Source organism: Paenibacillus sp. 1001270B_150601_E10, from assembly GCF_015558675.1.
Lineage (GTDB): Bacteria > Bacillota > Bacilli > Paenibacillales > Paenibacillaceae > Paenibacillus_B.
Window position 1 is genome coordinate 1 of the sequence record NZ_JADMOL010000010.1, and the last position, 90,991, is coordinate 90,991.

Genomic DNA, 90,991 nt, shown 5'->3' on the forward strand with positions numbered 1-90,991 from the left:
TCGGTGCAAGCGCATCGAGTCTTTCCGGCTCATCGATCATGAGCATCTTGGTCGATGGCTTCTCCAGCAATTTATCAAAGTCAGGCTCAATCTTATAAGAAATATTGTTGAGCTGACAGTAGCCGATCAGCTTCTCATTTTCCTCTGCAGCATACAGCTCATCATCGATATACAGCTGCAAATGAAGCTTCTCCTCCTTGCAGAACTCAAGCAGCTTCAACGCAGCATCGCGTGGCACGGAGCGCTCCAGCAGGACATGTCCATCCATTACATTTTTAATCAAAGAGCCCTGATACGTAATGAGTGGTACATTAAGCCCCGTCTGCAGGGCAATCTTGCGAGCGGATGCGTACATGCGACCTGTTGCGAGTGTCACATGAACGCCTTGGGCCATAGCAAGCTCAAGCGCACGCTTCGTTCCTTCAGTGACCTGCTTCTCGTCAGTAATCAGTGTATCGTCAATATCAATGGCAATCAGCTTGTACATGATGCTTCTCTCCTCAATTCAGTTTGATCTTTGGGCAAGATCGTTCTCTATATAGCCTTTGCTCTAGATTAGAGCCTATTCAGCTATTCTATTATACCTCATTTCGTGGGCTTCACGAGGATTCCATTTCTACTCAGCTGTGAAGTTACTGATGCAATGAACATGCCGTTCATATCTATCTACAGCAAAAAAACCTGTCACTTCGACAGGTTCATGCCTTGGAGCAGTTCGATTACGGAATCAATAACAGCCTGTGGTTTATAAAGTTGAATCGAGTGCCAGCTTTCCTCTACAATGATTTGTTTGGTATGGTTCGTTACATGGAGCAGCTCCTTTTGGGTTTCCAGCCAATCCTCCGATTGTTTACCGGCAGTTAACACGATCAATGGCAGTGATGACTTTAACGGTGTTGAGTTTTTAAGCTGGACGGCGCTTCTCGAAGCGCCCAGGGATTCTAAATATGCAGCTTTATAAGCATGATTACGATAGCCTAGTTCCCTTACCTTCCTTTGAATAGGAGGAGGCATCCTCTTCACCCCGATATGCTGCTTTAACAGTCGAGGTAATCCGATAGGCGAGAACAAATAACCTAGTCTTAGGCTATTGTGATGTCGTGATCGACTTTTCTTCCTTCCCTGATTCATGGCAGGTCCTAGAAATCTGCTTTCATGGGTTGAGTCCACAAGCACAACTCCACTGACCTCCTCGGGGGATTCAGCAGCGAACAGCCTCATGATCATGCCGCCATAGGAATGACCAACGAGAATATAGGGAGGGGAGATGTTTAACTGGGACAGTAAACTCCTTAACTCTCGAACCGATCCTTCACATGTTGGGTCCTTCGTAGTCGTTGTGCTCCAGCCAAATCCAGCGCGGTCGTATGAAAGAACTCTTGTATGTTTGGATAACTCCGGCTGAACGAGCGACCAGTCTAGGGCACCCCCACCCATTCCAGATTCTAATATTATTGTGGGAAGATGATTGCTGCTTCCAGTTACAATGGCGTGAAGGCGATGGGACCCGATGTAAATGATGTCGCCAGGCGCTTGGTATTTATGTAACGTATAGCGAGATAAGATCGCTTGAACGAATGTTAGTGGGCATCCAATTACAGAAATGACCCCACGAAGGAACTTCTCTACAGGGGGAATCCGTGGCATCTCTGTATGATCTGCTGTATCAGCAGCCGATTGAGTGGTCTCCTTGGGATGGGGATCTACGATCCTCTCGATAGACATCTTTGCTCCTCCCTTACATAAAATCCAAAATTCGAACTAATGAATCCACAATATCACAATATGGCATTTATTGGAATGATCATTCAATAAAAAGGACGGGTTCCTGCAAACGCATATCGAAGCAAGGAACATTGGCCCATGGATTTACAATATCTATAAGTTTTTTTACAAAAGGTATGATTGATTTTGAGCCTATGAAAACAATTCTCTCATACACTCTTTAATAGAACATGAAGAGTAGGAGGAATCGACTTGAATCAAAGGGGTAAACAAGTACTTGCATGGCTGTTGGCGATGGAATTGACATTGGGTTCTCTATTCTCAAGCGGTATCGCATTAGCAGCAGAAGGGGAGCCGATAGCACCAGGGACCGGCGTAGCACAGACGATTCAAGAACAGACATTAGCTGAACAGGAATTCGGCATCTCTTCACTGGCTATTCCGAATGCAACGGAAGGCGTTCATTACTCCGTAACGTTGGAGGTATATGGCGGACAAGCTCCATATACTTATACTGCGATGGGCTTGCCAAAGGGGCTCGAGATAAACAGCTCCACAGGAGAAATTGCAGGTGTCCCGGTAGAAGGCGCTGATGTGGAGTATCCGTTAGAACTCATCGTGCAGGATTCTTCAGAACCAGCTAATACAGCGCGTGCGCATGTGAAGCTAATGGTAGATAAGGCCCCAGTGGCGAAGCGGGAAGACAAGCTTCAAGTAGAAATGATTGCTCACTATGCGGTCGGAACTTCGAACGAGGACGGCGGTGTAGCGGAGATCGTAAAATACAATAAAGACAATGGCAAGTTCTATTTGGTCAATGGTGCAACCAGCCCTGCAAGCCTAGAGATCGTCACGCTGCAGGCGTCTGGCGAGCTTCAGAAGGACAAGCAGGTGCAAGTGGAGACATTGGTAAATGAAAGCGGCTTTGTGTATGGGGATCTGACAAGTGTAGATATCAATACCGCGACCAAGCGCATAGCTGCATCCGTGCAGGAGGCTGATCATACAAAGGCTGGAAAGATTGTTGTGCTTGACTACGAGGGCAATCTGATTCGAACCTATGAGGCAGGCATTCAGCCTGACATGATCAAGTTCACCTCGGATGGGCGCTATATTCTAACCGCAGATGAAGGGGAGCCTCGTACTTCGGATGTGCCGGATCCAGAAGGCAGTATCACGATTGTTGATACACAAACTGACGAGGTAACGCATGTGAAGTTCAATCAACCTGAACTCATTGATGGTCTTGTGCACCTTCGTGGAAAGTCTGATGCCTCAGGCCAGATCACAATGCCTGGCAGCAAGGAAGATGCTGTATTTGATCTGGAGCCGGAATTTATCTCGTTATCCAAGGATGAGAAGCTCGCTTATGTGGCTTTGCAGGAGAATAATGCGATTGCAGTCATCGATATTCCCTCGAAGTCTGTAAAAGGCGTACATGGTCTTGGCTATAAAGACTATAGCAAGCCAGGCAATGAGCTGGATCTTGTGAAAGATGAGAAGATTCAGTTCGAGCAGGTGCCTTTCTACGGCATGTATATGCCAGACGGTATTGCAACCTATGAGGTGGACGGCCAAACCTATGTATTAAGCGCAAACGAAGGCGATGCAACAGGCTGGTCCGGACGCACGAATGAAAGCAAGATCAAAGACATGAAGAGCCAGCTGAACCCGAATTCGGAGGCAGCCAAGTTCCTAGCTAACCAAGGGACCAAGTACGACAAGGTCGAAGTGGCAAGCGACATGGGAGTGAACGGCCTATATATGTATGGCGCTCGTTCCTTCTCGATCTGGAACGCAGAGCAGATGTCGCTCGTGTATGACAGCGGCAGCGACTTTGAGAAGATCACAGCAGAACGACTTCCAACCTATTTCAATTCGAGCAATGACAAGGCAGGTTTAGATAGCCGCAGCCCGAAAAAAGGACCTGAACCTGAGTATGTTGCCGTTGGCATGGTTGGGGAAAAGACGCTTGCATTCATCGGTCTTGAGCGTATTGGCGGTGTCATGATCTATGACGTCACGAACCCGATGCAGCCTCAATTTTTGAATTATACGAATACACGCAACTTTGAAGCGGGCCTCTCCTCGGATTCCGCTCCAGAGGGGCTTGAATTTATCGCAGCAGCCGACAGTCCAACCGACAGGCCGCTGCTGCTGGTCGCGAATGAAGTAAGCGGCACAGTATCCGTGCTGGAAATGAAAGTATCGAAGGTGACCGTCGACCAATCGAGCCTTGAGCTGCAGGCTGGGGCAGATCAAGTACAGGTTCATGCCGTAGTGGAGCCTGTGGCGGGCTCTGGCACGGGCATCAAGTGGAACTCTTCGAATGAGCAGGTCGCAGCTGTTGACCAAGCCGGATGGGTTACTCCGTATAAGGCAGGCGAAGCTGTCCTTACAGCAACAAGTGAAGATGGCTATGGCTCAGCACAGATAAAGATTACGGTCAAGGATGATGACACTGGCGAGAAGCCATGGAAGCTGACCGTCATGCATACGAATGACACCCATGCTCATCTTGGCGACGTTGCCAGACGTGCAGCACTTGTGAACCAGGTGCGAAGCGAAGGCGGCAATCAGCTGCTGCTTGACGCTGGCGACGTGTTCTCAGGTGATCTTTACTTTACAAAATGGATGGGTCTTGCTGATCTGGTCTTCATGAATATGATGGGCTATGATGCGATGACCTTCGGCAACCATGAATTCGATCAAGGGACGAAGGTGCTTGCGGACTTTGTAAGCAAAGCGCACTTCCCGCTTGTCAGCTCTAATGTTGACGTGAGTAAAGACCGCCATCTGTCTCCGCTGGCTAAAGATCCAACGACGATTCGCACCCAAGATTCGAAGACAACGGAGCATGCGGGCATTTATCCTTACGTGACCCTTGATGTCAATGGACAGAAGGTTGGTGTGTTTGGGCTGACGACCGAGGATACAGCTGAAACCTCCAGTCCAGGCAAGGATATAACGTTCAACCAAGCCGTGGCTTCCGCTAAAGAAACGGTAAAAGCCATGGAACAGGAAGGGTTGAACATCATCATCGGTGTGACGCATATCGGTTATGCAAAGGATAAGGAGCTGGCTGAGGCAGTTGAGGGCATTGACCTGATCGTTGGCGGGCATACACACACAACGCTGAATGCTCCAGAGGTCATTGTTGATGATGAGCATCATACTCCCACCGTCATCGTACAAGCGAATGAATGGGGCAAGTTCTTAGGACGAGTCGACCTCGCCTTTGACGCCAGCGGAGTGGTTCTTACGGAGCAGGTTAACGGGCGTCTAATTCCAGTCGATGCCAAGGTTGAAGAGGACCCTGAAGCGAAGAAATTGCTTGATCCTTATAAGCAAGAGCTTCAAGAAATGATGAATGAAGTGGTAGGAGTCTCCTCGATCGTGTTGGACGGCGAACGGAAAAATGTCCGTTCCAAGGAGACGAATCTAGGGAACCTGATTGCAGATGGCATGCTTGCAAAGGCAAAGGAGCTGAAGCAGGCTGACATCGCGCTGATGAATGGCGGCGGCATTCGAGCTTCCATTGATCAAGGCGATATGACAATGGGCGAACTGCGCACCGTTATGCCATTTGGCAATACGCTGTTCGTGCTGGATGTAACGGGCAAGCAGCTGAAGGAAGGCTTGGAGAACGGAATCAGCGGTGCAAAGCTTGCGGACCTGCCAGGCAAATTCCCTCAAGTCGCGGGCATGACCTTCAAGTGGGATCCAAACCAGCCTGTCGGCGAACGAGTATACGATATCCAAATCAAGAAGGGCAGCAGCTATGTTCCGTTAGATCCTGCCGCTACTTATCGCATGGCAACCAACAGCTTTGTCGCAAAGGGAGGGGATGGCTACCGTTCCTTCGCAGAGGCGATCGAGCAAGGCCGTTATAACGAGGATCTGGGCTACCCAGACTATGAAATCTTTATTGAGCATATTGCTCGTCTTGGCGGTACGGTATCACCAACCGTAGATGGACGAATCAAGGAACAAGCCAAGCCGCAAACGGGCGGCGGCAATGGTTCCGGAAATGATTCTGGCGGTAGTTCTGGAACAGCGCCAACGGATTCCAACGGTTCTACAGCTTCGCCGGCATACGTGATTACAAGCGATCAGCTGCAGCTTGCAACGGTGAAGAATGAAGCAGGAGAAGTGATTCATCAGGTATCCGTTAAGGAAGAAGCATTGAACAAAGCGATAGCATCCCTCCATGCAAAACAGCTGGAAATCACCATTCAAGCTGCGAGTCTTGAAGGACGTGTAGAAGTAACGCTGCCTGCGGCAATTCTTGCCTCAGCAGCTGAGAAGATGACGGGTGCGTCGTTGGTTGTTGAAACGAAGCTTGCAAGCTATCGCCTGCCGATCGAGGCTCTGCCATTAGCCAAGCTGAAGCAGGATGGCGGTTTAGAGAAGACCAACGTCATTTTATCCATTGATAAGGCCAACCATCAGGTAGGGGAGAAACTCAGAGCTAAGGTACAGGCATCAGGGGCGAAGCTTGTTAGCAGCAATGCGGTAGCCTTTACGTTAAGCATCGCACAAGATAAGAGCATCCAAGAGATAAAGGACTTTGATCGCCAGTACGTAAGCCGTATCATTCCGCTTCCAGAGGGAGTGTCATCCAGTAAAGTAACTGCAGTCAAAGTGAATGAAGAGACGGGAACGTTCATCTTTGTACCCGCTGTTCAAACGACCTTAAATGGCAAGCCTGCCTTGATGCTGAAGCATACAGGCAATGGGGTATATGCTTTGCTTCAATACCAAGCTTCCTTTGCTGATCTAAAAGGACATTGGGCTAAGGCTGAGGTGGAGTCGCTTGCATCGAAATGGCTGGTTAAAGGAAAGAACTCGACCACCTTTGCACCGAATGAGGCGATAACAAGAGGCGAGTATACCGCCTTGCTCGTGCGGGCACTAGGGCTTGCTCCGGCTGTTGGAGCTACAACATTTGTGGATGTGAATGCGAAGCATCCTTTCGCAGGCGAGATTGCCGCGGCAGAACGCTTAGGCATTCTAAAGACTGCAGTGGGGACAAACTTTAGACCTGAAGCGAGCCTTACAAGAGCAGAGATGGCGGTCATGACGGCTCGGGCCATTGAAGCCGCTGCTGCTGTGAATAAATCTAAGGTCAACCTTGGTTCCTTCAAGGATGCGTCAACAATTCCTGCTTGGGCTGTGGATGCGATAAGTCAGCTTGTGGAGCTCGGTATTCTGGAAGGCGACCAGAAGGGACGGCTCGTTCCTAATGAATCCGTTACACGTGCACAGTCCGCTCTTGTCATGTCGAGAATGCTCAAGGAACTGAAGTTTATGGATTAATTAAGAGATCTTTATTCTATATATTTTTAATAAGATCAATAGAATCATAGATTCAGGATGCACCCTTGTGAGTATCGTCGTTGAGCTCGTTTTACCGATGATATTCAAGGGTGCATTTTTTTGTATTTACTAAAAGCTGCTCCTCGATAATACCAGCTATCGTTACGATACTAACTGACTTAGCATAAGCCATGACAACGAGTTTGATAATCACAAGTACTAAAAAAGATTTTGATAAAAAATGTATATATATGACAAAAATCATATTTTTAATGGGGCTAAAGCAATATAATTCCATTAAAGGAATAAGTCAAGGAGGTAAGAATATGACCATAAAGGATTCATATGAATTTACGCCTGACTGCCATAAGATTACGTATAAGCATCGCACGATACTGGGAAACAGGCGAACCGGAGAATGGTTGAAACTCTCTGAAGAGTGCATGAATATTTTAGAACACGGCATCAATAACCGAATGTCACCCAGTGAATTACTAGATTGTCTGCATGATCATGATGATCGAATCTATTTTCAACGGATATTTGATCAACTTGAAAATATCGGACTTATTCGATCCACCTCTTACGACACCTCAGTAAGACGAACCTTCACTCATATTTACTTCGCACTCACGAATAAGTGTAATCTATTCTGCAATCACTGCTGCTACAATGCGAAATACGCTGCATCCTCAGATCCTAATACCCACTACATGACCACCGATGAAGCTCTGCAAACGATCGACAAAATAATCTCTGCACATCCTCAAGTGATCACTTTTTCTGGAGGAGAACCAATGATGAGGGACGATTTCTTCCAATTGCTCCTCTACACTTCTGAGCATTATAACGGAAGAATAAATCTCTCTACAAATGGTACGTTAATTTCGCCAAACAACGTGGACCTGCTGTCCAAACATGTGGACAGTTTTGATATCAGTATAGACGGAATTGACGATGAATCCTGTGAACGGCTGCGCGGACCAGGGGTGTTTAAGCGTGTTATGACAAGCATCGCATTGCTTCAGAGCAGAGGAGTCAAACAAATATCATTATCTATGGTACTAATGGATCACAATAAGCATCTCGAAACCCCATTTCGTGATCTCAATCTAAGGATGGGTACACGAGCTGTCGTTAGGAGATTTACACCCATAGGAAGAGGCAAGGCTTATCAGAAGCGAGGAGAAACAGCAAAGATACTTCCAGATCTACGGCAAATAACCAACGAAAAAGCCAGGCGTTATCGAGATACTTCAAAGTTTTGCAACTGCGGCGCTGGAGAAAAAATGATTTTGATTGACCATGATGGAGCCATTTATCCGTGTGGCTTGATGATCACAAAAGAATTAAAGTTGGCCCAAATTCAAGAATTAGAGCAGATCGAGGATATGTTTTCTTCCGCGAATAACAAGATAGGCAGTGGTCAGCAGGCTTTAAACGATTTACAGCCCCAGAACTTCTCCAAATGCAAAGATTGTAAAGTGAACTTCTTCTGTTGGCATTGTCTTCATCATTTGGAACAGCTAAAAGGGGATGAAGCACGTTTCACTGAACGCTGTAATGCGCAAAAGTCTCTTCTGTACCGTCTGATATGGGACGAAGTAAGGGAGGCGGATGCTCATTGTTAGCTGCAATATGGCTTACATCCCGTTGTAATTTACGATGCGGATACTGTTATGAGGGACAATTCAAGTCAAGCAGCAGGATATCCGAACAAACCATTGATTCGATCGTTCAATATGTACTTGAACATTTTAATCGTTTGGGAGACCAAAAATTATATGTCAATTATCACGGAGGAGAGCCTCTTCTGGAGTTTAAAACCTTGCAAAAAATAACGGAGAAATTCGAACAGGCTCTAGGCGATTCGGTCTTGTTTGGCACTACCACGAACGGTACTCTTCTCAATGATGAAAAGATCGAATATCTAAGCAAGCATTTCCACTTCTCCATATCTGTCAGTCTTGACGGAAACCGGGACACTCACGATTACTATCGGAGATATTCCGATGGGAAAGGCACGTACGATAGAATTATTGGACAAGCTCTGAAATGGTTAAGAATCAGGCCTGATTTAAGAGCACGCATGACTTTCAACACCGTGACAGTAGAGAACTTATATCATAATATCGAACATTTAGTAGAGCTTGGCTTTAACACGATTGTCCCCGTTCCTGATTATTTTGATTCCAATTGGGACCACAGGGAGATACGAGTATTGGAAGAGCAATTACGGTGTGTTGCTCAACTGTATCATGAAAAAAAATCTCAAAATCCGAGACTTCGCATTGGGATGGTAGATGGATCTGATAATCATCGATTGGGTACATGTGATGGAGGTATAACGACGATCAACATTGACCCATGTGGACACATATATCCTTGTACGTATGTTGTTGGGCAAGATGATTACCGCATTGGTCATATTACTACAGGAATTATCCGCGATCAATTAGAGCATTTTCATCAGCATTCATTAATGCAAAACGAGGATTGTACAGGCTGCACCCGCTCATTTTATTGCAGCAGCACACGCTGTAAAGCAGTTAATCAGTTATTAACTGGAGATTGCTTGATTCCCTCTCCGGTCGTATGTGCTATAGAACATGTAAAACACCGGATCTATCAAACTTACTCTAAGGTATAAATCATGTTGGCTAGGAGCTAAAGACACCTATTATAAACCTTGATAAGGAGCGATTAACATGTTATCCATTGAAAAAATCACGGATAAAGTTGAAGAACTCGACGTTAAAGGACAAGGCTGTGGCAATGATTGTGTTCGATATGAAGGCTATGAAAGCTTGCTTGATGGTTGTGATGCTATTATTGATGCCTATTTAACGCCTTGGTGGTAAGCCGCTACTCTATCATCAACTATCTCTAAGAACTGAACAAATGAGATTCGTCTTTAGCTCTTTCCATATAACAAAGTGCTGGCATCATATCGATGCCAGCATTTTCACATCAAATTGCAAACGTTAAAGCAGGTGATGGAATGGCAATTAGAACAGCTGTAAATACGCTGGTATCCATTGTAGACACAGGAATCGATCTCAACGCGGAATCTTTGAGGAATCATGTCATCGATAGCATTGCCATTCATGAGGAAGGGACACTTCAAACGGACATTGATGACAAACATGGACATGGAACATTATGTTCACGTCTAATTCTCAAAGGCAATCCTAATGTTCAATTGCATGTGATCAAGTTGCTTAATGAGGAGGCAATGGCGTCTTCAAGGAATCTATTAAGAGCATTGGATTATTTGCAGGAAATTGATTCTAGCATTATTAACTTGAGTGTAGCGACCACAGAGAGCAAATATGCAAAAGAGTTAGAGCGTGCATGTGAAGCCCTTGCAGACCAAGGAAAGATATTAGTTTGTTCTCTTGCCAACCATTCAGATTACAGCTACCCAGCAGTGTTTGATTCGGTAATTGGGGTTCAGGCACACATACAGGGTGCACAGGAAGGATACTGGTTTAATTCCTCATATACGGTTCAGGTAATTGCGGACGGGACGCCGGTCATGCTCCCAGGTCTTAATAACCGTTATACGATGTTTGGCGGGAACAGCAAGGCAGCAGCTCTATTCTCTGGTATGCTAGCTAAGCTGTTAGAGGATAAGCCGGGTTTATCCCTGTCGGGATTGTACGCTGAGCTGGAGAAGCAAGCATCGCGCACAAGTTGGGAGAAGAAGGATATGCATTTGGTTCCTTTTCAGCCTATTAGTAATGAAGAATGGGGAAAATATGATTATGGCCGAATTCAACAAATGGTACAACTAGTCACGGAAAATTTGAAGCTGATTCCAGCGCAACAGGATAAGCTGCTTAACACTTCTTTGCTCCACCCTCAGTTTGGTTTAACACCTGAAAGGTGTGTCCCTTTGATTAAAGAGATAGAGAGAACCTTTTCAGCCCAGTTCCCATTGGATTCTATTTCGTTGCTTGATTTTCACTCTATTTTTTCCCTGCTCGATTTAGTAGAGGAGGATGGAGGATGTGAAATCCGAATTTAAAAACCTAACAAGATTTCTTAAGCTTGTATTCAAATATAAAAAATGGCATGTCGTTGCCGCTTTCTTTATGCTGTGCAGTGCGGGCTCCCTTTTATTTCTTCCATATTTAACAATGAATATGATTGATGGAGCGATAAAAGGGCAGTCCTTTAAATGGCTTATTCAGCTAGTCGGCTTATACATTTTGATTGCGATCATTCAAAACGGATGCAAAATCATTTCGGATTATATGTATTCTGTTATAGGAAAGCGAATGGTACTTGATCTCAGATTAACGATCATTAAGCATTTATTCAAACTCCCTGGAAGATTCCATAGCGATATGCAGGCAGGCGAGATGATCACGATATTAAATCATGATACGGCGGCAGTCGAAGATTTATCTACAAAAATGATATTTTCTGTCCTATCAGAATTATGTACTGCTTTTGGAATGTTTCTTTTTCTTCTCTACCTGCAGCCGGATTTACTGCTGCTTACTCTATTGCTCCAACCTATACTGTTAGTCACTCAAAAAGCATTCAGTAAGCGAATTTCCACGAATATGGCTCAATACCGAAACCACTTGGGTCAATTTTCAATTGATATGCAGCAATTCGTGCCTTCTGTAATCGATATTTTGATGTTAAAGGGTAAATCCTTTTTCATACATAAACTATTCTCAAATTTTCGCAGCATGCTTCGATTAGGGATCAAACTTCAATTTTTATTTTCCACAAATGTTTCAGTTGCTGGTTTAATCGGTACATTGACAACGGCTATGATATTTGGTTATGGGGGATATAAGGTGATCAGCGGTACCTTGACTATAGGTGGTCTTATTGCATTTAATCAATATGCTCAAAGACTGCTGGGCCCCATTATTCAAATGGTTCAAATCAATACGAAGTTCCGACAGTCCATGGTGTCGGTTAACCGTATTTTTCAGTTCCTAGATCAAGAGGTGGAGATCAAACAAATAAAAGGAGGCGCCAAACCAGATATAATTGGTCATGTTGCTTTTGACGAAGTCTATTTTTGCTACAATGAAAAGAAGCCGGTTCTTTGCGATATTAATCTGCAATTTCGAACTGGAGAAATCACAGCTATTGTTGGAGAAAGTGGTTCCGGAAAAAGCACGCTGTCCTCTTTATTAATGCGCTTCTGGGATCCATGCAAAGGCAATATCTATATTGATGGGAAAGAGATTAGAGATTATAATCTGTATTTTCTGCGAAAGTGGATAACGGTAGTTTCACAGGACGGATATTTTTTTCATGATACAATTGTAAATAACCTTAAGCTATCAAATCCCAATGTGAGGGAAAAGGATATTATAGAGGCTGTAAAAAAAGTTGATCTCTACTCATTTATAATGACGCTACCTGATCAATTCAATACGATGATTGGAGATCGAGGATCAAAACTGTCTGGCGGACAGAAGCAAAGGTTGGCTTTGGCTAGAGCCTATCTTCACCCTACGCCTATCGTTATATTTGATGAGGCAACTTCAGCTATGGATACGATAACCGAGGCCCATGTATGTCAGGAGCTGTATCGGACCCTGTCAAATCGAACAATTATCGTTATCGCCCATCGATTGTCAACGATTACACAGGCAGATATGATATATGTATTGCGAGATGGAAATGTGGTTGAACAAGGAAAGCACTTGGATTTGTTTGAGCAAAAGGGCTATTATTATGAGCTTTATATGAAAAGCTTGAATGCCGCTTATAGTCAATCATGAGGGGGGATGATGGTGCAGAAAGGGACCATACTGATCGCTGATGATGAGCCGGATATCGTATCCTTTATGCAGCAATACCTTGAAGATGAGGGGTATGACGTCATAACCGCATACAATGGCTATGAAGTGCTGAAGCGAGTGGAAGATTCACCGGACCTGATCATCTTGGATGTGATGATGCCTGGAATGGACGGCCTAAGCGTATGCAGTACGATCCGCGAGCGGGTTCATTGCCCGATCTTGTTGCTTACGGCGCGAACGACCGACCGTGATAAAGTCCAAGGGTTTGCGGCGGGAGCAGACGATTATATTGTGAAGCCCTTTGGAATGGAAGTTCTAATGGCACGTATTGAAGCTCATTTGCGGCGGGAACAGCGTGGTAAACGGCCGATCAGACAGACCTCATTTGGAGAGGTAACCATCGATTATTTACGCCGCGAAGTATATATTGCCCATCAGATGCTGTCTTTGACGCCCAAAGAGTTCGATGTTATTCAATTGTTGTCTCTGAGCCCTGGACAAGTATTTACACGGGATCAGATTTATGAGAGGGTCTGGGGCTACGACGCAATAGGGGATGACACGACTGTTACCGAGCATGTGAAACGGATTCGCCAAAAACTCAGTAAAGAGACACCGAAATCCTATATTGAAACAGTCTGGGGTGTAGGGTACAAGTGGGGATTAAACGCAAGGCGCTAAGCTTGAAGACGACACTGGTTTTATATGTGCTGGCAGGGATTGTCGTGGCTATATTTCTTAATACCATCGTTTCACGAATCCTAGTGGACAACATTCAATATGCGATACAGGATTATCGAATTACTCCTGATGCAGAGGGGCGGACCTCTATTCAGTTGCAGCCCTCTTCTTCCTCAGAAGGAAATCAGTCACAGAAGAATGCACTTGTAGTGACTGCAGACCCTTCTTCGCGATGGGTATTGCTTAACTCTCTACTTTCAGTGGGAATTGTAGCAGGTATTGCGTTGATTTCCGCGCTTTTATTTTATCGTTTCCGGTTAAAAAGGCCCATGCAATTGCTGAATGATGGAGTGGAGAGAGTCATGAGTCATGATCTGGACTTTAAGCTCTCTTATGCTATTGACGATGAGCTGGGGAAATTATGCGGTGCATTTGAATCGATGCGCTGTGAGCTGAACGATCATTTCCATAGACAGTGGCGGGAACAAGAGGAACGGAAGCAGTTTTTGCAATCGGTGGCCCATGATTTACGTACGCCTGTAACGATTATTAGAGGACATCTTGACGTATTAAAGAAGAAAGTAATGCATACGAATACGTATCCCACTCAGGAGAAATTAGCGGACAGCTTGCAACTTATCACCGAGTATACAAGCAGAATCGGTACCTATCTGGACCGCCTGCAGCATCTGCAAAGCATGGAGGAATGGCCTGTTGAGTTCACAAAGGTGCGTGAGCGCATGCTGGTTGACAAGGTCCAAAAAGTAACCGCTTTGCTTGCAGAACCATATCGAAAACAAGTTCATGTGATGTGGGACTCAAGGCTGAATGTTGAGGAAGAACGTGAGGCTCTTTTTGACGAGCCGCTGTTTATGCAAGTGTTGGAGAATGTCGTGAACAATGCGATAAGGTACGCAAAGCGCGTGATCACTGTCCAGATTCAATGGGGACATGATCGTTTGGTCTGCTCGGTTGCGGACGATGGAAAAGGATTTTCCAAAGAAGAGCTGCAGCATGCGTGCGAGCCCTTTTTTAGAGATCAAGGCTTTTTTTCAGAAGGTCATTTTGGCCTTGGCTTGGCTATAAGCAGGACACTTGTAACCCGGCACAATGGGAAGATCGAGCTATGCAATGCAGAATCAGGAGGCGCCATTGTGCGTTTTAAAATTTCGATTCAATAGTACGCGAAGACCGTAAAACGGTTCATCTGAATTCGTTTATAAATTGTATAGATTTTTGCCCTATACTCCTCCTTGAATAAAAGCTCAGGGAGGTTTTTTGTGATGACCATGCAGTTGGAAACGAGACAGTTGGCGAAATCATACGGACAGGGTGATGCTTATGTACAGGCCCTGCACCCAACGGATCTTTCCATCCGTAAAAATGAATCTGTTGCCATCGTCGGTGCAAGCGGAAGCGGAAAAAGCACACTTCTTCATCTGCTAGGCGGTCTTGATCTCCCTTCAGCCGGAACAGTTTTGGTTGACGGCATTGATTTATATGCACTTCCGGAATCGGAGCGCGCTAAGTTCAGGAGGCAGCAATATGGGTTTGTATTTCAAGCGTTTCATCTGATTCCAATCCTTACGGCAGAGGAAAATATCGTTATGCCTTTATTATTGGATGGAAGGCGGCCTGACCGAGATGAGGTAAGGACCCTTTGTGAAAAGCTTGGGATTGTGGATCGACTGCACCATTTGCCGGGACAGCTGTCAGGTGGACAGCAGCAGCGAGTAGCGATTGCAAGGGCTTTAGCTGCCAAGCCTCAAATGATCTTTGCAGATGAGCCTACAGGAAATCTGGACTCCAAGAGCAGTAAGGAAGTGATGGATCTGCTTGCGCAAACCGTTCGTGATCATGCACAGACACTAGTGGTCATTACTCATGATGAACAGGTGGCAGAACGATTAGGGAGAACCATTCATATCACGGATGGCTGGGTGACCGAGGCAGGTGACCTCCATTGAATGTTATCCGTTTATATATCAGACGCTCTCTTCGATGGCAACCGTTATTGCTCGGTCTCGGGGCAATTGGAATTCTCTTGTCGATTACCCTCATGACAACACTAGGATTAGCATATGGACAACTGAGGCAGGCGATGATTGATCAAGCTAAGGATATTGCGGGGACCTATCATGCTATTCTGCCGAACATGGATGAAGAGGCCGTGCAGTCTATGAAGAAGGATGAGAGATTTGAACAAGCGGGATCGAGTCTCCCTTTAGGCACCTCATCAACAAAAGAAGGAAGCATGGATATCGTGATCGAGGGCTTTGACGACATCGCTCGTCATATGCTTGGCCTTCGCTTAAGCAAAGGCGCCTTTCCGAAGCAGTCTAATGAGATTGCCCTTGAGCAGCAAGTCATAGAAGGGATGGGGATGTCTGCTGCCATTGGGGATAATGTCGTACTCCAAGTGGATCTTCGCGGAGACAGCTCGGGACGTGAGGGCCTTCCGCCATTAAAAAAAGAACTCACATTTAAGCTTTCAGGCATTCTGGAAAATGCTCCGGGCTCGACATGGGGGCATTACGGCGTCGGGCTCGTAACACCAGAGGCCGCCTCCAAGCTTCTACCCGTTGAATATCAATCGTATTCCGCATTCCTTACTGTTAAAGATGGGTTTCATCCGTTGGATGTCATTAGGCAAGTAGCTGCAGACAATGGTATTGAAGCAAAAAAAGTGATGTATAATGATAGGCTGCTTCAAGCTCTCGGTTATGGCGGCAGCACGTTTTCGGACACCGGCTTAAGCTGGATTTTGATTGGAACAATCATTTTGGCAACGGCCTGTCTGATTATCTATAACGTCTTCCATATTTCCATCCAACGAAGATCAAGTCAATTTGGGATTTTAAGCGTATTAGGGGCTACTAAGAGGCAGATCAGGATACTGGTGCTTGGAGAAGCTTTGGTGCTTTGTGTGGCTGCCGTTCCGATAGGGTGGCTCCTGGGGTGGGTAATCGCGAACAGTCTTGCTCCTCAACTCATCAGCTTGTTGAATCCCGAATTATTTGGTGGGAATGCGAAAGAGAACATATCGCAGATAGTGGGAGATGGACATATCTCGTTGGTCCCATTTATAATTTCCGGATCGGTTGCGCTCGTCGCTACAGGGCTATCTGTACTTGGCCCTGCAAGAGCAGCTTCAAGAGTCATGCCAATCACAGCTGCAGCCGGCCAGGCAAGCATTCATCTCACCAAGCAAAAAACGATAAATAGAAAACTGCCGTCACGTTTTGTTCTGTTGTGGTTCGCGAGAATGAGCGTTAATCGTAACCGCGCTCGAACAATCGCGACGATGCTATCCATCTTTATCGGGGTCGTTGTCTTTATAACGGTGCAGTCATTTACGCAATCCATTCAATCCGATGACGGTATTGATCAACAACTGAGCCGTGACTACGCACTATATATCGATGCTAAAAAGTTCCCGAACAGTGGGTTCTCAGATCTACAGGTTGCCGCACTAGCAGAGAAAGTTCGGGATCTGCATGATATGCGTACTGTCCGTCAACAGTCTCCGAGACCTGCGCGTGATTATGGAATTGCCGTGCCTGCTGGTGTAACAGCGGAAGTATTTGGTTACAACGAAGCCATGCTGCGAGATTTGAGACCCTTTTCATCTGGCAAGGCGGATTGGGAGGCAATCGAGCGGGGAGATGCAGTAGCTGTAATTAATCCGATGAAAATGGAGGAATTAGGTGAGATCCCTAATTTTAAGCAAGGAGATCGTATTAAGATTGGAGATCTTGACTTTCTAGTTGGTGCTGTCGTTCGCGGTCACGCTTATCAGCGACCTTCCGACACGTTAGGCTATGATTTTATCATGTCGGACCAAGTTTATAAAAAACAGTATCCGAATTCCTCCCTTCAATTTTTTGATTTTTTGATCGGTGCGAATTCAACTTCTGACACAGATTCCCTAGACAGGGACCTTCAAGCTTTAAAGAGAGAAGTGAAGGGAGCCAGTCTCGTATCCTACAAGGATGCACAAGAGGATATGCTGCAGGCTAGGGCGAAAGTTTCCATGCTCGGCTGGATATTTATCGGCATTATTATCATCATTGCGGGACTGAATATGGTGAATACCCTGTATACCAACATCCATACTCGTATGACGGAATTCGGCATGCTGCAAGCCATCGGTATGCAACCTAAACAACTGCGAACGCTGATTCGATGGGAAGCGGCGATGTATGGAATAGGGGCATCCATTCCAGGAGCTGTTATAGGTGGCGCTTTATCCATTCTTCTTCGAGCTTTGGATGGCGGAACGATCGAATGGAACTTGCCAGTAGACCTCATGGCGATAGCGGTCATGTCTGCCATTCTTCTGTGCCTTATTGCATCCATACTGCCTTTGCGTAAATTAGAAGGGACCCATATTGTAGAGCGCTTACGGTCAATCGATTAAAGCACACCAAACAACGGGACCAAGATCAAATAAGCTGCCTTCAGCTTTGTGCTGAGGGCAGCTTTATATTTATATATCGAAGCATTACTGCTGAAGCAGCAGCAATTGTATGAAGTCGTCCTTCTCCACATTGCCAAAGTAATGCTTCATATCAAGCTCAGCAAGAGCTTCGCGAACAGCCTGCTCTTGGAAACGAATACCGGTCAGCATGTCTTCTACATCGGTTACCTCGCCGATACCGAAGAAGTCGCCATAGATCTTCGCGTTCTCGATTCGACCATCCTTAACGTCCAATCGAACATCGATAATGCCGCCTGGGAATTTTTTTGCGTTCTGCACATTGAATTTAGGAGAATGACCGTAGTTCCAATCCCAATTCATATAGCGCTCCTCAGAAATCTCCTTGATCTTCGCCCAATCTGCTTCAGTCAGCTCATATTGAGGCACTTGATCCGGCTCCATGCCGAAAATGTGACGCAAGAGCGTTGCACGGAACTCCTCGATGGTCATCGGCTCATTCATAAATTCCACGATATTCGCAACACGTGCGCGTACAGACTTCGTGCTCTTGGACTCAATCTTGATCTGCTTTACCTTAAGAGCGGAAGCAACATGCTCCATATGGGAATCAAACAGCAAGGTGCCGTGACTGAACATGCGGCCGCGAGTTGAGAATTGGGCATTGCCTGAGATCTTGCGCTCGCCGACTTGTATATCGTTGCGGCCGGACAACTCGGCGTCAACGCCTAAGGATTGAAGCATATCGATAACAGGCTGTGTGAACTTGCGGAAGTTGTGGAACGATTCTCCGTCATCCCTTGTCAGGAAGCTGAAGTTCAGATTGCCAGTATCGTGATAGACCGCTCCACCACCGGATAAGCGGCGAACGACTTTAATATCCTGCTCCTTCACATAATCGATATTAATTTCTTCGATCGTATTCTGGTTGCGTCCGATAATGATCGAAGGCTCGTTAATATAAAACAACAAGTAGCTGTCCCCATCCATGGGGAGATGCTTTAAGACGAATTCTTCAATGGCAAGGTTGATTCTAGGATCTGTTATGCCCTGATTGTCAATGAATTTCATAGCGACCTCCAGTAGTTCATTTATGTACAAGATGATATCTATATATTAAACGAAGGAGCAGGAAACACAAACAGCCATTCAAATAAAAAGCGTTCATACGAAAAGACGACCTGTGCAGATGTTTCCACAACAGATCGTCTTCTATGCATCGCTTATCAAAGTAATCGCTTTCACTATATTTCAGCATCATCTGAGCTAGAGCTTCTGTCATGGAAGGAGCGATAATAGATGAAGAGCTCCGCCATGTACTTAATCATCCAGGCAGCAAGTAGAATACTGACGAGAAGGTGTGCACATACGAGAGGAGACAAGAGAAGCGTGCGAGTATCAGAAATGTAGATTAAATAGAAGGCACAGCCAGCTACGGCTAGAACTAGGAAGATTAATGAGGCTTGGTTCGCGCGGTTCGAGACCTGACGCGAGATTTCTTTGTCTTCCGGCTCATCTTTCGACATGAAGTTTGTAAAGTACATGAGCGACTGAAAGACGAGGGCAATTCCAAATACATTTCTTGCAAGCGCCATCATTTCACTGTTGTATAAAGCAATGTTGCCTTTGAGAGAGAACAACACAAATCCATAATACAAGCTGACCAAGATGGCGGCAATCAGCGATGCCCAAGCTGTTTTATGATGCACCGACATAATAGCCCTCCTTACCCGAAACAGATCCTCTGATCTGGTATACGCTAGAATCTCAATCATTATACAACATTTAACAGTTTCGTTACAGTGTTTGATTCACCAATGTTTTTTGGCATTTCGTTGAAATCCAACCATGTTAGGTTTAAAATGGCGAAAGAGTTGAAAGCAGGTCAAAAGGAGGAATTGAACATCGGTAAGATCGAGCAATATGGACATGGCGGAGATGTATGGACGGCGGCAAAGGCATTTGGCGGACAAGCTGAGGCCTTTTTAGATTATAGCGCGAATATTAATCCTCTCGGGCCTCCATCCTGCGTGCAGCAAGCGCTTCAACAATCGTGGGAGCGGATGCTTCAATACCCTGACCCTGGGCATCGGAAAATGAAGGGCTATCTTGCAGAGCGTCTTGGCGTGGAGCCAGAGTACCTCCTTATAGGCAATGGTGCGGCAGAGTGCATGGCTCTGGCACTGCTTTACTTAAAGCCCACAACCGTTGGTGTTATCGCACCTTGCTTCTCTGAGTATGAAGCTTTATCGAAGCAATTCGATGCGAAAGTGATTGCGATTAGAGGCTCTAAAGAGCTGGATTATCAGGCTCCTGCTGAGGAGCTGCTTAAGCTGGCAGCAGAAAGAGACGTATGCTTTGTCGGTCATCCGAACAATCCAACAGGCGTCCTGTATTCCAGTCAAGTGCTAACAGAAGCGGCTAACCTTGCAGCGGAAAAGAACCATACACTTATCGTCGATGAGGCGTTTATTGACTTTCTCGATGAAGACGAAGCAGAAGTGAATTCTCTGTACCGGTTGTGCGAGAACAATCGTCATCTCATTGTTCTACGCTCGTTGACGAAGTTCTATGCGATTCCGGGACTTCGCCTTGGCTATGCCATCGCTCATCCTTCTCTTATCGAGGGCATGAAGGACAAGCAGGTGACATGGAGCGTTAATGGACTCGCGCTTGCTGCAGGCGAGGCCTTGTTTGACCCAAAGCATCGCGAGGAAGTTGCCGCGTATGAGGAAGAAACGAGAACACTTATCGTGAAGGAGCGTGAGTGGTTGCGTGCGGAACTTCGTGTCCTAGGTTTGGAGACATGGCCAAGTCAGGCTAATTTTCTCCTATGTCATATCGAGACACCTTGGACGGCAGCAAGCTTGCAACAGGCGCTAGGTGGGAGAGGCATTCTCATCCGAAGCTGTGCTATGTATGAAGGGCTCCAAGATGGACACTTCCGCTTGGCAGTTAAGGATCATTCTTCGAATGAGAGACTGATTCATACGTTAAGACAAGTGCTTGCAGAGGAGCAGCCCTCCTCTTCATAATGCAGTTCAGGTTTCAACCATTCATTCATTGTGTCTACGATATCGGAGTCTACCATGGACCGGATTGGTGAAGATGGCCTTGAATGAAGGTCGCTGAAATTTGTAGGGATTGGCTGAAGCAAGCCCTTCGGGCAAATTGGACGTATGCAAGGGTTGAAGCTCACGTCATAAAGGAAAGGTAGGATGACATGCAGCCATATCGTGAAGGAATGGTAAAGTATGAATCAACTTGCATTCACGACCTGTCTATAAGTTGGAGAGATGGTCATGTTGTGATTCAACTTCCCGAGCAAGCCCGCATATGGAGCAGTGCGGTATTCAACGGCGGGCAGACGACAGGGAATTGCATTATCAATCATATGGTCAACAAACATTTTGTATGCAATGATCCTGTGCAATATATGAAGGATCTTTGCATGGAGTGGCGCTATGAGCCAGCTGATACGGTTGGGCTTATTACGGCTGCAAAAATCACGCATTTATCCGTAGAGGAAATGGCGGGCGACGAGTTCTCGTTGCTATGCTGCTCAACTGCAGGCACTTCGAACGCGGCTAGAGCAGGTGTTCCAAGAGAGGTGTTTTCTTCTTATTTGACGTTGGAAGATTCAGACGAATCAGAGGAAACAGCTCAAGAGAACGTTAAACGGCAGCAGCCAGGCACGATCAATACGGTGATCGTTCTAGATGGGAAGCTAACGGATGCAGCCGTATGGAACCTGCTGATGGTCGCGGCTGAGGCTAAGTCAGCTGCACTATCCGACCTTGCGATTCAAGATCGCGAGACGGGAATGATTGCGACTGGAACAACGACAGATACGGTCGTCATAGCGGTGTTGGACCGTGGCACATACATAAGAGAGCACCTTTATGGCGGAACAGCAACAACATTAGGCTGCAGTGCTGGCCAGCTTGTGTATCAAACGGTTTATGAAGCCGTTCGAACACAAAGCGAAGATTAGGAAGCGTTGTAAAGGCTGCTAGAACAGAGAGGAGAGGGACCGTTGATTGCTGGGATCCTCTGGACATTAGCCTATATATGGGATCGTCTTCTAGGTGATCCAAGATGGCTGCCTCACCCGGTGATTGCCATCGGACGATGCATCTCGGGCATGGAGCGCTTTCTTAGGAAAGCTGCGCCTAAGAACCTAAAGGCAGCAGGATTTATGCTCCCACTTGTGATTGTAGGGGGAGCCTATGGCATTACTTGGCTATTGCTATGGGCGCTGTCGCTTATTCACCCTTGGCTTGCATGGGGAGCCGAGGCCCTTCTGATTGCGACCACGATTGCAGTAAAGGGGCTTCAGGAAGCTGGAATGAATGTATATCGGAAGCTAGCAGAGGGCGATATGGATGGCGCGCGCTATGAAACGAGCATGATCGTGGGTCGCGATACAGCTGAACTCGACGAGCCAGAGTTGGTGCGTGCTACCGTAGAAACGGTGGCTGAGAATATTGTAGATGCGGTCATTTCACCGTTATTCTATGCGCTGCTCGGCGGTGCGCCGCTTGCCATGGCATATCGGGCTGTGAATACGCTTGATTCTATGGTCGGTTATAAAAATGAAAAATACGAGCAGCTTGGATTTGCGTCGGCCAAGCTGGATGACTTGGCCAACTGGATACCTGCGCGCATCACAGCTTGCTTGATCGCCGCTGCGGCATGGCTGTTCCGAATCGGGGATGCGAAGCGGGCGATACAGACCGCGAGGTCGGATGCGAAAAAGCATCCGAGTCCGAACAGCGGCTGGCCGGAGGCTTCTGTAGCGGGAGCCCTTCATATCCGTCTAGGCGGCTTCAACGTGTATAAGGGCGTACGCTCTTTCCGTGAGTATATGGGCGAGCCGCTGGAGATTCTCGCGGCGAAGCACATTCCTGCTTCGTGCCGCATTCTACGCGGCACGTCGCTGTTGTTCGCGGCCCTAGGCTTGGCCGCGCTCTTGCTTCGCGGCGGGTGGCTGCTATGAATCGCCCAGCCCGCCGCGAAAGGGCCGCAATGCGCACACCTAGGCTTGTGCGCATTGCGGTGGCGCGCCACGGTGTGACGCGCGCCAATGTCGAGCGGCGCTACGTGAGCCGCTCGGACGTGCCGCTCCTGCCAGAGGCTGGCGCGGCACTGGCTCCCCTCCGCCGGCAGCTTGCGGCGGAGAAGCCGCTCACTTATGCGAGCGATATGCGCCGGTGCACCAGCACCTTGGCGCGAGTGTGTCCGCACGGCGCGCGCTATGCCGTGCGGGATGCCCGCTTGCGAGAGCTTGACTTCGGTCGCTGGGAGGGCCTGACGTATCAGGACCTGCAAGCGGACCCTGCATACCGCGCCTGGCTGGATGACATGACAGCGGTCACCCCGCCAGACGGTGAATCGTGGCAGAGCTTCGAAGCAAGAACCGAAGCCGCTTGGCACGATATATGGAATCATGCCAAGCGGCATGCAGGCTTCGGCTCTAGAGCGAGAAGCGGCTACAGCCGAAGAAGAAGCGCCAAGCCTTGTCGTATACGGAACCAGCGCTTTCAAACCCGAAAGAATAGATTGGAAAAGCCAAGCACACGATGCGATGTGCTCATTGTCACGCATGGCGGAGTCGTGAGACGACTGTATACCCTTGCTTTTCCGCAGTCCTCATTCTGGGACGTGCAGGCACCGAATGGAGGCGGCATGCGGTTGGTGGCGCAGGTAAAAGGGAACAAATGGTCATTTTTGCGTGCTGAGAGCCTTTCATAGCTGCATGCAGGCTTAATCCCGGCAGACGAATAGCCGCATAAAGTTTAAATATTCTGCCTTTTTTCATAACAAGTCGAGAAGGAAACAAGACGTGAACGCCAGCATCGATATGCAGCTGGCTTGTTCCGCTGTTCTTCTCGACTTTTTTATTAGCAATGAATGCGTAAGTTTCCCTATAGGCGAAACCAATTTGAAGTGGCGATAAGACATACTCCAAACGCGGTCGCTCCTATTGAAGGACTTCGATAGGAATTTTTCAATATCGTGACGTCACGCATAGTCAAACGGTCAAAGATCGTTCATCATGATAAAGGTTTTGGAGAGAAAGAGGGAAGGACCATGATGATGAAGACTAAGCGATATGTATCATCGCGTTTTAACGCACAATCCCATACGGAAGATGGTGGGATGATTCTATATAACAGCTACACTGGGGCTATTGCCTCCTTTGGCGAACAGGAACAGCATGCCGTTAAGGATGCGTTGAAGCAAGGCGGCGTTGAGATGGAGATGCTTGCGGGAAACAAGCTGTATCAAGAGCTTGTGGAGCATGGATTTTTAGTGCCTGAACAGACTGATGAGCTGCGCCGAGCAGCGTTTTTGCATCAATCCATGTATCGGACAGATCTCATGCATTTGGTGCTGCTTGTGACGGAGGCCTGCAATTTTCGCTGTCACTACTGTTATGAAGACTTTCCAAGAGGCCGCATGACCGATGAAACGATTCAAGGCTTGAAGGCATACATCGAGCAAAAAGCGAATACGCTTGGAGAGCTTGCCATCAGCTGGCATGGAGGGGAGCCGCTTCTTGTTCCTCATATTATTGAAGAGCTGTCGCATTCATTCATGGATTCAGCAGAACGGCATGGCGTCAACTACAGCGCGGAAATGTCGACGAACGGCTATTATATCACGGAGGAATTATTTCCGAAGCTGCTGAACTGGAAGATCAATCGTTTTATGATCACCTTGGATGGGCCAGAAGACGTTCATAATGTGCGTCGAGGCCTTAACGGAGGTCGCGGAACCTATTCGACCATTGTGAACAATTTGATGAATATGAAAAAGGTTGACGCAGATTTTGAAGTGAACATTCGAGTGAACTTTGACAATAGCAATCTTGAAGCGGTCTCTGCTTTTATTCCCACGCTGCGTGATTTATTCGCAGATGATCATCGCTTTAAGATGTATTTCCGTCCAGTTGGCTGTATGGGAGGAGAGAACGATCTTCATTTGCCGGTATGTGACGAGCGAACGAAGGATGAGATGATCTGGGCATTTAACCGCGAGGCGATCCGACAAGGTCTAGCCATCAGTTCAGCAATTACGGACATTCTGATGCCGACAGCTGCGATCTGCTATGCAGCAAAGCCAAGTTCCCTTGTTGTTGGCTCAAATGGACAATTGTACAAATGCTCGGTAGCGATTCACGAAGACTTCAATCAAGTGGGAACGCTCGATTCCGACGGTATGGCTCATTTGGACTATGACAAGATTGCCTATTGGACGACATCGGGCGAGGAGCAAGACGAGAAGTGTCAAGCGTGCTTCTTCCGTCCAGCCTGTCAGGGCAACCATTGCCCGTTGTATCGCATGCGTACAGGAAATCGTCCATGCTCGTATGAAAAACGCCAGATTAAGAAGACCCTGCAGGCCATTTGGGAGTATGCAAGGGCGGCAGAACAGGCTTAGTGTTCTATAGGATAAGTGCCTGTTTCTTTGAGCGCCGATCTATGCAAGGAGGTGAAACGCGATGAAAGTGATTCGTCCAGCAGCAGCTGCAGCAGCACTAGTGAAGACGGGCAGATTGACCAAGTCTGTGCCAGGAAATCTTAAATAAGGTCTAGTGTAAAAAAAGTGGATGGCTGCAAGTCAGCTATCCGCTTTTTTATTTTTTATCGATTCATATTACAATTTCCGCATAGGCAAAGAAAAGTTGGTTCTAATTTCCTTGTCAATCGATCGATTTCGTGCTTCGTTTTGCAAGGTGGTCCAAGAGAAGAGTTTGAGAAGTTTTACATGCGTATAGTGGACAGACTTTTTCTTTAATATCCATCATGTTTCTCTTATGGAAATAAGGTGACATTGTGACGAATGATATAAACCCTTGTAACATGGACGAGCTTCCCTTATAATCAATCATTGAGTTCAAGCGAGATCACAACCTCATAAAGAACATGCTTCAGGTCTTGTTGGTTAGCTGCTAGGCTGACTAGACGAGTGAAAAGGGAAACCGGTGTAAATCCGGTACGGTCCCGCCACTGTAAGGGATGTATCTCCTCATAAGCCACTGTCATGAGATATGATGGGAAGGCGAGGAAGCTAAATGCCCGAAGTCAGGAGACCTGCCTGAAGATGGACGAATAAGAGCCCTCGAGGAATAGGGAAGTCGTCAAGGATATTTATCATTCGTCGTGCAGTCAATCGTTCTTAATGGCTAGAACCTGAGTGTACAACGGAGTGCATGTTGCAGTAGACGTGATGCATAGATACCCCTTTGAACGTAAATCCCTCGTCTCCATATTCGGAGCTGGAGGGATTTTTTTGACATTCTTAACGGTAGGGCGGGAGGCGCGCATCCCGAATCGCTGGATCTTACACACTCGTTAGAAGGAATGATAAGGAGGAACAACCTACATGAAGACATGGTGGAACAAGTCTTTGGTTGTCGTTATGATCGCTGCTTTGACTGTGATGCTTGCTGCATGCGGTGGAAATACAGCCGATACACAAACTACAAGCGATAACCAAGCTGCAGAACAAACAACAAATAACGATACATCGACTGCTACAGATTCGATGAAGACGACATACCCATTGAAGGTAACGGACGCAACAGGTGAAGAGTTTACATTCGAGAAGGCCCCAGAGCGTATTGTATCGGTGTCCCCTGCGGAAACGGAGTCCTTGTTTGCGCTTGGACTTGATCAAGAGATCGTAGGCGTGTCTGACTATGATGATTATCCTGAGGCTGCAACATCAAAGCCTAAGATGGGCGGCATTACGAAGCCGAATGAGGAAGCGATCATTGCGGCTAAGCCAGACATCGTATTCACAGGCATCTCTATGAAGGAAGATGTCGTGAAGAAGTTCCGTGACCTTGGCATCACGATCTTTAAGGTTGATCCAAAGTCTTATGACGATGTGATTAAAAACATTGAATTGTACGGCGAAATTACTGATCGTCAGCAAGAAGCAAAAGCGATTGTAGACAATCTGACAAAAGCGCGTGAAGATGTGCAAGCAGCTGTGAAGGATGTTGCTGCGAAGAAGAAAGTATACGTAGAGTTCTCTCCAGGCTGGACGGTTGGTAAAGGAGAATTCATGAATGAATTGATCGAGATCGCAGGTGCAGAGAATATTGCTGCAGCAGAAACAGGCTGGATCAATATCAATGAAGAAAATATTATTAAAAGCAATCCGGATGTCATTTTATATTCAGCCGGACTTATTGATACAGAGACAAACAAACCACTTGAAGAGTTGATTAAAGGCCGCCAAGGCTGGGATCAGATCACAGCGGTGAAGGACAATCAAGTCATTGGCGTAGACTCCAACTTGATTAGCCGCCCAGGCCCACGTCTGGCAGACGCTCTCAAGGTAGTCGCAAATGCTATTTATCCCGATCTTGTCAAGTAAGATAGGATGTAGATGATGACGGAGAACCAAGTGAAATCAACCAAGGGTTTCAGCCGAATATCAGCAATAGGAGCAGCGGGATTAACGCTGCTCCTATTGTCCATTGTAGGATGCCTCGCTGTTGGCTCGGTGCATATGCCAATCGGCGAGATCACTCGCATATTGCTTCATCATATCCCAGGTCTTGGAGACTGGTTTCCACCTACATGGGAGGATGCTTCCGCACAAATTATGATGAAGGTTCGCCTTCCGCGGGTCATGCTTGCGCTATTTGTTGGAGCCTCGCTAGGGACGGCTGGTGCAGCCTTTCAGGGAGTGCTTCGCAATCCGCTTGCGGATCCTTACACGCTGGGTGTATCTTCAGGCGCCTCTGTCGGAGCGGCTGTGCTCATTACCTTCAATTTGCAGCTGGCATTGTTTGGCCAATGGTCGATCCCGATTGTGGCGTTTGTTACTGCAGTCATGACACTGCTTGTCGTGTTATTGATGGCAAGACATCAAGGGAAGATGGCAATTGAAACGCTGATTCTGTCAGGGGTCGTCGTGAATGCCTTTCTTGGAGCGTTCGTATCCTTTATGGTGTCCATGTCCAAGCAGACGGTGAATGATATATTATACTGGACGATGGGAAGTCTCGCACTGCGAGGCTGGCCTTATGTATCCATCATAGCGCCTTACTTCTTGATAACCTTTATCGTCCTGTGTGCGTATGCAAGACCGCTCAATCTGCTTGCGTTGGGAGAGCGGCAGGCTGCTCATCTTGGACTGCATGTGGAGCGTACGAAGTGGATTGTCCTGCTGACCGCAACACTGGTTACTGCAGGTGCTGTATCGGTATCCGGGGTCATCGGCTTTGTCGGACTTGTTGTTCCGCATATGTTAAGACTGATGATCGGTCCCGATTACCGTCTCCTCATGCCGATGTCTGCCATTGGAGGAGCCATCTATGTAATGTGGGCTGATACCATCGCTCGTTCCATTCTAGCACCAACGGAAATTCCGCTTGGAGTGGTAACCGCCTTTGTTGGCGCACCATTCTTTGCTTACTTGCTAATACGCAACAAGAAAAAACAACGGACGGGGTGAAGCCGATGTCGAATCCTGTGCATCATACGGAATGGGGCAGGCAGGACCACCCTCAGATACATGCGGTCACCCCTAATGCGCTGCAGATTAGAGGGGTGAAGCATGCTTATGGATCAAAGACGATTCTTAAAGAGCTCTCCTTTCATGTGAAAAGCGGGGAATGGGTAGGAATTATTGGCCCCAATGGCAGCGGGAAGTCAACCCTACTGTCCCTCTTATCCCGAGCAGAACGGCTGCAATCCGGACACATCGAGGTGTACGATAAGCCGATTGCGTCCTACAAGCGGAAGGAGCTGTCACAGTTGATGGCCGTCCTTCAGCAGGAGGCGCTTCCTTCACTGCCCTTTACCGTGAGAGAAATTGTGGAGATGGGAAGATTTCCGCATCAATCCTGGTTCGGCAGTGAGAAGACGGATAGTACGAAGCTCGTTGATGATATTATGCGACGGCTTGAACTCACAGAACTTTCAGAGCAGCCGCTTGAACAGCTAAGCGGCGGCCAGCGCCAGCGTGCGGCGTTAGGCAAGCTTATGGCTCAGTCACCAAGCTTGGTATTGCTTGATGAGCCAACGACTTATCTGGATATTCATCATCAGGTACAATTCATGGATGTCATATCCGAATGGCAGCAGGATTGCGGCCTGACGGTTGTGTCCGTATTGCATGACTTGAATCTTGCAGCCTTGTATTGCGACCGAATGATTGTTCTACATCAGGGACACCTTGTAGCAGATGGAGCCCCTGAGGAGATTATGAGCACCAAGATCTTGTCAGAAGTATTCGAGACGAGAACGGTTATCGTCCCCCATCCGGAAGTAGAGAAGCCTCAGGTTCTCGTATGTACCGATAAGTATTCGAAGAATCGTTAAGTCTTAGAACTTTATCTAGGTTCAAACCACCACGATCGCGAGGCCATGGCCTTTGCAGTAACGTGATGCAGCGATCCGATTTCATTTCAACCTATAGGAACATGCATCTAAGAATAAGCATTGAATCGATCAATCACGTATGAATGGAGAGGTTAACATGACAAAACAAACTTGGATTCCAGCAATCCCAGCAATCCATGAGGATATGAAGCAAGCGGCACTTGATCATCAGAATCAGCTCACAAAGCCACCGGGAAGCTTGGGTGTGCTTGAAGGCTTATCGCTTAAGCTCGCGGCAATCGCAGGAGAGGTAAAGCCTTTCTTCGAACGGAAAGCGGTTGTTGTCATGGCTGCAGACCATGGCGTTGTCGAAGAAGGCGTCAGTGCATTCCCTGCGGAAGTGACACCGCAAATGGTGCTCAACTTCCTTCATGGCGGCGCAGGCGTGAATGTGCTCGCACGAGCGGCTTCAGCAGATGTATTCTGTGTGGACGTTGGTGTAAATGCAGAGCTTACACATCCAAAGCTGATCTCTCGCAAGGTGAAGTATGGCACGAACAATATGGCAAAAGGACCTGCGATGTCTCAAGAGGAAGCGATTGAGGCGGTACAAGCAGGTATCGATACCGTATCGGAGCTTGTAAAGCAAGGATACAGCATGTTTGCAACTGGTGAAATGGGAATCGGCAATACGACTGCAAGCGCAGCGATTCTCTGTGCCATGACAGGCATTACGCCAGAGGCAGCTGTTGGCCGCGGTACAGGGATTGGCGATGAGCAGTGGAAGCACAAGTGCGACGTAGTAAGACGTTCTCTTGAGGTGAACAAACCGGATCCGAACGATGGGCTTGATGTGCTTGCTAAGATTGGCGGCTTGGAGATTGCTGGTCTTGTTGGCGTTATCCTTGGAGCGGCGAGTCATGGTGCGCCAGTTGTAATCGATGGCTTTATTTCGACGGCTGCGGCGCTTCTCGCGGCTAATCTCGCTCCAGAAGTGAAGGATTACTTGATTGGCTCACATCTGTCCGAAGAGCAGGGCCATCAAGCACTGCTGCAGCAGCTTGGGCTTACAGCGCCTCTTCATATGAATATGCGCTTAGGAGAAGGAACAGGCGCAGCTTTGATGTTCCAATTGGTTGATGCATCCTGCCGCATTATGCGCGAGATGGCGACATTTGCAGAAGCAGGCGTATCTGGGAAAGAGGAAGCGTGATGAGCGGACGGATCATCTTCGTAACGGGAGGAGCAAGAAGCGGCAAGAGCACGTTTGCGGAAGCTTATGTTCGCAAGCATGCGCCGGGTGGAGCCCTTTACGTTGCCACTGCCGAGGCTCATGACGAGGAGATGCAAGAGCGGATCAGGCTTCATCAGGAGGATCGAGAGAAGGCCCATTATGCATGGGATACGGCAGAGTGTCCTAGACAGCTGCCTGCCTTCCTCAGCTCTTGCGAGGGAAAAACAGTGCTTGTGGACTGCTTGACGATATGGCTCTCGAATGAACTGCTTGCTCTTGAGCAGGAGGCGGATTGCGACGAGCGATTGAATCAAGCGATGCAGGAGCTGGTTGATGCGGCAAGCGAATATCCTGGCACGCTCGTCTTTGTATCGAACGAGGTAGGAAGCGGGGTTGTCCCTGCCTATAAGCTTGGACGAGTGTTCCGCGATGCGGCAGGCCGCCTTAATCAGCAGATAGCAAAACGGGCGGAAGAGGTTTATCTCGTGACTGCGGGAATCCCGATTGAGTTGAAAAAGCGGATGGTGGAGCTATGAAGGCATGGGCACAGGCCATTGTAGCTGCGATTCAATTTTTGACTCGGATTCCGATCCCAGTCCAAGTTCCGTTTACTCCAAATATTTTAAAGCGGAGTACGGTGTTCTTTCCCGTTACGGGATTGCTCATCGGATTGATCACATGGGGAGCGGGACTTCTGTTCGGAAGTCTGCTCCCTCCATGGCCTGCTGCGGCCTTTGTACTGGTTGTGATGATTATGCTGACCGGCGGACTGCATTTGGATGGGCTTATGGATACCGCGGATGGATTATTAAGCGGCAGAACCGTGGAGCGAATCCTAGAGATTATGAAGGACAGCCGTGTCGGAGCTATGGGGGTTATCGTCTGCTTTATTGTGCTGCTGCTGCAATGGTCGATGATAGCAACTCTGCTTCAATATGACGCTTGGGGTCTCTTCGTCGTTCTTCCTTTTCTCGGAAGCCGATTCGCGATGGTATGGGCGATTGCGAAAGAACCGCATGCTAGAGCAGATTCAGGATTAGGCGTCCTATTCCATGGCATAAAGGGTATGTATTTGGTCGTTGCCTTTATGCTTCTTTTCCTCTTTTCTTCGTTAATGCTGCTAGGAGATGTTACCTGGTTATCCTCCTATGGCATCGTTAGCGGCTTGGAGCATTGGCGTTTAAGACCAGAATACTTTTTGATCGTCTTTTTATTGCTGAGCCTGCTGCTCTCGTTTGCCCTCTCAAGAGGCATTTCGCGCAAGCTGGGCGGACTGACGGGAGATACCTACGGCTGTATTGCAGAGTTGTCTTTGACCTTGCTGTTTATGACCGTAGTGATGAATCTTAACTTGTAAGAGTAGAAAGAAGGATCCATATGACTCACGAACATCCAGTGTCAAAGCCTGTGCAAGGCCGGGCGATCATGCTTCAGGGGACTGCCTCTGATGTCGGGAAAAGTGTGGTTACCACCGCATTGTGCCGCATTTTTAAACAGGATGGCTATAAGGTGGCTCCATTCAAATCGCAAAACATGGCGCTTAATTCCTATGTAACGCCTGACGGGAAGGAAATCGGGCGGGCGCAAGGGGTGCAGGCGGAAGCCTGCGGGATACTGGCGACGACAGATATGAATCCTGTGCTGATTAAGCCTATGCAGGATATGCAGTCACAAGTTGTGGTGCATGGCAAGCCTTATTTGAATATGAGCGCTCGCAATTATCGATCGGACTTTTTGCCTGTGGCTAAGGATATCGTTACGTCTGCGATGAACAGGCTGAAAGAGGAATACGATATCGTGGTGATGGAGGGTGCCGGAAGTCCAGCGGAGATCAACCTGAAGCAGAATGATATCGTGAACATGAATATGGCGAAATGGGCGGATGCGCCTGTTATCCTTGTAGCTGATATTGATAGAGGCGGGGTATTTGCTTCTATCGTGGGCACGCTGGAACTACTTGAGCCAGATGAGAGAGATCGAGTCGTAGGCTTTATTATCAATAAGTTCCGAGGGGATGTAGAGCTGCTTCGTCCGGGTCTGACCTGGCTGGAGGAGCGTACAGGCAAGCCCGTGCTTGGCGTGCTTCCGTATGCCAATGATCTGGACATTGAAGCGGAAGATTCCGTTCAATTGGAACAATGGAAGGGCAGAGTTGATCCAGAGAATGATCTGGACATTGCGGTTATGGCTCTTCCTCGCATCTCCAACTTCACGGATATCGATCCGCTTCATGCGGAAGCTGATGTTCGCGTAAGATATGTGCGCCGTGTAGAAGAGCTTGGCAGTCCAGATATTATTCTTATTCCCGGGACGAAGAGCACGATTGCAGATCTGGAATGGCTTCGTGCTACTGGACTTGCGCAGGGGATTGAGGATATACGCAAGCTTCGTCAGCTGGAAGGGAAGGAAACGCATGTCGTAGGCATTTGCGGCGGCTATCAGATGCTTGGCCTGAAGCTTGAAGACCCATACGGTGCAGAGGCAGAGCCTGGAACTGAGGTTCTCGGCTTAGGGCTTCTTCCTGTGAGGACATCATTTTTGCTGGAGAAGCGAACGGAGCAGGTAAAGGGCAAGATTGCAGCGAAGCATGGCAAGTGGCAGAGCCTGCACAAGGAAGAGCTGACTGGGTATGAGATTCATATGGGAACGTCCACCCATGATTCGGCGGGTCATCATGAGTTATTGCCTTTCTCACAGCTCTGCTCTACTGGATCTCATGAAGTAGAGGAAGAGCCAATCCTGCTAGAAGGGGCGGTTAGTGAGGATGGGCTCGTGTTTGGCACGTATTTGCACGGCGTGTTTCATCACGATTCGTTCCGCCGTCATTGGTTGAACATGGTCCGTTCAAGCAAAGGCTTGCCGGCACTGCCTATCACGCTTCACTATCAGGAGAAGCGTGAGCAGGCCTATGATCGCCTTGCCGATCTTACTCGGAAGCATCTTAACATGGAGCTTATCCACTCTTATTTGAAGAATGAAGCAAATGATAAGGAATGAGCAAACGTTTATTGCGTATCATTTGCTCAACATCCAATGATCTATAATTATCACGGAGTCTTCTATGCATGGCCTCCTTGCAGCAAGATATGATGAAAGTCTTCTTGCTGCAAGGAGGTTTATATATGAGAGGCTTCTCGGCTTCCCCATAAAGGTACACCTATATCACCATTTCGGCTCAAGATCGTCTATCAATCCTTGTTGATCTGAATCTCCCATTTCAGCGCTTGTACGCTCTTTTATCTGAGCTTGAATCGCACGCTTTTTGTACATCATTTGCGCTGTTTCCGCGACATCATGGATGTGGGAGCGGTTCATGATAGAGCCGATCGCGATCCCTGCAATAGGAACGATCTGAAAGAGCTTCTTCCAGCCGAGATTGTCGGCGAAGGCGATGACGGCTTCTCTCCAGCCTTGAAGCTCCGATAAGGTTTCGCGTGAGCGCTCCATCTCATCAAAGTGAGACAGCTCATTCAGAATGGTCTGCTTGCCCACAATGTCGGAGGAGACGAATTGCAAGCATTTGACGACAAATACGCGCTCCTGCTTCTCATTGGGGTCGAAGCCGTAGGCGATCGCCGTATCTTGAATAACCTTAAGAGACATGCCAAGAATGGCAGGAATATCAATGCTTAAGGTGAAAATGCCACCGATTCCAGTTGCAGCGCCCTGAATGCTTGCAACCGACTTTAAGTCCTCCCTCATTTGCTTTGCGGTATAATCCTTTACCGCGAGAGGCAGATGTTTGACGTCCCCCAGACGATATTCTGACTGTTGAACCTTTGGCATGCCCTCTGCGTCGATAGACAGCCCTTTTTGCCTGCAATATTCCGTATAGTTCGCTTGCAGCTTGTTCAGCACTTGTTTTTCGGATACAAGATATTTGCCGCCACTCTGAATGTAGCTGCCAAGTTCATCAAGCAGAGAACCTAATTTGCGCTGGACAGCCTTAGGTGTAAGCTTATCCAGAAATTGAAAGGGAAGCCTTCCAATCTTCTCCCAGAACCATAAATCCTTCTGCTCCTTTTCCCATGTCGTAATCTCATGTAATTCAAGCTCCAGCTGCTCCTTCGTTTCAAAAGGCGTCATTTCTGTCTCCCCTTCGTATATCGATAGATCGGTTCGTTAATCCTTCCATGTATAGCCTTTTACGCTCAATAAATAAGCGACGTTTCACATTTATTGGTTGAGCAAACGAAAATGAGGGTAATGGAAAGGAATGCATCGATGAGAGGCATGGCTTTTGGTAAGGGGGAAACATTGTGCTGGGTCTTTTAGCAACGATCTTTGTCATCCAAATTGTATACGTGTCCTGCTTAACCCTTCGAATGATCCTGACTCTAAAGGGACAAAAATATTTGGCGGCAGCTATCGCGTTTGTTGAGATTACGATCTATGTATTGGGTCTTAATATGGTGCTGAAATATTTGGATCAGCCTATTAGCCTCATTGTATACGCCGCGGGATACGGTCTTGGCGTACTGACTGGTTCCTGGATCGAGAACAAGCTTGCCCTTGGGTATGTTACGCTTCGCGTGATTATCAATGATCCAAGAAGCACCCTGCCGAACCAACTCCGTGATCTTGGATATGGGGTGACGACGTGGATGGGTTACGGGCGAGACGGGGAACGGCTAATGCTTGAAGTGCTTGCTCGCCGCAAGAATCAAGCGCGTCTTTATCAGACGATCGTCGACATTGATCCGAAGGCCTTTATCGTTACGTTAGAGCCGACTCAGTTCCACGGCGGCTTCTGGACAAGGGCTAGCAAGCGATAATGAATTTTGACTTTATTTTCCAAGAATATTCATGAAATGGACCCAATATAATCAGATAAGCGATAAGAACAGTGGGATATAAGGGTTGACGAATATTCAAATATTCGATACCCTAGATATATGCTTAATTTTCTTTCATGAAAAGAAAAGCGGGGGAACCACGTTTTGGGGCGAGTCACAGCATAGCCTGTGTAGGAAACCATCTTTTCCGAGTCCGTCAGCTAACCTCGTCAGCTGTAGATGGGGCTAAACTTATTCATTTTAGAATTGATGGCCTGAGTGATCAGGCTTTTTCTATTCTTGTAAGCCCTAGCAGCGGGATGATCTCGATGACGATCATCTTCTTGTTAGGGTTTTTCTTTTTTGGACATAACAAAGTGTAAGGAGTTGGTTGAATTCTTATTGCTGTGACTTATTATACAAAAATGTGTTTAAAGTCTAAAAAATGTGTGTAAAGGTAAAATAGACAAAAAACAGCAGTGGGGTGACATGCGAATGATTGAATTCCAACATGTAAATAAGGTTTATGATGATGGCTTTCAGGCTTTGACTGACATCAATCTAACGATAAAAAAGGGAGAACTTACAGCATTCATCGGTCCAAGTGGTAGCGGTAAATCCACGACAATGAAGCTGATTAATCGATTAATTACTCCTTCCTCCGGTAAAGTACTCATCAACGGCGAAGACATTATGACGAAGAACCCCGTTGAGCTCCGACGCAACATTGGCTACGTCATTCAAAATGTAGGGCTCTTCCCACACATGACGATCGGCAAGAATGTAGCCGTAATCCCTCAACTTAAAAAATGGGATCCATCCAAAATCGAACCGCGTGTCGACGAACTGATGCGAATGGTTAACCTTGATCCAGAAGTTTATCGTGACCGCTACCCATCCGAACTTAGCGGCGGGCAGCAGCAGCGCATCGGCGTTATCCGTGCACTTGCTGCAGATCCGGATATCATCCTGATGGATGAACCGTTTAGTGCGCTTGACCCGATCAGCCGTGAGCAATTGCAGGATGAATTGATTCGTTTGCAAGAGGAACTGAATAAGACGATTATCTTCGTAACGCATGATATGGATGAAGCGATTAAGGTAGCAGATACGATTGTGCTGATGAAGGATGGGAAGATCGTGCAGACGGGCACGCCTGAAAGCATTCTCCGACATCCGGCGAATGACTTTGTACGCACCTTCATCGGACAGAAGCGCCTTGAAGATGAAACCAATGAGAATGGAACCGTAGATACTGAATCGATTCGCGTTTCGAGTGTTGCAGAAGTGATGGTGACACAGCCGGCTACGATCACGCCGAACCGGGGTCTTGCAGAGGCGATCAAGATTATGTCTGGCCGCAAGGTAGACAGCTTGTTTGTCGTCGATCGCAACCGCAAGCTGCTTGGCATTGTGTCCATCTATCGCATGATGAAGCAATATGGAGAAGAGAACATGACCGTCAAGGACATTATGCGTCCGATCGGATATCAGGTTTCTCCGGGCACATCGCTGCCAGAGGCTGTGGAGATCATGAGTAACGCACGCTTGACGAATCTTGCCGTTGTAGATGATGATGGACGCCTTGTCGGACTTCTGACTCGGGGTAGTATCGTACAGCACTTGAATGAGGTATATCCGACGATCGTTGAACAGTTTGCCTCGAACCTCGGAGAGGAGGCGTAAGCATGAATGGACTGATGACCTTCTTACAAGAACGGGCAGGGGACATAGGCGTTGCCCTGCAGGAGCATCTCCTCATTACCGTATCCTCTGTACTGCTAGGCTGCCTCATATCCATACCGCTTGGCATCTTGCTCGTCTATAACCGCTTCAAGTGGCTAAACAGCCTTGTATTCTTTCTTGCCAATCTGCTTCAGACGATACCAAGTCTAGCTTTGCTTGCGATCTTAATTCCTTTGCTTGGGATCGGATTAAAGCCAGCTATTATTGCGTTATTTCTGTATTCCATCATGCCGATCCTGCGGAACACCTATGACGGCTTCCAATCTGTAGATCCAAGTGTTCTGGAATCTGCTAGAGGGATTGGTTATGATGCGAAGCAGCGCATTCTAAAGATACAGCTGCCGCTGTCCTTGCCTTACATTATGTCAGGCATAAGAATTACGACGGTATACATTATCAGCTGGGCGACGCTTGCGACCTTGATTGGCGCAGGCGGACTTGGACAATTAATTGTATCGGGTCTTGGAACCAATAAATTGGAGCTTATCGTGACAGGCGCGGTAGGAGCGATTGTTCTTGCTCTTATAACCGATGCATTGCTTGGATGGATTGAACGGATTCTGACGAAGAAATACGGCCGTACGAGCTCAGTAACAGCCTAACAGGAAGGAGAGGTATCGGATATGACCAAACAACGAAGAACCTTAACAGCCGGTATCATGGCCCTGTTGGTTGCGATGACGACATTTCTTACCGGCTGCGGTACAGGTAATCAAATTATCATTGGGACGCAGACTTTTACAGAGACCAAGATATTGGCTGAAATGTATAAAGGATTGATCGAGGATCGCTCTGATCTTAGCGTTAAGGTTATTCCAGACCTTGCCGCAAGCCCGCTTGTTCTTACGTCATTACGAAAGGGAGAATTGGACATGGGGACTCTCTACAGCGGAGAGATCTTCAATGGCTATTTCCCGATTGAAGAGACGAAGGATCGTGAACGTGTGCTGCAGCAAGCTCAGGAAGGCTTTAAGAAAACGTTTGATTTAGTATGGATGGATTCACTCGGATTTGAAAATACGTACGCCTTTACCGTTCGCAGACAACTTGCCGAGGAAAGAGGCTATAAAAAGATTTCGGATGTTGAAAAGGATGCCGACAATCTGCGCCTTGGGGTGGATACCACTTGGATGGAGCGCCCAAGCGACGGCTATCCGGCTTTCCAGAAAGCTTATGGCTTCAAATTCAAGCAGGAGTATCCGATGGAGCAAAGCTTGGTATACCAAGCGGCTTCCAATCAGCAGGTGGATATCGTGCTCGCTTATTCGACCGATCCACGCTTAAAGGAATATGATCTCGTCACACTAGAAGACGATAAGCAATTCTTCCCGCCATTCGACGCATCGCCAGTTATTCGAGGCGAGGTCGCAAAGGAGTACCCTGAGATTCAGCAGGTCGTGCAGGAACTGATTGGGAAGATCGATGCTCAAACGATGATTGATTTGAGCTATCAAGTGGACATTGAGAAAAAGAGCGAACGTGAAGTCGCCATGAAATATTTAGAAGACCAAGGCTACCTGACGAAGAAGTAGGACCTAGAAAGGAGGAGCATATGGATTATCAGTGGACGTTTTCAGATTTGATATCCTATATGAGCCGCAACTCGGGGCTCTTGTGGGAATACTTTGTATCTCACGTCATCATGGTGTTAAGCGGTGTTGGTCTTGCGATCATCATCGGAATCCCGCTTGGCATTCTAGCCTCTAGAAATGAGAAGCTTGGCAAGCTGATTCTAGCCGTAACAAATATTTTGCAGGTCATTCCGAGCTTGGCTTTGCTTGTTCTATTGATGCTTGTCATCGGGCTGGGAACGAAGACGGTCATTATCGGACTTCTATTCTATTCCTTGAACCCTATCGTGCGAAATACGTATGTGGGTCTCAAGCAGGTAAACCCAAGCTATATCGAAGCGGGACGCGGTATCGGAATGAGCCCCTTGCAGCTGCTTCTTAAGGTTAGATTCCCGCTATCCTTGACCTATATCATGTCTGGCTTGCGGATTGCGGCAGTTATCGCGATTGGAGTCGTTACCATAGCACCGCTGGTCGGCGGAGACGGACTTGGCCGCGAGATCTACGCCGGAATCAACGGCCAGAACCCGATGCGCATCTACGCGGGTGCTATTCCGGCCGCACTGCTTGCGATTGTATCCGACCTTGTGCTCGGCTACTTCCAGCGCAAGCTGAAGTTTGACGATCGCAAATCGAAACGCAGCACAGCAGGAACGAACAAAGCTACGACCTAATCGCAGTTTTTAACCCGTATCATCCTGTTAAGGACGAGGCAATCAAATGTTGACATAGTGCTGTAAAGTTTGTCATGTTTGGAAGCAAAATAGCTCACACTAATCTGAAAGGAGCGGTGTGGGCTATTTTTATGCGCTAAAAGGGATGTGTCTCATTTGAGCAAGAGAAGGAAGCCAACCATGCATGAATATTAGAAAGCCTGAATCGTTTCATGTACCCGTTAGTCTTGATAAGGGAGAGGTAGTTTTAGGAAGCCTTTTCAAACGACAAAGAGGAAATAAAATGGTATTGACAACGGTAATGATAATCATTATCATTCATTACAGAGTTTCATTATGATCAGCATTGCATGGGTTACTACAGGAGGAAGAATATGCTTGGAATGAATCGTTTTACCCCTTTTCGTAAATCATCCTTTCTATTGACTAGCGTTATCGTGCTCGCACTGCTTCTATCGGCATGCGGCACGGCAAAAGAAGAAGCAAATCCTGCTTCAAATCAAACGGCTCAGTCCGGTCAGACTGCTTCGAATGGTCAAGCGGAAGCAAAAGAAAAGGTTATGAAAGATGCGATGGGACATGAAGTTACAATCCCAGCGAAGCCATCTCACCTTATCGCTTCCTACTTGGAGGACCATCTGGTGGCGTTAGGCGTGAAGCCTGCTGCACAATGGTCTGTGCCGAATGGCATACAGGATTATTTGGCTGATGGCCTGGAAGGGGTACCGACGATTCCATATAATTTACCGGTCGAAGACGTTTTGAGTCATGAACCGGATTTGTTGATTATTGGAGACGAATCATCCGTTCAGAATGGGTTGTATGATCAATACGCGAAGATCGCACCGACATATGTGCTCGGTACAGAGACGACGAAGGATTGGCGTGCAGCCTTGAAGAAGATCGGGGACATTCTGAATCTCTCGGATAAAGCCGATCAAGTATTGAAGGATTATGAACAGAAGGAAGCAGATACCAAGGAGAAGCTGAAGCCGCTAGGCGAACGTTCAGCAGCCATTCTATGGCTGACGAATAAGCAATTCTTCCTCGTTGACGAGACGGTATCGAGCGGCGCGGTTCTTTACGGAGATCTCGGCATTAAGCCTCCGAATCTGGTGAGTGAGATTCCTGCCGGGTCCCGTGCCAGCTGGAATCCGATCACGCTCGAGAAGCTTGCGGAGCTCGACGCTGATGATATCTTCATAGTTAACAGCGATAAAGCAACAGGAGCAGATGAAGTCACAAACACAGCATTATGGCAAAGCATCCCTGCGGTGAAAGCAGGCAACGTGCATGAAATGGATCCAAAAGGAAGCTGGCTCTACAGCGGTGCTGTAGCGGGTTCAAAGATCATGGATGATGTAGTGAAGGCGCTAACGCCTTAATCGGGATTATGTCTATATTACTGTTAACGTCACAATGAATCCTGCGTTGCAACGTGTTTCATCTATATGATCAATTGCTTGAAGGCGACAGTGATCTGCCTGTCTTCAATTCACATCGGACATATCGTCGGGGAAGAAGAGAGGCTTCGACCATCCTTGAAGGAGATCTTAGCCTCCACTTCTCTGATTCCATTAAGGAAAGTACGTGCGATGAGAGATTACGGAATCAGGGAGGCGCCTCTCATCATGAAGGTTCATGCAAGACCTGGCCGAGCGCTGGCTATGATTGTCCTTGGGCTAGTGGCCTTAGGATTAGCGCTTGCCGCATCCATTTCATTTGGTGCCGTGAAGCTTTCGCTTTCAACGGTATGGGACGCTTTATTTCATTATCAAGTCGATGATCGGCAGCATCAAGTTATCTGGGAGCTTCGCCTGCCGCGAGCATTAGCCGGAGCGCTTGTAGGCGCCGCTTTTTCTGTATCTGGTGCGCTGCTTCAAGGACTGACGCGCAATCCCTTAGCGGACTCTGGGCTATTAGGCATTAACGCTGGCTCAGGTCTTGTGCTCGCTGTTTGCTTCGCCTTTTTTCCAACGGTACCCTTTCTTGGATTAATGGGTTGGTCCTTTGTTGGGGCTGCAATGGGGGCCCTGATGATTTACGGGATCAGCAGAGCATCTAAGGGCGGCCTAACTCCAGTAAGAATGGCGCTTGCAGGTGCTGCAATCAGTGCGATGCTTATTGCGGTCAGTGAAGGCATCGCGATTATGTTCAACGTATCACAAGACTTAGCCTTTTGGTATTCTGGTGGAATTGCTGGCGTAAAGTGGATGCAAGTAGAGCTTCTATGGCCTTGTATCGTGATTGGGATCGTTCTTGCCATCATCATGGGGAGATCGCTATCCTTGCTGGGTCTTGGCGAGGAGACAGCGGCAGGACTTGGCCTACATATTCAAGTCATCAAAAGCATGATTATCTTTATCGTGATTCTGCTGTCCGGAGCATCGGTTGCCGCAGCAGGCTCGATAAGCTTTATTGGATTAATTGTTCCTCATACGGTGCGCGGGCTCGTTGGCTCCGACTATCGATACATCATTCCTTGTTCAGCTGTACTAGGAGCTCTTCTTGTTGTCCTAGCGGATATTGGTGCTAGGCTGTTGAATCCTCCTTTGGAAACTCCTATTGGCGCGCTTATCGCACTAATCGGAGTCCCTTTCTTCTTTGTGTTGGCTAGACGGGAGGGAGGATCGCTATGAGAGCGAATGCTGCAAATGCCACCAACCCCCGTTTGAAGCGAACTTGGACCGTCTTAGGAATTGCAACGGTGCTGATTATGGTGATGGTCATCGTAAGTCTCAACTCAGGCACGATCCGTCTATCGCCTAGTGAAGTATGGTCTACCCTGATGGGTCAGGGCACCTCCAAGCAGCAATTAATATTAATCGAGTTTCGCCTGCCTCGTATTGTCATTTCGATTCTGATCGGGGCGGGACTTGCCATAGCGGGAGCTATCCTCCAAGGCATCACGAGGAATGTGCTTGCCGATCCCGGGATTTTGGGAATTAACGCAGGGGCAGGGCTTGCTGTACTGTTGTTTATTTCATTCTTTCCGCTGGATCAGAGCAGCAATATATTCACCATGCCAGTCGCCGCGCTGGTGGGGGCAGGTCTTACTGCAGCCATCATCTATCTGTTGTCTTATAAAAAAGGGAGAGGCATTCATCCCATACGACTCGTTCTCGTTGGGATCGGAGTTGCAGCAGGCATACAGGCGGCCATGATTGTACTCTCCATCAGGCTTGACCCGACCAACTATCAAGCCATTGCCATCTGGCTTGCTGGCAATATTCGCGGCAGCAATTGGACTTATGTGATTGCGATGCTGCCCTGGCTCCTGATCCTGCTGCCATACGTTTGGTCACGATCAAGGACTTTGGACATCTTGTCGCTTGGTGATCAAGTCGCAACTGGATTAGGCGTTCAGGTGGAGAAGGCGCGTCTTGGTCTGCTCGCTGCGGCAGTCATGCTCTCTGGAGCGTCCGTAGCGGTGGGGGGAGGAATTGGGTTTGTTGGATTGATCGCTCCTCATCTTGCAAGAAGGCTGGTTGGTCCCGGCCATCAGGAGATGCTGCCTGCTTCAGCTTTCCTTGGCGGCCTGCTTGTTCTTACAGCAGATACGCTTGCTCGTGTGCTGCTGCCCTCGGGTGAAATTCCGACGGGAATCGTTGTCGCAGTAATCGGCGCGCCATATTTTCTATACTTATTGGTTACGACCAAAGCATAATGGAACAGGGGGAACATGCTAATGACACGCTTAATAACCTCAGGATTAGATGTGGCATACGAAGATCGATTGATTGTAAAAGGGTTGAATCTCTCGATACCGGCAGGGAAGATTACCGCTTTGGTGGGCTCTAACGGCTCCGGTAAATCGACGATCTTGAAGACGATGGCGAGAATTATGAAGCCAAAGGCTGGGCAAGTGCTGCTGGATGGCAAATCGATTCATCAGCAAACGACGAAGGAAGTGGCTCGCCAACTTGCCATTCTGCCTCAGAATCCAACGGCGCCAGATGGACTCACGGTAAAAGAGCTGATTTCTTACGGCCGCTTTCCATATCAAAAGGGATTCGGCAATTTGAGCAAGCAGGATCATGAGGCTATTGTGAGTGCCATTGAGGTTACCGGCTTAGCCGAGTTTGCGGATCGCTCTGTCGATCATCTCTCCGGTGGTCAGCGCCAACGCGCATGGATTGCGATGGCACTCGCTCAAGAGACAGATATTCTCTTCCTGGATGAGCCGACGACATTCCTGGATATGGCTCATCAGCTGGAGGTTCTTAAGCTGCTTCAGAAGCTGAACGAGGAAGAAGGCCGCACCATTGGGATGGTTGTGCACGATCTGAACCATGCCACGCGCTATGCGCAGCATATGGTATGCATTAAGCAGGGCTCCGTCCTTGGAGAAGGTACACCGGAGGAAGTCGTAACACCTGATCTGCTAAGAGAGGTATTCGGCATAGAAGCGGATATCGTTCCAGATCCGCGCACTGGAGTGCCGTTGTGCTTGCCTTATGAGCTGACACGTATAAGTGGAAGCGAGGAGAAGCAGGAAGAGGCGGAGGCCATGGCGCAAGTCGCTAGCACCATTGCTTAAAAATCAAAATGAGCGTTATTTTCAATAATATAAAGGAAGACGATATAATAAGGTCCCTGTATTCGTACAGGGGCCTTTTGAACTTATTTAACGGACGGATTGATCAGAGAGGATAACGCTTCTTAAAATATTTCTCTAGGTAAAAATAATTGCATCAATATAAAAATATTTCGTTCGTGTAATCTTGTAGGTGAGGTTTACTTGAAGCCTACGAAGATGCTTGAACGATGAACACATTCCACTGCAAACATTATGCTGCTTAGGTGAAGGCATTGGCATGTTGTCCACAGCTTTATAAAGAGATACGGCTCCATTACGATACAAGAAATGTAGATCGCTTGGGGCTCATAATCTTTAGGTAGTTGTGATGTATAAGCAAATGAGTCTGCGGCTATAATTTTTTCACTTGCATCTCTGCAAGGATAATTAACTGCTTGGTGGCAGAGATTACGAAATGAGAACTGCTAATATCTATTCACTCGCTGATCATTTCGAGTTACGTGATCGCTACAAGGATACTAAAAGAGTCCTACTTCCCCCTAAGTAGCTAATGTACGATCAATAATTTATCAGATAAAAGAAGTAAGGTGGGAGAGTCCCACCTTATTTTAGTTCCTGAGAAAAATTCGTTTTTATTTCAGTAAAAATGCTTTGCTTACCTGGGCTTCCTTTTGAGTCATCTGAATCAGTTCCATCAAGATTGAATTTACCTGCCTGCATATTAATTACACTGTACTGACCAGAGGTGTTCTTGCCTAAAAATATCAAATATTTACTGCCTTTTTTCATTTCGGTATATCCTTCTGTTGCATATCTCTCTTTTCCTGTAAGAGTCTGCCGTACACCAATAGGTTCAAGAATTGTTAAATCAGCAAAGCCCTCTTCGGGTCCTTTTAACACTTTTTCAACTTTAATCTCTGTAGAGGTAACAATATACATAATACCACCCAGAGAGTTTGTTCCCATTTCAACTTCTCGATCTTCAAAGTCTTTAATTGGACTCCCGATAACAACCAGATCAGCATCTGAGAATAATGCCTTTGCTGTTGAAAAACCTTTATAAGTCGATGACGAATACACGTCACGAACCGAATTATAAATAGCAAAATAATAGTAACATGCGCCAACCGCAAGAATAACAGCTAAAGCAAGAGAAATAACCACAATTTTCTTTTTAAGTAACATTGCACTATCCTCCTAATTTCCCCATTTGTATTTCAATTCACCTTTATCATAGTCAGAAGGTGCAGTTATATTGTGATTTACAAATGAGTCACTTCCTGACGCCATGACTGATTGGGACCTTAAAGTTGAGTTTGTTTCATTTGTATGTGCCAATCCAAGCGAATGTCCAAGCTCATGTACCGCCACATTCTTCTTATTAGTGTCGTTATTCATACCGTCTGCGACCATGTTATTATCAAAAATATAGATAACACTATAATCCCAATTGCTTAGATTCGGGTCTTGCTTTGTACCATAATGAAAAGTTTGCCCATAGTGATGCTCTATAGGATTATATCCGATATAGAACTGATCAGTAGATGGGGAGGGAGTTGTATTTGATCCAATGCTTCCAATGCTAACTTTTGAAGAGATCCCTGTCCATTTCGAACGTGCCCAGTCAACTTGTGTAGTGTATCCTTTTTGGGCAACAGTATGATCGTACCAAACATTGAAATTACCAGTTGTTCTTTTGTAACCAAAAACAGTTGCATTTGCTGCGATAGGTATTGCAGTGGCTAGAACCGATAACGTGACGATAGATGTGATGATTACTTTAGATTTCTTTTTCAATTTTCCTTTACCTCCATATCTCACTTTGCATCCCAAAAAATTTATTACATCATTTAACAATGTTGGGAATAGCCATTCAATCCTTAAAGGGCTATAATTTTCAGCGAGTAGATAGGCTTGTTGGCTTAAAATAAGTCGAGAAAGGTCAAAAATTCTTTATTGATCATTTGGATCATCGGTAAATAGAATCGAAAGGGAGGAACAGTATAAACGGATGGCATAATTGAAAGTATGATTAAAAGGGTAACTTTGTTGTCGAATGACAAGAACATAGGGACATTTCAAACCGCGTAGATTGCGGTTTTTTTGCTTTATGTCCTCAACTTCTTGTCATTATCATTTGACAAGAAGTTGAGGACATTTCCGTTTTTGACAAAAAGGTGAGGACATTACCGATTAATAAATATAGATGTCGAATAATAATCTTACGAGGCAACTCACTCGTAGGTCATCAGAAGCTGGGTAAACTAATTGCTTTTTGTTGGACAACAAAAACGTAGTGACTTTATCAACTGCGGAAAAAATGGTTTTTTATGACATTAAAATAGTCTTAGAATCAGAGGCATGTCAAAATAAGTATTGATTGTTATCATTTTTGATAATGTAATCAAATTATAAAATATAAACTATCTCCGCGGCGATTGTTTACTTTATGAAAGAGGTTAAACCGATGAAAAACTCCAAAGCTGATTTACTGCTTCATCCAATACGTTTGCGCATCATTCAGATCTTTATTGGGGGTCGTGAACTCACCGTTCAACAGGTTGCTGAGTACTTAAAGGATATCCCTCAAGCTACGCTCTATCGACATTTTAATCTACTTGTTCAAGGGAATATGCTTTCAGTTGTTAAACATAATCAAGTACGAGGAGCAATTGAAAAAGTTTATGCTATTACTAATAACGCAGATAATCGTATGAGCAATGGTGAGAAGGTTGATCGGGAAGATCTGATGAAACAGTTTATGCTCTTTATTTCAATGCTTATTGATGATTTTGAAGCTTATACAAGTCGTGAGAATGAGATTGATCCATTCCAGGATGGAGTCGGATTTAGACAAGCCAGCTTCTTTTTAAGTGATAAAGAACTGCATCAGCTATATGAGAAGATAGGTAAAGCTTTTCAAGAGGTTGCTCATAATGAACCATCTGCTGACAGAAAGCGCAGGACAATTTCAACGATACTCATGCCAGGCAGAGAAAGCAATAATCCGGATTATAGGGGAGAAGATGAATAGAATGAATTTCGGCATTCAGGAAACAAAGGTGAATATTGAATCAATTGTTAAACTTGCGGGCACGCTTTCCATCCCTAAGACCATAGGTTCAGAACTAACCCATAAGTATCCAGCAATCCTGATTCTCGCTGGCTCTGGACCCAGTGATCGTGACGGGAATGGCGGGGGAATGGATATGAATATATACAAAAATTTATCTGACTTCCTTGTATCCATAGGCTTTGCCACCCTTCGATATGACAAGCGTGGAACCCATGCAAGCGAAGGTGATTTTAAATCTGCAGGTTTGTGGGATTTAGTGGACGATGCGGAAGATTGTTTAAGGTATTTGCAATCGCACCCTGCTCTTGATCCAGAGAAAGTATTTGTATTAGGACACAGTGAAGGGGCGATTATAGCGCCAATACTAGAAACACGTATACCTGTTGCTGGGTTGATTCTGCTCGCTGGATTTGCCGATACTGGCAAAGTCATGCTGACCTCTCAGGCAGAGCAAATATTTAATGAGCTTGAAGCAACCGAAGGGATGAAGGGCTTCTTCATGCGATTATTTCGTGTCATTCCTATGGCACGAAAGCGGAATGCAAAAGCCTTACACAAGATCCTAGAATCTACTGAACCGTCAATTAAGATCGGTCCATCAAAGGTTAATGCCAAATGGTATCGCGAGCACTATGCATTCAGTGTGCTGGATTATTTCTCTCAAGTAAAATGTCCTGTTCTGGCAATTACCGGAGATCGCGACGTTCAAGTAGATCCGGAACATGTGCATATCATCACCAAACTCGTCCAAGGACCAGCAGAAGGACATATTGTCCCTAAGATGAATCACATTCTATGTCATTATGAAGGAACCCATACGATGTATAAGCTTATGAAGGAATATCAGAAGCTAATCGGCAGTCCACTTCACCCAGAACTGAAATTTCTTCTAGAATCCTGGCTTCACAAACAACTTATTCTAAATTAATCTTTGAGCAAGCAAATTGATATATAGGGAGAGAGAAGCAATGACAACTGATTTTGCAAGAAAAGGTTTGAAAAAGCTAGTGGTAGGTTCTATGCTAACCCTTTCGCTAGCAATGCCACTGCAAGCAATGGCGGAAAGCGATGGATCAACTATAGCGGTACCGCTACGTACGGTTTCAGAATCAATTGGTGCGAAAGTTACGTGGGATGCTACCAAGCAGCGAGCAACTGTAAGTCGAGGAGGATTTGAGTTAACCGTTACAATTGGCGATAACATCGCAACAGTTAATGGTAAACAATTAACCTTAGACAATACAGTAACAAAAGTAGATGGTAAAGTCATTGTACCATTGGGAGTATTAAACGAAGCATTACAGGTTCAAATGGATTGGAATGAGAACAATGGTTTGACTATTCATTCCACTGATACTGTAACATTAGGAAGTTATTTCGTGCAGCTTATCGTTAGTGGTAAATACACTGAGGCAAGAGTGATGTTGAGTAGCGATCTTCAAAAAGTGCTCCCTGAGGCAACGATGCCTATAATATTGGACTTGGCTTCTTCTTATGGATCCTTTACTGAACTGATAGCTGTTCAGCAAGAGAAAACAAAAGTACACCATAACGTACATCTTACATACATGACGAACCAATCAATCCCAGTTCGATTAAGTGTTCGTTTTGATGATCAAAACAAAGTAGATGATCTCTATATAGCACCTGCAACCCCAAGCACCTATCAGCATCCTAGCTATGACAATGCCGATTTATATACAGAGGAAGAGGTTGTAGTCGGTGAAGGAGCTGTAGCTGTGCCAGGTACCTTAACCTTGCCAATCGGTGAGGGGCCATTTCCTTCTGTTGTTCTGGTTCATGGTTCAGGTGCAAGTGATCGTGACCAGTCAATTGGCGGGTATAAAATGTTCCGTGATTTAGCAGTCGGATTAGCTGGCAATGGAATTGCTGTTCTTCGCTATGAAAAGCAAACACATGAAAATCCATTAAAAATTTCAATGCATCCAAATGCTACTGTCAAAGAAGAGTCTATTGACGATGCACTTCGTGCTGTAGATCTGCTTAAATCAGACAAACGTATAGACAGCAACCAAATATTTGTCATTGGTCACAGTCAGGGCGGCATGCTGATTCCAAAAATTATTGAACAAGATAAAGACAAAGCAATTGCAGGAACTGTGGTTATGGCAGGTGCAAGCAAGTCATTAGAGGATGTTTTGAGCGATCAGCATAAGGATGCCGTAGATCGTCTGACTAAAGCTGGCCAACCTGAACAAGTAATTGCTGTCGCTAAGCAGCAGGCAGCACAATGGGAGCAGTTCGTTAAAATTCTCCACGATCCGAAGTACTCCATTACGAATATCCCAAAGGGCATGCCTCAGGGAACTTACTGGTGGTTCGATCTCCGTGGTTATTACCCAGGTGAGCTTGCAAAAAAACAAGAAGGACCACTTCTCATTCTTCAAGGTGAAAATGATTACCAAGTGCCTATTCATCATTTAGACGGATGGAAAGAAGCGCTGAGTGCACGTAAAGATGTGACTTACAAGTCTTACCCGAATCTAAATCATATGTTCGTACCAGTCGATGAGCCATCAACAGGCGCAGAGTATAGTATCCCTGGCAATGTACCTGAATCTGTCATTAATGATATCGCAAAATGGATATCGAAACAGAAATAATATAAAGTGGTTTGATCATTCAATGATTCGAAGCGAAAAAAGAGTAATCTTAAATACAGGACAAAATTTCCTGTAAGCAGCGGATTAGAAAATAATATGAGTAACTACGATACATGCCTCAGCCAGATTTCTATTTATGTGATAAAGCATATGATACCAAGGTGTTTTTACAACTAATGATTTAACTTATCGGGGAAAATAAAAACAGCGGCAGGTCTAGTATTTCAATCCATGCCGCTGTTTTTTTAATTTGAGTTGTTAACACGATCCGGCCGTTAGGGGCTTTTAGAACATATTATTTATTGATCTGTCGGATGACAAGAACATAGGGACATTACAAACCACGCAAAATGCAGTTTTCGACCATTATAAGCATGAAAAAGTGCAGCGATTTACAACTATAAGCACATTAAATGAAGGGAGACACCATGAATATTACTTTATTTGGTGCCAATGGAGCTATTGGCGAGTTTGTGTTGGAAGAGGCGTTAAGGGATAAGGAAAATACGGTTACAGCATACGTCAGAAGACCAGATAGCATTAATATGTCTCATCCCAATCTTAAGGTCATCGTCGGAGAATTAAATAATCGAGCATTAGTTGAACATGCAATTGAGCAGTCGGAAGTCTTAGTACGCTTGGTCCAGCGTTAAATACACCACGCAAAGTTAAAGCGACTCCAATTGCAGATGGGCATGAAACGATTATGCAAGCTATGCTAAAGTTCAATAAGAAAAGATTTATCACTTTAGCTACTCCCACAGTGAGATCAAACGAAGATAAAATCAAATCAATTTGTTTCAATAATAGAAGGGAATTATATGTAGATATTTTAATATAAACTTAGTCAAAATATGAATTTGGTGAAACAATTAAAAACAGGCCAAGAATGATCCGTGCGTCAATGTCTGTGTTGGCCGGATTAGCCAGCTGCAAAGATCATATTTCAAAGTGAAGAAGAGATTTGACGGTTTTGTTCTGCAAAATTGTTGAAAGAAAATAAAGACTTCGTATCCTGTACCTACAGGTGTGATTACAGCTAGCATACTCATTCCTCCAATGTTAAAGATCCAAGGCTATCGTAGCAGATGATCGTCCTCCTTTTCAAATAATGGCGATACATCGTGCAATGTTTAGGAACATGGATCCTCTTCATTTCTGTTGTGCACACATGGTTCCATCTTCCATGTCCAGTAACATTTAAATACGAACTTCGATAACACTTATTTCAAACAATACTTAAATAGTTCGTATTTATATGTTACACATGTCCAAATTAGTTCGGAGTCACTGTTATAACGAATCGCTTCAATAAGAAATACTGCAGCCACCCACTGGATGATTTCGTGGGTGCGCTGCAGTTGTATTTCTCAATATTAATCTGCTTTCTTTTGAAACAAAGCTGCCCATAATCCCGATGTACCAAAACAATCACTTGGTTGTTCAATATCCTGCATTCTCCGGATTTCAACAATTTGAAAGTCTTGAAATATCATCTTTAATTTTTCAGGATTATATCCAAGTCCGCCTTTTAGACTACGTTGACGGTAAACTTCCCAATCAGTAATATCAGAACCACCTACAATACCATTCTCCACAAAACAAGTGATTCCAAAGAATCCACCAGCTTTTAAACCTTGGTTAAGCAGGTTTACATAATCAATTCTTCGATGTGGAGCAATATGGTGAAAGCATCCAGAATCGTATATTACATCGTATTCACTCTTCTGAATATCCAAATCAAAAATGTTTTTAAAAATAAAATTAATGCTGACCCCTTGCTCTTTAGACCTCTCATTCCCCCATTGCAAAGCCTCATTGGATAAGTCCACTGCATCAACGTCATACCCTTGCTTGGCAAAATAAATAGCGTTTCTTCCCGGGCCACAACCCAGTTCTAGGACCCTTCCTCCTGGTATGATCAAATTGTTCTTAAAATATTGAACCAAGTTTTCATCCGGAGCATTTACGAAAAACGGAACTGGCCTACCTCTTTCAGAATAGAAAGCATCCCAATTAAATTTAGATTGTTCTTTTAATAAGGAATCTAGCATATTAAGGATATCCTCATTAGAATAAATCGTCTCAGCCATAACGTACCTCCTCGATTGTCTTAATGTAAATAAACGGTCAAGTTCGGATACGACAATGTTAATCTTTCTAACTGTTGATTAAGTGTATCCCTATCGAATCCTTTGCCAAATAATTCAGGGTCGGGTCTAAAGGTTATACTGGTACCATTAGATTGTGTTACGCCTACAGTCATTAGATCGGATTGTGGAATACCATGTTTATAATCTTGACGATAGATATAACCTTCTCTTTTGACCTCAACAGTAAGACTGTAGGTAAGAGCATTGACGATTGCAATGCAAATTCCTTTTTCCGCACCAGGTGCTTGGTACGGAGTCTCACTGCTAAATCTATCGATGTCAGTTAATACAGTTTGAACAGTTGATTTATTGCTGTTTTGAAATGCTCTTACGGGTATACCTCTCCCGTTATCGCTAACGGTTGCACCACCATGTTGATGTAAGAAAATATGAACCTCATTCACGTAACCGGCAACGTGCTCGAGTATTGAATTCTCCAATACTGCCCATAAAAGCAAATTAGCATCAAAGCCATCCTTGCTTATTTTCCCCAGATATGAACCTGCCGAATTTCTTACCTCGACCATGTCTAAATAATCGCTAGTATCTAACATATCCACCACGGCTGATAACAACAAAAGTAGAGGCAATTTCCGATGATCAGGTAATGTGTAGCGTCCGCTTTTGTCCTGTGATAACAAGTCTGCTCCTTGCAATGCCTTTAAATGGTGATATAACTGCCCAGTGGTCCCCAAACCTAACTTTTCGACAATTTCGGTGCCAGTAAGTGACTCGATAAGAATGGATGTTATAATATCGAGTCGCGGTTTACTGCCTAAGGCTGAAAGTATTTTTGAAATTTTTTCGGTGCCTATACTAAGTAACTGCTTTAATTGTCTTTCTTTTGGTTCCCAACGCAATAATTGTCCATTTGATTGATACTGACCAGCATAATAAACGTAACCAGACGAATTCCTTTCATTACTTGCATTAATCTCGTCCGGCAACTCGACATAAGGACGACCGGTCGCAATATTTCGAACAAGTCGTTCTAGTTCTGCCATTTGTGTTTTCAATGCGTTAATCTCAATACGCAATTCTTCGTTGCTGATGAATACCACCTCCAAATTATACGTAATTACGTATTTACTATATCAAAATACCGACCTCATGTAAATAACTACCATTTACGTGTTTCAATAATAAAGTAGGCCACCAAATGTGAATTCGGTGGCCTACTTTACACAATAAATAATCTCCTCATCGACTTGTTTTGGCGAGATTATTGGACACATTATATTGTCATATTGAACATTTTGTTTACTATGCATCCAGTAGTGAAACTCGATCTCCTTCTCCCCTTCCTCTACATTTGGAACTTTAACCAAGAAAAAGGGAAGGTGATCATAACTGAATGGCTGATATGACGTATCCATACACAACTGGTTATAAATTTCACTTGTATTCCTCATTCTTGTTTCATAAACTGCGACGCGAATCCAATTCCTAAATTGGTTTAGCGAGAGGTGGGCTACAATCCTATTGATGATCCACTTCGTGGCCGTAAGGTGTTTGTACTTTCTTAATCGGGTTCCTCCATTCCATCCGTCAATAATTTGACGCAACTCCTCCTGATCGATATCTGAACAAAATTTAGGGAAAAGATTATCTATCGATCGGCGCGGACGAAACCCATTGTCGATTTCCCAGTAGCTCTTATAGTTCTCGCTAAATTTACTCCAGAAGATATAGGCATATGCAAAAGGACAGTATGGTTCATCCTTGTACCTGGTTAGTTTCTACGTATATCCAATTGGCGTACTCCAAATCGCTATATAAATTGACATCTCTTTTTAGTTTCGGACTAAAGCCGATCCAATGATTACTACCATATCGGGTTTGTTTGAACTTAATTATTGGGGTGTACTTAATGTCCATAATCTACACTACGCTTTCTATAATTATCCCAATATATTACAATTTCGCGACTTCTCGCAATAGTTTGCAATTGAATGTTATAAAACGTAAAAGTTCGTATATTTGAGTTACCCACTGTAACTCAAATATACGAACTTGAAATCAAAAAAGTGCCGATATGACTGAGTTGTCACACGGCACAAAGTTCGGAGTTTTATGTTACTGCACATTCCAGTCTGCATGCTGCCTTTATGTTCTATTTCTTATATGTAAAAAATGATGTATGATTTATTTACATAAAGAGTTGAATCCGGCATGGCATTCAATGAAGGGGAGTGGGTATGGAAGAGAAGTCTTTATCGAACAAAACCTTTTGGACGATTATGTTCGCTATTTTTTTCGGCAACTTTCTGGCGGTATTAGCCACAAATACGGTCAATGTGGCTCTGCCTGTGTTAATGAAGCACTTTGATGTTGATTTGCCAAGCATTCAGTGGGTCCTTACAGGATTTATGCTTGCTACGGGGACGGTGGCGCCTGCCATCGGATTTTTCGGTCATCGCTTCAGCACGAAGCGGCTGTATTTATTTGCGCTGGGCGGCTTTATTGTGGCTTCCATCATGTGCGCCTTGTCATGGAACGAAGGCAGCCTCGTCTTCTTCCGCATTATCCAAGGGACATTCAGCGGTATGATCATGCCAACGACAATGGCGATCGTATATCAGGTGATCCCGAAGCAGCAGCAGGCTTTTGGCATCAGCATTTGGAGTTTGTCAGCCATGCTTGCGCCTGCAATAGGGCCGACTCTAGCAGGCGGCATTATTTATATGGCGGATTGGCACTGGCTGTTCTGGCTGAATGTGCCGATTGGCCTTGTTGCGATGTTTGCCGTATGGAAGTTTATTCCGATGTATCGAATCGGCGGGCATCAGCGTTTTGATTCCCTAGGCTTCGCACTTGTGATTGTGGGCAGTATTCTGCTCTTGCTTAGCTTTGGTAACGGCGCAGCTTGGGGCTGGTTATCTGTGAAGACCTTTACTTTCTTTGCTATTGGTGCGGTTCTGATTGCGGCATTTATTTTTCGATCATCCAAGCTTGAGCACCCGCTGCTCAACTTCAGCGTGTTCCGATACTTTCGTTTTACGATGTCCATTGTGCTCGTTAGTATTATTACGATCAGCTTATATGCAGGAGGATTGCTGACACCATTATTTCTGCAGCAAGTTCAAGGTGAATCTGCATTAACGGCAGGACTCGTTCTGCTTCCAGCCTCCTTGCTGATGGCCAGCCTCATTCCATTCACGGGACGCTGGTATGAGCGGTTTGGTCCGGTGAAGCTTATTGTGACAGGACTCGTCTTTATGGCAATTGGGACGTTCGCCTTGAGCTGCTTGGACCCAGGCATGTCGAAGCTAGAAGTCACGTTATGGATGGCATTCCGCAACGTTGGTATTGCACTTGCCAATACGCCAGCTATGAATGCAGGCATGAGCGCTGTTAAGCGGGAGTGGGCCGGCTACGCATCTTCGATTAACAACTGGATTCGGCAGGGGCTTGCCTCGTTATCCATCGGCTTATTTTCGGCCTTGCTTGCCTCTCAAACGATTGCTCACCTGCAGCAGCTACAAGCAGAAGGACATGCCATGTCAGCAGAACTGCAGAAGCTTGCATATACGCAGGGCATTAACGACGTAAATATGATCGGCTTCCTGCTTACGTTGTTAGCGATCCCGGCAGCATTGTTGTTGAAATTGAATGGTGAAATCTCGCTATCAAGCAAGAAGCAGAAAGGACCTGCTTCTCAAGCAATGCAACATAATAAGGCCTTGAGTCGAGATTAGGAAGAATCCGCTTAACCTCAAATCAAAACTAAACAGACCTGTCATTTGTCCTGCTTCGTGCAGGAGGATACAGGTCTGTTTTTTATCGAGTATGAACAGTATCAAGGGGGAATGCTCGTATGGTTTGCCTGCAAATCGATTATGCATACCCACCCGAAATGGTTCGGTACCTCAGAGTTAAACATATTGCAGTCTCACGACTACATATTAAATGAAGACCGATATTCACTCCTACATAGAGAAACGGTCAAAACAGTTAAATGGTGTCCCGTTTACTAAAACTACGCAAACCATAAAGCAGTAAAATGGTAAAGGTTCCACCTAATAGAGTATAAAACAAGAAATAAGATTGTATCGGTGATTCGTCCTCAGGCGACATGGCTAGCATTGGCTGTGTCCATGGATAAATCTGACCTAATGGTGTGCTGGCAACAATCAAGGCTGGAAGCGTAAATACTATACTTACAGCTAATGGCACACCAAATGTTTTAGCTCTTATGGATATAATTAATTGCAGAAGAATTAAAGGTAAGCATGCTAAGATGCCTTTAATGATATACCCCAATATCGTAAAGAGCGGAAGATTGCCTTCTACTCCTTTTATGTAACCAAATCCTATAAAAAAGACGAATAAAGTTAACATCGTAATGATTACCATTCGAACTACTGTAAGGAATTTACCTAGAAAGATATCCGAGCGTTTGACTGGTAAAGCTAATAGTTGTTTCCATCCACCCCCAACATGTTCACCTCTACAAATAAGGGCTGAGTATATTCCCACTAAGATTGGTAATACAAAAGGGCCCATAAATAATGCGGCCTGTGTCCACACTTCTATCCAAGCATTATCCCCGGGTTGCATAAACAGATCATAGTTTTTAAAGAAATTAATATAAGCTAGCGACACCCCTAATAAAGGACCAATTAAGTAAAGTAACCACGACTTGGAGCGTTTTAGTTTTAATCGTTCAACAAATAAGATATCTTTCAAAATAAGTCCTCCTTACTGGACATTCCGGTTGGCAAAATGCATGGAGCCGATAAAAAATAGGATTATACCTAGTAATAAATTTATAGCAAGAAATGCCGTGAAATCTGGGTTATGCCCGATCCCCTCATACTGCAATATAACGGTCGATGATTGAATTGGATAGGCTAATGGTAACCACCTCGTCGCTTGAGAAGCTGCTAAAAATAGACCCATAATAGAAGAAACTGATCCAATAAGAATCGAGAAAGCTTGATTTTTAATGGTCATGGATAACCAATATTGAAAGGCCATAATTGGTAATACAGTAACCAACATACCGTAACTATCGCCTATCAATAAACCCCAAGGAATATCCCCTTCAAATGCTAATATCTTTCCTAGAAAAACCATACCAATCAGAAAAATAGTAATGGAAAGGAACATACAAATCGTTAGCCAAATAAATTTGCTTAAATAAATTTTTCCTCTTGATATAGGCATTGAAAGGGTTTGTTTCCATCCATTTGCCTGATGTTCAATATTTGCTATCATTGATGCAGCAAGTGTGACGGCCAATGGGAAACCTAGACCAAGTAACAAACTATTGTCGTACAATAAAAACATCCACATCGAATCTGCACCGAACATCTCCGCTTGTTTTTCCACATACCCAGAACGATATGTGAGATTTACCAACTCATATGCCAATATAAGTAACGGAATTAATAAAACAATAATAAATAACGACGAACGTTTTAATTTTAATTTTTCTGCCCACAATATATTTCTCATAAGCTTCCCTCTGTACCAGTTAATTCTAAGAAGATATCTTCAAGTGTTCTTTTCACTTCTTCAAGACGATATACAGATATACCCGAATGAACTAGAATAGAGTTGATTTCTGAAACCAGTTCCGGTTCTGTTTGGGATAACCAAAGGAAATTGTCTTGTAAATTAGCCTTTAATTCTCGTTCTTTTAATATTTTATTTGCTTTTATTACATCATTAACCCCAACTTTTAATAAAGGTTTTCGTTTTTGTCTTAAGCGTTCAATCGAATCTTGGAATATCATTTTTCCATTATTAATGATTCCTACCTGTGTAGCCATTTGATCTATTTCGCTTAACAAGTGGCTGGATACAAGAACACTCATTCCAGCCTTCGGTAATTCCTTAATCAACTCTCTAATCTCTTGGATACCAGATGGATCTAGACCATTAGTCGGTTCGTCCAGTATTAATAAATCTGGATTACTAAGCATTGCAGCAGCAATCCCTAGGCGCTGCTTCATTCCAAGCGAATATTCTTTGGTTAATCGGTTTGCAACTTTAGTTAATCTTACAATTTCCAATACTTCATTCACTCGTTTTTCTGGAAGGTCTCGCAGCCTACGAACGGCCTCTAAATTTTCACGGCCGGTTAAGTTTCCATAGTACGTTGGGGACTCCACTAACGATCCGATCCGTTGTAAAATTTGTAGACGGTTTTTGTTGAGGTCTTCGCCAAAGATTTCGATATTGCCCTTTGTTGGCTTTATCAACCCCAGTAACATCCGGATCGTTGTCGTTTTTCCAGCCCCATTAGGTCCAAGAAATCCATAAATTTGTCCTCGCTCGATTCGCAGATTTAATCCATCCACAGACGTGTGTTTTTTATACTTTTTGGTTAGATCATTTGTCATTAATATTTGATCACTCATTTATTCCTCACCTCATTTCTATCGTAAACGAAACTTTTTGAACAAGAATGAAACTTTCCCTAAACATTCGCTTAACGAACTATTCCTAATATTTGCATATTTCATTAACAACATAGTATATCAAAGGCTATATATTTATTTGAAAACCTAAACGGAAGATTAATTCTTTTCTCACCAGTTTTTTTTAAATATGTTTAATGTAAAATAATTATAGAAATAGGAAGGAGACTAATAAGTGACTTTTAAACTTGAGGATCATAAAATTCTGTTGGTTGATGATGATCAGCACATTTTAGATTTATTAATAACAGTATTTGAAAAGGAAGGTTTTCAAAACGTCTTAAGCGCTACTACTGGAGAAGAAGCCCTTTTATTAACATCTCAAAATAACCCTCACATTATATTGTTAGATGTGATGCTACCAGATATAGATGGCTTTACTCTATGTAACAAAATTCGTTCAGAGACAGATGTTCCTATACTGTTTCTTACAGCTAAGACTACAGATTTAGATAAATTGCAGGGATTTAGTTTCGGAGGAGATGACTATATTACAAAGCCCTTTAATCCTTTAGAGGTTGTTGCTCGAGTAAAAGCACAATTAAAACGTTCTACTAAAGTTCCATCACGGTATACACGTAAAAAACATTTCGATTTTGGATATTTTAATTTTGATCCTAATGCCGGAAAACTTATTGTTAATGGTACAAGAATAGAATGTCCAACTCAGGAAATGAAACTTTTGCTTTATTTTTGTGAACACCCTAATCAAATATTGAATAAACATCAAATCTATAAGGATGTATGGGGAGAGTTATATGGCGGGGATAGTACAGTGATGGTACATGTAAGGCGTTTACGTGAAAAAATAGAAGAAGATCCAAGCAAACCTGAATGGATCAAAACGGTTCGAGGACTAGGTTACATATTTGAAGTAGCTAATGAGGGCTTATTGTGAATTTAAGAAATCGTATCGCCTATTACTTCGTATCACGCCTTTTTTGGTTAATGCTTATTTGGGGTTTACTCATTGTGATTAGCATTGTTCTATTCAGCTTTTTTCTTGGAAATAGCAAACCTGAGAATCCACAAATATCGATTAACCAAATAGTTGAACATACATTTGTCGGAGATCAAAAACTTTCAGTTAGCTCGAAGATAGAAGAGGATCTAGTAAAAAATAGAATGTGGGTGCAAGTATTAGATGAACAGGGTAACGAACTGTTTTCCTTTAATAAACCTAAAAATATAAAAGATCATTATATTCCTGGAGAACTAGTGTCAGATTACTTGTATCCTGCTAAAAAGGGTTATCAGCTTTCCACATGGTATAAAACGATTGGTGATCAGGATCTTACTTGGGTTTTAGGGAAACCAATGAAAGATAATAACCCTTTGCTATACTGGGTAAATTATCTATGGATACTTATTATCATTCTATTCGGAATGTTAGTTGCCCTGTTTTTTGGAAGACAATTAGGTGGTCCTTTACTTTTTATTGTATCTTGGATTGAAAATCTCTCAAAAGGAACATATGAAGAACCAATTCATAATTGGATCATTAATTCAAAGAAACGTAGGAGAAACAAAGCCGTATTTAAAACTTATGAGGAATTAGTGCATGCCCTTTCTGAGCTTACATCAACTCTTCAGAGAAATACAGAAGAACGAAATGTATTAGAAAAGACAAGAGAAGAATGGATGACAGGAGTCTCGCACGATCTTAAAACTCCTTTGTCTGTAATCAAGGGATATACAGTATTATTATCTTCACAAGAATATGATTGGGAACAAGATAAAGTACGCCACTTTTCCAAAATCATGGAAGAACGCGTGAAGTATATGGAGCAATTAATGGAAGACTTTAACTTAACTTTTCAATTAAAAAATGAAGCTATTCCGCTGCAACTTGAACAAAAAAATCTTGTGGATGTTTTTAAAGATACTTTGGAACAATTGCAAGGTTTGCCAGAATCAAAATCTAAAAGTTTTTCATTTCAAACGAATAAAGAAGAAATATTTCTTAATATGGATATGAAATACCTAAAACGAGCATTTGAAAATTTAGTTGCTAATAGCATAAAACATAATCCGCCTGAAACCAAAATTAATGTTATTCTTTATGAAGACCTGTCCCATCCAAGACAAATTCGTGTTTTAATTGAGGATGATGGCGTTGGTATGGATGAGGAAACTATTGAACACTTATTTGACCGTTATTACCGTGGGACGAGTGCATCTTCCAATAATGATGGAACAGGATTAGGAATGGCGATTGCAAGGCAAATTATTATAGCCCATGGTGGAGATATTGACATTAAGAGCAAGTCTCAGTTAGGAACCCAGTATAATATTATTTTTCCACTCGAATAAAATGATTTTTCTAATTTCGGTATCAATAAAGAAAAGTCGAAGATTTCCTAAAAAAGGGGAGCCTCAAAAAACATAATTAAACAGACCTGACATCTGTCCTGCTTCGTGCAGGAGGATGCAGGTCTGTTTTTATAGAGTATGAACCGCTCAAGGATAAACTGCACCTATTCTTGCCCGCAAAACGATGATTTTCTTTAGTATCCCGAAGGGAGTTTGACTTGGTACCTCGGCGTTGCTAGCTTGTGACAATGTGAACCTACTTCGGTGCTATCGTCGACGATTTAACAATTTTAGCAATTGCTATTGTGCGCCTAGGTAGCGAACAGCAATCTTGCTTTCCTCCACGCCAGCAGTCGTTCGCTCAACATAGTAAGCTGATGCCTGCTCGCGGGAGCTGACGGTTAAGTGCAGCGCTTCGTTTATAAAATGCAATGCAGCTCCGTCATCGACGCCATAGCCAGCCTGCATGTTCCCTTCTCCAATAAGGCGCTGATAGGAAGGCCTTCTCATCTCTTCTCCATCATAATGTGGACAATGGCTCCCAGGGATAAAGCCAAGGGCATTCAGCTTATATAAAGGAGCATGGAGCGGATCGGTTAAGCCTTCTTGGAACCAGCATATCGAGCCTGCGCTTAAGCCGGTAAGCACAATTCCTTGCTCATAGGCTTTCCGCAGAATACGATCAAGTCCCCATTCTCGCCATAAGACAAGCATATTTCTTGTATTTCCGCCGCCTACATAGAGAATATCCTGACTAAGAACAAAGGGTTCGAGATCCTGAAAAGCAGGCTCAAACAACGATAAATGGCTTGGCTCGCAGGGGAGCGAACGGAAGGACGTATAGAAGCGGTCGATGTATGAATCCGCATCTCCGCTCGCAGTAGGAATAAAGCATACTTTTGGCGAAGCGCTATCTACTTGAGTCAACACATATTGATCAAGCAGCAAGTTGTCTGGCTCCATGGAGAATCCGCCCCCGCCCATCGCAATGATTTGTCTCATTGAACATCCATCCTCTCATTTTCTATTTGTTTGTCTACTTGCCGTGCCTGTTGTTTCTCCTTAAAGATCCTTAACACTTGGGTATTCGCGAAGTGGTAATTGATCAGGCATGCCACCATTTTCAATCAGATTGTACGCAGGAATCACCCAAAGTCATCGACAGTTTCCTAGCAGGAGCAAAAGATATTCTGCCTAGTGTATCACGCTTGATACCGTTAGGCTAGCTCATTATTGCAATTTACATCCATTATTTGTCATTGTTTCGAAGTAAAAAGCTTGCTTCGCGAAGCTTGCCTTTTATCTCTTGGACATTGCTATTATGATAAAGGATAGCAAGATTCGGTGTTCCGCGGAGCCGATATCGAACTTCATGAGAAGGATGAGGAGGAACGAAGTGGTGAGCGCAAAGCTATTATACATAGAAGATGAACAGGAAATTGGGGATTGGGTCAGTTCTTTTTTAAAGGAGAAAGGCTACGAGCTTGAATGGCTGAAGCATGGTGATCATGCGATCGAAGCGGCAGCAGCCTGTCAATTGGCGATCTTGGATGTGATGCTTCCGGGGCTTGATGGGTTTACCGTTGGCCAACGGTTGAAGAAGGCTTATCCCGTGATGCCGATATTGATGCTGTCAGCAAGAACTTCTATTGACGACAAGCTGCAGGGCTTGGAATTTGCAGACGACTATTTGACGAAGCCCTTTCATCCAGAAGAACTGGCGGCCAGAATTGAAGTGCTGTTGAGAAGAGCCTGCATCGCCTCTCAAGAGGTACTCTCAATCAAGCATTTGTCCGTGTACGAGCAGGAGAACCGTATCGTCAACCACGAGAAGAATGAGGAAATCATGCTCACGGGCAAGCAATTTCAAATCTTTAAATACCTGCTTCAGCATCAAGGGCGTGTGATGACCAAGGAGCAAATCTATGAGTCGGTATGGGGAGAGACATATATGGAAGGCGACAAGACGCTGATGGTCCATATTCGATATTTGCGTGAAAAAATAGAGCGCGACCCGGCGTCGCCTGAAATCATTGAGACGGTACGGGGACTCGGCTATCGGGTGAAAGCATGATGAGACCACATGCCAACAGGCGCTATCGCAACAGCCTAACATCCAAGTATCTACTGATCATCGGCATCGCAATGCTGTTTATGCCGATTATTTTTCCGGTGGCCTCGATCTTATATTGGTTCATTAATGATGGCATATGGCTGCCGTCCTCTAATATGAATGAAAAGTACTCGAATGGCACCGTGCTTGAGGAGATGTGGCATCGGGAAGCCAAGTCATTAGCGAGCGCTCAGCCCGAGCACATAGATGAAAGACTACAGATGCTTAAGCAGAAATATCCGGAAATGTCTATGTTCTGGGTAGACGGGTCCGATCAGACAAGATTGATGCTGCCGAAGCAGGAGAAGCTGCCAGAAAGATGGACGACAGCTGATTCCATTCAATTCATGAAGGATTCGTATAACAGCGATCCTTTTACTGTCGTTGCGTATATTGGCGATGATGAGAAGCTGGGGGAAGGCTTCATGGTGATGGAGCTTCCTAGGACGTATATTCGGCCTAAGCAGATCGTTGCTAGCGACACGACCGTATACAGCGTGTTTGTATTCGTCATTTCGGGATTGTTTATTCTGATCTCCTGGCTGTTCTTTGCAAGGATTCGAAAGCGCCTGCTTCGATTAAAAGAGGCGATGACCTCACTTGACATGGATTCAGGAATCCCCCAACCTGTGGTCATGACGAAGCCTGATGAGATTGGCCAGCTGGAGGAGGGCTATAACGATATGGTTGCTCAGCTCGAATATGGCCGTCGCCGTCAGCTGGAGGAGGAAGAGTTGAGAAAGTCCTTGATTGCGAACCTGTCTCACGACCTGCGAACACCCCTTACGGTCATACGCGGTCATCTTCATGCCCTGCATGAAGAATCGCTTTCCGAGAAGGGGAAGGAATCGGTTACTCGCATCGAAACGAAGATTAGCGATGTAAGCGAGCTGATCGACAACCTTCTCTCCTACAGCCTGCTGACAAGCGGCAGAATAGAGCTGAAGCGGGAGGCGTGTGACGTGCTTCGATTGGTCAAGGAAAGCGCAGCTGCCTGGTATCCGATCTGGGAGAAGGAAGGGATTGAGGCAGATATCGAGCTGCAGGGTGAGCCCTTGATATGGCAGGTTGACACGTTGTGGTTTAGACGAGTGCTCGATAATTTGTTCCAAAATGTCGTCCGCCATGCACGTTCAGGACAATACATTGGCATCCAAACTGAGATTAGGGATAGCGATCATAAAGTAAGCCTTGTGATCTCCGATCGCGGTCCAGGCTTGTCTCACGCCTCGAACAGCAAGGGGACGGGAATCGGCCTTGCAGTCGTAGAAATGCTCACGAAGGAAATGGAGCTTGAATACACAGTGGTAAGCTCAGATTCTGGAACGAAGGTAAAGCTTACTGGATCTGCGCAGAAAGCATGATTTTTTAATGTAAATTTAAACTTCTGGTCGCTCTTCATTTAACCTTGGGCAGGTAGGATAAGTTCTGAGGTGATGATAGTGACCGCATTCGTGATCCAAACGAATAATTTAACCAAAACCTATAAAAAACAAGCAGCAGTGAAAAATCTGAATCTTGAGATTCAAAAAGGGGATATTTACGGCTTCCTAGGGCCGAATGGAGCTGGCAAGACGACAACCATCCGGATGCTGCTCGGATTGATTCAACCGACGCGAGGCTCAATTAAGCTGTTCGGCAAGGAACTTCAGAAGCATAAGATGGATATTCTAAGCCGGACGGGCTCTCTAGTCGAGTATCCATCCTATTACGGACACTTGACTGCTGTAGAGAATCTAGAGGCGATACGCCGAATTACAGGTGGCCCGGCATCGCGTATCGCAGAGGTGCTTGAGATCGTGCAGCTTATAAAAGACGCAAAGCGTGCTGTAAAAGGGTATTCACTCGGCATGAAGCAGCGGCTTGGCATTGCAGCAGCGCTTCTCAACAACCCGGAGCTGCTGATACTAGACGAGCCGACGAATGGGCTTGATCCCTCTGGCATTCAGGAGATTCGTGAGCTGATCAAAAATATGCCCCGACAATTCGGGATTACCGTATTGGTATCCAGTCATCTCCTCAGTGAGGTGGAGCAAATGGCAGAGAAGGTTGGAATCATTCGAGAAGGGGAGATGGTGTTCCAAGGACGCATGGAAGAGCTGGTATCAAAAGCCTCGAGCGGGTTCCGTCTTTCCGTATCAGATCCGGAGGAAGCTATGGGACGGGTACTCGATATGGGCTTAGATGGTCGAATCAGAGGACAGCTGCTTGAGCTTGGGCCGTTAACAGATGCACAGATTGCTGAGCTCGTTCGTCATCTGGTGGAGCAGCGGCACGATATTTACCGTGTCGAGGAAAAGCGCAAATCGTTGGAGGACATCTTTATGCAGATGGTCGGGGAGGGAAGCGCATCATGATGCTGCGTGCACTGTCCAGCGACTGGTTAAAAATACGTGGCAAAGGCATTTGGTTCCTTGCTGCATTAGGCCCGATTGGGCTTGTTGCGATGCAGGGATTGAATTTTGGCCTTCGCTACGATTATTTGATGAAGATGTATGCTGCTGATCCTTGGGGAGGCCTGCTTCAAAATATATTAAGCTTCGTGCCCATCGCACTCTTCCTTGGCTGTACGCTAATCTGTTCCTTAATGGCAAATGTTGAGCACCAGCTAAGCTCGTGGAAGCAGCTGCTGGCGCTTCCCATTTCCAGGACGGCCGTCTACAGCGCCAAATTCACGCTTGCCGTGATCATTCTGCTCGTATCCTGTCTGCTTCTATCCATCGGTACGGCAGGTCTTGGATTAGCACTTCAGCTGGAGCTGTCCGAGATGCCTATTGTAGATGTGCTTCGAATCGGATTCGCGCCGTTTATCGCATCGCTTCCCCTGCTGGCGCTTCAGCTGTGGCTGTCTCTTACGACCAAGAACCAAGGGGTTCCGGTCGCAATTGGACTTACCATCTCTGTCTTGTCCGTATTTGCTTATAAGCTGAACGATGCCGTTCCGCTGAAATGGCCGCTGCTTGCCTACATGGGCCCCGGCCAGGTTCAAGTCCTTGCAGCGGGCGCCATACTTGGAACACTCATCGTGGCTATCGGCCTTATTCATTTTAATAGAAGGGACGTGGATTGAATGAGAACCTTTTTCCGTGTATGGTCAGCGGAGTGGCTTAAGCTGTCCCGTTCAAGAATATGGCCGCAAATGATGTTGAGTGCAGCCATCGCACTACTAGTCGGTATCGTGGAGAAGCCAGAGGGACCAGATGCTATTGCCTGGCAGCAGCTGCTCGGCACGATGACTTTGCTGCATGCGATGCTGTTCCTGCCTCTATTAACGGGCATCTTTAGCGCGATGGTATGCCGCTTCGAGCATTCAGGCGGGGGCTGGAAGCAGCTGCTCGTGCTGCCCATGTCGAGAGGAATTCTTTATACAGCCAAATTTGCCGTTGTATGCACGATGATTATGATCGTTCAGCTGTTGTTTATGGCTGCCGTGCTGCTTGCAGGCTGGTTCCATGGCTTTGGTCAGGCGCCTTTGCTGATGCTTGGAAAGAGTCTTCTAGGCGGCTTTATTGCGTGCCTGCCGCTTGCAGCCTTGCAGTTGGGCGTTTCCACCGCTTGGAGCAGCTTTGCCGCACCGCTAGCGCTCAATGTGGTCTTCACGATTCCGAACATGCTCATTATCAATTCAGCTACCTATGGTCCGTTCTATCCGTGGGCACAGCCGCTGCTCGCGATGCTGCCTCGCGGGGAAGCTGATTTTGGTGCATTCAACCTTCCTCTAGAAACGATCATGTATGTTATTGCTGGAGGTTTTCTTCTGTTTTTCATGGCGGGATTCGTTTATTTTCAACGAAAAGAAGTATAAGAGAATCAAAGCTTGTCCTTTAAGAAGGGCAGGCTTTTTCAATATTATCATTTTTGATCGAGATCTATCTTTGAAGGCATATGATGATAACGCTCAGACATGAATGAGTGTTTTAGTTAAGGTACTAATCACCCTGTGATGGAGAAGTTTGCTGCTGTTATGCGATTGTATACACTCTGTCAACATGGTAGGATAAGCAATAATATGGTTAATCATTCCAAAAAAACGAGGGTTTTGTTTCCAGAAAATGAGAGGTCATCCTATGTCAAGAACAATACTGATTGTGGAAGACGAGCATATTTTGCGGGAAATTATGAAGGATTATTTACTAGAGGAAGGATATGCGGTCTTGGAGGCGAACGATGGGAAGCAAGCCCTGTCGCTATTTAACGAGCATGAAGTGGACTTGATTATTCTAGACATTATGCTGCCGGAGCTGGACGGATGGTCGGTGTGCAAGCGCATCCGTAAAGCATCGAATATTCCGATAATTATGCTGACGGCGCGCTCAGATGAGGACGATATGCTGCTCGGATTCGAGCTCGGCGCGGACGACTATGTGACAAAGCCGTATAGTCCGCCGATCTTAATGGCACGCGCAAAGCGGCTGCTGGAAAGCAGGCATATCCGCGACCAGGAAGCGGATACCTTAACTGGAAGCGGTATTACGGTTCATTTTCCATCCCGATCCGTATTGGTAGAGGGAATCTCCAGCAGCTTGACGCATACCGAATTTGAAATATTGGCTTATCTCATGAAAAACAAAGGATTCATCATCACGAGAGAACAACTCATTACAAAAATATGGGGCTATGATTTCGTCGGGGACGATCGAACGGTTAACAGTCATATTCGCAATCTGCGCTCCAAGCTGGGGGAACATGCCAAGTCCATTGTTACCGTCGTTCGATCAGGCTACAAATTCGAGGATCAGGCATGAAGAGGAGCATCGTATTCAAGCTTTTTCTGTTAACGACTGCGCTCTGCCTTTTTATCCTTGCGCTCGTTTTTGTGGGACAAACGCTGTTTTTTAAACAAGTGTATGTGCATCAAAAGGTGGCCCTCGTAAAAACTGCTCTCGAAGTCTATGAACAAGACTACCTGAAGCATGCCGGAAACGCCCAGTCGATGGTCAAGCTGGAACAAGATTTCTATCAAAAACAAGGCACATGGATCGCGGCACTGGACGATAGAGGCAATCTGCAGCATACCGAAGATTTTCAAATGGACATTTTGTTGGATCGTCCGGACGGCAGCTCTGGCGTAGGCGGTATCACGCTTACCGTTCCGTTGTATACGGTTATGAAGGTCGAGGACTTTAGCAGTGACAATCCGTTTTCGATTTCCTGGATTGAAGAGGGAAGACGGGTTGTCGTGGAAGCGCTAATCATAGATAATAAGCCCGTGGTGCAGCGGCTGGGGCGAAATATCTCCAATCTGTGGGTGGATAACCCTCTGCTGAACCTACAGATGGTGAAGAAGGAATATGGAGTGGTCCCTCGATTCGGCAATCCAACGAAATATTTTGAAAAGTTCCCCTCGTTACTAGAAAAGGGGACGATTACGGCTATTCGGATACCGGATGGCGTAGGGGTATCGCGTTATTCCAATCATTTATTTCTGGATCTAATCAAAGCGTTTCAGGCAGATCTGTTGTACGGCGACTATGACAGCGGGGCAAATCTGAGTTCGATTATCGATTATGAAGAAAACCATGTACAATACAAAATCTTCGTGAATCGCATCAAAGACCAGAGCGGGAAAGCCGCCTATCTATTCGCGATGACGTCGCTGCAGCCTGTAAATGAAGCCGCGGAGATGATGCAGCATTATTATGTATATATCATCATTGCTACGCTGCTGCTGGTACTGCTGGTCTCGTTCTATTTCTCCCGCCGCATCGCTAGACCACTGCTTCGTATGAACAAGACGACGCAAAAAATGGCCGACATGGACTTTTCCGAGAAAATACTGATCACAACCAAAGATGAAATCGGCAATCTGTCCAGTAATATTAATAAGCTGTCTACGCGGTTGCATGCTCATATTTCTCGGCTAGAGGAAGACATTGAGAAAGAAAAGCAGCTCGAGCATACTCGCAAGGAGTTTATCTCTGGGGTATCGCATGAATTGAAAACGCCGCTTAGCGTTATTCAAAGCTGCTTATCCATTATGAAGGATGGAGTGGCCGGCCATAAGCGAGATTATTATTTTAAGGCAATGGAAGATGAAGTGAGACGAATGGATCTGTTGATCACAGATATGCTGGATTTGGCTAAATATGAGTCTGGCACCTATAAGATGGAGATGGAATCGTTTGATATTGCGGCTGTCCTTGAGCGAATAAGCGGGAAGTTCACTTCTGCTATCGAGAGCAAGCAATTGCAACTGCATGTTCATCTTCATCCGTTCGAGGTGGTGGCCAACCAGCGCCGGATCGAGCAGGTGATCGTCAATTTCCTCATGAATGCGATTCGGTACACGCCGGAACGGCAGGCGATTATCGTTTCGATTCTGGATGAGAACGATACCGTGCAAGTCTGCATTGAAAATAAAGGAGTCCATATTTCTGTCGAACAGTTGGAGAGGTTATGGGACCGCTTCTATCGTGGGGAACCTTCCCGCCAACGCGCTTCCGGTGGAACCGGACTTGGGCTTGCGATATGCAGAAAGATTTTGGAGCTGCACCGAGTGCCGTATGGTGTGACAAATACGCCAGAAGGTGTATTGTTCTATTTCCATCTGCATAAAAAAAGGTAGAGAGCGTAGAACTTTGGGTTCTATGCTTTTTGTGTATATCTGATGATGTGGCTGAATCCCGGTCTTTGTTGATTTAACATGCAATCTTTATTTCATCTGCATGTTATCTTTATCTCTCTCTAATAGTCTGTTTATGCAGGAGGGGATGGAATATGGAAGCACGAACAAGCCTTGAACAGCATACGAAGGAAGGAAGGGGGAGAAAGAAGAATCGCGGCCGAATGATCATTGGTCTTGGGGGCATTATAATACTCGCCTTTTGTCTATTCTTTTTTACTGACTTGCTGGAGATGACGACAGGGAAGGAAGATGGGCAGAACCATCAAGCGGCGGAGCCAGCGAAGCAACAGGGGCAAAGCTCTCAAGACGCAGGGAATAACAGCGTTACGCAGCCACAAGGAAAAGTCGTCTATTTAACATTCGATGACGGTCCAAGCGAATGGTCTGGGAAGTTTCTAGACATGTTGGATCAGCATGGAATCAAAGCCACCTTTTTTATGCAGGGAAGCAATCTAGAGCGCTCTGACTGGCATTCGGAGGTAAAGCGCGCGGTGCGTGAAGGGCATTATGTCGGCGGACACAGCATGACTCATCAATATAACAAGTTGTACGAAGAAGGGCAATTCATTCCGGAGATGAAAGAAACCCTGTCGCTTATCCATGATCTTACTGGGGAAAATCCCCGTTTGGTGCGACCGCCTTTTGGCTCTTCGCCGGGATTGGTAGATGAGCAGCTTCGCGATCAAATCGTAGAAGCTGGAATCAAAATCTGGGATTGGACCATTGACTCCAAAGACTGGGATCTGAAGGATCATCCACAGCAAATCGTCGAGAACATTAAAATAGCGACGAAGAATGATATAGAAGTCGTGCTCATGCATGAGATGCCGCAAACGCTGCAGGCTCTCCCGGAGATCATAGCCTTTTATCAACAAGAGGGATACAGCTTCGCGGTGTACGATGCCGCAAAGCACTTTCACCTGAATTTTCTAGAAGATCATCGCTTGTAATGGGAGTGGAGACAACGGTTAATAGGCTCCATTCCGGATAGAAAGTGAAACGAACTGAAAGGAAGTCATGACACAGCAGATGAAGTGGGATTTAAGGCTCTATTCGTCGACGAAGCATTTTGACCTCTTCTTTTAGAAGTTCATGTTCATACTCAAGCTGCTCAATGAGTTGGCGTTTCACTTTTTGATAAGGCATAGCTTACGCACCTTTTCACAACATGTAATAAATATATATATGGATTGAAATGAGAAAGAAGGAATTCAGCTTCTTTTAGATGAATCTTATCGTATATATGAACATTATTCAGGTGGTTGTGAGCTTGGTTTGGGGGAGGGGAATCATCATTGATGCATACCGCATATGAAGAGCTTCGGTTTATAGGATTAACGGGCAATTGGAGAGAGGATGTTGTTAGCTTCCTACAGTCTCATGGCATGGGGGAAACGGCAGAGCACTGCGTACGTGTCGGACAGGAGGCTCGAGCACTGGCCATACAGGTAGGTGCTGATCCAGAGAAGGCAGAAATCGCAGGCTATCTTCATGATGTGAGCGCAGTGTTTCCTAATGAAAGGCGAAATGCTGCTGCTCGCTCTTTAGGGATCGAGGTGCTGCCGGAGGAAGAGACCTTTCCGATGATTATTCACCAGAAGCTCTCGCGCGCGATGGCAGAGGATTTGTTTCAGATCCATGATACGTCTATTTTAAGTGCGATAGAGTGTCATACCACATTGAAAAAGCAATCGTCCTTGCTTGATCAGGTTGTATTTGTCGCAGACAAAATCTCATGGGACCAGCAAGGGATACCGCCGTACTTGCAGAAGCTTAAGATGGAACTGGAGCGATCGATCACGCATGCGGCATATGCATATATCGATGATCTCTGGCAGAAGAAAGAGCAGCTGCGCGTTATTCACCCTTGGTTAAGAGAAGCACATGAAGAATTATCCGAACGGCTGAACACTCAGATAGATTCGCAATAAGACGTGAATTTGATAGGTATAGCGTTTAGCATTTCCCTGTCGGAAATCACGAACAGAGAAGGAAGACTTTCTTTAGAAAGTCTTCTTTTTTTGTTGGAAAAAGAATGACAAAGATCACAAACAAACGAGGAAACTTATGGTTGACAACGATAATGAAAATGATTATCATTCTAAATGCAATCACCAATGAGAATTGTTATCAATCAGTGGTTGATGAGCTTAGATTCGATTCATGAGAGAGGGAGAATCATGATGATGCACAAGTTTCAACGGTCAACAACAATGCTAGTGATGCTAGTATTGCTTCTCATGTTAACGGCTTGCGGTCAGCAAGGAACCAGCGCAAATGGAGAAGCCCAATCAAATGAAGCGGGAGCCGCTTCACAATCTGACTCCAATTCTCAAGAGGTGCGCATGATTAAGCATGTGCTTGGCGAGACAAAGATAACAGGTACACCGAAGCGAGTCGTAGTTCTGGAATGGACCTATGCAGAGGATGTGCTTGCACTTGGCCTGCAGCCAGTAGGTATTGCTGATATTAAAGGAATGAATCAATGGGTTCGCCTTCCTGTAGAGATCAGCAAGGATGTAGTAGACGTAGGGGATCGCAGCACACCGAATATGGAAACGATCGCTGCGCTGAAGCCGGATCTTATCATTGGTCTCAAGAACAATCTAGAGAAGAACTATGAGGCATTCAGCAAGATTGCCCCAACGCTTGTCTTTGATCCATATCCAGTTGATGAATCCTTTGACCAATATACGGAAATGACAAATACGTTCACTGCAATTGCTGATGCGCTTGGAAAGCAAAAAGAAGCTGAAGCCGTGCTTGCAGATCTGGATAAAGCCTATGCGGCTGCCAAAGAAAAGATCCAAGCAGCGGGCATGGATAAGACGCCTATCGTGCTTGCGATGGGATACAGCAACCAGAATGCGGTCGTGTTCCGTATTTCTACGGACAACTCCATGGCTGTTAAGATTCTGGAGCATATTGGCCTTACAAATAAATACAAGGCGAAGAAGTTTGAACCATATGGCTTTACAACAGCGGATGTAGAGGCATTGCCGGCTCTTCAGGATGCTAACTTCCTGCACATTATTCAAGACAGCGACAATGTCATCGAGAATCAATTGAAGAACAATCCCGTATGGAACGGGCTTAGCTTTGTAAAGGAAAATAGAGTCTATGCCCTTGGCGGCGACATGTGGCCTTACGGCGGGCCGCTATCTGCAAAAATGATGGCTGAATCAACGGCCGATTTGCTAACGAAGAAATGAAGCTAGCTTCTGAGGGTGCTTCTGCTTCCGCCAGCATCAATCCAGCCCATTACCCGAGTGAGGGTAAGGGCTGGAAGCCGTTATGGATGCTTATTGCCGGAGTGGTTGCCTTAGCTCTCCTTACCTTTATAAGTCTAACGCAAGGGTTAGCAGATATTACGGTTCAAACCGTGGTTCAATCTCTCATTCATCCTCAGGATCTGCCTGATCATCAGATGATCCGAGCGGTAAGATTGCCCCGAACCGTGATGGGGCTGCTGTCCGGTGCAGCCTTGGCTATCTCCGGTGCGCTAATGCAGACCGTAACGCGCAATCCCCTCGCTTCTGAGACAACCCTTGGCGTCAACGCAGGGGCCTATCTTGCCGTCGTGGCAAGCACCATTTTCTGGCCTGCGATGCTGCATCAGTTTGCATTTCCGATTGCTGTACTTGGAGGAACACTCTCAGCAGGTTTGGTTTTCATACTTGGCGGCGGGCGCAAGGCTTCGCCGATTCGAATCGCACTGTCTGGGATGATCGTGACGCTCGTCTTGTCCTCCATAACAAGTGCCTTGCTGATGCTGAATCAGTTTGCGACCAAAGGTCTGTTTCTTTGGGGTTCCGGATCTCTTATTCAAAATGATTGGGACGGGGTGCAATTTGCTTGGCCATGGATATTGGGCGGGACACTCCTCATCCTATTCATGGCAAGACAGCTTGATCTGCTTACACTAAGCGAGGAAACCGCTAAGTCGCTTGGTCAAAATGTGGCCAGAACCCAGCTCTTTGCCATGCTAGGCGCAATCATTATCGCTTGTGTAAGTGTCAGTATTGTGGGACCGATCGGCTTCGTTGGCCTAATCGCCCCGCATCTTGTTCGCTTATCTGGAGTTCGAAAGCATGCGTGGCTCATACCGCTGTGTGCCGTATGGGGAGCGGCTGTGCTTGTAGGCGCGGACACTCTCTCACGCACGATAGTAGATGCCTATGGCGAATTGCCTGCAGGGGCGATTACGGCTGCAATCGGAGCACCTTGGCTCATCTGGCTTGCGGTACGTACCTCCGGAAAAGGCGGAGGAGGCCAGCGTGCAGGCGACGCGATGGCGATCGGAGGTCTTCAACAACGTATTCCATTTGGCGTATATGTGTGGATTTTTAGTCTATTGCTTATTGTCGTTTGGGTGCTAAGTCTGACCAGCGGCGCGATGCCTATCCCGTTGTCTGATCTTTTTGCTGTCATTACAGGTGGAGGCAACGAGCTCAATCAGCAGATCCTGTTTGATTTCCGCCTGCCGAGATTATTGACGGCAGGCTTTGCAGGGATCGCAATCGCTGCCAGCGGCAGCCTCTTGCAAAGCGCGATCCGCAATCCGCTTGGCGACCCTCAAATTGTAGGGGTCACGAGCGGTGCCGGGGCAGGGGCGCTGCTGCTTCTGATCGCATTTCCATCGCTGCCTGTTGCATGGGTGCCTGCAGGCGCAATGGCAGGCGGGCTCCTCGCTGCCGCCATCGTATATGCTGTATCCTGGCGCAGCGGATTGCAGCCAACTACGCTGACTCTAGTAGGGATCGCGGTATCTGCAGCAGGCTCGGCCGTTATCAACATCTTGATCGTTAAAGCCGATCTCGCTGCTGCGCCAGCCCTTGCCTGGATGGCAGGCAGCATATATGGCCGAGAGTGGACAGAAGTCAGACAGCTTCTGATCACGATCGTGCTGCTGCTCCCAATCGCATGGTGGCTTGGGCGCAAGGCCGACCTGCTTTCCTTCGGCGATGAAGTCGCCAGCGGTGTGGGCTTGTCGGTTCGCCGCACGCGCTTAATCGTCGCGGTCCTAGCCGTTATCCTATCATCCGTTGCCGCTGCCTGCGTTGGCGTCGTTGGCTTTATTGGCCTTCTTGCGCCACATGCGGCACGGATGCTGGTCGGTCATGAGCATCGCAAAGCCTTCGTCATCTCCTGTTTGCTCGGAGGCCTGCTGCTTGCCATATCAGATTGGATCGGAAGGGTTATTATGATTCCGAATGAGCTGCCTGCCGGCATCGTAGCAGCACTGATCGGAACGCCATACTTGGTGTTCCTCATGTACCGTACGTCGAGAACGAAAGCGTCGTAAAGGATTGGAGCCTTGTGTGCGGACAGCCCCTTTCGAGACTCTAGACATTCACGAGCATAAAAAAGCCTTCACCAATCACTCGAACTAATCAGGTGTTGATTAGCTGGTGAATGTGAAGGCTTTTTTCAAAAACAAACAGGTTGAACAAATAGTCAACGATCTATTTATCCTAGTTGAGCTAGACGCTTGGTTAAGGAATCCCTCCAGCTGTCAGACAGTGCAGGATGGCTGCCGAGCCTCTCCAGCCCTTCACGGCCATGCATCTTCTGATGCATCACTTCGTTTGCAAAGGATATGCTCAGCTGCTCAGGATCAGCTTCGACCCGCTCCATGATCTGGCCAGCTTGCACGTTTCCTGGAGTCAGCACTCTGAAGTAATAGCCGGTATAGCCTGTTTCCTGCATCCACAAAGGGATTTCCGGCAGCTGATATCTGGCGGCTAGCTTGAAGCAGGGCTGTCTAGGCTGTGTGACTTGAACGACCGCTTCGCCAAGCTCAAAGATGTCTCCAATATGAATGTTCGTTTCCAAGAGGCCTGATGTCGTAAGATTCTCGCCAAAGGCTGCGTTTGGCAGCTCTTGATTGAATCGACTGCTCCAATAATTGTAATGCTCCTGACAATATACACATACGGCTTTATCCGGTCCTCCGTGATGCTTCGTATCGGCTTGTCCGTCGCCTTCAAAGCCTAATGTGCCTAATGCAATCCGTTCAGGGGTCGCCAGCTTGATCATTCCGGAGGTGACCGGTCGTCCATGATGTACAAGTGATTCGGCTGGCTTGCCGACACTAAGCGCAACAAGCTGTGCTTGCATACAATTCCTCCTTTTATGGTTAACGGTCGGTATAGACTTTTCCCATTTGAAAAAGAATGTTATAAATGAAATAAGTATAGTTCATCTTAGATCAAAAGGATAGGACAGTGAGGAGGATCAACTTGTCGACTCCGGAAACCCCAATAAGACAACAGAAGACATCGGAGGATGTGATCTTCTACCGTGCTGAGGACGAGATAGGCTCATCGCTGCCCTTTAAAGTGTATCGCTGGGATCGAGCAGGTGGAAGCACTCGCGACCACAAGCATGATTATATCCAGCTATGGTATGTAGTAAAGGGAGAAATGATCCATAAGATCAATGGACAGTCTTATCGGATGATGAAGGGCAATCTCTTTGTTGCGCCGCCGCATACGGTGCATCGCGTGGATATGATGCCTGGTCAGGATATCGATATCATTGGCTGTGAGTTTCTCCCGCAATTTGTAGACGAGCAGTATGAAACGAGATCTTCAGAGCATCAAAGTGTAGATGCGGGATATCTGGCCCCTTTTCTTAACGAGGAGGGAGAACATACGTCTACCAAGATTGCTTTGTCCGGTGAGACAGAGCTTGAGGTATTGAAGCTGCTAGAAGAGATGCTTGGGCAGTTCCAGCTTGGCAAGCGCCATTATGAGCTCTTCTTGAAAGCCAACCTTCTAAAAGTGATGGCGATTCTGATTCAAGAGAAGCAGAAGCAATCCGGTCAAACGAATGAAGAAGATGAGCGGCTTGAAAAGTTCCGTGATCTTATGATGAGTGCGATTGCGTTTATCAATGAACATTATCATGAGGAACTTCGCCTCGAGCGCTTATGCCGGAAGTTCAGCATATCGAAGACTTATTTTTGCGCTTTGTTCAAGCGATTTACAGGGCAAACCTATAATGATTATCTCATTAATCTGCGTGTCCATAAGGCCGCGGCTCTTCTGATGGGGACGGATATGTCCATAACGGATATATGCTTTGCCGTCGGGTTTAACGATGTTCCTTACTTCTCAAGGGTATTCAAGCGCCAGACAGGCGTTACACCCTCTCATTTTAAAAAGAATGCGACGAGCGTGTCATAGGGTTCCCTATGACATCCATCATAGGGAGCGGTGTGCAGGATAGGCTAAGATAGCCAAGCAGGCGCGCTTCCGAACGATGAATCCTGAAAGCTGTTAACATATTGCGTGATAAAGACTCTATTCATTCGGAGTGCTGACGTTCGGCACGATGAATGTGTAGGGTCTTTTTTGACTCGTTCTTTATACCTGAACAAGGATAAGAGAATCATTGAAAAGATAGAGAAAGGTATAGGAACGATACGGACCTGCATTTATAATGAATGCATGTACATATATACAATATTAAATCAAATCAGACGATCAGACGTATGAAATATTCATAGATTACGTTTAATATGCGTCATTCGAGGGGAGAGGAGAGTACGGAATGGCTATTATTGAAGTCATCAAATATGATGGTTCTCCAGACGTATTTGCATGGAGATACCCGAATCAAGAACTGGCTACTTGGACTCAGCTTATCGTTAACGAGTCCCAAGAGGCGATCCTGTTCAAGGGGGGACAGGCGCTGGATCGATTTGGTCCAGGAAGACATACGCTAAGCACGCAGAATATTCCTTTGCTGCAATCTGTAATCAATATCCCGTTCGGGAATAAATCGCCGTTTTCAGCTGAGGTCTGGTATATCAATAAGGTGAGCTCACTCAACATCAAGTGGGGAACGCCATCGCCGATAACGCTGCAGGATCCCAAATACAATATCATGCTTCCGGTGCGTTCCTATGGTCAATTCGGCATAGAGATCGAGGAGCCGAGAAAGTTCTTGATCAAGCTGAACGGAACGCTGCCTGTGTTCGATAAAACCACCCTTACGACTTACTTCCGCGGCGTGCTGATGATGAACATTCATGAACTGATCACGACATACGTTACGCAGAAAAAGGTGAGTGTCCTTGAAATTAACGCCTATGTCGGAGAAATCTCGAAGCATATCACCGAGCGTCTTGCACCTATTTTTGCTGATTACGGCATACGGCTCCTGAATTTCTATGTGGAATCGATTAATACGCCAAGTGATGATGCAGCAACATCAAGGCTCAAGGAAGCGCTGTCTAAGCGAGCGGAAATGGACATTCTTGGATACGATTATCAGCAGGAGCGATCCTTCGATACGCTTGACAATGCCGCGAAAAACATGGGCGGAGGCGGCAGCGATATGATGAACGCGGGGATGGGCCTGGGGATGGGTGCGAGTCTTGGTATGGGCTTTGGACAATCGATGTCGAATATGTTTCAGAATGTCTTCCCGAACACGAAGATGCCGAGCTCTAGCAACAGTCATTCCTATTCGACTACAACGTCCTATTCAAGCTGTCCAAAATGCGGGTCCATGAACCATGCAGCTTCGCCATTCTGCTCCTCCTGCGGTTTGCAGTTAAAGCAAGGCCATGCACCTAGCTTTCAATCTGCACCTGCGACGATTTGCAATAAATGCCGAAATTCCATTCCTCAGGGAGCAAAATTCTGCCCGCATTGTGGAGATGCCTATATTCCATGTCCGACATGTGGAGCAGATAATTCGAAGGATGCAGTACAGTGCGCAACCTGTCACTCCCCGTTAAAGGCTCAGCAATCGACGGTTTGCCGTAAATGCCAGACTGCGCTAGCTCCGGGTGCCAAGTTCTGTATGAACTGTGGTACGAGTACGCAGCTTACCTGCCCATCATGCAGCACGACGGTACAGCCTGGACAGAAGTTCTGCTTTGAATGTGGACAAGCATTGACGACTTAAGGAGGACGTTATGGGGAACATTCGACTGAATCTAAAAATATCAACGGTACTGTATGGTTTGTCCTTAGCGCTTACGGTTCTCATTATGCTTTGGACGAGAGGGTTATTCCCTTCTGGGCATTGGTTGGTTAGCCTGCTTTTCCTTATAGCTGGGGAAACGGGAATCTACTTCACAGCGCTGTACTACAGCATGAATAAGAAGAAGGCGCTAAAGCAGCTTCCTAGTCAGAGCGTGTTTGTCACAGTTAGTATCCTTTACTTTATTGCAGTGGTCGGACTAGTGCTTGTGGTAAGCTTGTTATTCCGTGCATCGACGACTCATTACGTGTACAGCCATCTTGCTGTACTGCTTCTTGCGGCGATCGTGCTCACACTTGGATATTGGTTCTCAAAATATGCAGGGCAGCAGGAGGAGCAGGCTTCTTCTGAACGGCGCGTGCTGCAGCGCATGGATATTAAGCTTGCGGTTCTTAAGCAGCAGCTGGCAAGAGGAACCGCCGAGGAAGCTGCTCTATTAGCGAAAGAGATTGGTCGCTTGCAGGAAAAAGTGAAATACAGCGATCCGGTTGTATCGGAGGAATTGTATAACACGGATTATTTGATCATGGAGAAGCTGCAGGAGCTTGAGAATGGCGTGTCGATGTTTCTTCGAACCCCCGCCGGTTGTGATTCCACTGAGATTCGTTCTCTCATCGGGGCTATTGAGGATGAGCTGGAACTAAGAAATCGCAGCAATATTCAGATTCACTAAGCATGAAGTTGCTAAAGAAAGGATGAAACGATGAACAACATGGGTCAGCCGACATCTCTTAGAAAGGATCAGCAGCAGGCATTAAAGCAAGCAGGGATCAGACCTGCCATTAGTGGTTGGCTTGTATTGCTTGGAATGGCGCTGTTTTTCCCAATAGGTTTTATATTGTTATTCATACGGTGCTTTAAGCATTGGAGCAAGCGCTACTGGCATGCGAATGATTTGCGTCTTGCGGGACATGGTTTTATTTTTACTGGAATATGGTTCATATTGTTGTTCCTTATTGGGGATTCAGGATCTGTAAACCCTGATCCTGAAGGGGCAAGAAGTGCATCTATGATTGTAGCTTTCATATTCATCATTCCTGCTCTCATCTGCTATTTCGTCGCCAGTGGGAAGAATAAGCTGGTTCAGAAGGACTATATGACTTACGGAAAGCTTGCGAGCGAGAAGCGGGTCGTTGCTTTGGCGGAGCTAGCTCTTTTTAGCCAGAGAAGGGAAAAGGAAGTACGGGAGGATATGAAGTATCTATCGGCAATTGGCTACTTTCCTCACCATACATGGGACCCGGCAACGTTAACACTCGTTGGAAACAGCAGCTTCCGGCCTGCATCGGAGACAAGTCAGACTTCCGCATCATCTGCTCAAGAGAGCGCCGCAGCAAAGGCGCATACTGCAGGCCAGGGCTCTGCAAAGACTGTAGATTGTCCGGGCTGCGGGGCGGCTGTCACGCTCTCCGTCGGGGAGAAGAAGCAGTGTGAGTTCTGCGGCAATGTCGTCTCTTATTCATAGGCGTGCACGTAAACGGAAAGGAGAGAATTACCTTCCATGAACCATCAGACAAATATTGCGCTGGAGCAAGCAAATAGATGGAGAAAAGGAACGAATGAATTCACAACGCCGGCGATACCTGGAGCTGCTCTTATTATTTTGGTTATCTTCTTTTTTCCATTAGCTATTTTGCTGTGGATCATTCGGTTTTCGAAGCATAGAGATAAAAGCTTTATGCGCGTCAGGGATATACGTATGGCGGGTCATATGCTGCTCGTAGGCGGTCTCTTTCTCATCTTGATTCTTGCTCGTTCAGATGTGGACGCAAGCTACGTGGTTCCCTTGACTGTGCTAAGCCTCTTTTTGCTTCTTGGTGCGGGCTGGATGTATCTGTGGTCTAAGATGATGCAGAAGAAACTGGATGCAAATTATTATGTGATCGAAGAACAGGTGAATCGGCATGGCGTTCGTAAAGTGACCGATCTTGTGCAAGTAACGGGAAGACCTGTGCATAGGATGTCAGAGGATGTAAAGTACTTGGCCTCGATTGGGCTGTTCCCAGGCCTTGTGCTTAACACGTCGACATGGACGCTGACGGAGTTTACAAGGCAGCATTCGAGAGGATCATCGCCTTCTCGACCGTATGCCTCAGCCAATGGCGTGAAGACTTATACGACAACCTCTACCAAAACAACATATGCAGGACCCATGGAGTTTACCAATGAGGAACTTGAAGAGATTGGGGAGCGTACGAGAGAGTTGGTCGATTCCATTTTTAATAAAATGGAAAGTCAATCTAGTGGGAAACGGCCTGCCGCTGCAAGCGAACCTAAAGGAAAGTCTGCATCGTCCCCTCCAAAGCCAACGGTCAAATATTGTCCAGGCTGCGGCGCGGCTATTCAGATTGCTCCACAGGAAACGAAGACGTGTGGCTTCTGCGGCAATGTTGTTACCTACAACGTATGATCAAATCATTGATATCCCAGCAATGAGATACATCCGTATTAAAGATGACTGCATTTAGAGACGATAGGCTATGTTATTTATGGATAAGGTCAATATCAGTGATGGGATGTAAAATTGGAAAGCCCTAATGTCAACTCTAGACATTAGGGCTTTCTTTTTGAAGGATAGACGATGTGATGAACAAGAGAACGTTTATAGAAAGGATGATTACGGTATTTCGCTTCAAAATTCAGCTAAAGCGATGGTTCACGAAGGAACAGCTAATGGATGAGGCAAGGAAAACGATACCTTTTGGCCGTCTGTCGGTCCGATGAGCACAATTTTAGAAGAATCATAATAACCGATCTCGATTGTTTCGGTAAAAGTCTGAGTCAACGGTATGCCTGCTGCTCGCATAACATTATGAATATCTAAACCCCAGAAATGATGATCCTTATACTTCGACTCGTAATTAAGCGCCGTCACACCAGTTAGAGTGGCTTCATACTCAATGACCGCTTTCATGACTCCACGGCTAGCACTCAGCTGAACCTCAACCGACTCGTTTGGGCCAAGATCAACCGAGACGCCGCTTTCGGAACCGACAGTTACGGTCTTGCTCTCTGAATCCTCACGTCCCCACTCATGGCTGTAGGACAAGGTTGTCTCTCCTCCTGCACCTGTACCTAAGAAGCTTATCTCATAGCTGACGCTTTGCTCAAAAGAAACCGTATCTGTTTGTGACCAACTGCTCGTGGAAGTATTCGACACCTCATCAGTGATGCTGGCAATGAAGGTAGCCGGTTTATCGCTATTATTGGTAAATGACTTAGTGGCAATTATGGTTGGCTCCGACGTAATCTCTAGAATCGTGGCGTTTTTAACGTTTAGAACAGTTTGTACCTGCGACCAGTTATAACTTTGATAGAGATCTCCCCAAGGAGTAGGACTGTGGAGATACGCATCGGTCGGCCTTTGTCCGAAGTAGGTTTCAACAGCCTGTTTCAGAGCATTGTCGTCAATTCCAAATGTACTTCTTTCTTTATCAGTAATAATGTGCAGCATGATTCCTGCTGCGGTGATAGTCGATGATTCCTTATCATGCCCTGCATGAATGCTCACTTGAATTCCCACTCTAAAACTCCCCTTTCCAATGTTGAAATATATCCACATAATGGATACGATGAAAGTATCGATTATGATCAACATATCTTAACGGAAAAGGGCATACAAGCAACGTAAGTTGTATTGACAGGAGCGTAAATACAATGAGAATAAGTTTTCAATGGGATGAACATTCACAATATGCTTCAGGAGGCAGTGTCCTAGCCTCGAAAATCTCGATTCCTCCACAAACCAAGCATGACATTATCCGGTCACGTTTAATGACTCAGCTTGATAACCATGTTCAACATCCTATTACACTTGTAACGGCCCCAGCAGGGTTTGGAAAAACAACGCTGGTAAGCCGGTGGCTTCACATTCGCAATCGAAAGGCTGCTTGGGTGTCCTTGGATGCAGGCAGTAATGAGTTTATAAGGTTTTGGAGTGAACTAAGCTATGCAATTGAGAAGCATATTCCTGAGTTTGCTTCGAAAATGGTGCCGATATTGCGTTCTTTCCAAAGTTATTCGGGAGAGGCCGTCCTTTCATTTTTCCTGCAAGAGCTTGCCCAGATTACAGAACCTTGTGTGGTGGTGCTAGATGATTATCATGAAATAACAAACCGTGCCGTGCATCGCAGTCTTTCATTTGTCATTGAGCATCTGCCAGCACATATACGGATTGTTCTGCTTAGTCGCGTCATTCCCCCTTTGACATTATCTCGATTTCGAGTTTCTAAACTGTTAAGCGAAATGAATGCAGCCGAGCTTCGATTTACATTGGAAGAAGTTCATAAGCTTCAACAGAAATCTCCTCATCTATCGCTAACAGCGAACGATCTTGCGTTATTGCAGCAGAAGACGGAAGGGTGGGCAGCTGGGCTGGCGCTCGCGTTTCTATATATAGAGGGAAAAAGTGACGTTTCGTCACGTATCGAGTCATTTTCCGGCAGCAACCGCTATATTTTTGATTATTTAATGGATGAAGTGCTATCGCGCCAATCGGATGAAATACAGTTGTTCTTGCTGCGAACCTCCATTTTGGACAGCATGTGCGCCTCGCTTGCAGATGCAGTCACAGAACGTGATGATTCGTCAAGTCTGCTAACAACCCTAGAGCGCAGTCTTATGTTTCTGACACCGATGGATGATACGCGATCATGGTATCGCTACCACCATTTATTCAGTACGATGCTTAGAGAACGACTGATCCAAAAGTTGAGTCCGATCGAGTTAAAGGATCTTCATCAGCGAGCACACCGTTGGTTGGATCGAAACGGACAATTCATGAAAGCGATTCACCACGCATTGGAAGCAGGCGATCATGCTGCTGCAGCCGAATACATGGAGCGGAATCTAGGAGCTATTATTAGCAGTGGAGATGAATCCATGCTGTTGAAATGGCTGGCCGAACTTCCTCCGAATAATATCGTGGCACATCATGATCTGTTTTATTTTCTGGCAGGCACCATGGCGTTTCAAGGACGTATTGCGGAGACTAACGAGCTCCTAAGGCATGCGCTGCAATGGATTGAAGCCGATGATGGGATGGGAGCAGTTGACTCTGACGCTAAGAAAGTTGAGAATATGCTGCGAATGGGGATGTTTCGTGCCTCCATCGCTTATTACCAAGGTGATATCGATACGTTTATTGAACTGATTGATACCCATATGGAAGGCTTAAAGAAGTTCGCGTCTATCGTAAAGGTTGTTAATCTCAGTGAAGCGCTGTTGTATCGAGGTCCGATCGGATTTGGCGGAAGATTGAGCAAGATGGCTTACTTGTCGTTAAAAGTATCGGAGTCAGAGCAAAGGAGACAGGCTGTCCATTATGCTTTGCAGGGGCATGGATTTGTATTCCTTGCGGATCTGTATTATGAATGGAACCGATTGGACGAAGCAGAGAGTACGTTGGAGCAGGTATCGACGATTCGTATCACGCCGCAGGTGCTGGGACTCGTTATTCCAAGCGTCATTTTACAGTCCAAAATTTATCAAGCCAAAGGAGAATGGGATGAGGCCAAAAAGCTGATTCAACAGACAATCCACGAGATTGAGGCTTATCCGTCCAAGCATTGGCTGCTCATGCTGGAAGCTCGTATGGTACAAATGTGTCTCGCACAAGGCTATGTTGCTGCTGGTGAGGAATGGATGAAAAGGCGCCATCTTCAGGCGACGGACACAGCTCATGCGGCAAGGGAATATGAGAAGCTGACCGTCGTACGAATCCTGATCAACCAGCAGCATGCGGACCAAGCCATTCGATTGTTAAAACAACTCGACAGAGAGGCCAGATCCAAGCATCGTTTGGGGAGCCGGATCGAGATTCAGCTTTTGCTTGCGTTATCGTATCATCTTTCCGGAAAAGGATTAAGTGCGGCCAAGTCGCTAGAAGAGGCGTGCAAGCTTGCTGAGCCGGAAGGCTATATTCGGATATTCCTTGATGAAGGAGAGCCTATCCTTGAGCTGTTGGCTGCATCAGGATTGGCTTACGCACGTCAGTTGCTGAATATATCCCAAACAAGCAGCAGTGGGGCGGTTGAAGAAGAACAATATCGTCGGGAAGTCAAGTCGGAAGTGTCGCTGACACCGCGAGAGCATGAAATGTTGAGGTTCATCGCTAACGGATATTCCAACGATGAAATTGCGAGAAGCTTATATTTATCAGAAGGTACCGTGAAGCGCTATATTCATCACTTGTATCAGAAGCTTGAAGCGAAGAATCGCGTCCAAGCGATTACGAGAGCGAAGGAGCTTCGCTTGTTATAATGATAAATTCTAATCATGAGGTGTCCCATAAGCCAATGAGAGTGGCAGGGGACACCTCTTTTTCATATCTAACGGGCTGTATCAGATTTGAAAAGTCGACATATGGAGAGTCTAGCAGACTATCACCGTATCCTAATTACTCTGTCAATAGACCGATCTTTATCATGAATTTTGATTCGTACAATTTAGGATCCGAATGGGAGGAGTACCACTCATTATGAGTGTAAGATCAGTCATTCTCAAGCAAAAAAGCGGAAAAACTTGCATCAAATACTACCGTTGGTTAAATAAATCGAGCTCTTACTTTCATAGTGAGACAAAGTTTTAAGGTCAAAAATAACGTCTTTAAAAATATGGTTTACAAATATTTGGAAGGGGTTTATAATCAAAAACACCATAATCCTACTTAGCGCATAGGAATAATGGATAATGTAGAACAGGACACTATGGGAGGGTCATGTATGAACAAGAAATTATTACTGTCGGTCTTATCTTTAACGATGGCGGGGAGTTTGCTCTTAGCTGCATGCTCAAGCAGCAATGAGTCTACCGCTAACCCCGGAACGAGTGCATCTAATAGCAGCGAAGCTGGCTCTGCTCAAGAGAATAATGCAGCTCAACAAGCCCTAACGCAGCTTCAGCCTGCTAGCGATATCTCGAAGCTGCCGGAACAAGCCAAGAAGCGGACGGATACCATCATAGTAGGGCTGACGGACCCGAGCGGAGCATTCACTCCCTATTTCCAACAAAGCGGATATGATGGCAACGTATCCTCGATTCTATATGCTTCGCTTGTTACGGTAGACGACAAAGGGCTGCCGGTTCCTGACCTCGCAGAGAAATGGGAGGTGTCCGATGATCAACTGACGTATACCTATCATTTGCGCAAGGAGCTTAAATTCAGTGATGGTTCTCCATTGACAGCAGATGATGTTGCCTTTACTTGGACGCTGCTTCACGACAAGGTGTACGACGGAGGCTCTTTGATTCCTGAGCTCCATATCAAGGGCGGCCAAGCTTATAAAGAAGGGAAAGCAGAAAGCATTGAAGGGATAAAGGTCATCGATCCGCAAACGATATCTGTAACGCTTGAGAAGCCGAATGCTACCGCTTTGACTACACTCGGAGGAGAGGTTTTGTCCAAAGCATACTATGGCAAGGATTATGCATTTGGCGAGCTTGACTACATAAAGAAACTGCATGAGAACCCTATCGGCACAGGCCCGTATAGGCTGGAGAAATTCCTTCCAGGCCAAGAGGTGCGCTTTATAGCAAACGAGTACTACTATCAGGGCAAGCCGAAGGTGGAGCATTTTATCTATAAGACGACAGAAGGCGATACCCTGCAATTTATCGAGACAGGCGAGCAAGATTTCGGCGGCTTTTCAGCTACGAAGGAGAACATTGATAAGCTAACAGGCCTCGGATTCCTAGATCTGCTTCCTTATACCGCGAACAACTATGGCTACATTCAATTCAACCTCGAGCATGCTCCTCTTAAAGATAAGGCTGTTCGACAAGCATTAACCTATGGTCTGGATCGCAAGACGATCTATGTGGATACGAACCAAGGTGCCGCACAGATTGCCAACATCCCAGCATCTCCCGTGTCTTGGTCTTATACCGAAGAAGGAATCAACACCTATGACTATGATCCGGAAAAAGCGAACCAATTGCTTGAAGACGCTGGTTGGGTAAAGGGAGCAGATGGTATCCGTGAGAAGGACGGTCAGAAGCTTTCCCTACACTTTATTGGCTCAAAGAGCAAAGCGACAGACGTGTTTATCGCAGTGGCAAAGGAAAACTATGCTGCCATCGGCGTGAAGCTTGAAGCTGAACAATTTGCCGATTTCAATGCGCAAATTGCGAAGTTTGAAAGTGGAGACTTTGATCTTGTGTCGTTCTCTACGCCAATCCTTACGGACCCTTCTGATGGGGTCGTGGCTTTCGTGAATGGAGAGGTCAAAGGCTATGACAATCCAAAGGTGAAAGAACTGTATGAGAAGGGACTTGCGACGAGCGACATCGAAGAGCGAAAAGCCATTTATAAAGAGCTGTATCAAGTCATTAATGATGATCTGCCGTATATTTTTACAAGCTACAAAAAATCGCTGTATGCCTTCAACGGCCGCATCGAGAATCTGACAGTGAGTCCATTCCGCGGCATTTCCGCGAATATTCACAATTGGGAATTAAAATAATGGAATCCCGCCCTTGGTCTGCTGCATCGTTCCTCGACGCAGGCTAAGGGCCTTATCCCTTGCAAAGGAGCCTATTATGAGTAGCTATTTACTTCGAAGATTGTTGTATATGGTTCTGATTCTTGCAGCGGCCTCCTTGTTCATTTTTGCGCTGTATGCGCTGATGCCAGGCGACTTCGTATCGGGGAATCTGCGTCTGTCTGCTGAGCGAAAGGCGGAGCTTCGCGAGATCTTTGGGCTGAATAAGCCGCTTCTTGAGCGATACGGGACGTGGATGAATCAGGCGCTGCATGGCAATTTCGGGTTCTCGCTTGCACAGCAGAAGCCGGTTATCACGCTATTTAATGAGTATGTCTGGAACTCGTTTTTGCTTGCGATCGTGTCGACCTTCTTTACCTGGCTGATTGCAGTCATTATCGGGGTCATTTCCGCGTATAAGCAGTATTCAATCTTTGACACATTGGTCATGATTTTCATATTCGCAGCGATGTCGATCCCTTCCTTCTTTATCGGCTTATTCTTGATTAAAGTGCTGGCCGTTGATCTGAAGTGGCTGCCTCCAGGCGGAATGACCACAACAGGCAGCAATGCTACAGGGATGGCTTATATCCGTGAAGTGCTGGATCATATGATACTTCCTGTCGTCGTCATGACATTGCTCGGTGTAGGCTCATTAACCCGCTACTTCCGCAGCAATATGCTTGATGTGATTCGTCAGGACTACATCCGCACAGCACGTGCCAAGGGCTTGAAGGAACGGGTTATCTTGTACCGTCATGCCTTGCGCAATGCACTTCTGCCTGCCATTACTCTTGTCGGATTTGAGCTCCCCGGATTATTCGGAGGTTCGCTGATCATAGAGAAGATCTTCAACTGGCCGGGAATCGGCCAATTATATATGCAGTCCTTTACGGTAAGAGATTATCCGCTCTTGATGGGCTTTACGATGTTTATCGCTATCCTGACCGTCATTGGGACACTGGTCTCGGATATCTTGTACCGCGTAGCGGATCCACGGATTAAGCTCTAGTTGATCCACATAATGAAGCTCTAAGTGCTGATCCTAACGAGGAACTAAACTGCTTACGGTTCAAGCATTTACAATCATTGAACGGGAAAATGTGAAGGGGGATTCACCATGGCATCCATCTCTGGAGGAGCAGTAGAGCTAAAGCGCAGTCAAGCTGTCCCAGTTCGCTCCTCCTTATGGCGGCAAGCGATGCTTCGGCTTCGTAAAAACAAGCTCGCCATGTCTGGCTTAGGATTTATCATATTTATGTTTCTCATTTGCTTTATCGGCCCGCTCTTCTCCCCATATGCAGATGGGAAGATCGATACGGCCAATATGTATAGTGCGCCTTCCTGGAAGCATTGGCTCGGTACCGATCTGTTAGGACGAGATATTATGACAAGGCTCTTGCAGGCTGGGAGAATCTCGCTGACGGTAGGCTTTGCCTCCATGTGCATTTCGGTGCTGATCGGCTCCATCCTAGGAGCCATTGCAGGCTATTACCGAGGGATCGTCGACCAAGTGATCATGCGTGTTGCGGATTTGCTGCTTACGATTCCAAGCCTGCCGATCCTCTTTATTCTAGGAGCCTTGCTCTCCGAGTGGAAGGTGCCGACGGAATACCGCATGTATATCGTCATGCTGATGCTGAGCTTTGTCGGCTGGCCGGGGCTCGCGCGCCTTGTGCGAAGCCAGATGCTTAGCGTCCGGGAGCGGGAGTTCATGCAGGCTGCCATCGTGCTTGGCCTTGATGATCGTCGAAAACTGTTCAATCATATGCTGCCGAATATCATTCCACTATTGATTGTAGTAGCAACCTTGAATATTGGCGGCTCCATTCTTTACGAATCGGTGCTTAGCTTCTTCGGGCTTGGCGTCATGCCGCCAACGCCGACGTGGGGCAATATGATTGATTCTGCGAACAACCTGATCGATTTTGAGCAGCATCCGTGGCTTTGGATTCCGCCTGGTGCAGCTATCTTTACGACAGTTATTGCGATCAACATTTTTGGCGATGGATTACGAGATGTGCTTGACCCAAAACAGAAGAAGTAAGGGAATGACATCACATGAAAAATGTAATGGAAATTGACCACCTGTGCACATATTTCTATACCAGTGAAGGAGCGGTTAAGGCCGTAAATGATATTAGCCTCCGCATCCGCGAAGGCGAGACAGTATGCATCGTTGGCGAATCGGGCAGCGGCAAGAGCGTAACGGCTCTCTCGATTATGGGACTCATTGAAGAGCCTGTAGGCAAGATCGTGGAGGGGCAGATTCTCTTTGATGGCAAGCAGCTGCTGAATCTGTCTAAGCAGGAGCTGCGGTCGATTCGAGGCAACGATATTGCGATGATCTTTCAGGAGCCGATGAGCTCCTTGAATCCGGTAATTCCGATCGGCAAGCAGATTATGGAGCCGCTGATGACGCATCAGGGGTTAACTAAAAAAGAAGCGAAAAAGCGCGCCATTGAGCTGATCGAGCTAGTCGGAATCTCTCGTCCGGCACAGATTGCAGAGAGCTATCCGCATCAGCTAAGTGGAGGAATGCTTCAGCGCGTGATGATTGCCATGGCGATCTCCTGCAAGCCCAAGCTCTTGATTGCGGATGAGCCGACAACTGCGCTTGATGTCACGATTCAAGCACAGATTCTGGATATGCTCGACCGTATCAAGCAGGAAGCCAATATGTCGATGCTGCTGATTACCCACGATCTTGGAGTGGTAGCCGAGATTGCGGATTACGTCATCGTGATGTACTCGGGCAAGATTGTAGAGGAAGGCGAGGTTGTAAAGCTGTTCGACAGTCCGAAGCATCCGTACACGCAAGGCTTGCTTCGCTCGAAGCCAATCATTGGTGATCGGCAGGAAGAACTGTATTCGATTCCAGGACAAGTGCCTAACCCGCTGGATTTGAAGGAGTCCTGTTATTTTCACGATCGATGCGAGCATTGCCTGCCAATCTGTAAAACAAAGCTGCCTCAGCTTAAAGGACTTGAAGGCAGACAGCGGGTAGCCTGCTGGCTGTATGAGGAGGGGACCCAACATGACTGAGGCCTTGCTGGAAGTCAATCATTTGAAGACGTATTTCCCAATTACGTCGGGCTTATTCAACCGCACAGTTGGACATGTAAAGGCTGTGGATGACATCAGCATTACACTGAAGGAAGGGGAAACGTTCGGGTTAGTAGGTGAATCCGGCAGCGGCAAGAGCACAGTTGGAAAGACGATCGTTCGGCTGGCCGATAAGACGTCCGGAGAAGTCAAGTTCAAGGGCATCGATCTTCATCAATTGTCGGAAAAGGAGCTGCGCAAGCTGCGACCGAAGCTTCAATTGATCTTCCAAGATCCGTATAGTTCTTTGAATCCCAGAGTACGGGTTGGTGATGCGATCGGTGAAGCCTTGATCAACCATGGACTTGCGAACAAGGCTGAGGCGAGGGCGTTGGTTCTGGAGGTGATGGATGCGTGTGGACTATCCAGCTACCATTATGACCGTTTTCCGCATGAGTTCTCAGGTGGTCAGCGTCAGCGAATTGGGATCGCGAGAGCGCTTGTGCTGAATCCGGATCTGATCATTGCCGACGAGCCAGTGTCTGCACTCGATGTATCCATCCAAGCTCAAATTATTAATTTGTTCCGAAAATTGCAGGTCAGCCGTGGCTTGACGTATCTGTTCATATCTCATGATCTAAGCGTTGTTGAGCACTTGTGCACGCGCATTGGGGTGATGTATCTCGGAACGATGATGGAGACAGCCAGTCGAGATGAGCTGTTCCGCAATCCGCTGCATCCATATACGAAGGCGCTGCTATCTGCGGTCCCCATTCCGATTCCGAAGAAGAAGCGGAAGGATCAGAAGGAACGGATCGTCCTGAGCGGAGATATCCCGAACCCGGCGAATCCTCCATCAGGCTGCAAGTTCCATACGCGCTGCCCGTTTGCCACAGATATCTGCCGTGAGCAGGTGCCGGTATTCCGCAACGTAGGCGGAGATCATTATGTCGCCTGCCATTTGGTGTAGAATAGCGAAAACTTGATATTAAAGTCTGTCTAATATGAAGCTTAGGTTGGTTTGCCTAACGGGGTTGCTAAGGTTGCAACGATAAAAAAGGTCAAGTAGGGGACTCATACTAGCCCCTTACTTGACCCTTTTTGACTCAAATCGCATTTGTTTGGCAGGATGGCCTCTCGCAGCAGCTAAGAAATAGCTGATGAGTTCTTATCCTCATATTCCGCCATTAAGCCAAGAGCTCCTTACAATGAATGAAGTTGGAAGTGGGATCGAATTATTCCTTCTTTTGTAGGATCATCGATTGGAAAAATTGATTCAATTGTGCTAGGCACTCGTTCTTGA

Annotated in this window: 76 protein-coding genes and 2 riboswitches (1 of these 78 cut by a window edge); of the genes, 60 read left to right on the top strand and 16 right to left on the bottom strand. The window is 46.0% G+C overall.

What is annotated here, in order from left to right:
• The coding region (locus I2H74_RS19090) for an HAD-IIB family hydrolase (RefSeq protein ID WP_195575842.1) at window positions 1-487 on the bottom strand (487 nt) is incomplete at its 3' end.
• 197 nt (window positions 488-684) lie between these two features.
• On the bottom strand, window positions 685-1,725 hold the full coding sequence (locus I2H74_RS19095; RefSeq protein WP_195575843.1) for an alpha/beta hydrolase: 1,041 nt from the start codon (window positions 1,723-1,725) through the stop codon (window positions 685-687).
• 252 nt (window positions 1,726-1,977) lie between these two features.
• Between I2H74_RS19095 and I2H74_RS19100 the strand changes: the two genes are divergently transcribed.
• The 10 genes from I2H74_RS19100 to I2H74_RS19145 all read left to right on the top strand — a co-directional run bounded on the left by I2H74_RS19100 (window position 1,978) and on the right by I2H74_RS19145 (window position 17,925).
• Window positions 1,978-7,044 carry a choice-of-anchor I family protein gene (locus I2H74_RS19100; protein WP_229106850.1) on the top strand — a complete coding sequence of 1,689 codons (5,067 nt, stop codon included), beginning with the start codon at window positions 1,978-1,980 and terminating at the stop codon, window positions 7,042-7,044.
• Between the two features lie 326 nt (window positions 7,045-7,370).
• The gene (locus tag I2H74_RS19105; RefSeq protein WP_195575844.1) at window positions 7,371-8,675 is read left to right on the top strand and encodes a radical SAM/SPASM domain-containing protein; all 1,305 of its coding nucleotides are present in this window, start codon (window positions 7,371-7,373) and stop codon (window positions 8,673-8,675) included.
• Entirely contained in the window at window positions 8,669-9,694 is a 1,026-nt protein-coding gene (locus I2H74_RS19110) for a radical SAM/SPASM domain-containing protein (protein WP_195575845.1), read from the top strand. Before I2H74_RS19105 ends, I2H74_RS19110 begins: the two co-directional genes overlap by 7 nt.
• Window positions 9,695-9,752: 58 nt before the next feature.
• On the top strand, window positions 9,753-9,905 hold the full coding sequence (locus I2H74_RS19115) for a hypothetical protein (RefSeq protein WP_170936454.1): 153 nt from the start codon (window positions 9,753-9,755) through the stop codon (window positions 9,903-9,905).
• A 92-nt stretch (window positions 9,906-9,997) separates the two neighbouring features.
• On the top strand, window positions 9,998-11,074 hold the full coding sequence (locus I2H74_RS19120) for a S8 family serine peptidase (protein WP_195575846.1): 1,077 nt from the start codon (window positions 9,998-10,000) through the stop codon (window positions 11,072-11,074).
• Window positions 11,058-12,803: an ABC transporter ATP-binding protein gene (locus I2H74_RS19125; protein ID WP_195575847.1), complete on the top strand. Its 1,746-nt coding sequence runs from the start codon at window positions 11,058-11,060 to the stop codon at window positions 12,801-12,803. The genes I2H74_RS19120 and I2H74_RS19125 overlap by 17 nt, the downstream gene beginning before the upstream one ends.
• A gap of 6 nt (window positions 12,804-12,809) precedes the next feature.
• On the top strand, window positions 12,810-13,505 hold the full coding sequence (locus I2H74_RS19130) for a response regulator transcription factor (protein WP_324254110.1): 696 nt from the start codon (window positions 12,810-12,812) through the stop codon (window positions 13,503-13,505).
• Window positions 13,481-14,686, top strand: a complete 1,206-nt coding sequence (locus tag I2H74_RS25195) for a HAMP domain-containing sensor histidine kinase (protein ID WP_195575848.1) — start codon at window positions 13,481-13,483, stop codon at window positions 14,684-14,686. Before I2H74_RS19130 ends, I2H74_RS25195 begins: the two co-directional genes overlap by 25 nt.
• A 102-nt stretch (window positions 14,687-14,788) precedes the next feature.
• Window positions 14,789-15,472 carry an ABC transporter ATP-binding protein gene (locus I2H74_RS19140; RefSeq protein ID WP_229106851.1) on the top strand — a complete coding sequence of 228 codons (684 nt, stop codon included), beginning with the start codon at window positions 14,789-14,791 and terminating at the stop codon, window positions 15,470-15,472.
• On the top strand, window positions 15,469-17,925 hold the full coding sequence (locus I2H74_RS19145; RefSeq protein ID WP_195575849.1) for an ABC transporter permease: 2,457 nt from the start codon (window positions 15,469-15,471) through the stop codon (window positions 17,923-17,925). Before I2H74_RS19140 ends, I2H74_RS19145 begins: the two co-directional genes overlap by 4 nt.
• Window positions 17,926-18,009: 84 nt before the next feature.
• On the opposite strand, the gene I2H74_RS19150 is transcribed toward I2H74_RS19145, so the two are convergent.
• Entirely contained in the window at window positions 18,010-19,014 is a 1,005-nt protein-coding gene (locus I2H74_RS19150) for a lipoate--protein ligase (RefSeq protein WP_195575850.1), read from the bottom strand.
• 173 nt (window positions 19,015-19,187) lie between these two features.
• Window positions 19,188-19,658, bottom strand: coding sequence for a phosphatase (locus I2H74_RS19155; RefSeq protein WP_195575851.1), 471 nt, complete (start codon window positions 19,656-19,658; stop codon window positions 19,188-19,190).
• A 189-nt stretch (window positions 19,659-19,847) separates the two neighbouring features.
• Between I2H74_RS19155 and cobD the strand changes: the two genes are divergently transcribed.
• The 12 genes from cobD to I2H74_RS19215 all read left to right on the top strand — a co-directional run bounded on the left by cobD (window position 19,848) and on the right by I2H74_RS19215 (window position 33,522).
• The gene (gene cobD / locus I2H74_RS19160) at window positions 19,848-20,978 is read left to right on the top strand and encodes a threonine-phosphate decarboxylase CobD (protein WP_324254113.1); all 1,131 of its coding nucleotides are present in this window, start codon (window positions 19,848-19,850) and stop codon (window positions 20,976-20,978) included.
• 188 nt (window positions 20,979-21,166) lie between these two features.
• Window positions 21,167-21,937: an adenosylcobinamide amidohydrolase gene (locus I2H74_RS19165; protein ID WP_195575853.1), complete on the top strand. Its 771-nt coding sequence runs from the start codon at window positions 21,167-21,169 to the stop codon at window positions 21,935-21,937.
• Window positions 21,938-21,979: 42 nt separating this feature from the next.
• On the top strand, window positions 21,980-22,942 hold the full coding sequence (gene cbiB / locus I2H74_RS19170; protein WP_195575854.1) for an adenosylcobinamide-phosphate synthase CbiB: 963 nt from the start codon (window positions 21,980-21,982) through the stop codon (window positions 22,940-22,942).
• 29 nt (window positions 22,943-22,971) lie between these two features.
• Entirely contained in the window at window positions 22,972-23,697 is a 726-nt protein-coding gene (locus tag I2H74_RS19175; RefSeq protein ID WP_195575943.1) for a histidine phosphatase family protein, read from the top strand.
• 345 nt (window positions 23,698-24,042) lie between these two features.
• The gene (locus tag I2H74_RS19180) at window positions 24,043-25,389 is read left to right on the top strand and encodes a radical SAM/SPASM domain-containing protein (protein WP_195575944.1); all 1,347 of its coding nucleotides are present in this window, start codon (window positions 24,043-24,045) and stop codon (window positions 25,387-25,389) included.
• A 475-nt stretch (window positions 25,390-25,864) separates the two neighbouring features.
• Window positions 25,865-26,065: riboswitch (cobalamin riboswitch) on the top strand.
• A gap of 269 nt (window positions 26,066-26,334) precedes the next feature.
• On the top strand, window positions 26,335-27,336 hold the full coding sequence (locus I2H74_RS19185) for an ABC transporter substrate-binding protein (protein WP_195575855.1): 1,002 nt from the start codon (window positions 26,335-26,337) through the stop codon (window positions 27,334-27,336).
• A gap of 12 nt (window positions 27,337-27,348) precedes the next feature.
• On the top strand, window positions 27,349-28,422 hold the full coding sequence (locus I2H74_RS19190) for a FecCD family ABC transporter permease (protein ID WP_420707467.1): 1,074 nt from the start codon (window positions 27,349-27,351) through the stop codon (window positions 28,420-28,422).
• 5 nt (window positions 28,423-28,427) lie between these two features.
• Window positions 28,428-29,291, top strand: a complete 864-nt coding sequence (locus tag I2H74_RS19195; protein ID WP_195575856.1) for an ABC transporter ATP-binding protein — start codon at window positions 28,428-28,430, stop codon at window positions 29,289-29,291.
• A gap of 157 nt (window positions 29,292-29,448) precedes the next feature.
• Entirely contained in the window at window positions 29,449-30,504 is a 1,056-nt protein-coding gene (gene cobT, locus I2H74_RS19200) for a nicotinate-nucleotide--dimethylbenzimidazole phosphoribosyltransferase (protein WP_195575857.1), read from the top strand.
• Window positions 30,504-31,061: a bifunctional adenosylcobinamide kinase/adenosylcobinamide-phosphate guanylyltransferase gene (gene cobU, locus I2H74_RS19205; RefSeq protein ID WP_195575858.1), complete on the top strand. Its 558-nt coding sequence runs from the start codon at window positions 30,504-30,506 to the stop codon at window positions 31,059-31,061. The genes cobT and cobU overlap by 1 nt, the downstream gene beginning before the upstream one ends.
• Window positions 31,058-31,882 (top strand): adenosylcobinamide-GDP ribazoletransferase, encoded by an 825-nt coding sequence (gene cobS, locus I2H74_RS19210; RefSeq protein ID WP_195575859.1) that lies wholly within the window; start codon window positions 31,058-31,060, stop codon window positions 31,880-31,882. The genes cobU and cobS overlap by 4 nt, the downstream gene beginning before the upstream one ends.
• Before the next feature lie 20 nt (window positions 31,883-31,902).
• Window positions 31,903-33,522 carry a cobyric acid synthase gene (locus tag I2H74_RS19215; protein WP_195575860.1) on the top strand — a complete coding sequence of 540 codons (1,620 nt, stop codon included), beginning with the start codon at window positions 31,903-31,905 and terminating at the stop codon, window positions 33,520-33,522.
• 165 nt (window positions 33,523-33,687) lie between these two features.
• Here the strand turns inward: I2H74_RS19215 and I2H74_RS19220 are convergent, their stop codons facing one another.
• Complete coding sequence (locus I2H74_RS19220) at window positions 33,688-34,611, bottom strand: EcsC family protein (protein WP_195575861.1); 924 nt, start codon at window positions 34,609-34,611, stop codon at window positions 33,688-33,690.
• A 173-nt stretch (window positions 34,612-34,784) separates the two neighbouring features.
• Here I2H74_RS19220 and I2H74_RS19225 point away from each other — a divergent pair, with 173 nt between their 5' ends.
• The 9 genes from I2H74_RS19225 (at window position 34,785) to I2H74_RS19265 (ending at window position 43,831) form a co-directional block, all read left to right on the top strand.
• Entirely contained in the window at window positions 34,785-35,300 is a 516-nt protein-coding gene (locus tag I2H74_RS19225) for a DUF2179 domain-containing protein (RefSeq protein WP_195575862.1), read from the top strand.
• A 111-nt stretch (window positions 35,301-35,411) separates the two neighbouring features.
• Window positions 35,412-35,551, top strand: a riboswitch (cyclic di-AMP (ydaO/yuaA leader).
• Between the two features lie 244 nt (window positions 35,552-35,795).
• Window positions 35,796-36,986: an ABC transporter ATP-binding protein gene (locus I2H74_RS19230; protein ID WP_195575863.1), complete on the top strand. Its 1,191-nt coding sequence runs from the start codon at window positions 35,796-35,798 to the stop codon at window positions 36,984-36,986.
• A 2-nt stretch (window positions 36,987-36,988) separates the two neighbouring features.
• Window positions 36,989-37,648 (top strand): ABC transporter permease, encoded by a 660-nt coding sequence (locus I2H74_RS19235; protein WP_195575864.1) that lies wholly within the window; start codon window positions 36,989-36,991, stop codon window positions 37,646-37,648.
• Between the two features lie 21 nt (window positions 37,649-37,669).
• Window positions 37,670-38,578 carry a glycine betaine ABC transporter substrate-binding protein gene (locus I2H74_RS19240; RefSeq protein ID WP_195575865.1) on the top strand — a complete coding sequence of 303 codons (909 nt, stop codon included), beginning with the start codon at window positions 37,670-37,672 and terminating at the stop codon, window positions 38,576-38,578.
• Between the two features lie 20 nt (window positions 38,579-38,598).
• Complete coding sequence (locus tag I2H74_RS19245; protein ID WP_195575866.1) at window positions 38,599-39,291, top strand: ABC transporter permease; 693 nt, start codon at window positions 38,599-38,601, stop codon at window positions 39,289-39,291.
• Between the two features lie 374 nt (window positions 39,292-39,665).
• A complete protein-coding gene (locus tag I2H74_RS19250) occupies window positions 39,666-40,676 on the top strand; it encodes an ABC transporter substrate-binding protein (protein ID WP_229106853.1) in 1,011 nt (336 codons plus the stop codon).
• 246 nt (window positions 40,677-40,922) lie between these two features.
• On the top strand, window positions 40,923-41,930 hold the full coding sequence (locus I2H74_RS19255) for a FecCD family ABC transporter permease (protein ID WP_229106854.1): 1,008 nt from the start codon (window positions 40,923-40,925) through the stop codon (window positions 41,928-41,930).
• Window positions 41,927-42,958, top strand: coding sequence for a FecCD family ABC transporter permease (locus I2H74_RS19260; RefSeq protein ID WP_195575867.1), 1,032 nt, complete (start codon window positions 41,927-41,929; stop codon window positions 42,956-42,958). Before I2H74_RS19255 ends, I2H74_RS19260 begins: the two co-directional genes overlap by 4 nt.
• Window positions 42,959-42,979: 21 nt before the next feature.
• On the top strand, window positions 42,980-43,831 hold the full coding sequence (locus I2H74_RS19265) for an ABC transporter ATP-binding protein (protein ID WP_195575868.1): 852 nt from the start codon (window positions 42,980-42,982) through the stop codon (window positions 43,829-43,831).
• Between the two features lie 603 nt (window positions 43,832-44,434).
• On the opposite strand, the gene I2H74_RS19270 is transcribed toward I2H74_RS19265, so the two are convergent.
• Together I2H74_RS19270 and I2H74_RS19275 are read right to left on the bottom strand one after the other, a co-directional pair.
• Window positions 44,435-45,016 carry a hypothetical protein gene (locus I2H74_RS19270; RefSeq protein ID WP_195575869.1) on the bottom strand — a complete coding sequence of 194 codons (582 nt, stop codon included), beginning with the start codon at window positions 45,014-45,016 and terminating at the stop codon, window positions 44,435-44,437.
• A gap of 12 nt (window positions 45,017-45,028) precedes the next feature.
• A complete protein-coding gene (locus tag I2H74_RS19275) occupies window positions 45,029-45,628 on the bottom strand; it encodes a matrixin family metalloprotease (RefSeq protein WP_195575870.1) in 600 nt (199 codons plus the stop codon).
• A gap of 670 nt (window positions 45,629-46,298) precedes the next feature.
• On the opposite strand from I2H74_RS19275, the gene I2H74_RS19280 reads away from it, so the two are divergent.
• From I2H74_RS19280 to I2H74_RS19295, 4 genes are all read left to right on the top strand, one after another.
• Window positions 46,299-46,865, top strand: coding sequence for a helix-turn-helix domain-containing protein (locus tag I2H74_RS19280; protein WP_195575871.1), 567 nt, complete (start codon window positions 46,299-46,301; stop codon window positions 46,863-46,865).
• A complete protein-coding gene (locus I2H74_RS19285; RefSeq protein ID WP_195575872.1) occupies window positions 46,858-47,835 on the top strand; it encodes an alpha/beta hydrolase family protein in 978 nt (325 codons plus the stop codon). The genes I2H74_RS19280 and I2H74_RS19285 overlap by 8 nt, the downstream gene beginning before the upstream one ends.
• 40 nt (window positions 47,836-47,875) lie before the next feature.
• A complete protein-coding gene (locus I2H74_RS19290) occupies window positions 47,876-49,531 on the top strand; it encodes an alpha/beta fold hydrolase (RefSeq protein WP_195575873.1) in 1,656 nt (551 codons plus the stop codon).
• A 428-nt stretch (window positions 49,532-49,959) separates the two neighbouring features.
• Entirely contained in the window at window positions 49,960-50,184 is a 225-nt protein-coding gene (locus tag I2H74_RS19295) for an NAD(P)H-binding protein (protein WP_195575874.1), read from the top strand.
• A gap of 723 nt (window positions 50,185-50,907) precedes the next feature.
• Here the strand turns inward: I2H74_RS19295 and I2H74_RS19300 are convergent.
• The gene (locus tag I2H74_RS19300) at window positions 50,908-51,624 is read right to left on the bottom strand and encodes a class I SAM-dependent methyltransferase (protein ID WP_195575875.1); all 717 of its coding nucleotides are present in this window, start codon (window positions 51,622-51,624) and stop codon (window positions 50,908-50,910) included.
• Between the two features lie 20 nt (window positions 51,625-51,644).
• Window positions 51,645-52,700, bottom strand: coding sequence for an ATP-binding protein (locus I2H74_RS19305; RefSeq protein WP_229106855.1), 1,056 nt, complete (start codon window positions 52,698-52,700; stop codon window positions 51,645-51,647).
• Window positions 52,701-53,882: 1,182 nt separating this feature from the next.
• On the opposite strand from I2H74_RS19305, the gene I2H74_RS19310 reads away from it, so the two are divergent.
• Window positions 53,883-55,382 carry a DHA2 family efflux MFS transporter permease subunit gene (locus I2H74_RS19310; protein ID WP_229106856.1) on the top strand — a complete coding sequence of 500 codons (1,500 nt, stop codon included), beginning with the start codon at window positions 53,883-53,885 and terminating at the stop codon, window positions 55,380-55,382.
• Window positions 55,383-55,638: 256 nt separating this feature from the next.
• On the opposite strand, the gene I2H74_RS19315 is transcribed toward I2H74_RS19310, so the two are convergent.
• The 3 genes from I2H74_RS19315 to I2H74_RS19325 are packed head-to-tail and all read right to left on the bottom strand — an operon-like array spanning window position 55,639 to window position 58,052.
• Window positions 55,639-56,373 carry an ABC transporter permease gene (locus I2H74_RS19315; RefSeq protein WP_195575877.1) on the bottom strand — a complete coding sequence of 245 codons (735 nt, stop codon included), beginning with the start codon at window positions 56,371-56,373 and terminating at the stop codon, window positions 55,639-55,641.
• 12 nt (window positions 56,374-56,385) lie between these two features.
• Window positions 56,386-57,144, bottom strand: a complete 759-nt coding sequence (locus I2H74_RS19320; protein WP_195575878.1) for an ABC transporter permease — start codon at window positions 57,142-57,144, stop codon at window positions 56,386-56,388.
• Window positions 57,141-58,052 carry an ABC transporter ATP-binding protein gene (locus I2H74_RS19325; RefSeq protein ID WP_195575879.1) on the bottom strand — a complete coding sequence of 304 codons (912 nt, stop codon included), beginning with the start codon at window positions 58,050-58,052 and terminating at the stop codon, window positions 57,141-57,143. Before I2H74_RS19325 ends, I2H74_RS19320 begins: the two co-directional genes overlap by 4 nt.
• Window positions 58,053-58,287: 235 nt before the next feature.
• Here I2H74_RS19325 and I2H74_RS19330 point away from each other — a divergent pair, with 235 nt between their 5' ends.
• Both I2H74_RS19330 and I2H74_RS19335 read left to right on the top strand, forming a co-directional pair.
• Window positions 58,288-59,010, top strand: coding sequence for a response regulator transcription factor (locus tag I2H74_RS19330; protein ID WP_195575880.1), 723 nt, complete (start codon window positions 58,288-58,290; stop codon window positions 59,008-59,010).
• Window positions 59,007-60,425 carry a sensor histidine kinase gene (locus tag I2H74_RS19335; RefSeq protein ID WP_195575881.1) on the top strand — a complete coding sequence of 473 codons (1,419 nt, stop codon included), beginning with the start codon at window positions 59,007-59,009 and terminating at the stop codon, window positions 60,423-60,425. The genes I2H74_RS19330 and I2H74_RS19335 overlap by 4 nt, the downstream gene beginning before the upstream one ends.
• A gap of 300 nt (window positions 60,426-60,725) precedes the next feature.
• Here I2H74_RS19335 and I2H74_RS19340 read toward each other — a convergent pair whose 3' ends face one another.
• Complete coding sequence (locus I2H74_RS19340) at window positions 60,726-61,427, bottom strand: peptidase E (RefSeq protein ID WP_195575882.1); 702 nt, start codon at window positions 61,425-61,427, stop codon at window positions 60,726-60,728.
• Window positions 61,428-61,824: 397 nt separating this feature from the next.
• On the opposite strand from I2H74_RS19340, the gene I2H74_RS19345 reads away from it, so the two are divergent.
• From I2H74_RS19345 to fhuB, 11 genes are all read left to right on the top strand, one after another.
• Window positions 61,825-62,499 (top strand): response regulator transcription factor, encoded by a 675-nt coding sequence (locus I2H74_RS19345; protein ID WP_195575883.1) that lies wholly within the window; start codon window positions 61,825-61,827, stop codon window positions 62,497-62,499.
• On the top strand, window positions 62,496-63,902 hold the full coding sequence (locus I2H74_RS19350; protein WP_229106858.1) for a HAMP domain-containing sensor histidine kinase: 1,407 nt from the start codon (window positions 62,496-62,498) through the stop codon (window positions 63,900-63,902). The genes I2H74_RS19345 and I2H74_RS19350 overlap by 4 nt, the downstream gene beginning before the upstream one ends.
• A 72-nt stretch (window positions 63,903-63,974) precedes the next feature.
• A complete protein-coding gene (locus I2H74_RS19355) occupies window positions 63,975-64,895 on the top strand; it encodes an ABC transporter ATP-binding protein (protein ID WP_229106869.1) in 921 nt (306 codons plus the stop codon).
• Complete coding sequence (locus I2H74_RS19360; RefSeq protein ID WP_195575884.1) at window positions 64,892-65,608, top strand: ABC transporter permease; 717 nt, start codon at window positions 64,892-64,894, stop codon at window positions 65,606-65,608. The genes I2H74_RS19355 and I2H74_RS19360 overlap by 4 nt, the downstream gene beginning before the upstream one ends.
• Entirely contained in the window at window positions 65,609-66,343 is a 735-nt protein-coding gene (locus I2H74_RS19365) for an ABC transporter permease (RefSeq protein WP_195575885.1), read from the top strand.
• A 262-nt stretch (window positions 66,344-66,605) separates the two neighbouring features.
• The gene (locus I2H74_RS19370; RefSeq protein ID WP_195575886.1) at window positions 66,606-67,283 is read left to right on the top strand and encodes a response regulator transcription factor; all 678 of its coding nucleotides are present in this window, start codon (window positions 66,606-66,608) and stop codon (window positions 67,281-67,283) included.
• Window positions 67,280-69,103, top strand: a complete 1,824-nt coding sequence (locus I2H74_RS19375; protein ID WP_195575887.1) for a sensor histidine kinase — start codon at window positions 67,280-67,282, stop codon at window positions 69,101-69,103. Before I2H74_RS19370 ends, I2H74_RS19375 begins: the two co-directional genes overlap by 4 nt.
• 152 nt (window positions 69,104-69,255) lie before the next feature.
• Complete coding sequence (locus tag I2H74_RS19380) at window positions 69,256-70,113, top strand: polysaccharide deacetylase family protein (RefSeq protein WP_229106859.1); 858 nt, start codon at window positions 69,256-69,258, stop codon at window positions 70,111-70,113.
• A 348-nt stretch (window positions 70,114-70,461) separates the two neighbouring features.
• Window positions 70,462-71,094 (top strand): bis(5'-nucleosyl)-tetraphosphatase (symmetrical) YqeK, encoded by a 633-nt coding sequence (yqeK, locus tag I2H74_RS19385; protein WP_195575952.1) that lies wholly within the window; start codon window positions 70,462-70,464, stop codon window positions 71,092-71,094.
• Between the two features lie 249 nt (window positions 71,095-71,343).
• Window positions 71,344-72,375 carry an ABC transporter substrate-binding protein gene (locus I2H74_RS19390; protein WP_229106860.1) on the top strand — a complete coding sequence of 344 codons (1,032 nt, stop codon included), beginning with the start codon at window positions 71,344-71,346 and terminating at the stop codon, window positions 72,373-72,375.
• Complete coding sequence (gene fhuB / locus I2H74_RS19395) at window positions 72,372-74,468, top strand: Fe(3+)-hydroxamate ABC transporter permease FhuB (protein ID WP_195575888.1); 2,097 nt, start codon at window positions 72,372-72,374, stop codon at window positions 74,466-74,468. The genes I2H74_RS19390 and fhuB overlap by 4 nt, the downstream gene beginning before the upstream one ends.
• 164 nt (window positions 74,469-74,632) lie before the next feature.
• Here fhuB and I2H74_RS19400 read toward each other — a convergent pair whose 3' ends face one another.
• Window positions 74,633-75,283, bottom strand: coding sequence for an MOSC domain-containing protein (locus I2H74_RS19400; RefSeq protein ID WP_195575889.1), 651 nt, complete (start codon window positions 75,281-75,283; stop codon window positions 74,633-74,635).
• A 122-nt stretch (window positions 75,284-75,405) separates the two neighbouring features.
• Here I2H74_RS19400 and I2H74_RS19405 point away from each other — a divergent pair, with 122 nt between their 5' ends.
• From I2H74_RS19405 to I2H74_RS19425, 5 genes are all read left to right on the top strand, one after another.
• Window positions 75,406-76,353 (top strand): AraC family transcriptional regulator, encoded by a 948-nt coding sequence (locus I2H74_RS19405; protein ID WP_195575890.1) that lies wholly within the window; start codon window positions 75,406-75,408, stop codon window positions 76,351-76,353.
• Window positions 76,354-76,720: 367 nt separating this feature from the next.
• Window positions 76,721-78,085, top strand: coding sequence for an SPFH domain-containing protein (locus I2H74_RS19410; RefSeq protein ID WP_195575891.1), 1,365 nt, complete (start codon window positions 76,721-76,723; stop codon window positions 78,083-78,085).
• Between the two features lie 10 nt (window positions 78,086-78,095).
• Window positions 78,096-78,836, top strand: a complete 741-nt coding sequence (locus I2H74_RS19415; RefSeq protein ID WP_195575892.1) for a hypothetical protein — start codon at window positions 78,096-78,098, stop codon at window positions 78,834-78,836.
• Between the two features lie 30 nt (window positions 78,837-78,866).
• Complete coding sequence (locus I2H74_RS19420; protein ID WP_195575893.1) at window positions 78,867-79,628, top strand: hypothetical protein; 762 nt, start codon at window positions 78,867-78,869, stop codon at window positions 79,626-79,628.
• Window positions 79,629-79,664: 36 nt separating this feature from the next.
• Window positions 79,665-80,573 (top strand): hypothetical protein, encoded by a 909-nt coding sequence (locus tag I2H74_RS19425; protein WP_195575894.1) that lies wholly within the window; start codon window positions 79,665-79,667, stop codon window positions 80,571-80,573.
• A 246-nt stretch (window positions 80,574-80,819) separates the two neighbouring features.
• Here the strand turns inward: I2H74_RS19425 and I2H74_RS19430 are convergent, their stop codons facing one another.
• Window positions 80,820-81,686, bottom strand: coding sequence for a follicular epithelium yolk protein subunit (locus I2H74_RS19430; protein ID WP_195575895.1), 867 nt, complete (start codon window positions 81,684-81,686; stop codon window positions 80,820-80,822).
• A 134-nt stretch (window positions 81,687-81,820) separates the two neighbouring features.
• On the opposite strand from I2H74_RS19430, the gene I2H74_RS19435 reads away from it, so the two are divergent.
• From I2H74_RS19435 to I2H74_RS19460, 6 genes are all read left to right on the top strand, one after another.
• Window positions 81,821-84,424 carry a LuxR C-terminal-related transcriptional regulator gene (locus tag I2H74_RS19435; protein WP_195575896.1) on the top strand — a complete coding sequence of 868 codons (2,604 nt, stop codon included), beginning with the start codon at window positions 81,821-81,823 and terminating at the stop codon, window positions 84,422-84,424.
• A 461-nt stretch (window positions 84,425-84,885) separates the two neighbouring features.
• Window positions 84,886-86,625, top strand: a complete 1,740-nt coding sequence (locus tag I2H74_RS19440) for an ABC transporter substrate-binding protein (protein WP_195575897.1) — start codon at window positions 84,886-84,888, stop codon at window positions 86,623-86,625.
• 76 nt (window positions 86,626-86,701) lie between these two features.
• Window positions 86,702-87,655, top strand: a complete 954-nt coding sequence (locus I2H74_RS19445; RefSeq protein WP_195575898.1) for an ABC transporter permease — start codon at window positions 86,702-86,704, stop codon at window positions 87,653-87,655.
• 108 nt (window positions 87,656-87,763) lie between these two features.
• Window positions 87,764-88,690, top strand: coding sequence for an oligopeptide ABC transporter permease (opp4C, locus tag I2H74_RS19450; protein WP_195575899.1), 927 nt, complete (start codon window positions 87,764-87,766; stop codon window positions 88,688-88,690).
• Window positions 88,691-88,704: 14 nt separating this feature from the next.
• On the top strand, window positions 88,705-89,688 hold the full coding sequence (locus tag I2H74_RS19455) for an ABC transporter ATP-binding protein (RefSeq protein ID WP_195575900.1): 984 nt from the start codon (window positions 88,705-88,707) through the stop codon (window positions 89,686-89,688).
• On the top strand, window positions 89,681-90,658 hold the full coding sequence (locus tag I2H74_RS19460; RefSeq protein WP_195575901.1) for an ABC transporter ATP-binding protein: 978 nt from the start codon (window positions 89,681-89,683) through the stop codon (window positions 90,656-90,658). The genes I2H74_RS19455 and I2H74_RS19460 overlap by 8 nt, the downstream gene beginning before the upstream one ends.
• A gap of 265 nt (window positions 90,659-90,923) precedes the next feature.
• Here I2H74_RS19460 and I2H74_RS19465 read toward each other — a convergent pair whose 3' ends face one another.
• Window positions 90,924-90,991: the 3' portion of a M50 family metallopeptidase gene (locus I2H74_RS19465; RefSeq protein ID WP_195575902.1), read on the bottom strand. The gene runs 685 nt beyond the window's last position; only the last 68 of its 753 coding nucleotides appear in the window; the start codon falls outside the window, past its right edge; its stop codon occupies window positions 90,924-90,926.

Bases quoted from the DNA above. Each gene is read 5' to 3' on its own strand.
- I2H74_RS19120 (WP_195575846.1), top strand. From the start codon at position 9,998: ATGCCAGCATTTTCACATCAAATTGCAAACGTTAAAGCAGGTGATGGA.
- I2H74_RS19185 (WP_195575855.1), top strand. From the start codon at position 26,335: ATGAAGACATGGTGGAACAAGTCTTTGGTTGTCGTTATGATCGCTGCT.
- I2H74_RS19140 (WP_229106851.1), top strand. From the start codon at position 14,789: ATGACCATGCAGTTGGAAACGAGACAGTTGGCGAAATCATACGGACAG.
- I2H74_RS19240 (WP_195575865.1), top strand. From the start codon at position 37,670: ATGACCAAACAACGAAGAACCTTAACAGCCGGTATCATGGCCCTGTTG.
- I2H74_RS19165 (WP_195575853.1), top strand. From the start codon at position 21,167: ATGCAGCCATATCGTGAAGGAATGGTAAAGTATGAATCAACTTGCATT.
- I2H74_RS19280 (WP_195575871.1), top strand. From the start codon at position 46,299: ATGAAAAACTCCAAAGCTGATTTACTGCTTCATCCAATACGTTTGCGC.
- I2H74_RS19250 (WP_229106853.1), top strand. From the start codon at position 39,666: ATGCTTGGAATGAATCGTTTTACCCCTTTTCGTAAATCATCCTTTCTA.
- cobT (WP_195575857.1), top strand. From the start codon at position 29,449: ATGACAAAACAAACTTGGATTCCAGCAATCCCAGCAATCCATGAGGAT.
- I2H74_RS19295 (WP_195575874.1), top strand. From the start codon at position 49,960: ATGAATATTACTTTATTTGGTGCCAATGGAGCTATTGGCGAGTTTGTG.
- I2H74_RS19095 (WP_195575843.1), bottom strand. From the start codon at position 1,725: ATGTCTATCGAGAGGATCGTAGATCCCCATCCCAAGGAGACCACTCAA.
- I2H74_RS19130 (WP_324254110.1), top strand. From the start codon at position 12,810: ATGATGGTGCAGAAAGGGACCATACTGATCGCTGATGATGAGCCGGAT.
- I2H74_RS19355 (WP_229106869.1), top strand. From the start codon at position 63,975: ATGATAGTGACCGCATTCGTGATCCAAACGAATAATTTAACCAAAACC.
- I2H74_RS19220 (WP_195575861.1), bottom strand. From the start codon at position 34,611: ATGACGCCTTTTGAAACGAAGGAGCAGCTGGAGCTTGAATTACATGAG.
- I2H74_RS19400 (WP_195575889.1), bottom strand. From the start codon at position 75,283: ATGCAAGCACAGCTTGTTGCGCTTAGTGTCGGCAAGCCAGCCGAATCA.
- I2H74_RS19105 (WP_195575844.1), top strand. From the start codon at position 7,371: ATGACCATAAAGGATTCATATGAATTTACGCCTGACTGCCATAAGATT.
- I2H74_RS19410 (WP_195575891.1), top strand. From the start codon at position 76,721: ATGGCTATTATTGAAGTCATCAAATATGATGGTTCTCCAGACGTATTT.
- I2H74_RS19215 (WP_195575860.1), top strand. From the start codon at position 31,903: ATGACTCACGAACATCCAGTGTCAAAGCCTGTGCAAGGCCGGGCGATC.
- I2H74_RS19365 (WP_195575885.1), top strand. From the start codon at position 65,609: ATGAGAACCTTTTTCCGTGTATGGTCAGCGGAGTGGCTTAAGCTGTCC.
- I2H74_RS19310 (WP_229106856.1), top strand. From the start codon at position 53,883: ATGGAAGAGAAGTCTTTATCGAACAAAACCTTTTGGACGATTATGTTC.
- I2H74_RS19420 (WP_195575893.1), top strand. From the start codon at position 78,867: ATGAACAACATGGGTCAGCCGACATCTCTTAGAAAGGATCAGCAGCAG.
- I2H74_RS19455 (WP_195575900.1), top strand. From the start codon at position 88,705: ATGAAAAATGTAATGGAAATTGACCACCTGTGCACATATTTCTATACC.
- I2H74_RS19270 (WP_195575869.1), bottom strand. From the start codon at position 45,016: ATGTTACTTAAAAAGAAAATTGTGGTTATTTCTCTTGCTTTAGCTGTT.
- cobS (WP_195575859.1), top strand. From the start codon at position 31,058: ATGAAGGCATGGGCACAGGCCATTGTAGCTGCGATTCAATTTTTGACT.
- I2H74_RS19340 (WP_195575882.1), bottom strand. From the start codon at position 61,427: ATGAGACAAATCATTGCGATGGGCGGGGGCGGATTCTCCATGGAGCCA.
- I2H74_RS19255 (WP_229106854.1), top strand. From the start codon at position 40,923: ATGAAGGTTCATGCAAGACCTGGCCGAGCGCTGGCTATGATTGTCCTT.
- I2H74_RS19300 (WP_195575875.1), bottom strand. From the start codon at position 51,624: ATGGCTGAGACGATTTATTCTAATGAGGATATCCTTAATATGCTAGAT.
- fhuB (WP_195575888.1), top strand. From the start codon at position 72,372: ATGAAGCTAGCTTCTGAGGGTGCTTCTGCTTCCGCCAGCATCAATCCA.
- I2H74_RS19155 (WP_195575851.1), bottom strand. From the start codon at position 19,658: ATGTCGGTGCATCATAAAACAGCTTGGGCATCGCTGATTGCCGCCATC.
- I2H74_RS19265 (WP_195575868.1), top strand. From the start codon at position 42,980: ATGACACGCTTAATAACCTCAGGATTAGATGTGGCATACGAAGATCGA.
- I2H74_RS19350 (WP_229106858.1), top strand. From the start codon at position 62,496: ATGATGAGACCACATGCCAACAGGCGCTATCGCAACAGCCTAACATCC.
- opp4C (WP_195575899.1), top strand. From the start codon at position 87,764: ATGGCATCCATCTCTGGAGGAGCAGTAGAGCTAAAGCGCAGTCAAGCT.
- I2H74_RS19285 (WP_195575872.1), top strand. From the start codon at position 46,858: ATGAATAGAATGAATTTCGGCATTCAGGAAACAAAGGTGAATATTGAA.
- I2H74_RS19260 (WP_195575867.1), top strand. From the start codon at position 41,927: ATGAGAGCGAATGCTGCAAATGCCACCAACCCCCGTTTGAAGCGAACT.
- I2H74_RS19390 (WP_229106860.1), top strand. From the start codon at position 71,344: ATGATGATGCACAAGTTTCAACGGTCAACAACAATGCTAGTGATGCTA.
- I2H74_RS19370 (WP_195575886.1), top strand. From the start codon at position 66,606: ATGTCAAGAACAATACTGATTGTGGAAGACGAGCATATTTTGCGGGAA.
- I2H74_RS19180 (WP_195575944.1), top strand. From the start codon at position 24,043: ATGAAGACTAAGCGATATGTATCATCGCGTTTTAACGCACAATCCCAT.
- I2H74_RS19235 (WP_195575864.1), top strand. From the start codon at position 36,989: ATGAATGGACTGATGACCTTCTTACAAGAACGGGCAGGGGACATAGGC.
- I2H74_RS19425 (WP_195575894.1), top strand. From the start codon at position 79,665: ATGAACCATCAGACAAATATTGCGCTGGAGCAAGCAAATAGATGGAGA.
- I2H74_RS19460 (WP_195575901.1), top strand. From the start codon at position 89,681: ATGACTGAGGCCTTGCTGGAAGTCAATCATTTGAAGACGTATTTCCCA.
- cobU (WP_195575858.1), top strand. From the start codon at position 30,504: ATGAGCGGACGGATCATCTTCGTAACGGGAGGAGCAAGAAGCGGCAAG.
- I2H74_RS19115 (WP_170936454.1), top strand. From the start codon at position 9,753: ATGTTATCCATTGAAAAAATCACGGATAAAGTTGAAGAACTCGACGTT.
- I2H74_RS19290 (WP_195575873.1), top strand. From the start codon at position 47,876: ATGACAACTGATTTTGCAAGAAAAGGTTTGAAAAAGCTAGTGGTAGGT.
- I2H74_RS19320 (WP_195575878.1), bottom strand. From the start codon at position 57,144: ATGAGAAATATATTGTGGGCAGAAAAATTAAAATTAAAACGTTCGTCG.
- I2H74_RS19190 (WP_420707467.1), top strand. From the start codon at position 27,349: ATGATGACGGAGAACCAAGTGAAATCAACCAAGGGTTTCAGCCGAATA.
- I2H74_RS19360 (WP_195575884.1), top strand. From the start codon at position 64,892: ATGATGCTGCGTGCACTGTCCAGCGACTGGTTAAAAATACGTGGCAAA.
- I2H74_RS19415 (WP_195575892.1), top strand. From the start codon at position 78,096: ATGGGGAACATTCGACTGAATCTAAAAATATCAACGGTACTGTATGGT.
- I2H74_RS19375 (WP_195575887.1), top strand. From the start codon at position 67,280: ATGAAGAGGAGCATCGTATTCAAGCTTTTTCTGTTAACGACTGCGCTC.
- I2H74_RS19195 (WP_195575856.1), top strand. From the start codon at position 28,428: ATGTCGAATCCTGTGCATCATACGGAATGGGGCAGGCAGGACCACCCT.
- I2H74_RS19380 (WP_229106859.1), top strand. From the start codon at position 69,256: ATGGAAGCACGAACAAGCCTTGAACAGCATACGAAGGAAGGAAGGGGG.
- I2H74_RS19150 (WP_195575850.1), bottom strand. From the start codon at position 19,014: ATGAAATTCATTGACAATCAGGGCATAACAGATCCTAGAATCAACCTT.
- I2H74_RS19325 (WP_195575879.1), bottom strand. From the start codon at position 58,052: ATGAGTGATCAAATATTAATGACAAATGATCTAACCAAAAAGTATAAA.
- I2H74_RS19445 (WP_195575898.1), top strand. From the start codon at position 86,702: ATGAGTAGCTATTTACTTCGAAGATTGTTGTATATGGTTCTGATTCTT.
- I2H74_RS19245 (WP_195575866.1), top strand. From the start codon at position 38,599: ATGGATTATCAGTGGACGTTTTCAGATTTGATATCCTATATGAGCCGC.
- I2H74_RS19435 (WP_195575896.1), top strand. From the start codon at position 81,821: ATGAGAATAAGTTTTCAATGGGATGAACATTCACAATATGCTTCAGGA.
- I2H74_RS19175 (WP_195575943.1), top strand. From the start codon at position 22,972: ATGCGCACACCTAGGCTTGTGCGCATTGCGGTGGCGCGCCACGGTGTG.
- yqeK (WP_195575952.1), top strand. From the start codon at position 70,462: ATGCATACCGCATATGAAGAGCTTCGGTTTATAGGATTAACGGGCAAT.
- I2H74_RS19230 (WP_195575863.1), top strand. From the start codon at position 35,796: ATGATTGAATTCCAACATGTAAATAAGGTTTATGATGATGGCTTTCAG.
- I2H74_RS19440 (WP_195575897.1), top strand. From the start codon at position 84,886: ATGAACAAGAAATTATTACTGTCGGTCTTATCTTTAACGATGGCGGGG.